The sequence below is a fragment of the Ruegeria sp. BHSC029 genome (genome assembly GCF_059613085.1).
The window spans coordinates 1-109,388 of sequence record NZ_JBXWRU010000002.1 but is presented as its reverse complement, the minus strand read 5'-3'; the positions used below and the strand labels follow the sequence as shown (position 1 = coordinate 109,388).

Annotated in this window: 118 protein-coding genes and 1 tRNA gene (1 of these 119 running past the window's edge); 61 read left to right on the top strand and 58 right to left on the bottom strand. The window is 63.3% G+C overall.

Features of this window, described 5'->3' with window-relative positions; all coding sequences use genetic code 11:
• Both AC2FML_RS04170 and AC2FML_RS04165 read left to right on the top strand, forming a co-directional pair.
• Window positions 1-774, top strand: partial view of a TRAP transporter small permease subunit gene (locus AC2FML_RS04170; RefSeq protein WP_170338177.1) — the 3' portion only. It extends 153 nt beyond the left edge of the window; only the last 774 of its 927 coding nucleotides appear in the window; its start codon lies off the left edge, out of view; its stop codon occupies window positions 772-774.
• 17 nt (window positions 775-791) lie between these two features.
• Window positions 792-3,146: a TRAP transporter large permease gene (locus AC2FML_RS04165; protein WP_170358851.1), complete on the top strand. Its 2,355-nt coding sequence runs from the start codon at window positions 792-794 to the stop codon at window positions 3,144-3,146.
• Window positions 3,147-3,220: 74 nt separating this feature from the next.
• On the opposite strand, the gene AC2FML_RS04160 is transcribed toward AC2FML_RS04165, so the two are convergent.
• The 4 genes from AC2FML_RS04160 to AC2FML_RS04145 all read right to left on the bottom strand — a co-directional run bounded on the left by AC2FML_RS04160 (window position 3,221) and on the right by AC2FML_RS04145 (window position 5,434).
• Window positions 3,221-3,610, bottom strand: a complete 390-nt coding sequence (locus AC2FML_RS04160) for a VOC family protein (protein WP_170338689.1) — start codon at window positions 3,608-3,610, stop codon at window positions 3,221-3,223.
• Between the two features lie 6 nt (window positions 3,611-3,616).
• A complete protein-coding gene (locus AC2FML_RS04155; protein WP_093962342.1) occupies window positions 3,617-4,441 on the bottom strand; it encodes an arginyltransferase in 825 nt (274 codons plus the stop codon).
• A 74-nt stretch (window positions 4,442-4,515) separates the two neighbouring features.
• Window positions 4,516-4,947: an RDD family protein gene (locus AC2FML_RS04150; RefSeq protein WP_093962341.1), complete on the bottom strand. Its 432-nt coding sequence runs from the start codon at window positions 4,945-4,947 to the stop codon at window positions 4,516-4,518.
• A gap of 67 nt (window positions 4,948-5,014) precedes the next feature.
• The gene (locus AC2FML_RS04145) at window positions 5,015-5,434 is read right to left on the bottom strand and encodes a DUF2852 domain-containing protein (protein WP_170338185.1); all 420 of its coding nucleotides are present in this window, start codon (window positions 5,432-5,434) and stop codon (window positions 5,015-5,017) included.
• 141 nt (window positions 5,435-5,575) lie between these two features.
• Here AC2FML_RS04145 and AC2FML_RS04140 point away from each other — a divergent pair, with 141 nt between their 5' ends.
• The 5 genes from AC2FML_RS04140 to AC2FML_RS04120 are packed head-to-tail and all read left to right on the top strand — an operon-like array spanning window position 5,576 to window position 10,830.
• Window positions 5,576-5,965, top strand: coding sequence for a DUF4440 domain-containing protein (locus AC2FML_RS04140; protein ID WP_496782122.1), 390 nt, complete (start codon window positions 5,576-5,578; stop codon window positions 5,963-5,965).
• A gap of 13 nt (window positions 5,966-5,978) precedes the next feature.
• On the top strand, window positions 5,979-8,771 hold the full coding sequence (gene glnE / locus AC2FML_RS04135; protein WP_496782120.1) for a bifunctional [glutamate--ammonia ligase]-adenylyl-L-tyrosine phosphorylase/[glutamate--ammonia-ligase] adenylyltransferase: 2,793 nt from the start codon (window positions 5,979-5,981) through the stop codon (window positions 8,769-8,771).
• On the top strand, window positions 8,758-9,030 hold the full coding sequence (locus AC2FML_RS04130) for a hypothetical protein (RefSeq protein ID WP_496782118.1): 273 nt from the start codon (window positions 8,758-8,760) through the stop codon (window positions 9,028-9,030). The genes glnE and AC2FML_RS04130 overlap by 14 nt, the downstream gene beginning before the upstream one ends.
• Before the next feature lie 52 nt (window positions 9,031-9,082).
• Entirely contained in the window at window positions 9,083-10,291 is a 1,209-nt protein-coding gene (locus AC2FML_RS04125; protein ID WP_496782116.1) for an RSP_2647 family RNA methyltransferase, read from the top strand.
• On the top strand, window positions 10,288-10,830 hold the full coding sequence (locus AC2FML_RS04120; RefSeq protein WP_496782114.1) for an RSP_2648 family PIN domain-containing protein: 543 nt from the start codon (window positions 10,288-10,290) through the stop codon (window positions 10,828-10,830). Before AC2FML_RS04125 ends, AC2FML_RS04120 begins: the two co-directional genes overlap by 4 nt.
• Window positions 10,831-10,884: 54 nt before the next feature.
• On the opposite strand, the gene AC2FML_RS04115 is transcribed toward AC2FML_RS04120, so the two are convergent.
• The gene (locus AC2FML_RS04115; RefSeq protein WP_496782112.1) at window positions 10,885-11,571 is read right to left on the bottom strand and encodes a M48 family metallopeptidase; all 687 of its coding nucleotides are present in this window, start codon (window positions 11,569-11,571) and stop codon (window positions 10,885-10,887) included.
• Window positions 11,572-11,774: 203 nt separating this feature from the next.
• Between AC2FML_RS04115 and AC2FML_RS04110 the strand changes: the two genes are divergently transcribed.
• Entirely contained in the window at window positions 11,775-13,259 is a 1,485-nt protein-coding gene (locus tag AC2FML_RS04110; protein WP_170358865.1) for an inorganic phosphate transporter, read from the top strand.
• Between the two features lie 19 nt (window positions 13,260-13,278).
• Here the strand turns inward: AC2FML_RS04110 and AC2FML_RS04105 are convergent, their stop codons facing one another.
• From AC2FML_RS04105 to AC2FML_RS04085, 5 genes are all read right to left on the bottom strand, one after another.
• The gene (locus AC2FML_RS04105) at window positions 13,279-14,463 is read right to left on the bottom strand and encodes a vWA domain-containing protein (RefSeq protein ID WP_170432190.1); all 1,185 of its coding nucleotides are present in this window, start codon (window positions 14,461-14,463) and stop codon (window positions 13,279-13,281) included.
• Between the two features lie 4 nt (window positions 14,464-14,467).
• Window positions 14,468-14,638, bottom strand: a complete 171-nt coding sequence (locus AC2FML_RS04100; protein ID WP_170338198.1) for a hypothetical protein — start codon at window positions 14,636-14,638, stop codon at window positions 14,468-14,470.
• Window positions 14,639-14,664: 26 nt separating this feature from the next.
• Window positions 14,665-16,014: a DUF2927 domain-containing protein gene (locus tag AC2FML_RS04095; protein WP_496782110.1), complete on the bottom strand. Its 1,350-nt coding sequence runs from the start codon at window positions 16,012-16,014 to the stop codon at window positions 14,665-14,667.
• Window positions 16,011-16,460, bottom strand: coding sequence for a GNAT family N-acetyltransferase (locus AC2FML_RS04090; protein ID WP_496782108.1), 450 nt, complete (start codon window positions 16,458-16,460; stop codon window positions 16,011-16,013). The genes AC2FML_RS04095 and AC2FML_RS04090 overlap by 4 nt, the downstream gene beginning before the upstream one ends.
• A 124-nt stretch (window positions 16,461-16,584) precedes the next feature.
• The gene (locus AC2FML_RS04085) at window positions 16,585-17,430 is read right to left on the bottom strand and encodes an AAA family ATPase (protein WP_496782106.1); all 846 of its coding nucleotides are present in this window, start codon (window positions 17,428-17,430) and stop codon (window positions 16,585-16,587) included.
• 364 nt (window positions 17,431-17,794) lie between these two features.
• On the opposite strand from AC2FML_RS04085, the gene dksA reads away from it, so the two are divergent.
• Both dksA and AC2FML_RS04075 read left to right on the top strand, forming a co-directional pair.
• The gene (gene dksA / locus AC2FML_RS04080) at window positions 17,795-18,217 is read left to right on the top strand and encodes an RNA polymerase-binding protein DksA (RefSeq protein ID WP_170358872.1); all 423 of its coding nucleotides are present in this window, start codon (window positions 17,795-17,797) and stop codon (window positions 18,215-18,217) included.
• Between the two features lie 71 nt (window positions 18,218-18,288).
• Window positions 18,289-19,440 carry an FAD-dependent monooxygenase gene (locus AC2FML_RS04075; RefSeq protein WP_496782104.1) on the top strand — a complete coding sequence of 384 codons (1,152 nt, stop codon included), beginning with the start codon at window positions 18,289-18,291 and terminating at the stop codon, window positions 19,438-19,440.
• A 4-nt stretch (window positions 19,441-19,444) separates the two neighbouring features.
• Here AC2FML_RS04075 and xth read toward each other — a convergent pair whose 3' ends face one another.
• Complete coding sequence (xth, locus tag AC2FML_RS04070; protein WP_170338208.1) at window positions 19,445-20,224, bottom strand: exodeoxyribonuclease III; 780 nt, start codon at window positions 20,222-20,224, stop codon at window positions 19,445-19,447.
• A 242-nt stretch (window positions 20,225-20,466) separates the two neighbouring features.
• Window positions 20,467-20,790 (bottom strand): HesB/IscA family protein, encoded by a 324-nt coding sequence (locus AC2FML_RS04065; RefSeq protein ID WP_093962326.1) that lies wholly within the window; start codon window positions 20,788-20,790, stop codon window positions 20,467-20,469.
• Window positions 20,791-20,866: 76 nt separating this feature from the next.
• Between AC2FML_RS04065 and AC2FML_RS04060 the strand changes: the two genes are divergently transcribed.
• The 7 genes from AC2FML_RS04060 (at window position 20,867) to AC2FML_RS04030 (ending at window position 27,758) form a co-directional block, all read left to right on the top strand.
• Window positions 20,867-22,024 (top strand): deoxyguanosinetriphosphate triphosphohydrolase, encoded by a 1,158-nt coding sequence (locus tag AC2FML_RS04060; RefSeq protein WP_170338720.1) that lies wholly within the window; start codon window positions 20,867-20,869, stop codon window positions 22,022-22,024.
• A 95-nt stretch (window positions 22,025-22,119) separates the two neighbouring features.
• Window positions 22,120-23,865: an arginine--tRNA ligase gene (gene argS, locus AC2FML_RS04055; protein WP_170358878.1), complete on the top strand. Its 1,746-nt coding sequence runs from the start codon at window positions 22,120-22,122 to the stop codon at window positions 23,863-23,865.
• A gap of 88 nt (window positions 23,866-23,953) precedes the next feature.
• Window positions 23,954-25,015 carry an SPOR domain-containing protein gene (locus AC2FML_RS04050; RefSeq protein ID WP_496782102.1) on the top strand — a complete coding sequence of 354 codons (1,062 nt, stop codon included), beginning with the start codon at window positions 23,954-23,956 and terminating at the stop codon, window positions 25,013-25,015.
• Window positions 25,012-26,019, top strand: coding sequence for a beta-N-acetylhexosaminidase (gene nagZ, locus AC2FML_RS04045; RefSeq protein WP_170372387.1), 1,008 nt, complete (start codon window positions 25,012-25,014; stop codon window positions 26,017-26,019). The genes AC2FML_RS04050 and nagZ overlap by 4 nt, the downstream gene beginning before the upstream one ends.
• On the top strand, window positions 26,009-26,803 hold the full coding sequence (locus AC2FML_RS04040; RefSeq protein WP_496733719.1) for a segregation and condensation protein A: 795 nt from the start codon (window positions 26,009-26,011) through the stop codon (window positions 26,801-26,803). The genes nagZ and AC2FML_RS04040 overlap by 11 nt, the downstream gene beginning before the upstream one ends.
• Window positions 26,796-27,455: an SMC-Scp complex subunit ScpB gene (gene scpB / locus AC2FML_RS04035; protein ID WP_170338220.1), complete on the top strand. Its 660-nt coding sequence runs from the start codon at window positions 26,796-26,798 to the stop codon at window positions 27,453-27,455. Before AC2FML_RS04040 ends, scpB begins: the two co-directional genes overlap by 8 nt.
• Before the next feature lie 63 nt (window positions 27,456-27,518).
• Window positions 27,519-27,758: a hypothetical protein gene (locus AC2FML_RS04030; protein WP_093962319.1), complete on the top strand. Its 240-nt coding sequence runs from the start codon at window positions 27,519-27,521 to the stop codon at window positions 27,756-27,758.
• 3 nt (window positions 27,759-27,761) lie between these two features.
• Here AC2FML_RS04030 and AC2FML_RS04025 read toward each other — a convergent pair whose 3' ends face one another.
• From AC2FML_RS04025 to AC2FML_RS03990, 8 genes are all read right to left on the bottom strand, one after another.
• Window positions 27,762-28,841, bottom strand: a complete 1,080-nt coding sequence (locus AC2FML_RS04025) for a 2'-deoxycytidine 5'-triphosphate deaminase (protein WP_170390378.1) — start codon at window positions 28,839-28,841, stop codon at window positions 27,762-27,764.
• A gap of 61 nt (window positions 28,842-28,902) precedes the next feature.
• Window positions 28,903-28,979: transfer RNA gene (locus AC2FML_RS04020), tRNA-Pro, on the bottom strand.
• 61 nt (window positions 28,980-29,040) lie between these two features.
• Window positions 29,041-29,655, bottom strand: coding sequence for a MerR family transcriptional regulator (locus tag AC2FML_RS04015; RefSeq protein ID WP_170358886.1), 615 nt, complete (start codon window positions 29,653-29,655; stop codon window positions 29,041-29,043).
• A gap of 18 nt (window positions 29,656-29,673) precedes the next feature.
• Complete coding sequence (gene ihfA, locus AC2FML_RS04010; RefSeq protein WP_093962316.1) at window positions 29,674-29,976, bottom strand: integration host factor subunit alpha; 303 nt, start codon at window positions 29,974-29,976, stop codon at window positions 29,674-29,676.
• A 96-nt stretch (window positions 29,977-30,072) separates the two neighbouring features.
• Window positions 30,073-31,044, bottom strand: a complete 972-nt coding sequence (locus AC2FML_RS04005) for a beta-ketoacyl-ACP synthase III (protein ID WP_496782100.1) — start codon at window positions 31,042-31,044, stop codon at window positions 30,073-30,075.
• Between the two features lie 23 nt (window positions 31,045-31,067).
• Complete coding sequence (plsX, locus tag AC2FML_RS04000) at window positions 31,068-32,153, bottom strand: phosphate acyltransferase PlsX (protein ID WP_496782098.1); 1,086 nt, start codon at window positions 32,151-32,153, stop codon at window positions 31,068-31,070.
• Between the two features lie 24 nt (window positions 32,154-32,177).
• Window positions 32,178-32,384 (bottom strand): 50S ribosomal protein L32, encoded by a 207-nt coding sequence (gene rpmF / locus AC2FML_RS03995; RefSeq protein ID WP_093962313.1) that lies wholly within the window; start codon window positions 32,382-32,384, stop codon window positions 32,178-32,180.
• Between the two features lie 205 nt (window positions 32,385-32,589).
• The gene (locus AC2FML_RS03990) at window positions 32,590-33,126 is read right to left on the bottom strand and encodes a YceD family protein (RefSeq protein ID WP_170442991.1); all 537 of its coding nucleotides are present in this window, start codon (window positions 33,124-33,126) and stop codon (window positions 32,590-32,592) included.
• Window positions 33,127-33,209: 83 nt separating this feature from the next.
• Between AC2FML_RS03990 and AC2FML_RS03985 the strand changes: the two genes are divergently transcribed.
• From AC2FML_RS03985 to AC2FML_RS03975, 3 genes are all read left to right on the top strand, one after another.
• Entirely contained in the window at window positions 33,210-33,683 is a 474-nt protein-coding gene (locus tag AC2FML_RS03985; protein ID WP_093962985.1) for an outer membrane protein assembly factor BamE, read from the top strand.
• Window positions 33,684-33,781: 98 nt separating this feature from the next.
• Window positions 33,782-34,522: a GNAT family N-acetyltransferase gene (locus AC2FML_RS03980; RefSeq protein ID WP_170370613.1), complete on the top strand. Its 741-nt coding sequence runs from the start codon at window positions 33,782-33,784 to the stop codon at window positions 34,520-34,522.
• A gap of 69 nt (window positions 34,523-34,591) precedes the next feature.
• Window positions 34,592-36,403, top strand: a complete 1,812-nt coding sequence (locus AC2FML_RS03975) for an ABC-F family ATP-binding cassette domain-containing protein (RefSeq protein ID WP_496782096.1) — start codon at window positions 34,592-34,594, stop codon at window positions 36,401-36,403.
• Between the two features lie 55 nt (window positions 36,404-36,458).
• Here AC2FML_RS03975 and AC2FML_RS03970 read toward each other — a convergent pair whose 3' ends face one another.
• Window positions 36,459-37,214, bottom strand: coding sequence for a 3-hydroxyacyl-CoA dehydrogenase (locus AC2FML_RS03970; RefSeq protein ID WP_170580774.1), 756 nt, complete (start codon window positions 37,212-37,214; stop codon window positions 36,459-36,461).
• Between the two features lie 76 nt (window positions 37,215-37,290).
• Window positions 37,291-38,241 (bottom strand): GlxA family transcriptional regulator, encoded by a 951-nt coding sequence (locus AC2FML_RS03965; RefSeq protein WP_170528805.1) that lies wholly within the window; start codon window positions 38,239-38,241, stop codon window positions 37,291-37,293.
• A 112-nt stretch (window positions 38,242-38,353) separates the two neighbouring features.
• On the opposite strand from AC2FML_RS03965, the gene AC2FML_RS03960 reads away from it, so the two are divergent.
• Window positions 38,354-39,055, top strand: a complete 702-nt coding sequence (locus tag AC2FML_RS03960) for a GntR family transcriptional regulator (RefSeq protein WP_170366198.1) — start codon at window positions 38,354-38,356, stop codon at window positions 39,053-39,055.
• 47 nt (window positions 39,056-39,102) lie between these two features.
• Here the strand turns inward: AC2FML_RS03960 and tyrS are convergent, their stop codons facing one another.
• Window positions 39,103-40,353: a tyrosine--tRNA ligase gene (gene tyrS, locus AC2FML_RS03955; RefSeq protein WP_480635628.1), complete on the bottom strand. Its 1,251-nt coding sequence runs from the start codon at window positions 40,351-40,353 to the stop codon at window positions 39,103-39,105.
• A gap of 63 nt (window positions 40,354-40,416) precedes the next feature.
• On the opposite strand from tyrS, the gene AC2FML_RS03950 reads away from it, so the two are divergent.
• The 3 genes from AC2FML_RS03950 (at window position 40,417) to AC2FML_RS03940 (ending at window position 42,609) form a co-directional block, all read left to right on the top strand.
• Complete coding sequence (locus tag AC2FML_RS03950; RefSeq protein WP_496782093.1) at window positions 40,417-41,538, top strand: anhydro-N-acetylmuramic acid kinase; 1,122 nt, start codon at window positions 40,417-40,419, stop codon at window positions 41,536-41,538.
• A 76-nt stretch (window positions 41,539-41,614) separates the two neighbouring features.
• Complete coding sequence (locus AC2FML_RS03945) at window positions 41,615-42,127, top strand: aggregation factor core (RefSeq protein WP_496782091.1); 513 nt, start codon at window positions 41,615-41,617, stop codon at window positions 42,125-42,127.
• Between the two features lie 29 nt (window positions 42,128-42,156).
• Window positions 42,157-42,609: a TspO/MBR family protein gene (locus tag AC2FML_RS03940; RefSeq protein WP_170363300.1), complete on the top strand. Its 453-nt coding sequence runs from the start codon at window positions 42,157-42,159 to the stop codon at window positions 42,607-42,609.
• Between the two features lie 12 nt (window positions 42,610-42,621).
• Here the strand turns inward: AC2FML_RS03940 and AC2FML_RS03935 are convergent, their stop codons facing one another.
• Window positions 42,622-44,163: a phospholipase D family protein gene (locus AC2FML_RS03935; protein WP_496782089.1), complete on the bottom strand. Its 1,542-nt coding sequence runs from the start codon at window positions 44,161-44,163 to the stop codon at window positions 42,622-42,624.
• A 90-nt stretch (window positions 44,164-44,253) separates the two neighbouring features.
• A complete protein-coding gene (locus AC2FML_RS03930; RefSeq protein WP_496782087.1) occupies window positions 44,254-44,673 on the bottom strand; it encodes a cupin domain-containing protein in 420 nt (139 codons plus the stop codon).
• Between the two features lie 66 nt (window positions 44,674-44,739).
• Here AC2FML_RS03930 and AC2FML_RS03925 point away from each other — a divergent pair, with 66 nt between their 5' ends.
• The 7 genes from AC2FML_RS03925 to AC2FML_RS03895 all read left to right on the top strand — a co-directional run bounded on the left by AC2FML_RS03925 (window position 44,740) and on the right by AC2FML_RS03895 (window position 50,784).
• Window positions 44,740-46,158, top strand: a complete 1,419-nt coding sequence (locus AC2FML_RS03925; RefSeq protein ID WP_496782085.1) for a protein adenylyltransferase SelO — start codon at window positions 44,740-44,742, stop codon at window positions 46,156-46,158.
• An 86-nt stretch (window positions 46,159-46,244) separates the two neighbouring features.
• Window positions 46,245-46,949: an endonuclease/exonuclease/phosphatase family protein gene (locus AC2FML_RS03920; protein WP_170338252.1), complete on the top strand. Its 705-nt coding sequence runs from the start codon at window positions 46,245-46,247 to the stop codon at window positions 46,947-46,949.
• Window positions 46,950-47,030: 81 nt separating this feature from the next.
• Entirely contained in the window at window positions 47,031-47,444 is a 414-nt protein-coding gene (locus tag AC2FML_RS03915) for a Fur family transcriptional regulator (protein WP_093962302.1), read from the top strand.
• Between the two features lie 148 nt (window positions 47,445-47,592).
• Window positions 47,593-48,477 (top strand): DMT family transporter, encoded by an 885-nt coding sequence (locus AC2FML_RS03910; RefSeq protein ID WP_496782083.1) that lies wholly within the window; start codon window positions 47,593-47,595, stop codon window positions 48,475-48,477.
• Window positions 48,478-48,612: 135 nt separating this feature from the next.
• Window positions 48,613-49,890, top strand: coding sequence for a phosphopyruvate hydratase (gene eno / locus AC2FML_RS03905; protein ID WP_170366178.1), 1,278 nt, complete (start codon window positions 48,613-48,615; stop codon window positions 49,888-49,890).
• 46 nt (window positions 49,891-49,936) lie between these two features.
• A complete protein-coding gene (locus AC2FML_RS03900; protein WP_170523409.1) occupies window positions 49,937-50,479 on the top strand; it encodes a GNAT family N-acetyltransferase in 543 nt (180 codons plus the stop codon).
• A gap of 134 nt (window positions 50,480-50,613) precedes the next feature.
• On the top strand, window positions 50,614-50,784 hold the full coding sequence (locus AC2FML_RS03895; protein WP_170432251.1) for a hypothetical protein: 171 nt from the start codon (window positions 50,614-50,616) through the stop codon (window positions 50,782-50,784).
• On the opposite strand, the gene AC2FML_RS03890 is transcribed toward AC2FML_RS03895, so the two are convergent.
• The 3 genes from AC2FML_RS03890 to mazG form a co-directional block, all read right to left on the bottom strand.
• Window positions 50,781-51,230, bottom strand: coding sequence for a GNAT family N-acetyltransferase (locus tag AC2FML_RS03890; protein ID WP_170599587.1), 450 nt, complete (start codon window positions 51,228-51,230; stop codon window positions 50,781-50,783). The genes AC2FML_RS03895 and AC2FML_RS03890 overlap by 4 nt on opposite strands.
• Entirely contained in the window at window positions 51,227-52,168 is a 942-nt protein-coding gene (locus AC2FML_RS03885) for a nucleoside hydrolase (protein ID WP_496782080.1), read from the bottom strand. The genes AC2FML_RS03890 and AC2FML_RS03885 overlap by 4 nt, the downstream gene beginning before the upstream one ends.
• Before the next feature lie 61 nt (window positions 52,169-52,229).
• Window positions 52,230-53,087, bottom strand: a complete 858-nt coding sequence (gene mazG / locus AC2FML_RS03880) for a nucleoside triphosphate pyrophosphohydrolase (RefSeq protein WP_496782079.1) — start codon at window positions 53,085-53,087, stop codon at window positions 52,230-52,232.
• Window positions 53,088-53,153: 66 nt separating this feature from the next.
• Between mazG and AC2FML_RS03875 the strand changes: the two genes are divergently transcribed.
• From AC2FML_RS03875 to AC2FML_RS03860, 4 genes are all read left to right on the top strand, one after another.
• Window positions 53,154-54,317, top strand: coding sequence for a M20 aminoacylase family protein (locus tag AC2FML_RS03875; protein WP_496782078.1), 1,164 nt, complete (start codon window positions 53,154-53,156; stop codon window positions 54,315-54,317).
• Between the two features lie 35 nt (window positions 54,318-54,352).
• Window positions 54,353-55,330 carry an agmatinase gene (speB, locus tag AC2FML_RS03870; RefSeq protein ID WP_496782076.1) on the top strand — a complete coding sequence of 326 codons (978 nt, stop codon included), beginning with the start codon at window positions 54,353-54,355 and terminating at the stop codon, window positions 55,328-55,330.
• Window positions 55,331-55,399: 69 nt separating this feature from the next.
• Window positions 55,400-56,347, top strand: a complete 948-nt coding sequence (speB, locus tag AC2FML_RS03865; protein WP_496782074.1) for an agmatinase — start codon at window positions 55,400-55,402, stop codon at window positions 56,345-56,347.
• 66 nt (window positions 56,348-56,413) lie between these two features.
• Complete coding sequence (locus tag AC2FML_RS03860; RefSeq protein WP_496733756.1) at window positions 56,414-56,821, top strand: DUF1499 domain-containing protein; 408 nt, start codon at window positions 56,414-56,416, stop codon at window positions 56,819-56,821.
• Here the strand turns inward: AC2FML_RS03860 and AC2FML_RS03855 are convergent.
• Window positions 56,747-57,037, bottom strand: a complete 291-nt coding sequence (locus tag AC2FML_RS03855) for a hypothetical protein (protein WP_496782072.1) — start codon at window positions 57,035-57,037, stop codon at window positions 56,747-56,749. The two genes, AC2FML_RS03860 and AC2FML_RS03855, sit on opposite strands and share 75 nt — an antisense overlap.
• Window positions 57,038-57,111: 74 nt before the next feature.
• Between AC2FML_RS03855 and prfA the strand changes: the two genes are divergently transcribed.
• From prfA to AC2FML_RS03840, 3 genes are all read left to right on the top strand, one after another.
• Window positions 57,112-58,167: a peptide chain release factor 1 gene (prfA, locus tag AC2FML_RS03850; protein WP_073279598.1), complete on the top strand. Its 1,056-nt coding sequence runs from the start codon at window positions 57,112-57,114 to the stop codon at window positions 58,165-58,167.
• Window positions 58,164-59,009 carry a peptide chain release factor N(5)-glutamine methyltransferase gene (gene prmC / locus AC2FML_RS03845; RefSeq protein ID WP_496733758.1) on the top strand — a complete coding sequence of 282 codons (846 nt, stop codon included), beginning with the start codon at window positions 58,164-58,166 and terminating at the stop codon, window positions 59,007-59,009. Before prfA ends, prmC begins: the two co-directional genes overlap by 4 nt.
• Window positions 59,010-59,248: 239 nt before the next feature.
• The gene (locus AC2FML_RS03840) at window positions 59,249-59,821 is read left to right on the top strand and encodes a DUF4167 domain-containing protein (protein ID WP_170338278.1); all 573 of its coding nucleotides are present in this window, start codon (window positions 59,249-59,251) and stop codon (window positions 59,819-59,821) included.
• A gap of 68 nt (window positions 59,822-59,889) precedes the next feature.
• Here AC2FML_RS03840 and rsmA read toward each other — a convergent pair whose 3' ends face one another.
• The 5 genes from rsmA to lptG form a co-directional block, all read right to left on the bottom strand.
• Window positions 59,890-60,732, bottom strand: a complete 843-nt coding sequence (gene rsmA / locus AC2FML_RS03835; protein WP_496782070.1) for a 16S rRNA (adenine(1518)-N(6)/adenine(1519)-N(6))-dimethyltransferase RsmA — start codon at window positions 60,730-60,732, stop codon at window positions 59,890-59,892.
• Between the two features lie 84 nt (window positions 60,733-60,816).
• Entirely contained in the window at window positions 60,817-61,782 is a 966-nt protein-coding gene (gene pdxA / locus AC2FML_RS03830; protein WP_496782068.1) for a 4-hydroxythreonine-4-phosphate dehydrogenase PdxA, read from the bottom strand.
• Window positions 61,779-63,032 (bottom strand): peptidylprolyl isomerase, encoded by a 1,254-nt coding sequence (locus AC2FML_RS03825; RefSeq protein WP_496733763.1) that lies wholly within the window; start codon window positions 63,030-63,032, stop codon window positions 61,779-61,781. The genes pdxA and AC2FML_RS03825 overlap by 4 nt, the downstream gene beginning before the upstream one ends.
• Window positions 63,023-65,191: an LPS-assembly protein LptD gene (locus tag AC2FML_RS03820; protein WP_170370596.1), complete on the bottom strand. Its 2,169-nt coding sequence runs from the start codon at window positions 65,189-65,191 to the stop codon at window positions 63,023-63,025. Before AC2FML_RS03820 ends, AC2FML_RS03825 begins: the two co-directional genes overlap by 10 nt.
• Window positions 65,191-66,291: an LPS export ABC transporter permease LptG gene (lptG, locus tag AC2FML_RS03815; protein ID WP_496782066.1), complete on the bottom strand. Its 1,101-nt coding sequence runs from the start codon at window positions 66,289-66,291 to the stop codon at window positions 65,191-65,193. Before lptG ends, AC2FML_RS03820 begins: the two co-directional genes overlap by 1 nt.
• A 228-nt stretch (window positions 66,292-66,519) precedes the next feature.
• On the opposite strand from lptG, the gene AC2FML_RS03810 reads away from it, so the two are divergent.
• Genes AC2FML_RS03810 through AC2FML_RS03800 form a run of 3 tightly spaced genes read left to right on the top strand, consistent with a single transcriptional unit; the run spans window position 66,520 to window position 69,555 of the window.
• On the top strand, window positions 66,520-67,986 hold the full coding sequence (locus tag AC2FML_RS03810) for a leucyl aminopeptidase (protein ID WP_496782064.1): 1,467 nt from the start codon (window positions 66,520-66,522) through the stop codon (window positions 67,984-67,986).
• A 4-nt stretch (window positions 67,987-67,990) separates the two neighbouring features.
• Window positions 67,991-68,452 (top strand): DNA polymerase III subunit chi, encoded by a 462-nt coding sequence (locus AC2FML_RS03805; protein ID WP_496782062.1) that lies wholly within the window; start codon window positions 67,991-67,993, stop codon window positions 68,450-68,452.
• Between the two features lie 56 nt (window positions 68,453-68,508).
• A complete protein-coding gene (locus AC2FML_RS03800; protein WP_496782060.1) occupies window positions 68,509-69,555 on the top strand; it encodes an aldo/keto reductase in 1,047 nt (348 codons plus the stop codon).
• 68 nt (window positions 69,556-69,623) lie between these two features.
• Here AC2FML_RS03800 and AC2FML_RS03795 read toward each other — a convergent pair whose 3' ends face one another.
• Window positions 69,624-70,610 (bottom strand): GlxA family transcriptional regulator, encoded by a 987-nt coding sequence (locus tag AC2FML_RS03795; protein WP_496782058.1) that lies wholly within the window; start codon window positions 70,608-70,610, stop codon window positions 69,624-69,626.
• 133 nt (window positions 70,611-70,743) lie between these two features.
• Between AC2FML_RS03795 and bcoG the strand changes: the two genes are divergently transcribed.
• From bcoG to AC2FML_RS03780, 3 genes are all read left to right on the top strand, one after another.
• Window positions 70,744-71,658 carry a 3-dehydrocarnitine:acetyl-CoA trimethylamine transferase BcoG gene (gene bcoG, locus AC2FML_RS03790; protein ID WP_093962279.1) on the top strand — a complete coding sequence of 305 codons (915 nt, stop codon included), beginning with the start codon at window positions 70,744-70,746 and terminating at the stop codon, window positions 71,656-71,658.
• 81 nt (window positions 71,659-71,739) lie between these two features.
• Window positions 71,740-73,203, top strand: a complete 1,464-nt coding sequence (locus AC2FML_RS03785; RefSeq protein WP_496782056.1) for a carnitine 3-dehydrogenase — start codon at window positions 71,740-71,742, stop codon at window positions 73,201-73,203.
• Entirely contained in the window at window positions 73,200-73,961 is a 762-nt protein-coding gene (locus AC2FML_RS03780) for an SDR family oxidoreductase (RefSeq protein WP_170442951.1), read from the top strand. Before AC2FML_RS03785 ends, AC2FML_RS03780 begins: the two co-directional genes overlap by 4 nt.
• Here the strand turns inward: AC2FML_RS03780 and AC2FML_RS03775 are convergent.
• Complete coding sequence (locus AC2FML_RS03775) at window positions 73,958-74,140, bottom strand: hypothetical protein (RefSeq protein WP_093962276.1); 183 nt, start codon at window positions 74,138-74,140, stop codon at window positions 73,958-73,960. The genes AC2FML_RS03780 and AC2FML_RS03775 overlap by 4 nt on opposite strands.
• A gap of 90 nt (window positions 74,141-74,230) precedes the next feature.
• The gene (locus AC2FML_RS03770) at window positions 74,231-75,097 is read right to left on the bottom strand and encodes a helix-turn-helix domain-containing protein (protein WP_170442949.1); all 867 of its coding nucleotides are present in this window, start codon (window positions 75,095-75,097) and stop codon (window positions 74,231-74,233) included.
• Between the two features lie 110 nt (window positions 75,098-75,207).
• Between AC2FML_RS03770 and AC2FML_RS03765 the strand changes: the two genes are divergently transcribed.
• The 3 genes from AC2FML_RS03765 to AC2FML_RS03755 are packed head-to-tail and all read left to right on the top strand — an operon-like array spanning window position 75,208 to window position 77,230.
• Window positions 75,208-75,411, top strand: a complete 204-nt coding sequence (locus AC2FML_RS03765) for a DUF2061 domain-containing protein (protein WP_149774534.1) — start codon at window positions 75,208-75,210, stop codon at window positions 75,409-75,411.
• Window positions 75,404-76,306 (top strand): fatty acid desaturase, encoded by a 903-nt coding sequence (locus tag AC2FML_RS03760; RefSeq protein WP_496782053.1) that lies wholly within the window; start codon window positions 75,404-75,406, stop codon window positions 76,304-76,306. The genes AC2FML_RS03765 and AC2FML_RS03760 overlap by 8 nt, the downstream gene beginning before the upstream one ends.
• Before the next feature lie 21 nt (window positions 76,307-76,327).
• On the top strand, window positions 76,328-77,230 hold the full coding sequence (locus AC2FML_RS03755) for an EamA family transporter (protein WP_480753383.1): 903 nt from the start codon (window positions 76,328-76,330) through the stop codon (window positions 77,228-77,230).
• 59 nt (window positions 77,231-77,289) lie between these two features.
• Here AC2FML_RS03755 and AC2FML_RS03750 read toward each other — a convergent pair whose 3' ends face one another.
• From AC2FML_RS03750 to AC2FML_RS03740, 3 genes are all read right to left on the bottom strand, one after another.
• Window positions 77,290-78,678: a DEAD/DEAH box helicase gene (locus AC2FML_RS03750; RefSeq protein ID WP_496782536.1), complete on the bottom strand. Its 1,389-nt coding sequence runs from the start codon at window positions 78,676-78,678 to the stop codon at window positions 77,290-77,292.
• A gap of 185 nt (window positions 78,679-78,863) precedes the next feature.
• Window positions 78,864-79,805 carry a glycosyltransferase family 2 protein gene (locus AC2FML_RS03745; RefSeq protein WP_496782051.1) on the bottom strand — a complete coding sequence of 314 codons (942 nt, stop codon included), beginning with the start codon at window positions 79,803-79,805 and terminating at the stop codon, window positions 78,864-78,866.
• A 43-nt stretch (window positions 79,806-79,848) separates the two neighbouring features.
• Window positions 79,849-81,456 carry a peptide chain release factor 3 gene (locus tag AC2FML_RS03740; protein ID WP_170338819.1) on the bottom strand — a complete coding sequence of 536 codons (1,608 nt, stop codon included), beginning with the start codon at window positions 81,454-81,456 and terminating at the stop codon, window positions 79,849-79,851.
• A 109-nt stretch (window positions 81,457-81,565) separates the two neighbouring features.
• Here AC2FML_RS03740 and AC2FML_RS03735 point away from each other — a divergent pair, with 109 nt between their 5' ends.
• The 7 genes from AC2FML_RS03735 (at window position 81,566) to AC2FML_RS03705 (ending at window position 87,838) form a co-directional block, all read left to right on the top strand.
• Window positions 81,566-81,928: a nuclear transport factor 2 family protein gene (locus tag AC2FML_RS03735; protein ID WP_093962268.1), complete on the top strand. Its 363-nt coding sequence runs from the start codon at window positions 81,566-81,568 to the stop codon at window positions 81,926-81,928.
• A 75-nt stretch (window positions 81,929-82,003) separates the two neighbouring features.
• Entirely contained in the window at window positions 82,004-82,783 is a 780-nt protein-coding gene (locus AC2FML_RS03730) for an SDR family oxidoreductase (protein ID WP_496782050.1), read from the top strand.
• Window positions 82,784-82,785: 2 nt separating this feature from the next.
• Window positions 82,786-83,898 carry a YhaZ family DNA alkylation repair protein gene (locus AC2FML_RS03725; RefSeq protein WP_496782048.1) on the top strand — a complete coding sequence of 371 codons (1,113 nt, stop codon included), beginning with the start codon at window positions 82,786-82,788 and terminating at the stop codon, window positions 83,896-83,898.
• An 86-nt stretch (window positions 83,899-83,984) separates the two neighbouring features.
• Window positions 83,985-85,070, top strand: a complete 1,086-nt coding sequence (locus tag AC2FML_RS03720) for an ABC transporter ATP-binding protein (RefSeq protein ID WP_170338320.1) — start codon at window positions 83,985-83,987, stop codon at window positions 85,068-85,070.
• 123 nt (window positions 85,071-85,193) lie between these two features.
• Entirely contained in the window at window positions 85,194-85,976 is a 783-nt protein-coding gene (surE, locus tag AC2FML_RS03715) for a 5'/3'-nucleotidase SurE (protein ID WP_480726261.1), read from the top strand.
• A complete protein-coding gene (locus AC2FML_RS03710) occupies window positions 85,973-86,623 on the top strand; it encodes a protein-L-isoaspartate(D-aspartate) O-methyltransferase (RefSeq protein WP_170338827.1) in 651 nt (216 codons plus the stop codon). The genes surE and AC2FML_RS03710 overlap by 4 nt, the downstream gene beginning before the upstream one ends.
• 63 nt (window positions 86,624-86,686) lie before the next feature.
• Window positions 86,687-87,838, top strand: coding sequence for a M23 family metallopeptidase (locus AC2FML_RS03705; protein ID WP_170338325.1), 1,152 nt, complete (start codon window positions 86,687-86,689; stop codon window positions 87,836-87,838).
• Window positions 87,839-87,881: 43 nt separating this feature from the next.
• Here AC2FML_RS03705 and AC2FML_RS03700 read toward each other — a convergent pair whose 3' ends face one another.
• Both AC2FML_RS03700 and AC2FML_RS03695 read right to left on the bottom strand, forming a co-directional pair.
• Window positions 87,882-88,553 carry a helix-turn-helix transcriptional regulator gene (locus tag AC2FML_RS03700; protein ID WP_496782045.1) on the bottom strand — a complete coding sequence of 224 codons (672 nt, stop codon included), beginning with the start codon at window positions 88,551-88,553 and terminating at the stop codon, window positions 87,882-87,884.
• A gap of 21 nt (window positions 88,554-88,574) precedes the next feature.
• Window positions 88,575-88,880, bottom strand: coding sequence for a hypothetical protein (locus AC2FML_RS03695; RefSeq protein WP_149774521.1), 306 nt, complete (start codon window positions 88,878-88,880; stop codon window positions 88,575-88,577).
• 219 nt (window positions 88,881-89,099) lie between these two features.
• Here AC2FML_RS03695 and AC2FML_RS03690 point away from each other — a divergent pair, with 219 nt between their 5' ends.
• The 4 genes from AC2FML_RS03690 (at window position 89,100) to AC2FML_RS03675 (ending at window position 91,616) form a co-directional block, all read left to right on the top strand.
• On the top strand, window positions 89,100-89,315 hold the full coding sequence (locus AC2FML_RS03690) for a twin-arginine translocase TatA/TatE family subunit (protein ID WP_170338833.1): 216 nt from the start codon (window positions 89,100-89,102) through the stop codon (window positions 89,313-89,315).
• Between the two features lie 6 nt (window positions 89,316-89,321).
• Complete coding sequence (gene tatB / locus AC2FML_RS03685; protein ID WP_170358981.1) at window positions 89,322-89,780, top strand: Sec-independent protein translocase protein TatB; 459 nt, start codon at window positions 89,322-89,324, stop codon at window positions 89,778-89,780.
• On the top strand, window positions 89,777-90,658 hold the full coding sequence (gene tatC, locus AC2FML_RS03680; RefSeq protein ID WP_170358983.1) for a twin-arginine translocase subunit TatC: 882 nt from the start codon (window positions 89,777-89,779) through the stop codon (window positions 90,656-90,658). The genes tatB and tatC overlap by 4 nt, the downstream gene beginning before the upstream one ends.
• A 115-nt stretch (window positions 90,659-90,773) precedes the next feature.
• Window positions 90,774-91,616 carry an ATP-binding protein gene (locus AC2FML_RS03675; RefSeq protein WP_170358984.1) on the top strand — a complete coding sequence of 281 codons (843 nt, stop codon included), beginning with the start codon at window positions 90,774-90,776 and terminating at the stop codon, window positions 91,614-91,616.
• A gap of 57 nt (window positions 91,617-91,673) precedes the next feature.
• On the opposite strand, the gene AC2FML_RS03670 is transcribed toward AC2FML_RS03675, so the two are convergent.
• The 7 genes from AC2FML_RS03670 to AC2FML_RS03640 all read right to left on the bottom strand — a co-directional run bounded on the left by AC2FML_RS03670 (window position 91,674) and on the right by AC2FML_RS03640 (window position 98,247).
• Window positions 91,674-92,321, bottom strand: a complete 648-nt coding sequence (locus tag AC2FML_RS03670) for an SDR family NAD(P)-dependent oxidoreductase (RefSeq protein ID WP_170338841.1) — start codon at window positions 92,319-92,321, stop codon at window positions 91,674-91,676.
• A 42-nt stretch (window positions 92,322-92,363) separates the two neighbouring features.
• Window positions 92,364-92,612 (bottom strand): hypothetical protein, encoded by a 249-nt coding sequence (locus tag AC2FML_RS03665; protein ID WP_496782043.1) that lies wholly within the window; start codon window positions 92,610-92,612, stop codon window positions 92,364-92,366.
• Window positions 92,613-92,796: 184 nt separating this feature from the next.
• Window positions 92,797-94,257, bottom strand: coding sequence for an amidophosphoribosyltransferase (purF, locus tag AC2FML_RS03660; RefSeq protein ID WP_093962976.1), 1,461 nt, complete (start codon window positions 94,255-94,257; stop codon window positions 92,797-92,799).
• A gap of 497 nt (window positions 94,258-94,754) precedes the next feature.
• On the bottom strand, window positions 94,755-95,324 hold the full coding sequence (locus AC2FML_RS03655; protein WP_170599629.1) for a CvpA family protein: 570 nt from the start codon (window positions 95,322-95,324) through the stop codon (window positions 94,755-94,757).
• A gap of 40 nt (window positions 95,325-95,364) precedes the next feature.
• Window positions 95,365-96,729 carry a DNA repair protein RadA gene (radA, locus tag AC2FML_RS03650; RefSeq protein ID WP_496782041.1) on the bottom strand — a complete coding sequence of 455 codons (1,365 nt, stop codon included), beginning with the start codon at window positions 96,727-96,729 and terminating at the stop codon, window positions 95,365-95,367.
• Between the two features lie 133 nt (window positions 96,730-96,862).
• Window positions 96,863-97,645 carry a kinetochore Spc7 family protein gene (locus AC2FML_RS03645; RefSeq protein WP_170338343.1) on the bottom strand — a complete coding sequence of 261 codons (783 nt, stop codon included), beginning with the start codon at window positions 97,643-97,645 and terminating at the stop codon, window positions 96,863-96,865.
• 149 nt (window positions 97,646-97,794) lie between these two features.
• Window positions 97,795-98,247: a paraquat-inducible protein A gene (locus AC2FML_RS03640; protein WP_496782039.1), complete on the bottom strand. Its 453-nt coding sequence runs from the start codon at window positions 98,245-98,247 to the stop codon at window positions 97,795-97,797.
• 106 nt (window positions 98,248-98,353) lie between these two features.
• Here AC2FML_RS03640 and AC2FML_RS03635 point away from each other — a divergent pair, with 106 nt between their 5' ends.
• Window positions 98,354-98,776 (top strand): acyl-CoA thioesterase, encoded by a 423-nt coding sequence (locus AC2FML_RS03635; RefSeq protein WP_170338851.1) that lies wholly within the window; start codon window positions 98,354-98,356, stop codon window positions 98,774-98,776.
• A gap of 2 nt (window positions 98,777-98,778) precedes the next feature.
• Here the strand turns inward: AC2FML_RS03635 and AC2FML_RS03630 are convergent, their stop codons facing one another.
• The 9 genes from AC2FML_RS03630 to AC2FML_RS03590 all read right to left on the bottom strand — a co-directional run bounded on the left by AC2FML_RS03630 (window position 98,779) and on the right by AC2FML_RS03590 (window position 107,542).
• On the bottom strand, window positions 98,779-99,525 hold the full coding sequence (locus AC2FML_RS03630; RefSeq protein WP_496782037.1) for an ABC transporter ATP-binding protein: 747 nt from the start codon (window positions 99,523-99,525) through the stop codon (window positions 98,779-98,781).
• On the bottom strand, window positions 99,522-100,304 hold the full coding sequence (locus AC2FML_RS03625) for an MlaE family ABC transporter permease (RefSeq protein ID WP_170338351.1): 783 nt from the start codon (window positions 100,302-100,304) through the stop codon (window positions 99,522-99,524). Before AC2FML_RS03625 ends, AC2FML_RS03630 begins: the two co-directional genes overlap by 4 nt.
• Complete coding sequence (gene alr / locus AC2FML_RS03620; RefSeq protein ID WP_496782035.1) at window positions 100,301-101,335, bottom strand: alanine racemase; 1,035 nt, start codon at window positions 101,333-101,335, stop codon at window positions 100,301-100,303. Before alr ends, AC2FML_RS03625 begins: the two co-directional genes overlap by 4 nt.
• A gap of 231 nt (window positions 101,336-101,566) precedes the next feature.
• Window positions 101,567-103,057, bottom strand: coding sequence for a replicative DNA helicase (locus tag AC2FML_RS03615; RefSeq protein ID WP_170338856.1), 1,491 nt, complete (start codon window positions 103,055-103,057; stop codon window positions 101,567-101,569).
• A gap of 201 nt (window positions 103,058-103,258) precedes the next feature.
• Entirely contained in the window at window positions 103,259-103,936 is a 678-nt protein-coding gene (locus tag AC2FML_RS03610; RefSeq protein WP_170358994.1) for an orotate phosphoribosyltransferase, read from the bottom strand.
• A 146-nt stretch (window positions 103,937-104,082) separates the two neighbouring features.
• A complete protein-coding gene (locus AC2FML_RS03605; protein WP_496782033.1) occupies window positions 104,083-105,264 on the bottom strand; it encodes an ammonium transporter in 1,182 nt (393 codons plus the stop codon).
• A 180-nt stretch (window positions 105,265-105,444) separates the two neighbouring features.
• Complete coding sequence (locus tag AC2FML_RS03600; RefSeq protein WP_496782031.1) at window positions 105,445-105,921, bottom strand: CinA family protein; 477 nt, start codon at window positions 105,919-105,921, stop codon at window positions 105,445-105,447.
• Complete coding sequence (locus AC2FML_RS03595; RefSeq protein WP_170366100.1) at window positions 105,918-106,415, bottom strand: phosphatidylglycerophosphatase A family protein; 498 nt, start codon at window positions 106,413-106,415, stop codon at window positions 105,918-105,920. The genes AC2FML_RS03600 and AC2FML_RS03595 overlap by 4 nt, the downstream gene beginning before the upstream one ends.
• Window positions 106,412-107,542, bottom strand: a complete 1,131-nt coding sequence (locus AC2FML_RS03590; RefSeq protein WP_496782029.1) for a bifunctional 2-C-methyl-D-erythritol 4-phosphate cytidylyltransferase/2-C-methyl-D-erythritol 2,4-cyclodiphosphate synthase — start codon at window positions 107,540-107,542, stop codon at window positions 106,412-106,414. The genes AC2FML_RS03595 and AC2FML_RS03590 overlap by 4 nt, the downstream gene beginning before the upstream one ends.
• Before the next feature lie 152 nt (window positions 107,543-107,694).
• Between AC2FML_RS03590 and dusB the strand changes: the two genes are divergently transcribed.
• Window positions 107,695-108,711, top strand: coding sequence for a tRNA dihydrouridine synthase DusB (gene dusB / locus AC2FML_RS03585; RefSeq protein WP_496782028.1), 1,017 nt, complete (start codon window positions 107,695-107,697; stop codon window positions 108,709-108,711).
• A partial coding sequence (locus AC2FML_RS03580; RefSeq protein WP_496782026.1) for a two-component system sensor histidine kinase NtrB occupies window positions 108,708-109,388 on the top strand: 681 nt, incomplete at its 3' end. The genes dusB and AC2FML_RS03580, both read left to right, overlap by 4 nt.

Here is a 109,388-nt window from a genome sequence, read left to right as displayed (position 1 = left end):
CGCTTTGTCTACTACGGCGGGTCGGTCGAGTTCTTTTTCGTGGTCTTCACGATCTTCCTCGTGTTGACCGCGATCGGGCTTTACTTCCGCGGCTTCATGTGGGGCATGGTGCGCGTTTTGGAAGGGTTCGCTAACACGACCGGGCGTTTCTTTGCCTGGGCGGGCCTGCTGATGGTGATCCAGCAAATCGTCATCGTATTCATGCAGCGCGTATTCGCGCGGCCTGACATGGCGTTTGGTCTGGGTATCCCGTTCCAGATGGATATCAGCTGGTATGCCGAAGAGTTGAAGCTGTACAACGCGCTCGTCGTCTGCCTGTGCTGCACCTACACCTTCGTGCAGGGCGGCCACGTCCGCGTGGACCTCGTTTATGCCGGCATTTCACACCGGGCCAAGCGTGTGGTCGACATGCTGGGCTCGATCCTTTTCATGATGCCCATCGCCGTGCTGACCTGGATGTATGGCTGGTACTTCATGTGGCGTCACCTGATCGTGCCGAAGCCCTCGGCCAGCGACACGCTGGACCGGCTGGTGATGAAATCCCGCGCGCTGCGCTGGAACGTAGAAACCATCGGCTTCAGCCCCAACGGTTTCAATGCCTACTTCCTGTTCAAGATCCTGCTTGTGGCCTTTGCCGCGATGGTGTTCCTGCACGCGATCGCGTTCTTCTACCGGTCCTATCTCGAATATGTCGAAGGCCCGGAAAGCGCTGGAAAATACCTCGACAAGGACAGCCTTGGCGAGGGCGAAGAAGCCTACGAAGGCACACATTAAGGACGGAGACCAAGACAATGCTATTCGGACTTGATGGCGTCGAGATAGGCCTCATTATCGTATTCCTCTGCCTGTTTGGCGGGATTCTCAGCGGCTTTCCGGTGGCGTTTGCCATCGGCGGGGCCGGCATCATCTCTTTCGGGATCATCGCCGCGCTGGACAGCGCCGGGTTGCTGATCCACCAGGCGATCGACACAAGCTCGCAAGCCTATCGGGACATCGTAAATTCGGGTGTGAAACCCGATGTGATATCCGTGTTCCGATACCCGGACCTGCCAAGGATCGCCGAGCCGGTCTTTGTTCAGGGTTGGGAAACCGCGTTGGACCGCAACGTGTCCTTCATCGTGAACCGTATCAACGAACGAGTTCTGGCCGGTCAGTCGATCGAGACTCTGCTGGCGGTGCTGATGTTCGTGCTGATGGGCATCACGCTGGAACGCTCGAAAATCGCCAACGACCTGCTGACCACAATGGCGCGCGTCTTTGGCCCGCTGCCGGGCGGTCTGGCGGTGTCGATCGTGGTTGTGGGGGCATTCCTTGCGGCCTCGACCGGTATTGTGGGCGCGACCGTGGTGACGATGGGCCTGCTGGCCCTGCCGACCATGCTGCGCAACAACTACTCGCCAGAGCTGGCGACGGGCGTGATCGCGGCCTCGGGCACGCTGGGGCAGATCATTCCGCCCTCGATCGTGATTGTTCTGCTGGGCACGCTGGCGGGTGACCTGTATTCGACGGCGCAGGAGACCCGCGCAGTCGAAGCTGGATGTACCGACGCGCTGACCTATCTGGGCGAGCCTGCCGTGGTTTCGGTGGGGACGCTGTTCCAGGCGGCGCTGCTGCCGGGGATCATGCTGGCGCTGCTCTATGCGCTTTATGCCTTTGGCTACGCGCTGCTCAACCCGCACAAGGCACCTGCGGTCGAACTGTCAGGGGGCAGCGGCGAGACCATCACCCGCTCGGAAGGCCTGACCTGGCTGCTGGGTGCCCCGGTCGCACTGATCGTGGGCGCGGTTCTGCTGGGCAGCGCCGGTGTCATCGGAAGCCAGAACATCACGGTTTCCGGCTTCTCGGACATCGGTGAGGCGGCCTCGTTGCGCACCAACGTATCCGAGGAGTGCAAGGCCTCGATGATAGACCTGCATGGTCAGGCGGCCTGGGACAAGGCCGTGGCCGAGCAGGAAGCCATCGATGCCGCCGGCGGCGCAACCGAAGCGCAACGGCTGAGCGAGGAAGAACTGGCCTCGGCCCGTGAAGCCAAGATTGCGGCTGCCGCCCCGATCGGCACCGGTGTTGCGGTCATGGTCGTGCTGCTGGGGCTGACGCTGGTTCTGGGTCGCGGCATCGCGCCCTCGCGATCGCCGCAGCCGCTGATCGTGGGTGCAATCGGGCTGATCCTGATGCTGCTGGTCGATGTGCTGCTGATTGCGCCGACCACCTCGTCGGGGGCCACCTTCCTGCTGCTGGCGCTGCCTTTCGGGCTTGCCATGTATGGCTGCAAGGAAGCGGCGGCGCGCTGTGCGACCAATGATCTGATCCGCGTGGTATTCCCGCCGCTGGTTCTGATCATCGCGGTACTTGGATCGATCCTGGGTGGTGTGACCAACCCGACTCCGGCAGCAGCGCTGGGGGCAGGCGGGGCCATCATGCTGGCGGCCTATCGCAAACTGCAGGATCAGGGACGGTCGGGCAAAGTGATCATCTGGTCCACCTTCGCTGTCATCATCTGCCTTCTGCTGGGTGTCAACTTTGACCTCCGCGTGAACCAAGGCGATGTAAGCGTCGAGACCTGGATTGCGTTCATCCTGGCCTATGCAACCTACCTCTATGCGCTGTTCGGCCTGCTGTTCGCCTGCTGGGTGCTGTATGCCAGCGGTGTTCTGACACCGGTGGTGCGGGAAACCGCCAAGGTGACCTCGATGGTCTTCACCATCCTGATCGGATCGCAGCTGCTGAACCTGGTGGTGATCTCGTTCGGCGGGGAACACTATATCCAGCAGTTCCTCAAGAGCTTTGACAACGAGTTCACGGTCTTCCTGATCGTGATGCTGGTGCTGTTCATCCTGGGCTTCGTGCTGGACTTCCTCGAGATCATCTACATCGTGATCCCGATCGTGGGTCCGGTGATCTATGGCGGGTCGTTCGACCCGAAATGGGTGACGATCATGGTGGCGGTGAACCTGCAGACCTCGTTCCTGACGCCGCCATTTGGCTTTGCGCTGTTCTATCTGCGCGGCGTGGCGCCGAAAGAAGTGACGACGGGCCATATCTACCGCGGGATCATCCCCTTCGTGCTGATCCAGGTGGTTGGCATCGGAATCCTGTGGTTCTTCCCGTCGATCGTGACGATCGTGCCGGACCTGATCCCGAACTGATCGGTGATGGCGTTATCAAAGTGAAAAGGGGGCCGCGAGGCCCCCTTTGCGTTGGTCCCGGCTGACGCCGGTTGTCAGGTGAACTGGATCAGGTCCCAACGGTTCCCGAACGGATCCTGCCAGACGGCAACGATGCCATAGGGTTCATGGCGGGGCTCTTCCTCGAACCGGACCCCGTTGGCCAGCATGTCTGCGTGATCGCGGGCGAAATCATCGGTTCTGAGGAAAAACCCGACACGACCTCCGGTCTGATTACCGATTGCGGCCCGTTGGCTGTCTCCGTCAGCCTTGGCCAACAGCAGAGCAGCCCCATCGCTGCCAGGGGGCGTAACCAAAACCCATCGTTTGCCTTCGCCAAGATCGATGTCCTGGGTCAGCCGGAACCGAAGCGTCTTGGTGTAGAACGCGATCGCGTCATCATAGTCCGGCACCACCAGGGTGACGGCGTGCAAACCTTGCTGCATCAGAATTCAACCTTTGGTAGGGTGGCGATCGGGAAGTTGGATATTCGCGACCTGCTCGGCAATCGGAGCAGTCGAAAGTGGGTGATGCGTTGAGTCGGTGAATGCCTCCGGGTCGTCCACACGCTGCCACCCGCCTTTCACATAGACCTCGAGCCCGGCGAATTTCACCTTGTAGCCCATCTTGGGGCTGCCGGGGACCCAATAGCCCAGATATACATATGGCAGCCCGGCCTCGCGCGCGATGTCGATATGATCGAGGATCATATAGGTTCCCAGCGAGCTTTGCGGCTGGTTCGGGTCATAGAACGAATAGACCATGCTCAACCCGTCATCCAGAACATCGGTCAGGCTGACGGCGATCAGGTTTCCGGTTTTGGGGTCGGCGTATTCAACGACGCGGCTGCGGATCGGGGTCTCTTCGATCATCGCGGCGAATTCGAACACGTCCATATCTGCCATGCCGCCATCAGCGTGCCGTGTGTCCAGGTACCGCCGAAACAGCTCGTACTGGTCGTCGGTGGCCCAAGGTGAGGTCGCGCGTCGCTGAAGGTGCGCATTGCGCCGCGCCGCGCGTTTCTGGCTTTTGGTCGGAGAAAAGGCCGAGACGTCGATCCGGGCCGACAGGCAGGCCGCACAATCGGTGCAAGAGGGCCGGTACAGAACGTTTTGAGACCGGCGAAAACCCTGCTGCGACAGAGAGTTGTTCAGCTGATCCGCGCCTTCGCCCTGCAGGGCGGTGAACAGCTTACGCTCGATCCTGCCCTCGAGATAAGGGCAGGGCTGTGGTGCAGTCACATAGAACTGCGGCGCAATCGGCAGCGTGTGTCGCATGAAGGCCCCGTGTTTCCTCGGGGCCGATGATAGCAACCGTTTCTGGGGTCGCCAAGTCCCAGAAACGGGCCGTGTCAGGCGCGCTGGTTCAGCATTACGGTGCCGAGGAAGGCATCGGTCAGGCCCTGGTTGCGGGCACTGGTCAGCATCATGATGACCGAGATGATCTGCAGGATCGGAAACGCCATGCTGACAAAGTAACCGGCTGTATGCGCGACGGCCTTGCCGGTATCCATGCGTTCGCCAAATGCGTCGCGCAGCTCGATTCCCATAAAGCGCATGCCCAGCGTGGCAGACCCGTTTGCGATGGTGACGACACGGTAGATGAAACTGACGACCGCATAGATCAGCGCGATGACGAACAGGCCCATGCCGAAGGTCAGCAGAATGGCAACCGTGCACAGCAGCGAAATGAAGGCGATATCAAACAGCCACGCGAAGAAACGTTTGATCGCCACGGATTTGTAGAAGTCCGGCTGACGATCCGGGTCGGGCAGATGAGACATGAAGGAATTTCCGGTCGGTTGTTGAGGTTTGCCCTGTCCCACAGAGAGGGGGCAGGGCGGTAGGGTATCAGGCGGTTTCGTCCTTGTCGTCCGCCGTATTCTCCTGAGCGCGTTCGTTCATGAACTGGTCGAACTCGGCCTTGTCCTTGGCTTCGCGCAGGCGGTGCAGGAAGGCTTCGAAATCCTGTTGTTCCCGTTCCAGGCGGGCCAGCGTGTCGGCCTTGTAGGCGTCGAATGCGCTGTTGCCCGAGGGCTTCATCGCGCTCATGTGACTGTGCCAGGAATGGCGGCGGCTGCAGGATTTGCTGAACATGCGTTTGCTCCAGATCATATAGGCCAGAAGGGCCAGGCCAACGGGCCAGAAGAAGATGAAACCAAGGACCATGGCAGCGATCCAGGCGCCTTTGCCCTTGTCGTCTAGCCAGGCCTCTGCACGGTGCAACCATCCCGGGTTGCGGGGGACGGCGTGTTCGGACAATGCGGTCATTTGGGCTCTCCAGGTTGATGTAAATTGTGTTCACATTGATCTAGATGGGGTGGCCCGGCCCGGATGCAAGGGGTGATGTGAAAAAGATTTACATTAAGTGCCCCGGTTGACGGCAGTTCCGATCCTGCGCAACGTGCGGGCATGAACACGCACAACGACAAGCCCGCCCCGACGCTTGAAGAAATCCTGAACCTGGAGCAACAGGTCTGGACCGCTTTGGTCGAGGGTGATGCGCAGGCGGACCGGGCGTTGCTGAGCGCCGATTTTCTGGGCGTATACCCATCCGGTTTCGCCAATCGTGACGATCATGTGGGTCAGTTCGCAGACAGCCCGACCATGGAGTCATATGAGTTGAGCGCGGCGCAACTGCGCGTTTTGATATCGGATATCGTCCTGTTGTCCTACCGGGCGGACTATCAGCGGCCGGGTGCGTCCGCGCGCGAGGCGATGCTGATCTCATCGTTGTGGGAACGCCGGGATGATGGCTGGATCAATACCTTCAGCCAGGACACTCCAGTCGACGTTACCTGACCGGAATTCGCCCATGACCGACAATCTTACCATCCGCCGCGTCCCGCGTCCCTACGACCCCGAATTGGGGCGAGAAGCCTGCGCCGCAGTGCCGGATCTGACCGCTGGTCAGTCCGAACTGGTGGCTGGTGCCGCAGGCAGCAGCCCGTACCTCAAGAGCTTGATCGACCGTGAGCGCAATTGGCTGGCCCCGGCGCTGGATCGGCCGCAGCACGCTCTTGGGCAGATCATGGACGACGCGCGCGCGTTGGCTCCTGACCAGTTGAAACCGGGTCTGAGGCAGGCAAAGCATCGGCTTGCCTTGCTGACGGCCCTGGCCGACCTTTCCGGAGCTTGGAACCTCGAGCAGGTCACGACGGCACTGACCGACTTCGCGGCGCTTGCCGTGGACATCGCGGCCAAGGCCGAGATCGCGGCGCTGATCCGGCGCAAGAAGCTGCCCGGCATGACCGAAGACGACGTCGAAACCGCCGCCGGGATGGTGATCCTGGCGATGGGCAAGATGGGTGCGCACGAACTGAACTACAGCTCGGATATCGACCTGATCGTGCTGTTCGACGAAACCCGGTACGATCCCGACGATTTCTATGAGGCGCGGCAGGGCATGGTGCGGGCCACGCGCAATTTCTGCGCCACGCTCAGCGACAAGACGGCAGATGGGTACGTGTTCCGCACCGATCTGCGCCTGCGCCCCGATCCTGCGGTCACCCCCGTCTGCATGGCGACCGAGGCGGCCGAGCGCTATTACGAAAGCCTGGGCCGCACATGGGAGCGTGCAGCCTATATCAAGGCCCGCCCTTGCGCCGGTGACATCGCCGCCGGGCAGCAGTTTCTGGAGACCCTGCGGCCCTTTGTCTGGCGCCGCCATCTGGATTTCGCCGCCATCCAGGACGCTCACGACATGCGCCTGCGCATACGCGAGAACAAGGGCACCGGTGGGGCTCTGACGATCCCCGGCCATGACATGAAGCTGGGGCAGGGCGGCATTCGCGAAATCGAGTTCTTTACCCAGACGCGACAATTGATCGCCGGGGGCCGTGACCCCGACCTGCGGGTGCGCGGCACGGTTCCGGGACTGGCCGCGCTGGCGGCCAAGGACTGGGTGCCGCGGGACGTGTCCGACAAGCTGACCGACCATTACCGCGCCCATCGCGAGGTCGAGCACCGCATCCAGATGGTGCATGACGCGCAGACCCACAAGGTGCCGCAATCGCCCGACGGGGTCGAGCGCATCGCCTGCCTGATGGGCACCACCAGCGCCGACCTGACAGCCGATCTGACCCGCCGCCTGACCGAGGTGCACGAGCTGACCGAGGGCTTTTTCGCGCCCGGCGCCGGCCCCGCGCCGACCGCAGCGCCCCCGGTCGAGTTCGACGCCGGCGTTCTGGCCCGGTGGACAACCTATCCCGCGCTGCGTTCGCAACGGGGCGCGCGCATTTTCGAGCGGCTCAAACCCGAATTGCTGGCCCGGCTGGCCAAGACCGCCCGTCCCGACGAGGCGCTGCTGGCGCTGGATGGGTTTCTGGCCGGATTGCCCGCTGGTGTGCAGCTGTTTTCGCTGTTCGAAGCCAACCCGCATCTGATCGACCTGCTGGTCGACATCGTCGGAACCTCGCATGCACTGGCCGCGCACCTGTCGCGCAATGCGCAGGTGTTCGACGCGGTGATCGGTGGCAGCTTCTTTGCCGATTGGCCCGGTCAGTCCGCCTTGCAGGCTGAACTGTCCCACGCGCTGGCGGCTGAGTCGGACTATGAAACGCAGCTGGATCTGGCGCGGCGCTGGTGCAAGGAATGGCATTTCCGTATCGGTGTGCACCACCTGCGCGGTCTGATCGACGGGTTGCAGGCCGGGCGGCAATACGCGGACCTCGCGCAGGTTGTCATCGCCGCGATCTTACCCTGCGTAGAGCGGCAGTTTTCGCAGAAGCACGGCTCCCCCCCTGGGCGCGGCGCTGTGGTGCTGGGAATGGGGTCATTGGGGGCCGCTCGGCTGAACTCGCAATCCGACCTGGACATGATCATGATCTACGACCCGCAAGCGGTGGACATGTCCGACGGCCCCAAGCCACTGGCCACGCGCACATACTATGCGCGCTTTACACAGGCGCTGATTACCGCCCTGTCGGCGCCGATGGCGCAAGGACGGTTGTACGAGGTCGACATGCGACTGCGGCCGTCCGGCAATCAGGGGCCAGTCGCCACAAGCTGGGCCAGCTTCACTCATTACCAACAAGAGGAAGCCTGGGTTTGGGAGCATCTGGCCTTGACCCGCGCGCGCGCAGTTGCAGGCAACACGGATCTGGCAGACGATTTCGAAGCTTTCCGAACGCAGTTCCTGTCTCGCCCGCGCGACAAGGATCAAGCCCTGCGCGAAGTGTCCGACATGCGCGCACGCCTCGCGGCCGCGAAATCTCCCGCCGGTGTCTGGGATGTCAAGAACGGCCCCGGCCGTCTGCTGGATATCGAGCTGATGGCCGAAACCGGCGCACTGTTGTCCGGAGCGCCACAGCGCGACATCGACTCGGGCCTGGACGGAGCGGTCGCTGCGGGCCTTTTGGATGTCGCTCAGGCGCAGGTGTTGAAGGACGCATATGACCTATGCTGGTCGGTGCAATGCGCGGCGCGGCTACTGTCTGGCAAGGTGATCGAGGCCGACAAGATCGGGCAGGGGGGCACGGCCTTTCTGTGCCGGGCGACCGGGTTCGAGCAGGTCGAGCAGTTACAGTCCGCCTTGCAGGACAGCTATGCTGCCGCAGCCGAAGTGATCGGCGCGGTGATCGAGGAGAGTGCGGATGGCGCGCAGTGATGACCCGAACGACCCCAAGGGCCTGATCCGCGAGGCCTATCGCATCGACGGAATCACGCGGCCGGAATGTCGCAGCATCTTTTTGGACTGGGCGCTCAGCCTGCCGGACGGGCGCGACCAGAAGCAGGCGCTTACCGAGTTGCATGCTGTCTATACCGCACAGGATGCCGACCATCCCATGACACAGGTTCTGCGCGAAGGGCTGGACACCGCGCAGGCTCCGCGCCGGCGCGGCGGCTGGCGGGCGCGCCAACGCTGACGGATAGCCAGAGGGGCTTTTCTGCCCGCGCAATCGCGACTATGAGGGCGCCATGACCCATGCCGACATGCCCGACCGCCCCAGAATCCGTTTGAAACCCAAAGCCAATGCGCGCGGTCTGCGCCACGGCTTTCCTTGGGTCTATGCCAATGACATCGTTACCGACCGGCGCACCCGCAAGATCGCGCCTGGTGCGCTGGCCGTGCTAGAGGATGACAAACGCGCCCCGATCGCGTTGGTTGCAGTGAACCCGGATTCCAAGATCATGTGCCGGGTGTTGGATCGTGACCTGTCGGCACAGCTGGACGCCGGGTGGTTCGAAACCCGCCTGCGCCGCGCGCTCGACCTGCGCGAACGGCTGTTCGATGCGCCCTTCTACCGGCTGGTCCATGCCGAGGCCGACGGTTTTCCCGGTGTCATCATCGACCGCTTTGGCGATGCCTGCGTGATCCAGCCCAACGCCGCCTGGGCCGAGGCGCATCTGGACCTTCTGACCGCCGCGCTGGTCTCGGTGACGGGGGTGACGACCGTGCTCAAGAACGCCTCGGGCCGCACCCGCGGGCTGGAAGGTCTGGATGACGTGAACCAGACCCTGCGCGGCACTGCGCCCGATGCCCCGTTGCCGGTTCCGATGAACGGCGCAACCTACATGGCCGACCTGACCGGGGGCCAGAAAACCGGCCTGTTTTACGACCAGCGCCCCAACCACGCCTTCGCCGCCCGGCTGGCGGGCCCCGGCGCGCATGTGCTGGACGTGTTCAGCCATGTGGGCGGGTTTGGCCTGGCCATGCTGGCCGGTGGCGCCGACCACGCGCTGTCGGTCGATGGCTCGGCCGCCGCGTTGTCTCTGGCCGAGCAAGGCGCCGTTGCTTCGGGTTTTGGCGACCGCTTTGAAACCCGACAGGGCGATGCCTTCGACGTGCTGACGCAACTGGGCGAGGAAGGCGCGCAGTTCGACGTGGTCATCTGCGATCCGCCGGCCTTTGCGCCGTCGAAACAGGCGCTGGATGCCGGATTGCGGGCCTATGAACGGATCGCCCGCCTGGCCGCGCCGCTTGTCAAACCGGGCGGTTATCTGGGCCTGTGTTCCTGCTCGCACGCCGCCGACCTGACCCGTTTCCGCGAGGCCTGCGCCCGCGGCATCGGCCGGGCCGGGCGTCAGGCGCAGATGATCCACACCGGCTTTGCCGGCCCCGACCATCCGCAACTGCCGCAGCTGGCCGAGAGCGGTTATCTGAAATCCGTGTTCTACCGGCTGTGAAGGCGGTTCTCGACACCTGCGTCATCTACCCGACGGTGATGCGCGAGATGCTGCTGGGCGTGGCGGCGCGGGGCCATTTCACCCCGCTCTGGTCGGCTCGCATCCTCGAGGAATGGGCCCGCGCCGCCCGCAAACTTGGCCCCGAGGGCGAGGCGCAGGCCCGGGCCGAAATCGCGTTGGTGCAGGCACACTGGCCGCAGGCGGAACGCCCCGAGGCGCCCGGTCTCGAACAGCGCCTCTGGCTTCCCGATCCGGCCGATACGCATGTGCTGGCCACCGCCGTCGCCGCATCGGCCGACACGATCATCACCGTGAATGCCAAAGACTTTCCAAGGAATATTCTGGCGGAAGAGGGCCTTGCGCGTATCGACCCCGACAGCTTCCTTCACGGCATCTGGCAGAGTGACCCGAGCAGTGTCGAAGAGATGGCTCAATCGGTCCTGACCGAAGCCAACCGTCTGTCGGGCGACAGCTGGACCCTGCGCGCATTGATGAAAAAGGCCCGCCTGCCGCGTCTCGGCAAGGCTTTGGCGGCCTGACCTCTTCCCCTGGCTCCAAATATCGCGAGAGGGTGGCCTCTCGCTCCCTGACCCTCAGCCACGCTCCCAGCGCTGCTCAAGGGCCTCCAGCGCGGCGATCCGCTCGTCCGTCTTGGGATGGCTCATCAGCCAGGCCGGCACCACGCCCGCCCGCTGCTGGGTGAGATCCTCTAGCTTGTGAAACAGGGATTTCTGCGGCGCGATCCCGATTCCGGCCTTGGTCAGCAGGGCGGCTGCGTATTCGTCCGCCTCGTACTCGTCCGCCCGCGACAGGCGCGAGGCCAGCAGCGCGGTCAGCGCATTTGCGATCCACGCGCCGATGAAGGGAATGAACCGGTTTAGCAGCATCATCAGCGCCGCCCGCATCGCGTTCTGACCGGAAAAATCGATCATCCGCCGCCGGGCGTGGCCCAGCGCAACATGCCCCAGCTCGTGCGCGATGACGCTGGCCATCTCCTCGGCCGAAACCTCGCCGTTGCGGAACTTGCGATAGAAGCCACGGGTGATGAAGATGCGCCCGTCCGGCGCGGCCAGCCCGTTCACCGGGTCGATTTCATAGATATAGACCGGCACGCGCGCCACATCCAAAGCGGCGGCCAGGCGGTCGGTCATGCGTTTCAATTCGGGATCGGCCAGCTCGGTCGACTTCGCGTCCAGCTCGCGATGCGTGCGCCAGACGGAAATCCGATACATCACAATGGCATAGGCGATCGCCAGCAGAATTGGGGTCAGACGCAACATATCTCAGATATGGGCGGATCGGGATGCGGGGGCAAGTCGTTCCTCATCACTTTCGGGCAACATGGGCGACTTGGGGCACTTCGTGAGACGGAAATCGCGCGGCGTCAGATCGCAGTTTCCATACTTCAAAGGTTGAAATGAAGGCAAAAGCCTTCTAGGGCACGGCGCACGCTGTGCGAGCGCGCGCTATGCAAGAGGGACAAATGGCCAACAATGATTTAGAAGCCCGGCACCTTGAAACACTGGATCGTGACCTGCGGCGGTTTTCCCGCCTCGAGGTTGCAACGGCGCAGGTCGGGCGGCCGTTCGTCGGATCGGGCATCGCCTTCGTGTTCATCGTGATCGCCGGGATCACGGCTGCTTTGTTGTTCGGACAGGCCAGCAACACGATGATCGTCGTGATTGCGGCCATGTTCGGAGCCTACATGGCGCTCAACATCGGGGCGAACGATGTGGCCAACAACATGGCCCCGGCGGTGGGCGCGAACACCCTGACCATGGGCGGCGCCATCGCGATTGCCGCAGTTTTCGAAAGCGCCGGCGCCCTGATCGCGGGTGGAGATGTAGTCTCGACCATCGCCAAGGGCATCATCAATACCGAAAGCATGGGAACGGCAACCGTCTTCATCTGGGCCATGATGGCCGCGCTGTTGTCTGCTGCGCTTTGGATCAACCTGGCCACCTGGGTTGGCGCTCCGGTCTCGACCACGCATTCGGTCGTGGGGGGCGTCATGGGGGCAGGGATCGCGGCGGCGGGGTTCGGCGCGGTCAGCTGGGTCAAGATGAGCCAGATCGCTGCAAGCTGGGTCATCTCGCCGCTTCTGGGCGGCATCATCGCCGCCGGATTCCTGTGGTTCATCAAGGCGCGGATCATCTACCAGGACGACAAGATCGCCGCTGCGCGCAAATGGGTTCCAGTTCTGGTCGGCATCATGGCCGGGGCGTTTGCCTCGTACCTTGCGCTGAAAGGCCTGAAACATCTGTTCAAGATCAACCTGCAGACGGCCCTGGTGATCGGTCTGGTCAGCGGAGTGCTGATCTGGATGGTGACGATTCCTGTCATTCGCCGTCAGGCCGAAGGGCTGGAGAACCGCAACAAGTCGCTGAAGATCCTGTTCGGCATCCCGCTGATCATTTCGGCGGCGCTGCTCAGCTTTGCGCATGGGGCCAATGACGTGGCAAATGCCGTCGGACCTCTGGCCGCCATCGTTCAGGCTTCGGCGGTGGGTGATTTCACCCATGCGGTGAACATTCCGCCCTGGGTCATGATCATCGGTGCCTTCGGCATTTCGTTCGGTCTGTTCTTGTTCGGGCCCAAGCTGATCCGGGTGGTCGGCAGCCAGATCACCAAGCTGAACCCGATGCGCGCCTATTGTGTGGCGCTGTCGGCGGCGATCACCGTGATCGTGGCCAGCTGGCTTGGCCTGCCGGTCAGTTCGACCCACATCGCCGTGGGCGCAGTGTTCGGTGTCGGGTTCTTCCGGGAATGGGACGCCGAGCGGCGCCTGATCAAGGCGCGCGGCGCTGTGCCGGAACGCCCGGTGCTGGCCCCCGAAGAGCGCCGCCGCCGCAAGCTGGTGCGCCGGTCGCATTTCCTGACGATCATCGCGGCCTGGGTGATCACCGTGCCCGCGGCGGCCCTGCTGTCAGGTCTGCTGTTCTTGGGAATTCAGGCAATCGCCGGATAAAAGCAAAGCCGGGCTGGCGCTATCGCGTCAGCTCGCGCATGCCGCGTTCCAGCCCGGCCAGCGTCATCGGCACCATCCGGTCTTCGAAGATCTCGCGGATCATGCCGATGGAATGGGTGTATTCCCAGTATTTCTCGGGCACCGGGTTGATCCACAGGTTCGACGTCCACTGTTCGCGCGCGCGCTGCAGCCAGACCTGCCCGGCCTCGGCGTTCCAGTGCTCGTTGGCGCCGCCGGGATAGGCGATCTCGTAAGGCGACATCGACGCATCACCCACGAAGATGCACTTGTAGTCGGGGCCGTAGGTCCGCAGCACCTCATGCGTGGGGGTCTGCGCATCCCACCGGCGGCGATTGTCGCGCCAGACGCCTTCGTACAGGCAGTTGTGGAAATAGAAATATTCCAGGTGCTTGAACTCGGACCGCGCGGCCGAGAACAACTCCTCGACCACCTTGATATGCGGGTCCATCGAGCCGCCCACATCGAGAAACAGCAGCACCTTGACCGCATTGTGCCGTTCGGGCCGGGTCTTGACGTCCAGGTATCCGTGCTCGGCCGTGGCGCGGATGGTGCCGTCGAGGTCCAGTTCTTCGGCGGCGCCCTCACGGGCCCAGCGGCGCAGGCGTTTCAGCGCGACCTTGATGTTGCGGGTGCCAAGTTCGACCGTGTCGTCCAGATTGCGGAACTCGCGCTTATCCCAGACCTTGACCGCGCGCTGGTGGCGGCTTTCCTTCTGGCCGATGCGCACGCCCTCGGGATTGTAGCCATAAGCGCCGAAGGGCGAGGTGCCCGCCGTTCCGATCCACTTGTTGCCGCCCTGGTGGCGGCCTTGCTGATCCTTCAGCCGCTCGCGCAGCGTCTCCATCAGCTTGTCGAAACCGCCAAGCGCTTCGATCTCGGCCTTTTCCTCGTCTGACAGGTGCTTCTCGGCCATCTTGGCCAGCCACTCGGCCGGGATGTCCACGGCCTCGAGCACCTGATCGAAGGTGATCTCGGACAGCCCTTCGAAGCTGGCGGCAAAGGCGCGATCGAACTTGTCGATGTTGCGCTCGTCCTTCACCATCGAGACACGGGCGAGGTAGTAGAACGCCTCGATGTCGTAGGTGGCCAGCCCCTTTTTCATCCCCTCCAGAAAAGTCAGGTATTCCCGCAACGAGACGGGGATGCCTGCTTTTCTGAGGTTTTCGAAAAAGGGGATGAACATCGGCTCAGCCTATCACCCGCACCAGAACAAGCGAAATGGCCAGTCCCGCCAATGCAAATGCAATGCCGTAGCCGGCCGCATACTGGGCGATATCCGCGCCGCTGCCTTTGCGTTTTCGTGCCGTCAGCGCGCCCAGAGCCGCCCCCAGGACCGCCATTCCCACAACCACTAGCATGTGTTAGTCATCCGCCTTTTGCGATGTTATGGGGCCCCCAGTGCGACGTCCTGCATCAACGAGCTGACCACCAATTCCGAGCCAAACCCGTAGCGCGCCCACCCCAGACTGTCCAGCCTGACGGAGCGTGCCTGTTCGGGTTTGCCGGCCTGCTTCAAGGCCTCGGCCTTCAGCAGCAGCAGCGTCGCCAACATCGAGGCGTTTTCGGCCCGCGTCATCGTCGCGATGGCCCGGTCGAGGTCCGGCAGGGCTGCGGGGCCGCGCCCTTGGGTCAGGGCATAGGCCGCCGTCTGAACCGAGATATGCGCGCGCTGAAGCTCGGTTCCGGGGGTCGCGCGCAGGTATTGCAGAGCGATGGCATATTCGCGCTGCGCTTCCTCGGGGGCGTCGAATTCACCCAAACGGGCCTTCAGATAATGGGGGTACGCCCGGCGGTGATCGGCCCAACCTTGCTCTCGGCCGATCCGCATCGCGCGGTCGATGGCCCGCATTTGCCGCGGCGAGGCCCGGCCCTTGCCGACCGCCAGTTGCACGGCGTCGATCCATTCACGCGGGGTCTCCGAGATTGGCTGGACGGGCAGGTTGGCACCGCGCGGGTTCAGGCGGGCGATGACCCCGGGTATGACCTGGGCCACCTGGTCCCGGGTCATTCCGGTCTGTAGCTCCGGCGCATAGGTCGCGCGCAGGATCAGCATGTCGAACCCGGTCAGGACAGTGTGGAAATTATCGTCGTTGAAGACCGAATCCGGCAGGCGGTACATGTCGTTCAGAGGCCCGATCGCCTGTGCAAGTTCTTCGTGAAGGCAATCCCGCATTTCCTGGGGACTGACATCGTTGGGAATGAAGATGGCCAGCCGCTCGCGGCTGCGCAGCGCGCGCCAACTGCTTTTGGTCTTGCGCTTGTCGCGGTTGTATTCCTCGAGGCTGGACGCGTTGGGTACGACGAAACATGCGGCTTGCGGCAGCAGCCGCTGGATCTGGCGCTGGGTCACTGCTTCGATCGTGATGTTGGCCTGCCCATCGTTGACCTGGCGGATGTCGATCCGGGCTTCGCGCTGCAGTCTGGTCAGCAGACGCGTCAGGTCGGATTGCATCGTGGGGGCAGGGGCGCCCGTCAGCCGAACTGTGATCGGACCCTCGAACCGCGTAAACACGGGCAGGGCGGTGCCGCTTTCCAGCGAGAAATGCAGGTCCACAAAATCTGCCGCGATGTTCGTATTTGACCGGGCCGGCGGGAAAGGACGTGGCGTGCCGAAAGCCTGAGACACCGGTGCCGCGGCCTCGGTCACCTTGATTTCATCGGGCAACTCAATCCGGTCGACTGAACTGCATCCGGCAAGGGCAAAGCCAAGAAATATGCCGGCCAGACGTTTCATGGACGCCGATACTTGAGGAAAGGCGTCAGTTGGCCGACGCGGTCATAAAGCTGGCGCGCCGTGTGGTTGAACTCCTGCGTCAGCCAATAGACATCGAGCGCGCCTTTTCGGTCGGCTTCGGCATAGACGGCCTCGATCAACGCCCGACCGACACCGGTGCCGCGCACATGCGGGCTGGCATAGAGATCCTGCAGATAGCAGACGTTTTCGATCTTCCAGGCATGGCGGTGAAACAGGAAGTGGGTCAGCCCGATCAATTCGCCGTCCAACTCGGCCACTAGGCATGAAAAGTCCTGCGGATCATCTCCCAGCAGGCGCGCAAACGTGCTGTCGTAGACCTCGTCGGGCAATACCGTTTCGTAGAATTCAAGATACGCCCGCCACAACAAGTCCCAGCTCGGCCGGTCTTCGGGCTTGAGGGGACGAATGCGCGGCGCTTGGGTCAATTCGGGTGGTCCTGCTCTACAGCGTGCTCGGTGTCGTGTTCTTTGATCTTTGTTGCAGCAATGCTGGCATCAGGCTTGCCGCAAGGCAAGCCGTGATCACCAAGTATTCATGAATGGGCGGGCTTCAGCGCTTGGCGCGCGCCATGAAGGCCAGCCGTTCGAACAGATGCACGTCCTGCTCGTTCTTCAGCAGGGCGCCGTGCAGCTTGGGCAGGGCATTGACCCCGTCGCGCTTCAGGTCTTCGGCATCCAGATCCTTGGCCAGGAGCAGCTTGAGCCAGTCCAGCACCTCGGAGGTCGAGGGTTTTTTCTTTAGCCCCTGCGTTTCGCGGATTTCGTAGAACTGGGTCAGGGCGGTGGTCAGCAACGCCTCTTTGATGCCGGGGTGATGCACTTCGACGATGCGGCGCATCGTGGCTTCGTCGGGGAAACGGATATAGTGGAAGAAACAGCGGCGCAGGAAGGCGTCGGGCAGTTCCTTTTCATTGTTCGAGGTGATGATCACGATGGGGCGGTGTTTGGCCCGGATCGTTTCGCCGGTCTCGTAGACGTGGAACTCCATCTTGTCGAGTTCCTGCAGCAGGTCGTTGGGGAACTCGATATCGGCTTTGTCGATCTCGTCGATCAGCAGCACGACCTTTTCATCGGCGTCGAAGGCCTGCCACAGCTTGCCTTTGCGGATATAGTTCGACACATCATGCACACGTTCGTCGCCCAGCTGGCTGTCGCGCAGACGGCTGACTGCGTCATATTCATAAAGACCCTGCTGCGCGCGGGTGGTCGACTTGACGTTCCACTCGATCATCCTGAGACCCAGCGCGCCGGCGACCTGTTTGGCCAGTTCGGTTTTGCCCGTTCCGGGTTCACCCTTGACCAGCAGCGGTCGTTCCAGCGTGACGGCTGCGTTTACGGCAATGGTCAGGTCGTCGGTGGCAACGTATTCGGCTGTGCCTTTGAAACGTGCGGTCATGGGGCCCTCGTATGATGGTCGCAGCAACAGGAGACGGGAACCGGGTTACCTAGGGCGCGGCCGAATGACAAGCCGGGCCGCAGCGTCGCGGGCTGCCAACGACGGGCGCGAGGGACGAATCGCACCGATTCCATCATCCGCTCGCGGGTGTTCTGCCGCAAAATGGTCGTTTCGCTTTCACAGAATGGCAACGATGTGGTGTCCAAAGTCTCATATTTATACCGGTTCTCATAACGGCGCGTCGGGGTTGCGTTTGGATAGTGACATTCCCCGTCCCGTCAGTTAAACGCTGCGCAGAAGGGGGTGCCAAATGTCAGGCGACACGACCGCAAAAGACGTTTCTGGCCATACCGAGGGAGCCAATATGAAGCAGGAAGTTTTTCTGCCGGAGGACTATCGTCCGGCCGAAGATGAACCTTTCATGAATGAACGCCAGCTTGAGTATTTCCGCCGCAAGCTGCTGAACTGGAAACACGAACTTTTGGCAGGCAGCCGGGATACGATCGAGGGGCTGCAGGACAGCACCCGTAATATTCCCGACGTTGCAGACCGCGCCAGCGAGGAAACCGATCGTGCGCTGGAGCTGCGCACCCGGGACCGCCAGCGCAAACTGGTTGCCAAGATCGACGCGGCTCTGCGCCGGATCGACGAGGGCGAATACGGTTACTGCGAAAAAACCGGCGACCCGATCTCGCTCAAGCGTCTGGATGCGCGTCCGATCGCGACCATGACGCTGGAAGCGCAAGAGCGTCACGAGCGTCGCGAAAAAGTTCACCGCGACGATTGATCGCTGGGTTCTTTCAAAAAAGACATGCGCCGGGGCCTGTGGCTCCGGCCTTTTTGCGTTAGGCCCGTGTCATGAAGATCGACGGTTTGCAAATCTGTGTCATCGGCGGCGGGCTCGGCGGAATGGCCGTTGCGCTGGCCTTGCAGCAACGCGGTGCACGGGTGACCGTGCTCGAGCAGGCCGAGGCCTTGACCGAGGTCGGGGCCGGCCTGCAAATCAGCGCCAACGGCATGGCGGTCCTGCGTGCGCTGGGTGTCGTGGATGATCCCGGTCGGGTCGCACAACTCTCTCACGGCACTCTTCTGCGCGATTATCGGCGGGGCCGCGTCGTTAGCTGCCTTCCGGCACCTTCGGCCGGACCCACGTGGTATTTCCATCGCGCTGACCTTCTGGATGTGTTGCAAAAGGCGGCCGAGCGCGCAGGGGTGTCGATCAGGCTGAATGCCCGCGTCACCAATGTTCGGAAGCATCCAGCCGAAGCCGAGGTTGCGCTGCAGGATGGCACCCGGCTGCGCGCGGAGTTCGCCGTTGCAGCGGATGGCGGGCGCAGCGGTATCCGGCCCATCCTGAACGGAACCGAAGCGCCCGCGTTCACGCATCAGGTGGCGTGGCGGGCAACGGTGCCCTGGACCGGCCACGAAGCCGAGCCCATGGCATCGCTGACGATGGGCCCCGGGCGTCATGTCGTGACCTATCCGCTGCGGAAGCAGTCCATGTTGAACATCGTGGCGGTAGAAGAGCGGTCCGACTGGCGGGAAGAAGGCTGGCGCCTGCGCGGTGACCCCGAGGACCTGCGGGCGCGTTTTGCCGATTTCGGCGGTCCTGCAGGTGCCGCGCTTGCGCAGGTGCAGGATGTTCGCCTGTGGGCTTTGTTTCTGCGCCCCGTGGCACAGAAATGGCAGAATGGCCGCGTTGCCCTTCTGGGGGACGCCGCACATCCCACATTGCCGTTTATGGCTCAAGGGGCGTGCCTCGCGCTTGAGGATGCATGGATCCTGGCCCGATCTTTTGACGAACAGTCGGGTGTCCGCCGCGCACTCGAAGCCTATGAAAGCACGAGGAAACCCCGCGCGCGCAAGGTGGTCGCAGCTGCCGGTGCCAACGCGCGGAACTTTCATTTGCGCGGTCCTGCACGACTGGCCGCGCAGGCGGCCTTGGCCCTGATCGGTCCGCGCCTGACGCGTCGATACGACTGGATCTACGACTACGATCCGACGGCCTGACGGGTCAGATGTCGAGGTCCACCCAAACAGGGACGTGATCGGACGGTTTTTCATGTCCGCGCACTGCGGCGTCGATCTGGCAATCGCGCATCAGGTCCGCCGCTTGCGGTGTCAGAAGGAAATGGTCAATGCGAATGCCGTCATTCCGGTTCCACGCGCCGGCCTGATAATCCCAGAACGAATAGTGGCCCGGGCCTTGTGTCCGCGCACGGAACGCTTCGGTGAAGCCAAGGTTCAGCACCTTGCGAAACGCCGCGCGGCTTTCCGGCCGAAACAGGGCGTCTTCGCGCCAGGCCTCCGGACGTTTCGCGTCCTCGGCTTGCGGAATGATGTTGTAGTCCCCGGCCATGAGGGCCGGCTCTTCCGTGGCCAGAAGATCACGGGCGCGCTCGTACAGCCGCTCCATCCAAGCAAGCTTGTAGTCGAATTTCGGCCCCGGAGCAGGGTTCCCGTTGGGAAGATAAAGCCCGCAAATCCGCAGCGCCCGCTTGCCGATGACGGTTGCCTCGATCCATCGCGCCTGCTCGTCCTCTTCATCCCCGGGCAGCCCGCGCGAGACGTCTTCGAGCGGATACTTCGAAAGTATCGCCACGCCGTTGAAGCTTTTCTGACCATGGGTTTCGACGTTGTAGCCGCGTTCCTCAAAGATCTCGCGGGGAAAGTTTTCGTCGACGGATTTGATTTCCTGAAGCAGGACCACATCGGGCTGGGCTTCGTCCAACCAGCGGGGCAGAGCCTCGGCCCGCGCCTTGATGCCGTTGATGTTGAATGTTGCGATTTTCATCCCGGTCCCTCCGAAGCTCTGCCGAAACCTATCGCCCAGAACGGAGACCATCACAAGGTGTCAGTCAGGTCTGCCGCGGGTACCGGGGCGTACGGGGACGGATGACGCGATGACGAACTGGGCCAATTGGCGCGGGGCCAAAAACGGTCAACCGCGCCGTAAGGCCTGATCGCGGGACAGCGGGCGCTCCTGCAGATCAAAGAGATATTCAGAGGACAAGGGCGCAACGCCCCCACGATTGATCACATCGAAAAAGACGTGCCGCACCCGCAGGAAGAGGTTGCGTTGGGGTTGTCGATCACGAACCGGGCGCCGATCAGTTCCTGCGTGAAATCAATCGTCGCATTTTCCAGGAACGGCAAAGAAATTTCGTCGACGACAACCTTCTGGCCTTTGCCTTCCAGCACCAGATCATCGTCCTTGGGCTCGTCCAATGCGATTTCGTACTGAAAGCCTGAACACCCTCCGCCTTCAACGGCGATGCGCAGGGCCTTGCCGTTGTCGGCGGCGCCGATCTCGGCAAGCCTCTCGAAGGCGCGTTCTGTGACTCTCGGAGGCAGATTCATGCCATGCTCCAAAGGTTTATTTCCTCGTTGGTCTACAATATAGAAACCCCGGAGACAGGCGACAAGGACAAGACCATTGGAGCGAGCAGGATTTGCTGCCGATCCGGGCCGGGCGCGCGGGCGGCTAGTGCCAGAGGAAGAAAGCAGTTTCCGGTCGTGCTTTCAGCGGGACCGGGACAGGATCATACACGCCAGCGCGTTCCGACGTCTTAAGCACAAGACACAGGTTTTTGTCGAGCATGAGGGCGACAGCTATCGCACGCGCCTGACCCATTCGATCGAGGTGGCGCAGGTCGCGCGCACGATCTCGGGGGCATTGGGGCTGAACCCCGAGCTGACCGAGGCCGTGGCCCTGGCGCATGATCTGGGCCACACGCCGTTTGGCCATACCGGCGAGGACGCTCTGCATGCGCTGATGGCGCCCTACGGGGGCTTCGACCACAACGCTCAAGCGATCCGCATCGTCACCAAGCTGGAACAGCATTACGCGGATTTCGACGGGTGCAACCTGACATGGGAATGCCTTGAGGGCATCGCCAAGCACAACGGCCCGGTTACGGGCGAGCTGCCCTGGGCGCTGGCCGAGTGCAATGCCGATTTTGACCTTGAACTGCACACCCATGCCAGCGCAGAGGCGCAGGTTGCGGCACTGTCCGACGACATCGCCTACAACAATCATGACCTGTTCGACGGCCTGCGGGCCGGACTTTTTACCGACGACGAGATCGCCCAATTGCCGATTGTCCGGGAGTGTTATGCCGAGGTGGATCGCAAGTACCCCGGGTTGGATTTCTACCGGCGTCGTCACGAGGCGCTGAGGCGGGTGTTCGGCGTGATGGTTTCGGATGTAATCGACACCTCGCGCGAGGTTTTGGAGAGATCGGGCGCGCAAACAGTCGAAGATGTTCGTCACCTCGGGGCTCCTGTCATCCGCTTCTCGGATGATCTTTGGGCGCAGCTCAACGATATCCGGGCGTTTCTGTTCACCCGCATGTACCGGGCGCCCAGCGTCATGGAGGTGCGCGCCAAGGTCAGTCGCGTAGTCGAGGAGCTGTTCCCGATCTATCTGAGCGACCCGCGCCAGATGCCTCGGCATTGGCATTCGGATATCGAAGCGGCGCCGGACGAGACCGCGCTGGCCCGGATCGTATCAGACTATATTGCGGGCATGACCGATCGGTTTGCCTTGCAGGATCATGCCCGCCTGACCGGCACGCAGCCCCCGCAGGTTTAGGGCTGCATGCTGCGAATGCTGGTTTGGACCGCTTGCCCGCATTGACCTTGCCGCCTTGCGTGGTAAACCGCTGCGCAAGCAAAAGGACATCCGAAATGAACCTGTTCTCCGAGATCCGCGGCCTTGTTCTGGACGCGCTGACGCAGATGCAGTCCGAAGGCGCGCTGCCCGAGGGGCTGAGCTTTGACAACGTTGCGGTCGAACCCCCGCGCGACGCCGCCCATGGAGACATGGCGACCAATGCCGCGATGGTGTTGGCCAAGCCGGCCAAGATGAAGCCGCGTGACATTGCCGATGCGCTGGCCGCGAAACTGGCCGCCGATGAGCGGATCACGAGTGCCGAGGTTGCAGGTCCGGGCTTTCTCAACCTGCGGCTCGCTCCGTCGGTCTGGCAGGGCGTTCTGGGTGCGGTGTTGGAACAGGGCACGGATTATGGTCGCTCGACCATGGGGCAGGGGCTGAAGGTGAACGTGGAATACGTCTCGGCCAACCCCACGGGACCGCTGCATGTGGGCCACACGCGTGGCGCAGTGTTCGGCGACGCGCTGGCCAGCCTGTTGGCCTATTCCGGCCACGACGTGACTCGTGAATACTACATCAACGATGGCGGTGCGCAGGTGGATGTGCTGGCCCGGTCCGCGTTCGAGCGGTACCGCGAGGCCAACGGCCTGAGCCCGGAGATCGCCGAAGGCCTTTACCCGGGCGACTACCTGATCCCGATCGGTGAGGCGCTGAAGGAAAAATACGGTGACAGCTTGCTGGACAAGCCTGAAAGCGAGTGGCTGGCCGAAGTCCGCGTTTTTGCAACCGATGCGATGATGGATCTGATCCGGGCCGACCTGAAGGCGCTGGGCGTCGAGATGGACGTGTTCTTCTCGGAGAAGTCGCTGTACGGAACCGGCAAGATCGAGGCGGCACTGAAGTCGCTCAGCGACAAGGGGCTTATCTATGAAGGCGTTCTTGAGCCGCCCAAGGGCAAAACCCCCGAAGACTGGGAGCCGCGCGAGCAGACCCTGTTCAAGTCCACCGCACATGGCGACGATGTGGATCGCCCTGTCAAGAAATCCGACGGCAGCTGGACCTATTTTGCTCCGGACATCGCTTATCACTACGACAAGGTGAGCCGCGGATTTGACGCTCTGATCGACGTATTCGGCGCGGATCATGGCGGCTATGTCAAGCGGATGAAGGCCGCCGTTTCGGCCCTGTCAGACGGCAAGGTGCCGCTGGACATCAAGCTGACCCAGTTGGTGAAACTGTGGAAAAACGGTGAGCCGTTCAAGATGTCCAAGCGGGCCGGCAATTTCGTCACGCTACGTGATGTGGTTGACCAGGTCGGCCCGGACGTGACCCGGTTTGTGATGCTGACCCGCAAGAACGATGCGCCGCTGGACTTCGATTTCGACAAGGTGCTTGAGCAGAGCCGCGAGAACCCCGTGTTCTACGTGCAATACGCCCATGCCCGGGTCATGAGCGTGCTGCGCCGGGCCGCCGAAGCGGGCATTGCCGCGGACGATGCAACCCTCAAAGCTGCCGATCTGAGCAAGATCGACCACGCGGCCGAGTTGGTTGTTGCCAAAAAGCTGGCCGAATGGCCACGGCTGGTCGAGATCGCTGCGCGTACCAACGAACCGCATCGCGTTGCCTTCTATCTGTATGAACTTGCAGGGGATTTTCATGCGTTGTGGAACAAGGGCAACGAAGAAATGTCGCTGCGCTTCCTGCAAGATGGTGACGCGGCAACAAGCCAGGCAAAAATCGCGCTGGCCCGGGCCGTTTCTGTTGTGATTTCAGCAGGCTTGGGTATTCTTGGTGTCACGCCGGCGCAGGAGATGCGGTAACCAACACTGCCCGAACCGCCGGCCCGAGGTAGGCAAGAAATGACCCGCGCGCCCCAATTTCAGGCGCGAAACGGGCAGTGAGGCGGATATGACCAGTTACGATTTCTCGGGGCAGACCAGCCCCGAGCACGCGCATTACTCGAATCAGTTCCACCCCGAAGATGGGTATGAATATCCCGACGACATGATGGACCAGGCTGAGGGTGTGCCCGCAGGCGCGGGCCTCGGGCGGGTCGTCAACCTGCTGGGTGCTGCCGCGTCTCTGGCGCTTGTCGCTGGCGTGGCGATCTGGGGGTACAAGCTGGTCATGCGCGATGTGAGCGGCGTACCGGTCGTACGCGCGGCCGAGGGGCCGATGCGGGTGCAGCCGGAAACTCCCGGGGGCACACCCGCCGATCACCAGGGTCTTGCGGTCAATGCAGTTGCGGCGGTTGGAACCGCGGCGCCTCCGGCCGACCGGCTGATCCTTGCGCCGCGGCCCGTTTCCCTGACGGATGAAGACGTGGCGATGGGCGAGCTGAAGCCGACCCCCGCCGTGCATGTTGTCGAACAAGAAATCTCGAACCAGGAAGCGGCCGAACTGCGTCAAGGCGCAGTTGACGCCGTGGTGGCCGAACTGTCCGGCGCGCCTGCCGTTGAGACACCGCAGACCGAAGCGGGTGTGCAGCTTGCATCCCTGAACTTGGTCGATGACGAGCCAGCCATTGATCCGGCCGATCTCGCCGCTCAGTTGCCGGATCCCGAAATCGCGGCCCTGCCGGGCGTGCGCCGGTCCCTGCGTCCGCTCCGCCGCCCGGCGCGCGCGGCTTCCGCTGTGCGCCCTGCGGTCAACGAAGACGCGATCAACGCCGCGGTCAAGGCTGCTGTAGGGTTGGATGTCGACCCGAACACCTTGACCAAGGGTACCCGGCTGGCGCAGCTGGGTGCGTTTGAAAGCCCCGAGGTCGCGCAGGCCGAATGGGACAGGCTGTATCGTCGGTTTGGCGAATATATGGATGGAAAGCAGAGGGTTATCCAGAAAACCTCAAGCGGAGGCCGTACGTTTTACCGTCTGCGGGTCCTGGGGTTCGATGACCTGAGCGACTCGCGCCAGTTCTGCGCCGCCCTGGTCGCACAGGACGCTGACTGTATCCCGGTTGCCGTGCGGTGAGGTTTGGCGCCACGATCACGGATGCGGCCGGGCTGCGATTGACACCCGAAGAAAAGGCGTTGTTTCGCCAAATGAACCCGTTCGGGTTCATTCTGTTTGCCCGCAACATCGAAACCGCGGATCAGGTCCGTGCCTTGTGCGGCGACTTTCGCGAGGCTGTCGGCCGAAACTGTCCGATCACCATCGACCAAGAGGGCGGACGGGTCCAACGTTTGCGCGCGCCACTTGCCCGGCAATGGATGCCCCCATTGGATCATGCGGAACGTGCCGGCGACCATGCCGAGCGGGCCATGTACCTGCGGTACCGCCTGATCGCGCATGAACTGTATTCCATGGGGATCGACAGCAACTGCGCACCGATGGTGGATCTGGCGCGTCCAGACACCCACGCGTTTTTGCGCAACCGGTGCTACGGTGGCGATGCTGCAACGGTCGCAAAAATCGGCCGAGCCGTTGCGCAGGGTCATTTGGACGGTGGCGTGTTGCCCATCGTCAAGCATATTCCCGGCCACGGGCGGGCGACCTTGGACAGCCATTTCGATCTGCCACACGTCAATGCGCCGTTGGTCGATCTGTTGCAGACCGATTTTGCCCCGTTTCGCGCCTTGAACGACCTGCCGATGGGCATGACAGCCCATTTGGTCTTTGAGCAGCTCGATGAACGACCGGCAACGATCTCTCCGCAGATGATGGCTGTGATCCGGGATCAGATCGGGTTTGATGGCCTGATCATGACCGACGACATCTCGATGAAGGCGCTCAGCGGGTCTTTGGCCGACCTGTCACGTCAGGCGCTGGCCGCAGGATGCGATGTTGTGCTGCACTGCAACGGCTCGCTTGCCGACAGGGCGACGGTCATGGAAGCTGCGGGCGAGATGTCCGAGGCGGCACAAGCCCGCGCAGACAAGGCGCTGGCACAGCGGCAATCGCCCGAGGAACTTGACATCCGTGCCGCCGAGACGGAACTATCCCGTCTGATGGGCGGGCAGGTATATGACGGATAACCTTTTCAGCGAAGACCCGGTTTCGGTCGCCGATCGGCTGGCCGCCGAGGCGCTGATCGTGGACGTCGACGGGTTTGAAGGCCCGCTGGACGTGCTGCTGACCCTGTCGCGGACGCAAAAGGTCGATCTGCGCAAGATCTCGGTTCTGGCGCTGGCGCAACAATATCTGGCCTTTGTCGAACGGGCCCGCGCCCTCCGGATCGAACTGGCCGCCGACTACCTGGTGATGGCCGCGTGGCTGGCCTTTCTGAAATCCCGGCTGCTGCTGCCGCCCGACCCCGATGAAGAGGGGCCGACGGGCGAGGAACTGGCCGCTCACCTGGCCTTTCAGCTGGAACGCCTGCAGGCGATGCGCGACGCGGCCGCCCGCCTGATGGCGCGCGACCAGTTGGGGCGCGATTTCTTCAGCCGCGGGCAGGGCGAGGATGTCACCCGCATCCGCACGGTCACCTATTCCGCCACCTTGCTGGACTTGATGCAGGGCTATGCCCGCATCCGCACCCGCGACGAGTTCCGGCCCTTCGTGATGGACCGCGACGCCGTTTTCACGATGGAGCAGGCGCTGGAACGGATGCGCCCGCTGATCGGATTTGCCGGAACCTGGACCGACATGGAAACTTACCTGCCCGACGGATGGGACGTTGACCCGGTGCGGCGGCGCTCGGCCACGGCGGCGACGTTTGCGGCCTCGCTGGAACTGGTCAAGGAAGGACATATGGAGATCAAGCAAAGCGAGACCTTTGCTCCGATCCAACTGCGCAGAAGGACTGACAAACGTGACTGACGCCCCCGAAGACGACGGCACCGGCACCCTGTTCGAAGCGCCTCCGCTGGCTGAGCAGGAGCGTATGGTCGAGGCGGTACTGTTCGCCAGCGCTGAGCCGGTGACAGTGGCCGATCTTGAGGCGCGGATGCCGCATGGCTGCGACGCCGCGCAAGCGCTGGAACTGCTGCAGAAACGTTATGAAGGGCGCGGGGTCCGCGTGGTCAAAGTGGGTGAGGCGTGGGCCATCCGCACGGCCCCCGATCTGGGCTTCCTGATGCAGAAGGAAACGGTCGAGACCCGCAAGCTGAGCCGCGCCGCCATCGAGACCCTGGCGATCGTGGCCTATCATCAGCCCTGCACCCGCGCCGAGATCGAAGAAATCCGCGGCGTGTCCGTGTCGCGGGGCACCATCGACCAGCTGCTGGAGATGGAGTGGATCCGGCTGGGCCGTCGCCGCATGACGCCGGGCCGTCCGGTGACCTTTGTCGTAACGCCTCAATTCCTGGACCATTTCGGTCTGGAAAGCGCGCGTGACTTGCCGGGCCTTAAGGAACTGCGCGCTGCTGGCTTGCTGGAAAACCGGCCGCCGCCGGGTGCGATGCCGATCGGCGAGGCCAACGAAGATGAAACGGGTGACGAAGATCAGTCCGAACTGTTCGAGGAAGATTGATTGCGTCGCCCATTTGTCGGCGCATATCGCCGTTAGGTTCGGCGCAGAGGAACGGAGACCGAAATGAACGCAAACCGCATCATCGACATGATCGTTCGGCAAGTCATGCGCAGGCTGGTCACGCGTGGTGTCGACAAAGGTTTTGACCTTGCCGATCGTGCGACCCGCAAGCCGGGCCAACAGAGCCAGGCGCGCGATCCTCAGACCGACCGGCGCATGGCGCAAAGTGCAGGCGGACAGAGCCCGAGCATGAAACAGGCCAAGCAGCTGACCCGCCAGATGCGGCGGTTCATGCGGTTCTGAGGTTTACTGTGCGGACTTGAAATGCTTCGACAGTTTCAGGCCTTGACCCTGATAGTTCGAAGCAATTCCTGCGCCGTACAGCTGTGTCGGCATCTCGGCCATACGCTCATAGACCAGCCGCCCGACGACCTGTCCATGCTCCAGTACGAAGGGCGCTTCGTGACAGCGAACTTCCAGAACTCCACGTGACCCGGCGCCTCCGGCTTCGGCATGGCCGAAGCCCGGATCGAAAAAGCCCGCATAGTGCACCCGGAATTCGCCCACCATCGCCAGATAGGGTGCCATTTCGGCCGCGTACATCGGTGGGATGTGAACCGCCTCTCGGCTGACCAGGATATAGAATGCGCCCGGATCCAGAATGATCCGCCCGTCTTTGGTACGCACCTCTTCCCAGTATTCCTGTGGGTCGTATTCGCCGATCCGGTCAAGGTCGATCACGCCGGTATGCGGTTTCGCGCGATAGCCAACAAGGTCAGTGTTGGGCAGGCGCAGGTCGACCGAAAACCCCAGACCGTCCTGAATGACGGCCGGACCATCGACCAATGGTGATTCCGCATGCAGAGCGGTCAGGTCTGCATCGGACAAAACCGCCTGGCCTTGCCGGAAACGGATCTGGTTCAGCCGCATCCCCGGACGCACCAGAACAGAAAAGGACCGCGGGCAGATTTCGGCGTAGAGGGGCCCCGAATAGCCTGCGGGCACCCGGTCGAACTCGGTTCCGCCGTCGGTGATGGTACGGGTCAGAAGGTCCAGACGCCCGGTCGAGCTTTTGGCGTTGGCGACAGCGGTCACGTCACCGGGCAGGGACAACGCTTCCATCAGGGGCACAAGGTAGACGCAACCTTTTTCGAGAACGGCGCCGTCGGTGATGTCGATCCGGTGCATTTCGAACTCGGCCAGCCGTTCGGACACCGAACGGCTTTCGCCCGCCAGAAATGACGCACGGACGCGGTAAGCAACTGTTCCCAAACGAAGATCAAGGCTGGCGGGCTGGATCTGAGCGGGCAGAATGGCCGGCTCGGCGGAGATCTCACCGCGCGCGATCATCGCCTCGATTTGCTGGTTCGGGCATACACCTGTCATTCCGATCCCCCCTGGTGCCAGAGCGGGATCTGGCCTGTCTGCCATAAACGTCGGTGTGATTTGGTCGGGCTAGCAGGACTCGAACCTGCGACCTTCCGTCCCCCAGACGGACGCGCTACCAGGCTGCGCCATAGCCCGACGTTGGGCTGTTCATAATGATTTTCCCGGCAGGGGCAAGAGGAAAACATTGCCTTTCTTCTTATCCCGCCTTTTGACCTTCGACCCGGCTGAGCCATGCCCTGAGGTCCCTCGCGATCGGGGCGATCTGGCGCAGCGCCTCAGCGTCAAAATCCGTAGTCTGCCAAGCTTTGGAGGCGATGCCGCCGAACAGCGGGGCAGGGCTGATGCCATCGTCCCCGTTGACCGCAGTGGGCGCGGGCGCCGGCTCGGGGTCTGGGGAACTGGGTGTTTCCTGAGGCTCTGGCGATCCGGGACCATCAGTGCCGGCCTGCAGATCGAGGTCGATTTGCTGACCGGTCGATTTGGGCGGAAAGGACACCACCACGTCCTGTGGCGTCTGTGGTGATTCTGCGCTGACATCGATGTCGGGTGACAGCGCCGCCACATGGGCCACGCCCTGTTCCCTCAGGATGCGTTGAACGCCTTTTATCGTGATGCCGTCCTCGTGCAGCAGCTTCTTGATGCCGCCCAGCAGGCGCATGTCGTTGGGGCGGTAGTAACGGCGACCGCCAGCCCGTTTAACCGGTTTGACCTGTGCAAACCGGCTTTCCCAGAATCGCAGGACATGGGCCTGAACACCGAGCCAATCCGCAACTTCACTGATGGTGCGAAACGCGTCGGGTGACTTGCTCATATCCTCCTGGCCCCGGGTTTACTTGCGATTCCCGGCGGCGACGCGATCCTTCATCAGATGCGACGGGCGGAAAGTCAGCACGCGGCGCGGCTGGATCGGAACCTCTTCACCGGTTTTCGGGTTGCGTCCAATACGGGCTGATTTGTCACGAACGCTGAAAGTGCCGAAGGACGAAATCTTGACCTGTTCGCCACGCACCAGCGCGTCCGACATGTGGTTCAGAATGCTCTCGACAAGCTGTGCACTTTCGTTGCGTGACAGCCCAACTTCGCGAAACACGGCTTCGCTCAGATCCATTCGCGTCAGTGTATTATCGCCCATGACATTTCCCCTATTGATTTTCGAGCATAGGGGTAGCGCAAATTCGCTGTCAATATCAATGAATTGCGGGCGGCTGTGTAAGCCGGATTGCGCCGGTTACCAGCGCAGGACCACCGAGCCCCATGCCAAACCGCCGCCAATCGCCTCGGTCACGATCAAATCACCTTGCTTGATCTGGCCCCGTTCCTTGCCCACCGACAGGGCCAGGGGAATCGAGGCGGCCGATGTGTTTCCGTGGTCCTGAACGGTCACCACAACGTGATCCATGGGCAGGCCCATCTTCTTTGCGGTGCCCTGAATGATGCGGATATTGGCCTGATGCGGCACGATCCAGTCGACGTCCTTGCTGTTCAGTCCGACGCGTTCCAGGGCGGTTTCTGCCGTGGCGGTGAGCTTTTCGACCGCATGGCGGAACACCTGGTTGCCCTGCATCCGAAGATGGCCTGTCGATTGCGTCGACACCCCGCCGTCCACGTACAGAAGGTCCTTGTAACGTCCGTCCGAATGCAAATCCGTGGACAGGATACCCCTATCATCGCTTGTTCCGGCACCGTCCTGCGCCTCGAGCACGAGAGCACCGGCCCCATCCCCAAACAACACGCAAGTCGATCTGTCGGTCCAGTCCATGATCCGCGAAAAAGTTTCGGCGCCGATCACCAGCACCCGCTTGGCCTGACCCGAAAGGATCAGGGCGTTGGCGTTGCTCAGCGCAAACACGAAACCGGCGCAGACGGCCTGAACATCAAAGGCAAACCCCCGGGTCATGCCCAGATTGGCTTGAACCATGGTTGCGGCCGACGGGAACGTCAGATCCGCGGTCGAGGTCGCCAGTACGATTGCGTCAATGTCATCAGCTGTAAGGCCGGCGTCCTGCAAAGCGGCTTTGGCCGCATAGGTTGCCAGATCGGACGTGGTTTCATCTTCGGCCGCAAAGTGCCGACGTTCGATACCGGAACGGGTGCGAATCCATTCATCGGTCGTATCAAGCGTCTTTTCGAATTCGGAGTTCGGAACCACCCGCTTGGGCAGGTAATGCCCGACACCTACAACGACTGAACGGCCTGCCATCTGGGGTACTGCCTTCTTTGTTCTTATTTGGTCTGCAGCGCAGATTGCGCTGCATCTTGTTCAAGCTCAGCCGTGGATGCAACCCGTGCTGCCAATTTTTCCGCAAAGCCGGACTTGGCCAGGGTGAAAGCCAGCTTGATCGCGGCAGACACGCCGGTGGCGTCGGCGCCTCCGTGGGATTTGATGACAGTGCCGTTCAGGCCAAGAAAGACCCCGCCGTTGACGCGGCGCGGGTCGATGCGTTTCTTCAATCGCTGCAGAGAGGTGATGGCCAGAATCGAGGCCAGGCGCGATAGGGGCGAATACTTGAAGGCCTCTCGCAGCAGGTCACCGATCAGGCTGGCCGTGCCTTCTCCGGTCTTGATGGCGACGTTTCCGGTAAACCCATCCGTAACAATGACATCCGCCTTGTCGCCTGGAATGTCGCTGCCTTCCACGAAGCCCACGAAATCAAAGTTTGCCTGATCCGCGAATTCGGTGATCAGGGCATGGGCTTCCTTGAGTTCGGCGCGGCCTTTGTGCTCTTCGGTGCCGACGTTCAGCAGTCCGATACGCGGGCGGGTCAGTTCCATGCCGTTGCGCGCATAAGAAGCGCCCATCAGTGCAAACTGCAGCAGATCCTTGGCGTCGGCCCGCACATCCGCGCCCACGTCCAGCATGACGTTGAAACCCTGAGGGTTGCGGGATGGCCACAGAATCGCGATGGCGGGGCGGTTCACCCCGGGCAGTTTGCGCAGTCGCATCATCGACAGCGCCATCAGCGCGCCGGTATTGCCGCAGGACACGGCACCATGGGCCTCGCCCTGACGCACCGATTCCAGCGCCGACCACATCGAGGTGTTCTTGCCGCTGCGCACCACCTGGCTGGGCTTGTCCTGCATCGTGACCACGTCCGGGCAATCACGAAAAACGACGCGTCCGTCGAGGACACGCCGTTTCGATACAAGCTTGCTCAGCACATCTTCCGGGCCGTGCAGAAGAAATCCGATCTCGGGGTTCTTCTTTGCTGACTTCGCGATTCCAGCCACGACCACGCCGGGACCTGAATCCCCGCCCATTGCGTCAACCGAGATGATGATCTTTCCGGTCTGCGTGGGCTGCGCTGTCATGCCAGAACCTGCGTTCAATCAGGCTTAGGCCGCGTCTTCGTCCAGGTCGATGTCGTCGGCCTGAGCGACGACTTCACGATCGTCATAGTGGCCGCAGGCTGCGCAAACGTGGTGCGGGCGCTTCAGCTCGCCGCAGTTCGCGCATTCGTTCGGGTTTGCAGCAACCAGAGCGTCGTGTGCGCGGCGGTTGTTGCGACGCGACTTGGAAACTTTGTTCTGTTGGACGGCCATGGTCTCAACCTTTGTCTACTAAGGGCCAGCAGATTCGCTGCAGGCCGGGTTTCATTCTTCGTTTTCTCGTGGTGTGACGTGCGTTTAGGGAACAAGCCCCGCGATGTCCAACCCAAATTCCGATGAGCGCGCGAAAATACTGCGATTCTCGACATGTTCAAGCGATTTTTCTGAGCGCCTGCTATGACAGGAAATCGATCCCCTGTCACTCGTCTTTTTTCAGTGCGTCACGCAGGGACGCCAGCCCGGCAAAGGGTTTGGCTTCCTCGTCGGTCATCGCCTGTTTGCCCGGTTCGGTATAGTTCGCGTCGCCCAAATGTGCACCGTCTTTCCGGGGGTATTGGGGCAACGCAAGGGACAATGCCTCGCGCATCACCTGGTCCAGATCGATTTCCGGGCCCAAGGCTTCGGTCTCGTCATCTTCGGGCATTTCGAATTCGGGTTCGTCGGGTTCGGTCCAATTGGCCAGGAAAACGCGCCGCACCGGGGCCTCGATCCGGGTCGTGACCGGGTCCAGCGACACCACGCAGGGCTGAATGACGGTTGCGCCCAGCTTGGCGGTCAACACCCAATCACGCTTGCCCTTCGCGCGCAGCTCGCCGACAAAACTCAGCTTGCGCAGCCCGAGCAGGCCCAACGCATCACGAATTTCCTCGAGTTGCCGGGCAGGGGGGCGCAATTCGAACGCGGTCGGGCTGTTTTGCGGCAGATCGGCGACGCGCAATGTTGAGAGGTCGGACATTGTGACCCTTTCCTGTGTTGAACCGGGGCATGGGTTTCTGTAATCGGATAGAAGCCGCAAGGGACCAAGGCAAGAGGGTGAACATGTTGAAAGTACTGAACAGGCTGAAACCGGCGTCCAGGGCGGTTGCCTGCACGCTTGTTCTGGCCACCGCTGTTGCCTGTACCCCGGTCTACAAGAAACACGGCTATATCCCCACCCCGGAAGAGCTGGCCGAGATCAAGGTTGGCGTCGATACCCGCGACACGGTTCTGGAAAAGGCTGGCGCGCCCAGCTCGTCAGGTGTGTTGAAGGATTCGGGTTTCTATTATGTGGCGTCGCGCGTACGCCACTATGGCCCCAAACGTCCCGAGGTCGTCTCGCGTGAATTGGTGGCGATCAGCTTTGACCAGCGTGGCGTCGTCCGCAATATTGAGAAATTCGGTCTCGAAGACGGCTATGTCATCGTGCTGGATCGCCGTGTGACGGACTCCAGTGTTCAGGACAAAGGCTTCCTGCGGCAGCTGCTGGGCAACATCGGCCAATTCAGCCCGTCGAACATCCCGGGGGCCAGCTAATTTCCGGCCGCCGGTTGAAAGCTTCACACGGCGGTCACACTATTGGTGCATGGGATCAGGCAGATCGCAATCGGTGAGAAACCGTGGAGGATGCGACCATGGCCGATGATATTTTGCTGGACAAGGGCCGCTACCGCGCGCGCCTGGCGCGGTGTCCCGAGGACGTGCGGGCGGCCAAGAATCTTCGTACTCTTGCATTCCGAACAGCCGAGACGGATCAGGACGACTTCGATGTTGCCTGCGCCCATGTTCTGGTCGAGGATTCGCAGGCAGGCGGCCAGTTAGTCTGCTGTTTCCGGATGCTGGTCATGGACAGCGGCAGCGAAATCAGCCGGAGTTATTCGGCCCAGTTCTATGACCTTTCCGCGTTGCAGAGCTTTGATGGGCGCATGGTGGAAATGGGGCGGTTTTGCATCCATCCCGATTGGACGGATCCAGATATCCTGAGGGTGGCCTGGGGCGCGATGACGGCCTTCGTCGACCGCAACGGTGTCCAGTTGCTGTTCGGATGCTCGTCCTTCGCAGGGACTGAGACCGCGGAATATCTGGATGCCTTCGCGATGCTCAAACATCGCCACCTTGCGCCCAAGCGCTGGTTGCCGCGGGTCAAGGCGCCGGACGTGTTCCGCTTTGCCGCGCGGCTGCGGCGACGCCCGGATGCCAGAAAGGCCATGCTGCGGATGCCACCGTTGCTGCGTACCTATCTAATGATGGGCGGTTGGGTCAGCGATCATGCGGTGGTGGACCGCCAGCTGAACACCCTGCATGTCTTCACCGGCGTTGAGATCGGCGCGATTCCCGCGGCGCGGAAGCGCCTCTTGCGGATGATCGCGGGCTGAAGCCGCGCTGCTGTCAAAAGGTGAGGCAGGGGCGTTGACGCCCAATGCCTGCCGGTTTAGCTGGCGCTTATGGCACGTATTCCTTTGTTGCAGATGTCCGGTATCTCGCTGACCTTCGGGGGCGAGCCGGTGTTTTCCGACCTGGACCTGGTGGTTCAGCCCGGCGACCGCGTTGCGCTGGTCGGGCGGAACGGCTCGGGCAAATCCACCCTGATGAAGGTCATGGCCGGTTTGGTCGAGCCGGACCGGGGCGACATCGTGGTGCCGCCCGGCAAATCCGCGGGCTACATGGAGCAGGACCCGACGATGGAGGGCTTTGCCACGCTGGGCGATTATGCGGCCAGCGGGCTGGAACCAGGTGAGCTGTACAAGGTGGAACGGGCCGGGGAAGGGTTGAAATTCGACCCCTCGCGCGCGGTTCAGACCGCCTCGGGCGGTGAAAGGCGGCGCGCGGCGCTGGCCAAGCTGATGGCCGAGGCCCCCGACCTGATGCTGCTGGACGAGCCGACCAACCATCTGGACATCGAGGCCATCGGCTGGCTTGAACGTGAACTGGGCGCGACACGGGCGGCCTTTGTCCTGATCTCGCATGACCGCGCGTTCCTGCGGGCGCTGACCCGGGCAACACTGTGGATCGACCGCGGTGAGGTGCGCCGGCAGGAGCAGGGGTTCGAGGCCTTCGAGGCTTGGCGCGACAAGATCTGGGAAGAGGAAGATCAGCAACGCCACAAGCTGGACCGGCTGATCAAGTCCGAATCCCGCTGGGCTGTCGAAGGGATCAGCGCCCGCCGCAAGCGCAACCAGGGCCGGGTGCGGGCGCTGCAGGCCTTGCGGGCCGAACGCGCCGCGCAGATCAAGCGTCAGGGGTCGGCGGCCATGTCCTTGGACTCCGGTCCGAAATCGGGGCGCAAGGTGATCGAGGCACGCGGTCTCAGCAAGGCATTCGACGGCAAGCCCATCGTGCGCAACCTGGACCTGCTGGTACAGCGCGGCGACCGGGTGGCCTTTGTCGGTCCGAACGGCGTTGGCAAGACTACCGTTCTGAAGATGCTGCTGGGCGAGGTCGCGCCGGATGAAGGCACCGTGAGCCTGGGCACCAATCTGGAAATCGCGGTCTTCGACCAGACCCGCGCGCAGCTGGACCACGAGATGACCCTGTGGGACAGCCTGACCGGCGACCCCGAGATGCGCGTCTCGGGCAAGGCCGATCAGGTGATGGTGCGCGGCCAGCCCAAGCATGTCGTGGGTTACCTCAAGGAATTCCTGTTCGACGAGCGGCAGGCACGAGCGGCCGTCAAGTCCTTGTCGGGCGGGGAAAAAGCGCGGTTGCTGCTGGCGAAGCTGATGGCGAAACCGTCGAACCTGCTGGTGCTGGACGAACCGACCAACGACCTGGATGTCGAGACGCTGGACCTGTTGCAGGAGTTGCTGGACGACTATGACGGCACCGTGCTGCTGGTCAGCCACGACCGCGATTTCCTGGATCGTGTGGCGACCACGACCATCGCCATGGAGGGCAACGGCCGCGCGACGGTCTATGCAGGCGGCTGGTCGGACTATGTCGCGCAGCGCGGCGATATGGTCGAGAAAAAGACTGAGAAACCAAAAGAGAACAAGCCGAAGGTCAAGCAGGAAGCCAAGCCGAAAGCCGGCCTGTCCTTTTCCGAAAAGCACCGGCTCGAGAAGCTGCCCGCCGAGATCGCGCGGCTGGAAGCCGAGATCGCCAAGCTGGAGGAGCTGATGTCGGACCCCGAGCTGTTCACCCGCGAGCCGGTGAAGTTCCAGAAGGCGACTGAGGCCCTTGTCGAGCGGCAGGAGAAGCTGGCCGCCGCCGAGGAGGAATGGCTGGAACTGGAAGAAAAGGCCGAGGCCGGGGCCTAGCCAGGCTCGACCCGAGGCGCGGGCAGATCGGCTCTGCCCACGCCATGCGGTCATGTCAGCGCATGCGCAGGGCGCCGTCGATGCGGATGACTTCGCCGTTCAGATAGCCCATCTCGACGATGAACCCGGCCAGCCGGCCGTATTCGCGCGGGTCGCCCAAGCGGGCGGGGTTGGGCACGTCGGCGGCCAGCTGTTGCTGCACCTCTTCGGGCAGGCCGGCCAGCATCGGCGTCATGAAGATGCCGGGCGCGATGGTCATCACCCGGATACCGGTCGAGGCCAGATCGCGCGCCATCGGCAGGGTCATGCCCACGACACCGCCCTTGGACGCCGCATAGGCCGCCTGACCTTTCTGTCCGTCAAACGCGGCAATCGAGGCGGTGTTGATGATCACGCCACGCGCTCCATCCGACTCGGGCGCGTTCTTGGCCATTTCGACCGCGGCCAGACGCGACACGTTGAAGGTGCCCACCAGGTTGATGTCGATGGTGCGCTGGAAGGCGTCCAGCGGGTGCGGGCCGTCCTTGCCGACGGTCTTGATGCCATAGGCGATGCCGGCACAGTTCACGCAGGCGGTGATCTTGCCCATCTTGTCCATCGCCAGCGCAATGGCCGCGGCCACCGACGCCTCGTCCGTCACGTCAGTCTGGGCAAAATGTCCGCCGATCTCGGCCGCGACCTGGGTGCCGCGCTCGGCATCGCGGTCCAGGATGGTGACCTGCGCGCCGTTCTCGGCAAAGTAACGGGCGGTGGCCTCTCCGAGGCCCGATGCGCCGCCGGTGATGACGGCGGCGGTGGTGGACAATTGCATGGCGGGCTCCTCCCCAGTGATCTGAACGTTTGTTCAAATAATCCGAGATGGCACGTCCTGTCCAGTCGGCAGTGACTCAGTCCAGCCGGCTGCGCTGCTGCATCGGGGTGACGCCGAAGGCGGCGCGGTACACGCGTGAGAAATGGCCCGGGCTTTCAAAGCCGCAGGCAAAGGCCACGTCGGTGACCGAAGATTCGGTCTGCAACAGCAGGTTGCGCGCGCGGTCCAGCCGAAGCTCCATGAAGTATTTCTTGGGCGAGGCGTTGAGGTATTTGCCGAACAACCGCTCCAGCTGGCGGGTCGAGATGCCGATCTGTTCGGCGATCACCGCCGGCGAGATCGGGTTGTTGATGCGGTCGGCCATGATCTGGATCGCCTTGGCCAGATGCGCGTTGCGCATGCCGTTGCGCGATTGCAGCGACACACGCTGATCGGCGGTCGCGTTGCGCACGGCGTTATAGACCATCTGGTCTGCCACCGCGATTGACAGGTCCTGCCCGTGGTCGCGCTCGATCAGGTGCAGCATCAGGTCGGCCGTTGCGGTGCCGCCCGAGGCGGTCATGTGCTTTTCATCGGCCACGAAGACGCTGCGCACCAGATTCACGTCCGGGAAAGCCTCCATGAAGGCGTCGTGATATTCCCAATGGATCGCCGCCTGCATCCCGTTCAGGAACCCGGCCTCGGCCAGCAGCCACGCACCCGAACACAGCGCCCCGATGGCCGTGCCGCGCGCCCGTTCGCGGCGCAGCGCGGCCAGCAGGGGTCGGCTGACGTGATCGCGCATGTGAATGCCCGACAAAACAAAGATCTGGTCGCATTTCGGCAGGTCCGCCAACCCGCCATGCACCAGTGTCACGGACCCGTTCGAACACACCGCCTGCGCGCCGTCCTCCGAGGCGAAGGACCAGCGGTACAGTTCCTCGCCGCTGACCCAGTTGGCGATCCGCAGCGGCTCGACCGCGCAGGAGAAGGCCAGGTGCGAGAACTCGGGAACGAGGATGAAACAGAAATGTTGCGGGCGGGTCATGCGCTCAGTCTATCACGGGCGGTCAGACTGATTGTGTACAAGTTGCATTTTATCGGGCAAGAGCAGAGGCGACATCCTGGGTGTCGCGATTCGACCAAAGCGAAGGTTGGGGATGAAAGACGACACGAAAAGCCGCAAGGCGGCGCTGGCCGCGCATCTGAAGGCGGCGGTGATGACGCTGAAACTGCGCCCTGGCGATGATCTGGACGAGGCGCAGCTGTCCGAGGCGTTCGGCCTGTCGCGCACGCCACTGCGCGAAGTGTTCCGGCATCTGGCCGGGCTGGGCTATCTTGAACTGCGTGAAAACCGGGGCGCGCGGGTGTCGCAGATGTCCTATGCCACGCTGCGCGATTTCTTCCTGGTGGCGCCGATGATCTATGGCGCGGTGCTTCGGCTGGCGGCGCAGAACGCGACAGGTGACCAGATCGATCGGTTGAAGGCGGCGCAGGCGGCGTTTCGGGAAACGTTGCGGGCGAGCTCGGCCGAAGATCGCGCGCTGGCCAACAACCAGTTCCACGAGATCACCGGCGAGATGGCGGCGAATGTCTACCTGCTGCCGTCGTTTCAGCGGCTGCTGATCGACCATGCGCGCATCGGCATGACCTTCTACCGCCCGGGTCAAGGCGGGATGGGCGAAAGCCTCGATCTGGCCTGCGCCCAGCATGACGCCATCATCGCCGCGATCGAGGCGCGCGACGAGGCGGCGGCGGGGCAGCTGGCGGCCGATCACTGGGCGCTGTCGCGCGATCAGATCGAGCTGTTCGTGACGCCGGCCGGTCTAGACCTTCCGCTGGGCTCGGTCGAGCGCGGATAGAAAAACGGCCGCCCCAGGGCGGCCGTTGTGTTCAGGGTCAGGCCGGTTCAGCCCAGTTGCACCAGCGCGTGCCGCTTCTTGCCCGCGCTCAGCTTGATGGGCGAGGAAAGGGCCGCTGCGTCGATCATCAGCCCGGCATCGGTCAGCGGTGCGTCGTCCAGACGGGCGCCGTTTTCGGAAATCAAGCGCTTGGCCTCCTTGCCCGATTTCGCCAGGCCCGACTTCACGATCAGCTGCACGACCGAGATGCCGTCGCCCAGATCCTCGGCTGTCAGGGTCAGGGTGGGCAGGTCGCCGCCCACGCCGCCCTTTTCGAACACCTCGCGCGCGGTGGCCTCGGCCTTGGCCGCGGCCTCGGCCCCGTGCAGCAGGGTCGTCACCTCGTTGGCCAGACGGATCTTGGCCTCGTTGATCTCGGACCCCTGCAGCGCGCCCATGCGGTCGCATTCGTCCACGGGAAGCTCGGTGAAGATCTTCAGGAAGCGGCCCACATCGGCGTCGGTGGTGTTGCGCCAGAACTGCCAGAACTCGTAGGGCGACAGCATGTCGCCGTTCAGCCAGATGGCGCCGCCCTGGCTTTTGCCCATCTTGCGTCCATCGCTGGTGGTCAGCAGGGGCGTGGTCAGGCCATAGATCTCGTGATCCAGCACGCGGCGGGTCAGGTCGATGCCGTTGACGATGTTGCCCCACTGGTCCGATCCGCCCATCTGCAGGATGCAGCCATAGCGGCGGTTCAGTTCCAGAAAGTCATAGGCCTGCAGGATCATGTAGTTGAACTCGAGGAACGACAGGGACTGTTCCCGGTCCAGCCGCGATTTCACCGATTCAAAGGACAGCATCCGGTTGACCGAGAAATGCCGCCCGATGTCCCGCAGGAAATCGAGATAGTTCAGGTCGTCCAGCCATTCGGCATTGTTCAGCATCAGCGCGCCGGTGTCGCTGTTGTCATAGGACAGGTACTTGTCGAACACCTTCTGCATGCCGGCGATGTTGGCGTCGATCTGCTCGGGGCCCAGCAGGGGGCGTTCGTCCGAGCGGAAAGACGGATCGCCCACCTTGGTGGTGCCGCCACCCATCAGGGTGATCGGCTTGTGCCCCAGCTTCTGGAACCAGCGCAGAACCATGATGTTCATCAGATGCCCGACATGCAGGGACTGGGCGGTGGCGTCATACCCGATATAGGCTGTCTGCACCCCGCTTGTCAGAGCATCGTCAAGGCCCTGATAATCGGTGCAGTCGGCGAGAAAGCCGCGCTCGATCATCGTGGCGATGAAATCCGATTTGGGGTGATACGTCATGTCTTGCCTCGGGGTTGAATTGCGGGGCACGTTATAGGCGGCGAACGAGGGAAGGAAAAGGCCATGAATAAGGCCCGAGGCAAAGTTGGGGCAGTGCGGGCACTGGGGGCCATGTCGGGCACCTCGCTCGATGGGGTCGACGCGGCGGTGGTGGAAACCGACGGGCGGCAGATCCTGCGGTTCGGCGACAGCGCGTACAGGCCCTATACCGAGGACGAGCGCAAGCTGCTGCGCGCCGCGTTGGGCAAATGGAGCGGACCCGAAGTGCACGCCGCCGAAGACCTGGTGACCCGCGCCCATGCCGAGCTGCTGTCGGAATTCGAGGACGTGGACCTGATCGGCTTTCACGGCCAGACCCTTGCGCATGAGCCGCGCGGAAAGGGCACGTTGCAGGTGGGCGATGGCGAGGGGCTGGCGGTCGCGCTGGGTGTGCCCGTGGTCTGGGATTTCCGCAGCGATGACGTGGCCATGGGCGGCGAGGGCGCGCCGCTGGCGCCGTTCTTCCACTTTGCCTGCGCAAAATATGTCGGGGCCACGGCGCCCTTGTGCTTTCTGAATCTGGGTGGTGTCGGCAACCTGACCTATGTGGACCCGTCCTTTGACGGGCCCGAGGCGCCCGGTGCGCTGCTGGCCTTTGACACCGGCCCGGCCAACGCGCCGATCGACGACCTGGTGCAGGCGCGTCTGGGCCTGCCGATGGACCGCGACGGCGCGCTGGCCCGGCAGGGCACGGTCGAGACCGGAGCGTTGGAGCTGTTCCTTGCCGAGCCCTATTTCAACCGCCTGCCGCCCAAATCGCTGGACCGCAACGATTTTGCCGAGATGATCGGCCTGGTGAGGGAATTGAGCGACGCTGACGCCGTCGCCACCCTGACAGGCATGAGTGCGGCGGCGGTGGTGCAGGGGATGGAGCATTGCCCCAGACCGCCCGCGCGGGTGCTGGTCACCGGCGGCGGGCGCAGGAACCCGGTTTTGATGGAGATGTTGCGCGTGGCGCTGGACTGCCCGGTTGATCCAGTCGAGGCCGTAGGGCTGGACGGCGACATGCTCGAGGCGCAGGCCTTTGCCTATCTGGCGGTGCGTGTGGCGCGGGGGATGCCCACCTCTTGCCCCGGCACCACCGGGGTCAAGGCGTTGGTTGGCGGGGGAACGGTCAGCCGGGTGTCGCAGGGCGCACCGCGCTGAAACGCGGCGAAAAATGATCCTGCCGAGGCGCTCAAGCGTAATTGTAGCAGTAGCCACAACAACGCCGGAGATGAAGATGATCGGTTCCCTTGTCAAAAATGCGGCCGGGTGTGCCGCCGCGTTCACGCTCGCAGTGCCTGCAATGGCCGACGTGCAGGTTGAGTTCGTCGAGGGAGCGCCAAAGGACCGCTTCGTTCTTCGCAACGCCAGCGATTGCAGCCTGTCTGCTGCAACGGTGCGTCTGGATTTGTCCTCGTCGCAGGGCGGGCTGATCTTTGATGTCACTGGCGCGGGGGCAGGGGTCGAAGTGTTTCAGCCGTTTGAGATGGTTTCGGGGTCCGAGTATCTGAACGGGTTGCCTCAGGTTCAGGACGGGCAGTCGATGGTCGATCTGGACATCCGGGCCATGCCGCCCGGTGCGGAAATCGCCTTTACGATCGATGTGGATGACACAGGCGGCGGACGAGAGATCACCGTTTCGGGGGCCGAGATACAGGGCGCGACGGTCTCTCTGGAAGGCGCGCAGAACCCGCCGCGTGGTGTCTTTTCGTCGGCGGCCCGCGCGGCTATACCGGTCGGGACCTGCTGAGCGGCAGTGCACCTGCGGATGGAACCGGCATGACCAAGACCCTGACACGTATCGCATTTCTGGTTCTGGTACTGGGTGGCGGCATACTGATCGGCACTCTGACGGGGCCGGGTGAGTGGTATGCAAACCTGAACAAACCGGTCTTCAACCCGCCGGGCTGGGTATTCGGCCCGGTCTGGACGGTTCTGTACGTGCTGATTGCGATGGCGGGATGGCGGCAGTTCGAACGCGACCGGGGATCGCCCGCAATGCGCCTGTGGTGGGCGCAGCTGGGCCTGAACTTCCTGTGGTCGCCCGCATTCTTCGTGCTGCACCAGCCGTGGCTGGCATTGGTAGTGATACTGGCGCTTCTGGTTGTGATTGTTCTGTTCATCACACGTGTCCGCCCGGTGGATCGCGTTTCGGCATGGGCGTTCGTGCCCTATCTGGCATGGGTGGCATTTGCGACCGTTCTGAACCTGTCGATCGCGATCCTGAACTGACGCCGGCGGTGGTCAGAGCATCCACTCGACCGGCAGCCATCTGACGACGGCGGCAAGGCCGCGCTGGAACCGAGAGGTGTTCGGGTCGGTCTCAAAGGTCGTGGTCGTCCCGTCCTTGGTCTGCTGAACCCAGACCAGCCCACCGTCATCATCCATCTCGACGCGATAGGCAAATTCCGGCTTGTCCAGTTGCCGGGCCAGATCTGTCGCGATCGTGGGGCTCTCGATCAGCAGGCCCATCTCGGTGTTCAACCGGGCCGAACGCGGGTCCAGATTGTATGAGCCGATAAAGATCCGTTTGCCATCCGAGCCAAAAACCTTTGCATGCAGGCCCGAAGCGGAGCCTGCAAGAATTTCGGGCAGGCTGCGTTCCTTGTGCTCGTCGCGCAACGCGCGCAGCTCCAGCAACTGAACCCCGCTTGCCAGCAGGTCGTCGCGATAGGCCATGTAGGCCGCATGAACAGGCATCACATCTGTTGCATCCAGTGAGTTGGTCAGGACCCGGACTTTGACCCCGGATGACGACAACCGCTCGAGCAGCTCGGCCCCGCGGGGACCGGGAATGAAATAGGCCGAGACCAGATCGAGCGAAGTCTCCGAGCTTTCGGCAAAGGTGATGAGACGCTCGACCATGAGGTTCTCGTCCTCGACCTCTCCAAGCCCCTTGGCCGGGTCATCGACAAAAAGTTCGACCGCGCTCCATTCGAACGGCAGATCGCGGGCGGCGATGCGGTCGGCCAGCTCATTGTCGCGGATCGCCTTTTGGTATCCGGCGCCGGCCGCGGTCTGACGCGCGGCCTCGGCCAGTGCTTTCAGGCTTGGGGCGGTCGCAGCGGGCAGGAACAACGCGGCATCATAGGCCGAGCCGCTGTTCCAGTAGGCATCGAACGATGCTGCAACCTCGTCCACGATCGGACCGATCGCGATGGTATCGACATCCAGATAGTGCGTCCCGGCACCGTAGTCGAAATAGATGTCGCCGATGTTTCGGCCCCCGACAATCGTGGCCACACCGTCCACCGTCATGGACTTGTTATGCATGCGGCGGTTCAACCGGCCGAAATCGAACGCATAGGACAGCAGCTTGGGATTGCGCAGCGTGAACGGGTTGAAGATGCGGACATGGGCCGTTGGCATGGCATTCAGTTCAGCCAGAAGCGGGTCCAGCCCCGAGATGCCGTTGTCATCGACCAGAAGGCGCACGCGTACGCCCCGTTCCGCCGCCGCACGCAATTCGTCCAGCAACATCAGGCCGGTCACGTCATCCTGCCAGATGTAGTATTGGGCATCTAAGGACGAGACCGCCTCACGCGCGAGAATGGCGCGGGCAGCAAATGCGGTATGCCCCTGACCAAGGGGGCGGACGCCGTCCAGTCCGGGGTTGCGCTGCATCGCCGGCTCGATGGCTTGGCCCAGCGGACCAGTCCAATCCGCGGGTTGGCGGTATGTCCGCTCCGAGAAATTGGTCTCGGGCAGCGGAAAAGCCAACCGCATCCCAAGCACGCCCAGGCCGAGGATCACAGCCACGGTCACCAAAGTCTTGATCAGCCGCATCGCGCCCTCGTCTTTGCCCAATCATACACACGCGAACCTTGCCGCATCGGGCAGGGCAAGTTCAAGCATGGTTCGGCAGGGGCTTGAGGTTTAGTTCCTGGGAATGTCGAACTCCGGCGGCGCCAATTCGAACCCGTCGAACTGGAACCCGGGCGAGACGACGCAGCTGACCAGCGTGTAGTCCCCGGTGCTGCGGGCAGCCTGCCAATGCCCGGCAGGTACGATGACCTGCGGCGCGCCCGCGCTCAGGTCAGGGGACAGCATGTGATCGCTTGCCGGTCCAGTATCGGTTTCGCTGATCGACAGGATCAGCGGCGCGCCGGCGTGAAACAGCCAGATCTCGGTTGCATCGACCCGGTGCCAGTGGCTGGCCTCGTCCCGTTTCAGAAGGAAATAGATGCAAGTCGCGGTGGGGCGGCCTGTGTTGTCTGAGCGCCAGGTCTCGGCATACCAGCCGCCTTCGGGGTGGGGCTGCAGTTGCAGGTGGTCGATGATCTGGTCGGCGGTCATGGCGGGCCTTTCACGGCGATGGGATTTGGTGCTGGCAATACTGTGCACAGATCATATGTTTGCGCCATGACCCTGACGATCCCGTTCGACAATTCCTATGCCCGGCTGCCCGGTGCGTTTTATGCGCGCCAGTCGCCCGAACCCGTGCGCGCGCCGCGGCTGGTGGCCTTCAATGACGATCTGGCGCGGGTGCTGGGCATCTCGCCCGGTGACGCGCAGGACATGGCCGAGGTTTTTGCGGGCAATACGCTGCCTGACGGGGCCGAGCCGCTGGCGCAGCTGTATTCAGGCCACCAGTTCGGCAATTACAACCCGCAGCTGGGCGATGGGCGCGCGGTGCTGCTGGGCGAGGTGGTGGGCACGGACGGGATCCGCCGCGACATTCAGCTCAAGGGCTCGGGGCGCACGCCGTTTTCGCGGCAGGGGGACGGGCGGGCCTGGCTGGGGCCGGTTCTGCGCGAATATGTCGTGTCCGAGGCGATGCACGCGCTGGGTATTCCCACCACGCGGGCGCTGGCGGCGGTGGAAACCGGCGAGGTCGTGCTGCGCGAAGGCCCGATGCCCGGCGCGGTACTGACCCGCGTGGCGCAAAGCCATCTGCGGGTGGGTACGTTTCAGGTGTTCGCCGCACGCGGCCAGATCGCCGACCTGCAGCGGCTGACCGACTATGCCATCGCGCGCCACTACCCGGACGCCGTCGGGCCGATGGGCCTGCTGCGCGCCGTGCGTGACGCGCAGGCCGCGCTGATCGCGCAGTGGATGGCGGTGGGCTTCATCCACGGGGTGATGAACACCGATAACTGCGCCATTTCGGGCGAAACCATCGACTATGGCCCCTGCGCCTTCATGGACAGCTATCATCCGAACACCGTCTACAGTTCGATCGACCGGATGGGGCGCTATGCCTATTCCAACCAGCCCGAGATCGCGGTGTGGAACCTGGCGCAGCTGGCGACGGCGCTGATCCAGCAGATCGAGGACAAGCAGGCCGCCGTGGAAGAGGCGACCGAGATCGTACATGCCATGCCCGATTTGATGCAGAAGCACTGGCTGCGCCGGTTCCGGGCCAAGATCGGCCTGACCACCGAGGAGGACGGCGACCTTGCGCTGATCTCGGACCTGCTGACGCGGATGGCGCAGAATCAGGCCGATTTCACCAATACCTTCCGCGCGCTGGGCAGCGATGCGGCGCGGGACCAGTTCACCGATCCGGCGGCTTTCGACAGCTGGGCCGAGGGGTGGTGCGCGCGACTGACGCGCGAGGCGGACCCGGCCGCGGTGATGCACGCGGCCAACCCCGCCTTCATCCCGCGCAACCACCGGGTCGAACAGATGATCCAGGCCGCCGTTCAGGGCGACTATGCCCCGTTCCACCGGCTGAACGCAGTGCTGGCCCGGCCCTATGACGACCAGCCCGACGCCGCCGACCTGAGGCGCCCGCCCACGCAGGACGAGGTGGTGCATGCCACCTTTTGCGGCACCTGAGCGGGTTTCGGCAACTGTGCTGAACTATCGGCTTGCGTCCGGGCGCGATCCTGCGAATCCTGACGGGGTACAACCGTAGAAAACCGATGACCACTTTGCCCAAGCTGCGCCTTGCCAGCTACAACATCCAGAAATGCGTCGGACTGGATCTGCGACGCCAGCCGCAGCGCATCCTGCAGGTGCTGGACCGGCTGGGCGCCGATATCGTGGTGCTGCAAGAGGCCGACAAACGCCTGCCGCCGCGCCCGGCGGCGCTTCCGCATTTCATGTTAGACGAGGCCGGGTGGAAGATCGTCGATCTGGGCGGTGCGGGCAGTCTGGGCTGGCATGGCAACGCGGTGATCTGGCGGGGCGACCACATCCGGGTGCGCCGCGCCGCGCATCACGATCTGCCGGGGCTGGAGCCGCGCGGAGCGGTCCGGGTCGAGTTCGACACCCATATAGGGCCTTTGCGGGTGATGGGGATGCATCTGGGGCTGTTCTCGGCGTGGCGCCGCCAGCAGATCATCCACCTACGTCAGGACGGCCGCGCGCTGGACCGGATGCCAACCGTCTGGGCAGGGGATTTCAACGAATGGTCGCGCCAGCCGATTCTTGACCGCCTAGCTCCCGACATGCGGTTCCTGCCGCCTGTACCCAGCTTTCCCGCCGCGCAGCCTCTGGGCGCGCTGGACCGGATCGCGCTGGGCGGTGGGCTCGAGGCGCTGGCCCACGGCGTGCACGGGGAACGGCCCGCGCATATCGCCTCGGACCACCTGCCGGTCTGGGCCGATCTGCGGCTGGCGGGCTAAGGCGCAGCGGGCGCAAATCACAGTGGCGAAATCTGCGCGGACGTACTAAGACAGAAACCCGAACGGATTCTGGGGGATGACATGGCGGACACGATCATCGCGCGTTGCGAAGCCAAAGGCCTGCGCATGACCGGCCAGCGTCGAACCATCGCGCAGGTACTGCAGGACAGTGATGATCATCCCGATGTCGAGGAACTGTACGCACGCGCCTCGGCGCTGGATGCGGGCATTTCGATCGCAACCGTCTATCGCACCGTCAAACTGTTCGAAGAGGCCGGGATTCTCGAACGGCTGGAATTCGGCGACGGGCGTGCGCGCTATGAGGACGCCGAGCGCGACCACCACGATCACCTGATCGACATGAACTCGGGCGAGGTGATTGAATTCGTGGACCCCGAGATCGAAGCCCTGCAGGAAAAGATCGCCTCGAAGCTGGGCTATCGCCTGAAAGGTCATCGGTTGGAGTTGTACGGAGTTCCGCTGGACAAGGATTGATCCGGCCGGGACACATCACCAAAAGCGATTGGTCATCTAAAATCTATTCATGATTCCAAGCCCTCTTCGCGCTTGCCACGGCGGCGCGATCCGGGTCTTCTGCGTTGCGACGCGGCAATTAGGCCCTCCGAAATCAATAGGCAACGACATGAACAACGCGAACGGCATCCTGCTGGTCATCGGCGCTATGGCCGCCTTCACGCTTGAGGACATGTTCATCAAGCATCTGTCGGTCACCGTGCCGACTGGTCAGGTCATGATCGTGCTGGGGCTGTTCTGCGCGCTAGTCTTTGCCGCCATGGCCATCGTGACACGCAAACCGATCTTTGACTCGGCCGCTTGGCAACCGCTGCTCGTGATCCGCGCGTGCACCGAGGCGGTCGGGGCGCTGAGCTTTGTCACCGCCTTGTCCCTTGTCGACCTGTCGACCGTTGCGGCCGTGTTCCAGGCGATGCCGCTAGTGGTCACGATGGGGGCCGCGCTTTTCCTGCGCGAACAGGTCGGCTGGCGCCGTTGGAGCGCAATCGGTGTCGGGTTTATCGGCGTTCTGATGATCATCCGCCCCGGTCTGGACGGGTTTCGGCCCGAGGCTCTGTTCGTGGTGGCCAGCGTCATCGCCATTGCCGCGCGGGACCTGATCACCCGTCGGCTGGACGCGCGGGTGGCCTCGGCCGTGGTGGCGCTGCAGGCCTACGCAGCGGTGGCAATTGCCGGCGGCGTGCTGATGCTGACCTCGGCGCAGCCTCTGGCGCCGCTGCAGATGGGGCAGATCGGACCCTATCTCGGTGCCGTTGGTTTCGGTGTTCTAGGCTATCTGGGGATCGTGACCGCAATGCGCGTGGGCGAGGCCTCGGCCCTGACGCCGTTCCGCTATACGCGTCTGCTGTTCTCGATCCTGGCCGGGATGTGGATGTTCGGCGAACGGCCGGACCTGATGACCATGTTCGGTGCGTCGCTGATCATCGGGTCGGGCATGTACACGTTCATCCGCGAACGGCGCATTGCCCGGGCCATGGCTCCGGCGGTCTGCTGACCTGTTGGCGCAAACACGCCGCTGTTGGCGCTAAAGGCCGGAAAATATGCGTGTTAGCGATAACGGACCCGGTTTACTTTTCCCCGCGTGCTGGTATGAGGCATGCAACCGAACGCATTTTCAGGGACCGGTATCATGAGCACCATCATCGACATCCACGCACGCGAAATCCTGGACAGCCGGGGCAACCCCACCGTCGAGGTGGACGTGGTTCTGGAAGACGGCACCATGGGCCGGGCCGCCGTGCCTTCGGGCGCATCGACCGGCGCCTATGAGGCGGTGGAAAAGCGCGATGGCGACAAGTCCCGTTACATGGGCAAGGGCGTGCTCGAAGCCGTGGCCGCCGTGAACGGCGAGATCGCCGAAGAGCTGGTGGGCTTTGACGCGACCGAGCAGGTGGCGATCGACGCCGCCATGATCGAGCTGGACGGCACCCCGAACAAGGGCCGCCTGGGCGCCAACGCCATTCTGGGCGTGTCGCTGGCCGTGGCCAAGGCGGCGGCGGATTTCACCACCCAGCCGCTCTATCGCTACGTGGGGGGCACCTCGGCGCGGGTTCTGCCGGTGCCGATGATGAACATCATCAATGGCGGCGAACATGCCGACAACCCGATCGACATCCAGGAATTCATGATCATGCCCGTGGCCGCCAGCAACATCCGCGAAGCGGTGCGCATGGGTTCGGAAGTGTTCCACACTCTGAAAAAGGAACTATCGGCCGCCGGGCTGGCCACCGGTGTCGGCGACGAGGGCGGGTTTGCCCCCAACATCGCCTCGACCCGCGAGGCACTGGATTTCATCCTCAAGTCGATCGAGAAGGCGGGCTACAAGCCGGGTGACGAGATCTACCTGGCGCTCGATTGCGCCGCCACCGAGTATTACAAGGACGGCAAATACGTCCTGTCGGGCGAGGGCAAGACCCTCAGCAGCGACGAGAACGTGGCCTATCTGGCAGCCCTGGTGAACGACTATCCGATCATCTCGATCGAGGATGGCATGTCCGAGGATGACTGGGACGGCTGGAAGGCGCTGACCGACGAGCTGGACGGCAAGGTGCAGCTGGTAGGTGACGACCTGTTCGTGACCAACCCCGCGCGTCTGGCCGAAGGGATCGAGAAGGGCTGCGCCAACTCGATGCTGGTCAAGGTGAACCAGATCGGTTCGCTGACCGAGACCCTGCGCGCCGTGGATATGGCGCACCGCGCCCGCTATACCAACGTGATGTCGCACCGCTCGGGCGAGACCGAGGACGCCACCATCGCCGATCTGGCCGTGGCCACCAACTGCGGTCAGATCAAAACCGGCTCGCTGGCGCGGTCGGACCGGCTGGCCAAGTACAACCAGCTGATCCGCATCGAGGAAACGCTGGGCGAGGTCGCCGAATACGCGGGGCGTTCGATCCTTCGCAAGTAAGGCACAAGCTGCTAGGCTGTCCCCCGACATTGGCCGGGGGTCCGTCATGCTAAGTATCGTTGAACCTAAAACGCCGGACCAGTTCGATGCTGTCCGGCGTTTGTGTTGGGATTATCACGCCTACCTGCTGACGCTGGATGAACGGTCGCGACAGGTCGTGAACACGTTCTATCCACCCGAGAAATATGCAGCTGTTCTGTCCGCCATCGAAATCGAGCATATGCCTCCCAAGGGCGGGACCCGGCTGGCGATGCTGGATGGTCAGGCGGTGGGCTGCGGGATGTTCCAGACGATCGGTCCGGGTATCGCCGAGATCAAGCGCGTGTTCGTGACCGATGACGCTCGGGGTACGGGTGCGGGGTGTGCGATCATGCAGGCGCTGATTGCCCAGTGCCGCAAAGACGGGTTCGAGATGATCCGGATGGACACCGGAAAACCGCTGGAAGCGGCGACTCGGCTGTATCTGTCGCTGGGGTTCAAGCTGCGCGATGCCTATTCGGATATACCCGAGATCGCCCAGGGCCAGCTGTTGTTCTTCGAAATGTCACTGACGGGTGACTCTTCCGAACCCGATGGAATTGCAGGGTAATTTTCCATTACCCCAGGGTTTGATTCAGGCAGGGAGAAAAAATGCAAGCATAAATGTGATTATGTGTGAACTTGTTCCTACAAGTGCGAGGTTGTCGGGCGTAGCTTGACGGTACAGCAGAAAAGGAGAACGTGATGTCCGCTTCAAGAATCCTTCTCGTTATTTCCGTGCTTTCCGTCGGGGTTCTGGCGGCCTGCGCAGGGCCTGACACCTACCCGATCACCGGCGAGCCGGTGTCGCAGAATGATCCGGTGCAAGAGATGTACTACAGCCCCAGCCTGATCTTCCGCGGTGAGTCGCGCTAGAGCGTCTTGCTCATCAGCATGTAGCGGTCGCGCGGTTTGAATCCGGTTCGAAGGTACAGCTTGTGCGCGGCTTCGTTGGTTCGATCCACCTCAAGGTGCAGGGCCGTCAGGCCGGCACCCGCCAGCGCTTTGGGCAAGTCCAATAGAACCTCGGTGGCGATTCCGCGGCCGCGAATGGCGGGCCGGATGTAGATTTCATCGACGAACCCGTCCATCCCCCCGAACTCGACCGACCAACCGAAGGTCAGGATGATGTAGCCCAACGGTGCGCGCGACGGGCCGATCAGATAAATACAGCCATGCGGGATGCCTTCCAGCAGCGGCGTCAGCGCATCGCGCCTTTGGTCGGGGTCCTGTTCGATCCCGGCCTCAGCGTGAAAGGCCGCGACCAGGCCCATCAGGCGATCAAGGTCCTCGGGGCGGGCAAGGCGCAGGGCGGCACTCATAGCCGCTCCAGCCGTTCGGTCAGCAGGGCAAAGAACCCGTCGGCATCCACGTCGCCGATGAACAGCGCATTGGGCTTGCGGTCGGTGACGCCCCACCAGTCGGCGACGGTCATGCCAAGTGTGAGGTCCGACTGGGTTTCGATCTCGACGTTGACGTGTCGGCCCGAGAACAATTCGGGGCGGATCAGATAGGCGGTCACGCAGGGATCGTGCAGGGGCGCGCCCTCGCTTCCGTATTTTTCCTTGTCGAAACGTTCGAAGAAATCGGTCATCTCGGCCACTGCGATTCCAACCTTGGTGCCAAGGGCGCGGAAGGCGTCGTTGCGCGGTTTGGTAACCAGCGCCTTGTGCGTCACGTCCAGCGGCATCACCACGATCGGAACGCCGGATTTGAACACGATATCAGCGGCCTCGGGGTCGACATGAATGTTGAATTCGGCGGTGGGTGTGATGTTTCCGACTTCGAAGTAAGCGCCACCCATCAGCACGATTTCCTGTACGCGCCCGATGATGTCGGGGGCCTTCTGGAAGGCTGTGGCGATGTTTGTCAGCGGCCCCAGCGGGCAGAGGGTGACGGCGCCGGGATCATGCGCGCGCAGGGTGTCGATGATGAAATCGACGCCATGCCCCTCGGCCAACGGCATCTGCGGATCAGGCAGGACGGGGCCGTCCAGCCCGGTCTTGCCATGCACATGCTCGGCGGTGATCAGCGGGCGTTTCAGCGGGCGGTCGCACCCGGCAAAGACCGGAATGTCTGTGCGCCCGGCCAGTTCGCAGACAATGCGCGCATTCTTTGCGGTCAGCTCCAGCGGCACGTTGCCGGCGACGGCGGTGATGCCCAGAACCTCGATCTCGTCGGGGCTAGCCAGGGCCAGCAGGATGGCGACGGCGTCGTCCTGTCCGGGGTCGGTGTCGATGATGATCTTGCGCGCGGTCATGGGGCCTCCGGGGTCTTGAAGGGCGGACACTGGCAAGCGCGGCCCGGCTTGTCCAGCGGTTTCAGGCGTCGCTTGCGGCCTTGAGCGGCGGGAGTTTGCCATTTGCCCGGTGTTCTTCGGTTTTCACCGCGTCCCACAGGGCGTCCATCTCTTCCAGCGTGCTGTCTGACGGCGTCTTGCCACGTGCGGCCAGCCGGGCTTCGACCTGTTCGAACCGGCGGGTGAACTTGGCGTTGGTGCGGCGCAGCGCGGCCTCGGGCTCGATGCCCAGATGGCGGCCGAGATTGACGATCACGAACAGCAGGTCGCCGAATTCGTCCTCGAGCGCGTCGGCGTCCATCTGGTTGCGCGCCTCTGTCAGTTCGGCGGCTTCTTCGGTGATCTTGTCCAGCACATGGCTGACATCGGGCCAGTCAAACCCCACCCGTGCGGCGCGTTTCTGCAGCTTGTAGGCGCGCAGCAAGGCGGGCAGGTTGGCGGCGACACCGTCCAGCGCGCCTTTCTGTTCCTTGCCCGCGCGCTCGGCGGCCTTGATCGCCTCCCAGTCGCGGGTCTGCTGTTCGGCGGACTTGTCGCGGGACTCGTCGCCGAACACATGCGGGTGGCGGTCGACCATCTTGTCCGACATGGTGCGCACCACGTCTTGAAAGGTGAAATGCCCAGCCTCTTCAGCCATTTGCGCGTGAAAGACCGACTGGAACAGCAGGTCTCCCAACTCGCCCTTCAGCTCGTCCCAAGCCTCACGTTCGATGGCGTCCGCGACCTCATAGGCCTCTTCGATCGTGTAGGGGGCGATGGTGGCGAAATCCTGTTCGATATCCCACGGGCAGCCGGTTTCCGGATCGCGCAGGCGGCGCATGATTTCCAGCAGCCGCTCGATTCCGGCGTCGGTATCGTGGATCAGTGGATTTTCAGCCATTGCGAAGCCCCTTGTTCCGGTGTCAGATGCATCCATCCCGCAGCTTGGATCAGGAGTCCACCCCCGATGCCCGTCGTCAACCGCATTGCCGATTACGCCGCCGACATGGCCGAATGGCGCCAGCACCTGCACACGATCCCGGAACTGGAGTTCGACTGCCACCAGACCGCCGCCTTCGTGGCCGAGCGGCTGCGTGAATTCGGCGTGGACGAGTTGCACGAAGGGATCGCGCAAACAGGGATCGTGGCGATCATCAACGGGCAGGGCGACGGCCCTACGATCGGGCTGCGCGCCGACATGGATGCGCTGCCGATCGCTGAGGAAACGGGTGTAGACTATGCCTCGAAAACTCCCGGCATCATGCATGCCTGCGGGCATGACGGGCACACCACCATGCTGCTGGGCGCGGCGCGGTACCTGGCCGAGACGCGGAATTTCCGCGGCCGGGTGGCGTTGCTGTTCCAACCCGCCGAGGAAGAGGGCGGCGGCGCCGATATCATGGTCAAAGAGGGTGTGATGGACCGGTTCGACATCGCTCAGGTCTATGCCCTGCACAACGCGCCGGGCTTTGCCGAGGGCGCTTTCTACACCACGCCCGGGCCGATCATGGCGGCGGTCGATACGTTCGACATCCACATTCAGGGCGTCGGTGGCCACGGTGCCATGCCGCACGAGACGCGCGACCCTGTCATGGCCGCCTGCGGAATCGCGCAGGCGATCCAGACCATCGTCAGCCGCAACCACTATGCGCTGGACGATCTGGTGATCTCGGTCACCCAGATCCACACCGGGACCGTGAACAACGTGATCCCCGACACCGCCTATCTGAACGGCACCGTTCGGACCTTCGATCCGGCGGTGCAGCAGATGGTGATGGCCCGGCTTGAGGAAATCGTGCAGGGGCAGGCGGCATCCTACGGGGTCACGGCGACCCTGGATTATGTCGTCGGCTATCCGGCCACGGTCAACGATGCGGACAAGACCCGTTTCGCCGCCGAGGTTGCGCGCGAGGTCTCGGGCGCCGATCGGGTGATCGCCGAAGCCGGGCGCGAGATGGGGGCCGAAGATTTCTCGTACATGCTGCAGGAACGTCCGGGCGCCTATCTGTTCCTGGGGCAGGGCGACGGGCCGGGGTTGCACCACCCCAAGTACAATTTCAACGACGAGATCGCACCGGTGGGTGCCTCGTTCTTTGCGCGCATCGTCGAAAAGGCGCAGCCGTTGACCTGACGGTCCGGTCGATATCAGGAAGGAAACGGGCCAAAATGGCATTGGAAGACGCAAAAAATCAGGTCGATGAGGCCTTTACCAACCCCGACCTGAAGGGGTTGAGCTATGAAAACACCTTTGGCGGGGCGACGTCCTTTCTGCGGCGGCTGTACACCAAGGATCTGACCGGCGCCGATATCGCGGTGACCGGCGTGCCGTTCGATCAGGCGGTGACCAACCGCCCCGGTACCCGTCTGGGTCCGCGCGCGATCCGCGAGGCCAGCGCCCTGCAATCGCCCGATGCGCCCTATGGCTGGCCCTTCGATGCGCTCAGCGAGCTGGCGATCATCGACTATGGCGACATGGCCTATGACTATGCCAACATCCCGGCCTTTCCCGACACGCTGACCAATCATATCCGTACCATTCTGGCGGCGGATGTGGCCTCGGTCACGCTGGGGGGCGACCACTATATCAGCTTTCCGATCCTCAAGGCCTATGCCGAGAAATACGGCCCGATGTCCCTGTTGCAGTTCGACGCCCATACCGACACCTGGGCCGATGACGACATGAGCCGGGTGGACCACGGCACCATGTTCTACAAGGCGGTGAAGTCGGGAATCGTGGACCCGACACGCTCGGTCCAGGTGGGGATCCGCACCACCAACGAGGACACGCTGGGCGTCAACATCATCGACGCGCGCGAGGTCTATGAATCCGGACCCGCCGCCGTGGCGCAGAAGATCAAGGGCATCCTGGGCGACAGTCCGGTCTATCTGAGCTTTGACATCGACGGGCTGGACCCGGCCTTTGCCCCCGGCACCGGCACGCCGGTCTGGGGTGGGCTCAGCTCGATCCAGGCGCAGATCATCCTGCGCGACATCGCCGGGATCAACATCAAGGGCGGCGACGTGGTCGAGGTGTCTCCGCCGTATGATACGTCCGGTGCAACGGCGATCGCGGGGGCGCATGTGGCGACCCAGATCATCTGCCTGCTGGGATGGACCAAGCTGGCGAAAGATGGGCGGCTTTAACCATTGGTTAGCCATGGTTTTGCTATGGCCGGTATCAGGTGAACCAACGGGACAGGGGGCGCGCACGCCATGAGCCAATACAACCAACCCATCAGCGGCAATGATCTGGCGCGGTTTTCCGGGCCGAACACCTTCATGCGGTTGCCCGCGGCCGATACGCTGGCGGGGCTGGACGTGGCGGTGCTGGGCGTGCCGATGGATATCGGAACCTCATGGCGGTCGGGCACCCGGTTCGGCCCCAAGCAGATCCGCGCCGAAAGCGCGATGATCCGGCCCTACAACATGGCTACCTTCGCCGCGCCTTTCGACAGCCTCCAGATCGCCGATATCGGAGATCTGGCGATCAACACCTTCTCGCTGGCCGACAGCCTTCGGATCATCAAGGAAAGCTATGACGCGATCCTGGCGCAGGGCGTGATCCCGGTGGCGATGGGGGGCGATCATTCGATCACCCTGCCGATTCTGCGGGCCGTTGCCGCAAAACATGGGCCTGTTGCCCTGGTGCATGTGGACGCCCATGCCGACGTCAATGACGAGATGTTCGGTGAGCGTGAGACCCACGGAACCGTCTTCCGCCGCGCGTATGAAGAGGGGCTGATCGTGCCCGACAGGACCTTTCAGGTCGGTATCCGCGGCTCGGGCTATGCGGCCAGCGATTTCACCGAGGCAAAGGGCTGGGGGTTCCGGCAGTTTCCTGCGTGGGAGTTGTGGCAACAGAACCTGACCCAGATCGGGGCGTTGATCCGCAAGGAAATCGGCAAGCATCCGGTTTATGTCACCTACGACATCGACAGCCTGGACCCGGCCTATGCCCCCGGCACCGGCACGCCCGAGATCGGCGGGCTGACCACGCCGCAGGCGCTGCAGCTGATCCACGCGCTGGGGGGCATGAACGTGGTCGGCTGCGACCTGGTCGAGGTCTCACCGCCCTATGATCCGTCGGGCAACACTGCGCTGACGGCGGCCAACCTGCTGTTCGAGCTGCTGTGCATCCTGCCCGGTGTGACGTCACGGTAAGCGGGGCCGGCAGGTCTTGCCAGGTACCGGCGGGCGGCTAGGGTTCTGCCGGAAGGTCTGATTGGAATGAAACGCATGGTTCTTTGGTTGATCGTCGCCGCGGTTGTCGGGCTTGGCCTCTATGTGCGGCTGGCACCGGCCGATCCCGCGCGCTGGCATGTGCCAGTCGTGGCCGAGGCAGATCGTGACCTGCCCGGAGGCGTGATCCGCGTGGTGCAGACCGGGCCGGACGGCCTCGCGCGGCTGGACAAGATGGCGCGGTCGACGCCGCGTACGACGGTGCTGGCCGGATCGGTGGATGAGGGCCGGATCACCTATGTGTCCCGCAGCCGGGTGTTCGGCTTTCCCGACTACACTACCGCCCAGCAGGACGGCGACACGTTGCGCATCTATGGACGGTTACGATTTGGCCGACGGGATTTCGACGTCAACCGCACCCGGGTCGACGGTTGGCTGGCGGCTCTGCAGTCCTGAAGACAGGCACCCGTCGGACACCTCGCGCCACATCGGCACGTTCAGCGACATCTGGCACTGAGCCATGAACATGCGGCCATCGACCTGCAGGCAGACCATCTCACCCAGTTCCACCCGTGCGCCGGATGTGTCGGTGCAATAGCAATCCTGCACCTTGCCACCGGGGCCGATGACATCGGCCAGACCGGGCGTTGCGCAGACAATCAGCAGGGCCATGATCCGTTTCATGGGCATAGCTTAGCACAAGCCGGGGCCTTGACCAAAGCCGTCGGATGATAGACACCGCCCCAATGATCCCCGAAGAACGTCTTGAACAGATCACTCAGCGATTCCAGTACCTCGAAGCGGCCATGTCCGATGGCGCCTCGGGCGGCGATATCGCGGCTTTGGCCAAGGAATATTCCGACCTCAAACCGGTGGTCGAACAGATCGCAGCCTGGCGCCAGCTGCGGGCCGATCTGGCCGAGGCCGAGGCGATGCTGGGCGACCCCGACATGAAAGAGCTGGCTGAAGAGGAGATCCCGCAGCTCAAGGCGCGCATCCCCGAGGCCGAGCATGCGCTGCAACTGGCGCTGCTGCCCAAGGACGCGGCCGATGCGCGGCCAGCGATGCTGGAGATTCGCCCCGGCACCGGCGGCGACGAGGCGGCGCTGTTCGCGGGCGACCTGCTGCGGATGTATCAGCGCTATGCCGAGGCGCGCGGCTGGCAGTTCGAGATCATCGAAGAACAGCAGACCGAACTGGGCGGCATCAAGGAAGTGGTGGCCCATATCAAGGGCGACAACGTCTTTGCCCGGCTGAAATACGAATCCGGCGTGCACCGCGTACAGCGTGTACCCGAAACTGAAAGCGGCGGGCGCATCCACACCTCGGCGGCGACGGTGGCGGTTCTGCCCGAGGCCGAGGACGTGGACATCCAGATCGACCCGAATGACATTCGCATCGACACGATGCGCAGCTCGGGCGCGGGTGGGCAGCATGTGAACACCACCGACTCGGCGGTGCGGATCACCCACCTGCCGACCGGGATCGTGGTGACGAGTTCCGAAAAATCGCAGCACCGCAACCGCGAGATCGCGATGCAGGTGCTCAAGACGCGTCTCTATGACCTCGAACGTCAGCGGATCGACAGCGAACGCTCGGCCGACCGGGCCAGCCAGGTGGGGTCGGGCGACCGCTCCGAGCGCATCCGTACCTATAATTTCCCGCAGGGCCGGATGACAGATCACCGGATCAACCTGACGCTCTACAAGCTCGACCAGATCATGCAGGGCGATCTGGACGAGGTGATCGATGCGCTGACCGCCGATGATCAGGCGCGCCTGTTGGCGGAGATGGCGCAATGATCGCGGCGCTGACAGCGGCACAGGCCATGGTGGCCGCCACCGCGCGCCTGCGGGCCGCAGGTGTGGACGACCCGGCGCGGGACGCCCGGGTTCTGCTGGCCCATGCCGCCCGGATCGAGGCCAGCCGCGTGACCCTGATCGCGCCCGAAGAGCTCTCGCCCGAGATCGCCGAACGCTATGAGCAACTGGTGTCGCTGCGCGCGATCCGGGTGCCGGTTTCCCATCTTCTGGGCGAGCGCGAATTCTACGGCCGACGCTTCCGCGTCAGCCGCGACGTACTGGACCCGCGCCCCGAAACCGAAGCGCTGATCGAAGCGGCCCTCAGCCAGCCGTTCGACCGCGTGCTGGATCTGGGCGTCGGCTCGGGCTGCATCCTGATCACTTTGCTTGCGGAACGCACCAGCGCAACCGGGCTGGGCGTCGACCTGAGCGAGGCCGCCTGCCTGCAGGCCAGCGCCAATGCGGTGGCCCACGGGGTGCAGGATCGGGCGGAAATCCAGCGCTCGGACTGGTTTGGAAACATTGGCGGCCATTTCGACCTGATCGTTTCCAATCCGCCCTATATCGCGCTGGATGAGATGGATGGGCTGTCTCCAGAAGTGCGCGAGCACGAGCCGCGTCTGGCTTTGACGGATGAAGCGGACGGGCTGGACGCCTATCGCCGGATTGCGGCCGGCGCCCCTGATCACCTTGTGCCCGGCGGACGGCTTTTGGTGGAAATCGGTCCGACACAGGCGCAGGCGGTTAGCGCGTTGTTCGACGCGGCGGGGCTGGCGGATATCCGTGTGGTTCCTGATCTGGACGGGCGGGACCGGGTGGTGGGCGCCAGAATGCCGGGCTAGCCGCGGATTCTGAGGCCGATTTACGCCGGTCGGGGTAAAAAACCCGGCATTTGGTGTATTAACCCCTTGTCTGCGCCGTCAGGACATGCTTACTCAGAGTAGTCAGCGCGGTTGACGCCCCTTCGGCGCACCCCTGACGCCAAGCCCAAAAAAGTCGACATCCCGTGACGGCACAGGCCACAGAGCAGCGCAGAATACGGGTGGATCGACAGTGCAAGACAAGGCTGACGTACAGTAAGATGAGATCCTCCAAATCCCGCTCGCGGGCAAAGAACAACCGCAATCGTCCCTCTGGTGGAAACGTCGTTAACCGGGTTTTCGACAGCTCGGGGCCCGAGGGCAAGGTGCGCGGCACGCCGCAGCAGATCATTGACAAGTACAACCAGCTGGCGCGCGATGCACAGCTGGCCAATGACCGCGTCGCTGCCGAAAACTTTCAGCAACATGCCGAGCATTACCTGCGCCTGCTGAGCGAGGCGCAACGCGAAATGGAAGCGCGTCGGGAAGAGCAGGAACGCCAGAACCGCGAGCGTCAGGCCGAGCGCGATCGGGAGCGGGCGGAACGGCAGGAACGTGAAGCCGCACGCCAGGCGGACCCGGCCGAGGCTCCGCAGCCGGACATCGTTGATCTGAACGCCGATTCGGATACTCCTGAATCCGGGCTTGTCGAGACGCCCGAAAGCGCGGGCGCCAAGGCCGAAGCGGCCGAGCGCAAGGACAAACCTGCCCGGAGACCGCGCGCACGCAAGCCTAAGGCCGTAGAAGAGCAGGCCCCCCAAGGCGGCGGTGATGCACCAGAGGCTGCCGAATAAGCCATAGCGGTTGCGCACAGAGTTCAAAGGCCCCGGTCAGAGATGTCCGGGGCCGTTTTTGTCCGGGATCAGGTTTTTTGTATCTCACGCGCCAGCGCGCAGAACGCTTCGAGTGATATCTGCTCGGCACGGTCGGTGGGCTTGATGCCGGCGGCGTTCAGGCGGTCCTCGATATCGGGGGCCATCCCCTTGAGCGAGGCGCGCAGCATCTTGCGGCGCTGATTGAACGCAGCGGCTACGACACGTGACAGAATACCGGCATCGGCCGGAAAGCGCGGTTCGGGCAGGGCGGTCAGGTGGACCACGGCGCTGCTGACCTTGGGCGGCGGCGTGAACGCACCGGGGGGCAGGGACATGGCGATGCGCGCGTCGGCCCGCCACTGGGCCAGAATCGCCAGTCGGCCATAGGTCTTGGAGCCGGGCTGCGCCACGATGCGCTCGGCCACCTCGCGCTGGAACATCAGGGTCAGGCTCTGCCAGAAGGGTGGCCATTCCGGCGGGGTCAGCCAGCGCACCAGCAGTTCCGTGCCCACATTGTAGGGCAGATTGGCCGCCACGCGGATGGGCGGCGTCAGGTGTTCAAGCGGATCGATTTCGAGAGCGTCGCCATTGATGACCTCGAGCCGCCCGGGATAGGCGGCGGCAATTTCCTGAAGCGCGGCGATGCAGCGGGTGTCTTTTTCCACCGCCACCACCTTGCGCGCACCTTCGGCCAGCAAACCGCGGGTCAGGCCTCCGGGGCCGGGGCCGATCTCCAGCACGTCGCATTGGCTCAGGTCGCCGGCCTGCCGTGCGATCTTGGCCGTCAGGTTGAGATCGAGCAGGAAGTTCTGACCCAGCGACTTGCGCGCCGAGAGCTGGTGCTTGGCGATGACCTCGCGCAGCGGGGGGAGGGTGTCGATTGCGCTCATGATCCGGTTACCGTGGCGCGAGGGGCAGGCGGTGCGCCAGAGAATTTTTGCCTCCGGCGGGGATATTTGGCGCCAGATGAAGGATCAAGTGCTTTGTGCCATGCGTTGGGCGAGTTTCAGCGCCTCGATCAGGCTGGTGGGGTTTGCGATGCCCTGTCCGGCGATGTCGAGCGCGGTGCCATGGTCGGGCGAGGTGCGGATGAAGGGCAGGCCCAGGGTCACGTTCACGCCACGGTCGAAGTCGAGGGTCTTGATCGGGATCAGCGCCTGATCGTGATACATGGCGATGGCGGCGTCATAGCGGGCGCGTGCGGCGGCGTGGAACATCGTGTCTGCCGGGTGCGGGCCGGTGACGGTGTAGCCCTCGGGGGTGAGACCGGCCAGCAGAGGGGCGATCCAGTCCAGTTCCTCGCGGCCCATCTTGCCACCCTCGCCGGCATGGGGGTTGAGCCCGGCCACCGCGATGCGAGGATGCGGGATGCCGAATTGGCGGCGCAGGCCGTCGGCGGTGATTGCGATCGTGTCGCGCAGCAGGTCGGGCGTGAGGCGCGAGGGCACCTGCGACAGTGGGATGTGGATCGTGGCGGGTACCACGCGGAGTTGCTCGCTGGCTAGCATCATCACCACGCGGGAACGGCCTGCCAGCGCCGCCAGAAATTCGGTATGGCCAGGATAGGCGAAATCGGCGCCGTCGATCAGGGCCTTCTTGTGGATCGGTGCCGTGCAGAGGGCCGAGGCCGCGCCCGATTGCACCAGTGACACGCCGGTTTCGATGGCGTCTATCACCGAAGGCGCATTGGCTGGATCGGGGTGGCCGGGCAGGTTCGGGGCCGGAAAGGTCAGCGGCAACACCGGCAGCGCCCCTGCGCAGATGTCTGCCACCTGGGCGGGGTCTACGATCTCGGTCGTGGGGATGTCGTCGGGCAGGTGACCGGCGTCGCCGATGTAAAAGAATGGGCAGCTGTCGCGCAATGCGGTCCAAGCCTTGGCGGCGATCTCCGGACCGATGCCCGAAGGTTCTCCGCAGCTGAGCGCGATGGGCGCGGTCATTGCTCGATGATGGTGGCGTCGGCGCGCAGTTGTTCGACGAGGCTGTTGGCGAATGCCTGCAGGCGTTGCTGCGTCAGCGCGTTGGCCACGTCCTCGCGCGACGTGTCCTCACCCAGATCGCGCGTCCGATTGCACAGCATGAGGAACACCAGCGTCTGGCCGTTGTTTCGGGTCAGAGAGGTCGACACCTCGTTTGGGTCCAGCTTGGCAAGTTCCAGCGCGATGTCGCGCGGGATTTCGGACGGACTTGCCGAGACCCGGTCGAGTACCTCGGGCGGTTGCCCCTTGGCGATGCCGTACAGGTCGTCGCAGGTATCCACCGTTTCCTTCAGTTCGGCGGCTCTTTGCAGTGTTTCGGGGCTGAGTCCGCCAGGCAGGTAATAGGCCGCATAGTCGATCTTGGAGAACCGCGGCGTGCTGGCGGCCACTTCTCGCAGGCCGCGCATCTGGAACAGGGCTACGGCGTTGGGCAGGCTCAGCGGGGCCGTGACCTCGCCATTCTTCAGGCCAAGGATAACCGGTTGCAGCGCCGGAGGCAGGTTGCTGACGTTCAACCAGTCCAGGCGTCCGCCATTTTCGCGTGTCGGCGCTGCCGAGTACTGCGTGGCGGCGGCCGAAAATGCATCGATGGTTTCGACACGGGCGATCTCGTCGGCCAAGGCTTCGGCCTGTGCCAAGGTTTGCGCATTCACGGGGATGATGATTTCGGACAGCAAAACCTGGAGACCGCCACCGCCGGTCTGACCCATTGCACGGTCAATTTCGTCGTCCGTCGGACGGGCCTGAGAGATAAAGCGGGCGCTGACATAGTCGCGCCATGCCAGCTGACTGGATACGTAATCCCGCACGGTTTCCCGGTCGATACCCGCGTCAGCCAGCGCCTTCAGGAATTGATCCGGGGTCAGCTGACCACGCGAGGCGAATTCGTCGATCGCAACCTGAATGTCTTCGGGTGTGGGCTGGATACCGGCTTCACGCATGGCCTGTTTGCGCAGGCGTTCGTCGATCAGTGCCTTACGGACTTCGGCCTCCGAGCTGCCGGGGATACCCAGAATCTCAAGAAACCGCTGGCGCTGATCCAGTTCGTACCAGGTGACGATGTCCTGATTCACGCGGATCGCCGGTGAAAACAAGCTTTGCGCGGGGGCTTGCTGAGGCGCAACTGCCAGCATGGCGACCGCGAGGCCGGGCGCAAATACCGTCAGCCAACGGGAACGAAAGAACCTGGAAAAACCTGAAATCAGCTGCATTTTCTTTTATACTTCTTGCCCCCGCCTTCAACGGCGTATCCTGTCAGTGCAACGGTAAAGCCGAATTCCGTCGAAGGCTCAATACTTGATGTCGAAGTATATCGCCGGCTGACGGACATGTTAACCTGCACACATTCATTTTCATACGTCACACCCAAGCCCAGCCGCAGCGGTTCGGATTCTGCCAGATCATAGCGGGCCAGGGCGTTGGCTCTCCAGTTTTCATCCAGTCGTTGACGTGCGGTCAACCGTATCTCGGATGTTTCCATGTCAAGGTTTTCGGCCGGGTCCGGCTGCTGCCAGATATAGCTTCCGCCCAATTGGGTCCCCTCGTTGGCCCAAGTTCCGCGCAATTCAGCCTTGGTAAAGCTGAAATCGCCATCCATCAATCCACGTGCGGCCAGCGTCAGGCCATTGTTCGTCTTGATCTGCCCTGCCAGCAGCAGGTCGGACGAAGTTCCCTGGAGGCCGGACGTAGCCGTGAAGTTCGGATCGGCGGTCGAGCGGAAGACCTGGCCGACCGTGGCCAATGCCCGCCAACCGCCCGGGGCATACCGCGCCCAGTTCACGCCCACGACCGCGGTCGTGCCGTCTTCGCGTCGATCCTCGGCCGGAAAGCGCGACAGGGACAACAGGTTGCCCTGGTCAAATTCCTGGAAGGTGCTTTCGTCATCGGGCACATCGGTGTCCGAAACATGAGTCCAGCCAAACTGCGCGATCGGCTCAAGAAACTGGGTCGCGCCAGAGGCTTCGCGCCGGGTCATCGGATAGCGCAGTGTCAAAGCCGCACGCGGGGTCGACCGGGTGATCTGGTCGGGGTAGGCGCTGTCATTGCGAATGTCGAACGTGTCGACCGAAGCCCCCAGTTCAGCATCCGCGCGCAGCCCGGAGGCAAAGGTCCAGCTGCGCAGCCACTGGGCGTCGAATGTGGCGCGGGCCACATCGCGCCCGATGATATCCTCGTCGCTGGTCCGGGTGTGAGTGTGGGTGACGAAGCCCAACCGCACCTCGCCGCCGACAGCGGACGCGGGGAAATAGCGTTTCTGGTAGAACAGATCGAAGACCTGCGAGGGGATCTCATCCTGTTCCTCGCTGTCGCGCAGGGTCTTGTAGTGAATGAAGCTGGTCCGAAACGCCGTGTCGCGTTTGATGCGCTCAAGCGCGATCTCGCTGCGCAAGCGGTCATAGTCAGGCAGCCCGTAGTCCGCCAGATATGAGTCGTCCGATGCGGTCTGGACGTCAAAGGTCAGCCGGAAGTCGTTCGGAAGATTGAACCAGCCATTCGCAAAGAAATAGCCCCGATCCTGCTCCTGCTGGACATCGTCGCGGGTATAGGCCCCTTCAAACTGGATGCGGCCGTTCTTGAAGGCCTGCCGGTAGCGATAGCCAAGCGTCGTGGTCTTGGACGACAGGTAGGGGGTCAGCGTCAGATCCCTGTGATCGCCCAGTTTGAAGAAATAAGGCGTCTTGACGCCGGTACCCAACTGCGAGGTCGTGCGGATTGACGGCACCAGAAATCCGGTTGCCCGGTCCAGTGTCGGGTCCGGCAGCCGCAGGGTTGGAAAGTAGAAAACCGGCACATCCAGAATGCGGAACTGGGCGCCCTCGAAATACAATTGCCGTTCGAGCTGATCATGCGTGACCTTGCGGGCCCGGATTTGCCAGAGGGGCGGCCGACCGTCGGCGCAGACATGGCAGGACGTGGCCGAGACCTTGCTGAACTGCGTGTATCGTCCTGCCGCGCGGGTCGCCTGAACCGACGCGATCTGCACCTGCTGGTCGAACACCAGCCGTGCGCCGGTCAGCAACCCGTTCTGGATGCCGTCATCCAGTTGCGCTGAGTCCGCAAGGACGGTCGAGCGTCCGCCCTGATCGATCCGGATCGGACCTTCCAGCGTCAGCTCGCCCGACTCGCGGTCGAACACCACGCGCTGCGCGGACAGCTTGACGTCGCCCTGAAAGGCTTCGACATTACCCTCGGCCACCAGTTTGCGATCCGGGGTGATGAAGATCCTGTCAGCCACCAGCAGGGCAGGCTGATCCTGTTGTTGTGCCGTGTCAGGCGCGGGCGTACTGGTCTCCGAGGTTTGGGCCAATGCCAGCCCCGGACCGGAAAAGAACACGGCACTGGACAAAAGAAGGGGCAGAAGGCGCCGCATCAACCGTCCTCCGCGTGCAGCAGAAGGCCGAGCGACAGCAATATGGCCGCAAACGGTGGTGCCCAGGCCGCAATCACAATCGGCAATTGGCCGTTCTCTCCCAAAATCTGAGCGAAATTGCGCACGAAATATACGCCGAACCCCAGAAGAACAGCCGTCAGCACGGCGACGCCGGTGCCGCCGAACCGCACGTGCCGCATGGTGAAGGCCGCGCCGATCAACACCATCGAAATCAGGAAGAATGGACGCGCCAGCTGCACCTGCAGCCAAACCTCGTATTGCTTGGTTGAAAAGCCCGCCTCGCGCAGGTCGCGGATCAGTTGGGGCAGGTCATAGACCGAGACGCTGTCCTGTTGGCCCAAGGTTTCAAGGATGCGCTGACGGGTCAGCGAAGTGGGCAGCCGCAGGGTCTCATGCGTGACGGCGTGGGTCTCGGGGTTGGTGTCGCTGGACAGGGGCCATTCCTTGGTGTTGCGCAGGATCCAGGCCCCGTCGTCGAGGCGAGCGCCGTCGGCGATGATCTGACGGGTCGGAAGACCTTCGGGCGAAAACGTGATGATGGTCACGTCGATCAATTCAAGCTCGGCGTCGTTGGTAGATGCGCGGGCATGGATCACCGATTGGCCCTGTGGCGAGCCCTGACGCAGCCAAAGCCCGTCGCGGCTGATCGAGAGGGCGGAACTGCCACCGTTTTTGTATAGATCCGAGAAATGCCGGTACTGCTCGGACGTGGCCGCCGCAATCGGGTTCAGCAGGGCCACCGCCAGAGTTCCGATTATCAGCGCCAGAAGGACCGGTGCCAACAGCGCGCGGATACCCGAGCGGCCGATCGCCCGGGTCACCACCAACTCCGAGCTGCGTGCGAGGCCGACAAACAGGGCAATGGTCGACAGGATCATCAACAGCGGCAGCATCTCGCTTATCGCAGCGGGTGTGTTCAACAGCGTCAGCTGAAGAACCTGGCCAAATGACAGGTCGGCGTCATTGAACCGACGGGCCTGTTCGATCAGGTCGATCAGGATCATCAGTGTCAGGAAGATGGCCCCAATCACCAGAAAGCTCTGCAAAAAGCGGCGGGCGAAGTACCGGTCCAGAATCACGGCCGCATCCCCGGCACGGGGCGTCCAGCAGGCCTGTTGCCAGAATCGCCAAGGCACAAAAACATGCGCGACGGCCTATGCCTGCCGAATGATGCCAAATTTTCTCCCCCGAGCCTGCCGGTCATTTTGGCGCGACCTTAATGCAATTGGCGGGCGGGGAAAACTGCTATCTGGTCAATGGCGGCAGCGCGGGCTAGGTCTGTGGGCAGAGTTTTTCAGGAGCAAGAAATGAGCAGTCTGGTACCGATCCGTTTTCAAGCCTTCGAACTGGAGCTGATGGCACAGGCCCAAGGCCGGGTGGCCATTCTCATACCGACCGATGGCAAGATGAACCCCGCCGCGCGTCGCGCAAACCGACTGACCCGTGGTGCCGTGGCCCGGCTGGTGGAAAGCGACCGTTTCGCCAAGGTCAAGACTGGCGACGTGATCTCGTTGGCTTGGCCCGGCGGGATGGAGGCAGAGGCATTGGACATCCTCGTCCTGCCACGCCGCCCCGAACCGGACGAAGCCCGCAAGGGCGGTGCTGCGCTGGCCAAGCTGGCAGGTGGCAAGGACCTGCTGGTCATGGCGGGCAACCAGGTACGGACCGAGGAACTGGCCTTGGGCATTGCTTTGCGCAGCTATGATTTTGACGCGCACAAAACCACGGACGATGACGCAAAAGGCGCGGTGTCCATCTGCCACGCCAAGCCCGACGACGCCAAGGCCGCCTTCGCACCGCTCTATGCGGTTGCTGATGGTGTGCGCATGACCCGCGACCTGACGAACGAACCCGCCAACATCCTGACAACGAGCGAATTTGCCAACCGTCTGAAAGAGATGGAGGAGTTGGGCCTGAAGGTCGAGGTGCTGGACGAAGACAAGCTGGCCGAGTTGGGCATGCGGACCCTGCTGAGCGTCGGGCAAGGGTCGGACAGCCCCTCGAAAGTCGTCGTGATGCAGTGGAATGGCGGCGATGCTGATGACGCACCGCTGGCTCTGGTCGGCAAGGGGGTCGTTTTCGACACCGGCGGTATTTCGATCAAACCGGCCGCTGGTATGGAAGATATGACCATGGACATGGGCGGCGCAGGCGTCGTTGCGGGCACCATGCGCGCATTGGCCAAGCGTAAGGCCAAGGCCAATGTCGTGGGCCTGGTCGGGCTGGTCGAGAACATGCCCTCGGGCAGTGCCACGCGGCCGGGCGACGTCGTGAAGTCGATGAAGGGCGATACGGTCGAGATCATCAACACCGACGCCGAAGGCCGTTTGGTGCTGTGTGACGTCATGTGGTACGCGCAGGAGCGGTTCAATCCGGTCGGCATGATCGATCTGGCCACCTTGACCGGCGCGATCATCATCGGGCTGGGGCATGAAAACGCAGGCGTGTTTTCCAACAACGACACCTTCTGCGACGCGTTCCTGAAGGCGGCCCGGGCCGAGGATGAAGGCGCGTGGCGTATGCCGCTGGGGCAGGCTTATGACGATCTGCTGAAGTCGCGCATCGCGGACATGAAGAACGTGGGCGGCCGGCCGGCCGGTTCGATCACCGCAGCGCAGTTTCTGCAGCGTTTCGTCAAGGAAGAAACACCCTGGATCCATTTGGATATCGCGGGCGTGGCCTCGGTCGCGGCGGAAACGTCCTATGCGCCCAAGGGCGCCACGGGTTGGGGCGTCCGTGCGCTCAGCCGTTTCGTGCAGGACAATTTCGAGTAGGTCGATGGGCGCCGTCTACTTCTACCACCTGACCCGCCATCCACTTGAGCAGACCTTGCCGGTGTTGCTGGACAAGGCACGACAGGCCGGGTGGCGGATTGCGGTGCGAGGCACTGACCCTGCGCGGATGGACTGGCTGGACGAAAGGCTTTGGCTGGGCCCCGAAGACGCGTTTCTGCCGCATGGGCAGGCAGGTGGGCCGCATGACGCGGTTCAGCCGATTCTGCTGACTACCGAGGCGGACGCTGCCAACAACCCGTCTTGCCTGATGGCGGTGGACGGGGCCGCGGTGACGCCGGATGAGGTGACCGCCTCGGAGCGGGTTTGCATCCTGTTCGACGGCAACGATCCAAGCGCGGTGGACCATGCGCGTGGTCAATGGAAGACGCTGACCGCGGCGGGTTGCGCGGCGCAGTATTGGTCGGAGGAATCCGGCCGTTGGGAGAAAAAGGCCGAATCCGGCTGACTTGGGACCAAAATCAGATTGCAGGCGTGGCGATCCGCGCGACAGGAGATTGATTGATGAAAATGAAACCGTTGGGCCGCACGGGCATCCAGGTCTCGGACCTGTGCCTCGGAACCATGACATTCGGCACGCAGACCCCCGAGGCGGATGCGCATCGTCAGATCGACACGGCGCTGGCAGCCGGAATCAATTTCCTTGATGCCGCCGAGATGTACCCGGTCAACCCGATCACCAAGGAGACCGTAGGCAAGACCGAGCAGATCATCGGCAACTGGAATGCGGCACATCCGGCCCGCCGCGGAAGCTATGTTCTGGCGACCAAGCATTCGGGGGCCGGCTTCACGCATGCGCGGGACGGAGCACCGATCTCGGCCAGCACGATCCCCGGGGCCATCGAGGGATCGTTGCGGCGTCTGCAGACCGACTACATCGACCTGTACCAATTTCACTGGCCCAACCGAGGCAGTTACATGTTCCGGCAGAACTGGGACTATGACCCCTCGGGCGGCGACAGGCAGGCGGTTCTGGACAACATGCGCGAATGCCTCGAGGCGCTGCAGGCGCAGGTGGACAAGGGCAATATCCGCGCCTTCGGCCTGTCGAACGAAAGCGCCTGGGGAACCGCCCAGTGGCTGCGCTTGTCGGAAGAGATGGGTGCGCCGCGGGTGGCCTCGGTCCAGAATGAGTATTCCCTGCTGTGCCGCCTGTATGACACCGACATGGCCGAGCTGAGCGCCTATGAGGATGTGGGTCTGCTGGCCTTCTCGCCGCTGGCCGCCGGATTTCTGACCGGCAAGTATCAGGGCGGGGCGGTGCCCGAGGGATCGCGCATGTCGATCGTGCCGCAGATGGGCGGGCGCAAGGGCGACCGGGTTTTCGACGCGGTCGAGGCCTATCTGGCGATTGCCGCGGAACACGGGCTGGACCCGGTGCACATGGCGCTGGCCTGGTGCCAGACGCGGCCGTTCATGACCTCGGTCATCTTCGGCGCGACCACGCAGGCGCAGCTGGAGCGGATCCTGGAGGGGCGGGATGTCGTGCTGTCGGATGAGATTTTGGCCGAGATCAACGCGGCCCATCGCGCGCATCCGATGCCGTATTGAGGGATGGGGGCGCTGCCCCCGTCGTCGCAGCCAACTCCCCCAATCTATGACCAAATCAAGCTCGCCCGTCAGTGATGGGTGGGCTGGGTGCGGTCCTGCCTGAGGTCGCGGGCGGATAGTCCATGCGCCGTACGGAAAGCGCGCGCAAAGCTGGATTGTGACGTGAACCCCGTGGCCAGTGCCACATCCATCAGCGGCATGTCGGTGTCGGTGACCAGGCGGCGGGCCTCGGCCAGGCGCAGTTGCAAATAGTGGTCCTGTGGCGTGGTGTTCAGCCGCAGGCGGAATTGCTGCTGCAGGGTGCGCGGGCTGGTTCCCAGGGACTTTGCGATCTCGGCCAGGGGCAGCGGCTCGTCCAGCGCGGCCTGCATGATCACGTTGGCGCGGGCGGTCAAGGCACTGTGGCGGTGTGGCGCCCCAGTACGGCTCTGTGGTCTGCCGGGTTCGGGGGCGCCTTCGTAGAGGAACAGGCCCGAGACACGGGCCGCGAAGCCGGCGCCGTGGCGTGCCGCGATGATGTGCAGCATCATCTCGACCGCGGGGATCGCGCCGCCCGAGGTCAGGCGGTTGCCCGACACGGTGAACCGGTCGGGGCGCACGTCGACTTCGGGGAAGCGGCTGGCGAAGGTCTCGAGATCTTCCCAATGGGTGGTGGCGGCGTGACCGTCAAGCAGCCCCGCTTCGGCCAACAGCCAGGGGCCTCCGTCGATGCCCGCCATCGTGGCGCCGGTATTGGCGATGCGGCGCAGCCCGGCCAGAAGGCTGGGGGTGGCGTGGCGCACCAGGTTGAACCCCGCGATCACGATCATCAGGTCGCAGTGGTCGAGACGCGCCAGCGGGATGCCCGGCACTTGCAACGCGCTGGTCAGCATCGCCGGCTCGGGCGTGGCGGTCACGTAGTCCCAGTCGAAGGCCGGGCGGTCGGCCAGCCGGTTGGCGGCGCGCATCGGGTCCACCGCCGAGGCGAAGCTGAGCGTGTTGCACTCGTCCAGCACCAGAACGGCGGTTTTCAGCGCGCGGTGCTCGGGCTGGAGGATGTTTTTTGCGGATTTCATCAAGTCTGATTCGTATTCTGGCAAGTTGTCTGGTCAAGGCTGCGCCAGAGTCGGGGCCAGACGCAAATCGGAATCCGGGGAGAAGCCTGGGGAAAACCCATGGCGAAGCCGTGTATAACTTGGGGATAACACCATGCCTTTGGAAATGAACCGCGAAGTATTCATCACTTGTGCCGTGACCGGCTCGGGTGGGACGCAGGATCGCAGCCCGCATGTGCCGCGTTCGCCCAAGCAGATCGCCGACAGTGCGATCGCGGCCGCCAAGGCCGGGGCGGCAGTGGTGCATTGCCATGTGCGTGACCCCGAAACCGGCGCGCCCAGCCGCCGTCTTGACCTGTATCGCGAGGTGACGGACCGCATCCGCGACGCCGAGGTGGACGTGGTTCTGAACCTGACCGCCGGCATGGGCGGTGACATCGTGTTCGGCGGGGTCGAAGCCCCGTTTCCCGTGGCCGAAGGCACCGACATGATCGGTGCCTCGGAACGCGTGGCCCATGTGGCCGAGTGTCTGCCCGAAATCTGCACGCTGGATTGCGGCACCATGAACTTTGCCGAGGCCGACTATGTGATGACCAACACGCCCGGCGCCTTGCGGGCGATGGGGCAGATGATGACCGATCTGGGCGTGAAGCCCGAGATCGAGGCTTTTGACACCGGCCATCTGTGGTTTGCCAAGCAATTGGTGAAAGAGGGCGTTCTGGCCCCGAATGCGCTGGTGCAGCTGTGCATGGGCGTGCCGTGGGGCGCGCCGGATGACCTGAACACCTTCATGGCGATGGTGAACAACGTGCCCGACGACTGGACCTTCAGCGCGTTCTCGCTGGGGCGGCATCAGATGGCCTATGTGGCGGCCTCGGTTCTGGCGGGCGGCAACGTGCGCGTGGGGCTCGAGGACAACCTGTGGCTGGACAAGGGGGTGCTGGCCGAAAACTGGCAACTGGTCGAGCGCGCCGGAACGATCATCGAGAACATGGGCGCGCGGGTGATCGGGCCGGCCGAGGTGCGCGAGAAGTTGGGGCTGGTCAAACGGGCGCCTGTGGCGTCCTGACGGGCGGGGCTACCCTCACAAAATCTGTCGAACAACGATGGCCCCCGGTGCGGCTTGGACGTTCGGGGCGAAGGAGAGAAGATGAAGACGGCAGCGATCATCGGAGGTGGCGTGATTGGCGGCGGATGGGCCGCGCGGTTTCTGCTGAATGGTTGGGATGTACGGGTGTTCGACCCGGACCCCGAGGCCGAGCGAAAGATCGGCGAGGTCCTGGACAACGCCCGGCGGTCATTGCCCGGGCTGAGCGATGTGCCGCTGCCGCCCGAAGGCGCGTTGAGCTTTCATGCCGACATGGCCGACGCGGTGCAGGGGGCAACGTGGATCCAGGAGAGCGTGCCCGAGCGGCTGGATCTGAAGTTGAAGGTTTACAAGGGGCTGCAGGAGGCCTGTGATCCGGGGGCGATCATCGGATCCTCGACCAGCGGGTTCAAACCCTCCGAGCTGCAGGAAGGCGCGCTGCGGCCCGAACAGATCGTGGTGACGCACCCGTTCAACCCGGTCTATCTGCTGCCGCTGGTCGAATTGGTGCCCTCGGCCGTCAACCCGCCTGAACAGGTCGGGCAGGCCAAGGACGTGTTGCGCTCGGTCGGTTTTTTCCCGCTGCAGGTCCGCAAGGAGATCGACGCGCATATCGCCGACCGGTTCCTCGAGGCCGTCTGGCGCGAGGCGCTGTGGCTGGTCAAGGACGGCGTGGCCACGACCGAGGAGGTGGACGAGGCGATCCGGATGGGCTTTGGCATCCGCTGGGCGCAGATGGGCCTGTTCGAGACCTATCGCGTGGCCGGGGGCGAGGCCGGGATGCGGCACTTCATGGCCCAGTTCGGCCCGGCGCTGAAATGGCCCTGGACCAAGCTGATGGATGTGCCCGAGTTCACCGATGATTTGGTCGACATGATCGCCGACCAGTCGGACGCGCAATCGGGGATGCACTCGATCCGCGAGTTGGAGCGCATTCGTGACAACAATCTGGTGGGCATGATGCGGGCGCTGAAGGCGCGCGACTGGGGCGCGGGGGCAGTGCTGAACCAGCATGACGCGCTGCTTAAGTCGGGTGCCCTGCCGACGCTGGAACAGGCGGATCTGAGCCAGCCGATCCTGACGCTGGCCCGCGCGGTGCCGCTCGACTGGACCGATTACAACGGTCACATGAACGAGGCGCGGTATCTCGAGGCCTTTGCCGCAGCGACCGACCGTTTCATGGAGATCATCGGCTGCGATGCCGACTACATCGCCTCGGGCGGTAGCTATTTCACGGCTGAAAATCACATCCGGTATCTGGACGAGGCCCATGCCGGGGCGAAAATCGAGGTGCGCACGCAGATGATGTTGGGGCAGGGCAAGAAGCTGCACCTGTTCCACAGCATGTTCGAGGGCGACAAACTGCTGGCCACGGGCGAGAGCTTTCTGCTGCATGTCAGCCTGGAAACCCGTCGGCCCTGTGCGCCGTCGCCGCAGATCGAAGCCGCAATGGCCCGCATCGCCGAAGCGCAGGCCGGGTTGCCCTATCCCGAGGGCGCAGGGGCGGCCATCCGCAAACAGTCATGACCGGTCGGGTTCTGATCACTGCCGGTGCCTCGGGCGTCGGGCGCGCGATGGCCGAGGCGTTCGACGCCGCGGGCGCGCAGGTCTGGGTGGCGGACGTGGACTTCGAGGCGCTTCAGGCCTGCCCGGATCACTGGGGGCGGTCGCAGGCCGATGTGTCGGATGAGGCCGCCGTCGCAGCGCTGTTCTCCGAAATCGCGGCGCAGTGGGGCGGTTTGGATGTTCTGTGCGCGAATGCGGGTATCGCGGGGCCGACCGCATTGGTCGAAGATGTGGCGCTAAGAGATTGGCAAAAATGTATTTCCGTCAATCTGGACGGGGCGTTTCTGTGCGCGAAATACGCGGCGCCGATGCTCAAACGGCAGGGGCGAGGCGTGGTGCTGATCACATCCTCGACCGCCGGGCAGTACGGCTATCCCAATCGCGCGCCCTATGCGGCGGCGAAATGGGCGGTGATCGGGTTGGGCAAGACCCTGGCGATGGAGCTGGGGCCGCACGGCGTGCGCTGCAACGTCATCTGCCCCGGCGCGGTGGAAGGCCCTCGGATGGAGGGCGTGCTGCAGCGCGAAGCGGCCGCCAAGGGCATGACCCGCGATCAGGTCTATCGGGGCTATGCGGCGGGTACTTCAATGGGCCGCTTCGTCGAAGCGCATGACATTGCCGCCATGGCGGTGTTCCTGGCCTCGGATGCGGCACGGTTGGTGTCGGGGCAGGTCATCGCCGTCGATGGGCATACCGTTAACCCCGACCCCAAGCTTTAGCCCTGGTTTGGGCCGCGCATCTGGCGGATCGAGGCGCGGACGGCCTGCCAGTTCTGTGCCTCTTCCACGTTTCCTGCGGCTTCGAATTCGCGGGCTTTTTGGGCGGCTTCGGCCTCGGCCTTGTCGCCATGCGCCGAATACAGGGCGCGCGCGTATTGAGCGGTTTTGAGAGCGTCCATTCCTGATATCCTCCTTTGGGTCGGATCGTTCGGATTTTCGCGCACCTCAATATAGGGGATCAGGTGGGAAATTGCACCCGTGGACTGGCGTTACCCGGCCGAAATGGCCGCGCGCAGCTGGCGAAGATGGGTCGGAAAATGCCGGGCAGTAAGATCAGCTTCGCGGACCAAGGTATCGAAATGGCGCGTAAAAACCTCGATTCTGTCCCGGTCGCGGAAGGCCATGTAATGGCTGCCGGCATAGAACACGCAGAGCAGCGGACCAAAGATGGTGACCGGCGCGGAATAGAGCCGCTTGGCATCGAACAGGTAGATGCGCATGCGCGGATACAGCTGCTCGCACAGCTCCAGCATGTGATCGATCTGGTCCAGCCGCTCATTCAGGGGCAGCCCGTCATAATAGCCGGTGCCATGGGCAAAGCTGTGAATCTCATACAGCGGCATGGCGATTTCATAGTCCGACTGGGCACCGCGCATCCAGGTCAGGCGGTCCTCGGAGGCGCCGATGGCCTGGTCAGCGGTTCGGCCCAGATGCGGCGCGTATTCCCATTCCAGCACGGCGCGGGTTTTCAGCATGTCGGGCAGGGTGGCCGGAACATAGCGGATCTTGTAGCCCGCGGCCTGCTGGTGCCATTCAAATATGCGTTCGTCCACCAGCGCGCGGGGGGCCTCGGTCATGGTCAGCGAACTGGCCAGCAACTCGGCCGCGCTCTCGGGTCGGTCCGACAGGCTGAGCAGCCAATCCGCCGACACCCCCAGAGCCGAGGCGCAGCTGCCCACCACATGGGCGTTGGGCAGGCGCGCGCCCGTATCGGTCAGCAACTGGGACACGGTCGAGCGATCGACCCCGACGGTGCGCGCCAGCGCGCTTTGGCTCATCTTCCGCTGGTCCATCGCGCGGGCCAGGCGCAGGCGGAACTGCGCGGCGCGGTCTCGTTTGTCGAAATTTTCCTGCATGTGATGATAAATATCACGGTCGCTGAGATTTGTTAATCATATTCGGAATTCTCGACAGGGCCGGCGGCAGGTAACGCTTATGTGAAAACCAAAAAAGACTGGGGACCGGAATGGAAACGCGGCGAAGATCTGTCGTGAAGGCAATCATTTGGAATGCGATGGGCCTTGCGGTCATGACCGTGGTGGGGCTGATCGCCACCGGCTCGGCCGCCGTCGGAGGCGTATTGGCGGTGGTGAACACGGCCATCGGGCTGACGCTCTACGTGATTTACGAACGCATCTGGGCCGGAATTTCTTGGGGGCGGCATGGCTGAGCCGACCACCCCAAAATCCCCCGAATGGCCGACCTTTGCCCTGATCGTAGCCTGCTATGCCCTTTGGCTGATTGCGATTTTCGGCGTGGCGGCGTGGTCGCTGTGGCTGGCGGTGCCGATGATGGGTGTCGTCGCGGCGCTGCATTCTTCACTGACGCATGAAGCGCTGCACGGCCACCCGTTCCGTGCAAAGTCGTTGAACGAGGCGCTGATGGCGCTGCCGCTGACCCTGTTCATCCCCTACAACCGCTTCCGCGATCTGCATCTGGCGCACCATCAGGATGCCAACCTGACCGACCCCTATGACGATCCGGAGTCCAACTATCTGGACCCGGCGGTCTGGATCAGGCTGCCGCGGTGGCAGCGGTGGGTCTATCAGGCGAACAACACGCTGTTGGGGCGCATGGCGCTGGGTCCGATCATCGGCCAGTTGGCTTTTCTGCGCGACGACTGGCGCGGTGCGGTGCGCGGGGACCGCGACATCTGGCTAGCCTGGGCTTTCCATCTGCTCGGCGTGGCGGTGGTTCTGTGGGTCGTGGCGCAATCAGCGATGCCGGTCTGGGCCTTTGTCCTTTCGGCCTATCTGGGACTTGCGCTGGTCAAGATCCGCACCTTTCTGGAACACCGCGCGCACGAAAAGTCGCGCGCCCGCACGGTGATTGTCGAAGACCGAGGGCCGCTTGCCTTTCTGTTTCTGAACAACAACTTGCACGTCGTTCATCACATGAACCCGGCGGCGCCATGGTATCGGTTGCCCGCGCTCTATCGCCGAGGGAAAGAGCGCTATCTGGCCTGCAACGAGGCCTATGTCTATCGCTCGTACGGGCAGGTTTTCCGGCAGTATATCTGGCGCGCCAAGGATCCGGTGGCGCATCCGCTCTGGCCAAAACCTTGATTTGACGACAGAAGGGAAGCCATGAGTTTGTGGATTCCCGTAACCTTGGCCGCCGCCACCTTTCAGACGGTGCGCTTCATGCTGCAGAAATCGCTGAGCAGCGTGAAGCTGTCGGCGACCGGCGCGACCTTTGCGCGCTTTGCCTACTCGATGCCTCTGGTGCTGCTGGGTCTGGCAGGAGCGATCCGGCTCAGCGGTCTGCCGCTGCCGGCGCTGCCGCCTCTGTTCTGGCTTTATGCCGCCATCGGCGGGCTGTCCCAGATCCTTGCCACGATCTGCGTCGTGGCGCTGTTCAAACAGCGCAACTTTGCCGTCGGCATCACCTTCAAGAAAACCGAGGTGATCCAGACCGCAATCGTCGGTTTCGTCGTGCTGGGCGACCGGGTTTCAACCGGTGCGTTCGGGGCCATCCTGCTGGGGCTGCTGGCGGTTCTCCTGTTGTCGAAAACACCGGGCGGCAGTGGGGCGTGGTGGCGTCACCTAACCAACCGCGCCTCGCAACTGGGGTTGGGATCGGGCGTCTTGTTCGCCTTTTCTGCGGTCAGTTATCGCGGCGCGTCGCTGCAACTGGGCGATGGCGAGGCCTGGTTCCGGGCGCTGGTGACGCTGGCGGTCGTGGTCTCGATCCAGTTCCTGTCGATGGCGCTGTGGCTGGTTTGGCGCGACCGGGCCGAGCTGCGCGCGGTGTGGGACACGCGGCGCACCGGCGTCTTCGTCGGGCTGACCAGCCTCGGCGGATCGTTCTGCTGGTTCTGGGCCTTCAGCCTGCAGAACGCGGCCTACGTCAAAGCGCTGGGGCAGGTGGAGCTGATTTTCAGCCTCATGGCCTCGGTCCTGGTCTTCCGCGAGACGGTGACCCGGCGCGAGATTGCGGGGATGGTCCTGCTGGGCCTCTCGATCCTGATCCTGGTCGCCGCGATCTGAGATGCAAAAAGGCGCGCGGAGGCCCGTGCGCCTTCTGAACTTTTTGCCATGCAGGCGGGTCAGCCCGCGCGGCGTTCGTCAAAGCTGAGTGCGATGAAGCTGGGCAAGTGATCGCCCATGCCGACGACGGCCGGACCGCCATCGTCACGACGTCCACGGCCTTTGCCACGCTTTTCCATGGCAGGTTTGTCGTTCGACGCGGCGTCCTTGGCGGGCTTGTCCTTCTTGACCTCGTCCTTGCGGGTCGAGGCGCGCGATTTCTTTTCGGGCTTTTTGTCCTCGGCCTCGGCCGGTTCGGCCTGAACCGGGTTGTCCAGACGCGGGATTTCCTTCTGGATCAGTTTCTCGATCGCATCCAGCGCCTTTTCATCGCGGGCCGAGCAGATGGTGATCGCCTTGCCCTCGCGCCCGGCGCGGCCGGTGCGGCCGATGCGGTGCACATAGTCCTCGGGGTGACTGGGCACGTCGAAGTTGAACACATGGCTGACCGACGGAATGTCGAGCCCGCGCGCGGCCACGTCAGACGCCACCAGCAAACGTACCGAGCCGTCGCGGAACCCGTCCAGCGTCTTCATCCGCTGCGACTGGTCCAGATCGCCGTGGATCGGTGCGGCGTTGTAGCCGTATTTCTTGAGCGATTTCGCGGTGATGTCCACATCGGTCTTGCGGTTGCAGAAGATGATGGCGTTGGTGCATTTGTCACCTTCGGCATCGATCAGTGCGCGCAGGACCTTGCGCTTGGTGCTGCCCTCGCGGTCGCGGCGGCCGCCTTTGACCATCACGACACCCTGTTCGATGGTCTCGGACGCGGTGGCCTGACGGGCCACTTCGATCCGGGCCGGGGCGGACAGGAACGTGTCGGTGATCCGCTCGATCTCGGGCGCCATGGTGGCCGAGAAAAACAGCGTTTGCCGGGTAAAGGGCGTCAGCGAGAAGATGCGTTCGATATCGGGAATGAACCCCATGTCCAGCATCCGGTCAGCCTCGTCCACGACCATGATCTGCACGCCGGTCAGCAGCAGCTTGCCACGTTCGAAATGGTCCAGCAGACGGCCGGGCGTGGCGATCAGCACGTCGACGCCGCGGTCGATCAGGGCCTCTTGTTCCTTGAAGCTGACGCCGCCGATCAGCAGCGCTTTGGTCAGCTTCAGATGCTTAGTGTAGGTGTCGAAGTTTTCCGCCACCTGCGCCGCCAGTTCCCGCGTCGGGCACAACACCAGCGAACGCGGCATCCGCGCCCGGGCGCGGCCGCGCGCCAGCAGAGTGATCATCGGCAGGGTAAAGCTGGCGGTCTTGCCAGTGCCGGTCTGGGCGATGCCCAGAACGTCTCGCCCTTCCAGCGCCGGTGGGATGGCGCCTTCCTGGATCGGGGTCGGGGTTTCGTAGCCGGCTTCCTCAATAGCTTTGAGGACCTTGGGGTTCAGGTTCAGATCGTTGAATTTCGTCATGTATGTCCGGTTCATGCGGACACTGACCTGGCCCGCGCGTATGAAAAATGCCGGGCCCGGATGGCCATGCGCACCATGCGCGTTTCGGCTTGGATGCGGACATAACAAAAAGGTGTGGCAGGGTCAAATGAAGACAGTTTCATCTATACCGCTACATCGCGTCACTGGCGATTTCGTGCAACAATTCAGCAGCTTCCGGGAAAGTGTTTCTGCAGCTTTTCCTCAAGATCAAGCGGTCGGTGCTTGATGAGGCCCCGTTCCTGCAGGCGCGCGCGAACCTGCGGGTCGGTGGCGCTGAGTTCGTCAAAGAACTTGCGCAGACCTTGCTCGCCTTCTTCGGCCTCGATCCAACTGAGCAGTTCGTTCATGTTCAACCCGCCCCGATCGCGATGTACGTTCGGAGCCATGCCGGGCTGGTACGAGCCGCGTTCCAGTCGAAACCGATAGTGTGACCACCAATGCTCCCAATCCGGGGCGTGGCGGTGGCACAGGTCGATCTGCGGCATCTCGGTCTTGCAGGGCAAGATGACCTTGTTCTGAAACAGATTGTGGATGCGGTAATTGAGGTTCTCCATCCCTGTGCGCACGAACAGCTTGCCCTGTACGTGACTCAGAAAGCCGCCCAGAACGAAGGCGCCGTAGTTTGGATAGATCGTTTCGACAAGCGCTTCGCGTTCGGGGCCCTGGGGGATGAACGCTTTGTAGAGATCGTTACCGCAGGCCAGGGCCTCGATCGGACGAACCCGAACCGCGTGCACCGTTTCGGGCACTTCGCCCAGCAAGTCCGCGATGGGGGCCGTGGGCCACAGGAACTCGTCCACATCGATATGCGCCAGCCAATCGAGATCGGTGTGGCGATAGGTAAAGGTCGCATGAACGGTCTGGCGGACCTGGTGGCGCTCGGGCTTGTCCCGTTTGCGCGCCGCCCAGAACGTATCGTCGCAGATGCGGACGGTCACCTTGGGGTGGCGGCGCAGGGGGCGAAAAGCCCGCCGGTTGGGCTCATCAAGGTAGAGGTAGAGGTGATCCGCGCCCAGATCCAGGTGGTAGGCCGCAAAACTCAGAATGTCGCGGGCCGATCCACGCACCGTCGAGACGATGCCCCAGCTCGGCCCGGCTGCGGTCATGCGATGACGGCCTCTGTTGCTTTGGCGGGGGGCGGGGTCAGCATCAGGTCATCATTTCCTTGGTCGCGGTGAGCGTCAGTTTGGGATAATCGCGCACCACGCGGTCGATGTCCCATTGCAGGCGGGTGAGATAGACGATGTCGCCATCGTGATCGAGGGCAATGTGCTGCTTGTTCGCATTGACGAACTTCTCGACCTCAGCCTTGTCGCCCGACACCCAGCGCGCACTGGTGAATTGCGAGGCCTCGAACCGCACCGGCAGGCCGTATTCCAGCTCGATCCGGCTGGCCAGCACCTCGAACTGCAGCGCGCCCACCACGCCGACGATAAAGCCCGAGCCGATCGAGGGTTTGAACACCTTGGCCGCGCCTTCCTCGGCAAACTGCATCAGCGCCTTTTCCAGGTGCTTGGCCTTCATCGGATCGCCCGCGCGCACGCCCTGCAACAGCTCGGGCGCGAAGGATGGAATTCCGGTAACGCGGATCGCCTCGCCCTCGGTCAGAGTGTCACCGATGCGCAGCTGGCCGTGGTTGGGGATGCCGATGATATCGCCGGCCCATGCCTCGTCGGCCAGTTCCCGGTCAGAGGCCAGAAACAGAACCGGGTTCGTGATCGCCATGGGCTTCTTGCTGCGCACATGGGTCAGCTTCATGCCGCGCTTGAAGTGGCCGCTGGCCATGCGGACAAAGGCCACCCGGTCGCGGTGCTTGGGGTCCATGTTGGCCTGCACCTTGAAGACAAAGCCCGCCACCTTTTTCTCGTCCGGCGAAATCTGGCGCGGTTCGGCCGATTGCACCTGCGGCTGCGGTCCATAGGCACCGATGCCTTCCATCAGTTCCTTGACGCCGAACGAGTTGATGGCCGAGCCGAACCAGATCGGGGTCATGTGGCCTTCAAGCACCGCCTGCGGGTCCAGCGCAGGCAGCAATTCGCGCGCCATCTCGACCTCTTCCAGCAGCTTGTCCAGCAGTTCTGCGGGCACATGCTCGGCCAGTTTGGGGTCGTCCAGCCCGTTGATCTCGATGCTTTCGGCCACCTTGTTGCGGTCGGCGCGGTCCATGAGTTCCAACCGGTCACGCAGCATGTCGTAGCAGCCGATGAAATCGCGCCCCACGCCGATGGGCCAGCTGGCCGGGGTCACGTCGATGGCCAGCATTTCCTGGATCTCGTCGATGATTTCGAACGTATCGCGGCTCTCACGGTCCATCTTGTTACAGAAGGTCAGAATCGGCAGGTCGCGCAGGCGGCAGACCTCGAACAGCTTCTGCGTCTGGCTTTCCACACCTTTCGCGCCGTCGATCACCATGACGGCCGCGTCAACGGCGGTCAGCGTGCGATAGGTGTCCTCGGAAAAGTCCGAGTGGCCGGGCGTGTCCACCAGGTTGAACCGGTAGGGGCCATAGTCAAACGACATGGCCGAGGCCGAGACCGAGATCCCTCGGTCCTTTTCCATTTGCATGAAGTCCGAGCGCGTACGCCGTGCCTCGCCTTTGGCGCGCACCTGTCCGGCCATCTGGATAGCACCCCCATACAGAAGGAACTTTTCGGTCAGGGTCGTCTTGCCCGCATCCGGGTGCGAGATGATGGCAAAGGTCCGGCGCCGCGCGATCTCGGGCGGCAGGGTGGGTTGGTTCGAGGCGGTATCAAGCATGAAGGCGCGTATAGGCGGGGAATCCTGCCGAGGCAAGACAAAGGGGGTGGTTCGAATCAGGTGGATATGCCAATAAGAACATATAGTGAACAAATAATGGAGTGGATCAATGAATTTGAAAGAAATCGCCCAGGAACTAGTGGCGGGTTGCCGCGAAAACCGCGCCAAGGAGAATCTGGACAAGTTGTATGCAGCCGATGCCGTCTCGGTCGAGGCGATGGACATGCAGGGCATGGGCCGCGAGACCCACGGCATCGAGGGCATCCGCGGCAAGCATGATTGGTGGGAAAGCGCGCACGAGGTCTCGGGCGCGTCGGTCAGCGACCCGTTCCTGCATGGTGAAAACAGCTTTGCCGTGATTTTTGAAGTGCAGGGCAAGGTGAAGGAAAGCGGTGAAGCTTTCGACATGCGCGAGGTCGGCGTCTATCACGTGGTCAACGGCAAGATCGTGCGGGAAGAGTTCTTCTACTGATTTGCCGACGCCAATCTGGTCTTCCCTGTCTGGCCGGTGCTAGACATGCGGGTAACAAATGACAGGGGGGATCACATGGATCTGGGACTACAAGGAAAACGCGCGCTGGTCTGTGCCAGCAGCAAGGGCTTGGGGCTGGGCTGCGCCGAGGCGCTGGCCGCCGAGGGTGTCGATTTGGTGATGAACGCACGTGGGCCTGACGCGCTGGAGGCGCAGGCCGACCGGTTGCGCGCCGATTACGGTGTCGAGGTGCAGACGGTCGCCTGCGACGTGACCACGCCCGAAGGCCAGGCGCAGGTGATCGAGGCCGCGCAGGGCGTTGATATCCTTGTGACAAACGCCGGTGGTCCGCCGCCGGGCCTGTGGTCCGACTGGGATCGCGACGATTTCGTCAAGGCGCTGGATGCCAACATGCTGACGCCGATCGCCTTCATGAAGGCGCTGTTGCCGTCAATGATGGACAAGGGTTGGGGCCGGGTGGTGAACATCACCTCGCAATCTGTGCGGGCGCCCATCGCGGTGCTGGGCCTGTCGAACGCTGCGCGCACGGGGCTGACCGGCTATGTGGCCGGAACCGCGCGGCAGGTTGCGCCCTACGGCGTGACCATCAACAACCTGTTGCCCGGCATTCATGCCACCGACCGGGCGGACTCGCTGGATGCCGGGGTTTCGGCGCAGAAGGGCATCTCGCTGGACGAGGCACGGGCCGAGCGCGCGGCCACGATCCCGGCGCGGCGCTATGGCACGCGGCAGGAATTCGGCGCGACCTGCGCGTTTCTGTGCTCGCAACATGCAGGGTTCATCGTGGGGCAGAACATCCTGCTGGATGGTGGCGCGACCAACCTGACGATGTGACCGTGGCGCAGGGGTTTTCGCTGAAGGATCAGCTGTTCAACGCGGAAAAGGCCCGTTACCTGGCCGGCCTGTTCACGCAGGCCGACCCCGGTTTTGACGGTGAGTCGTTCGAGGCTCGGGTCATGTCGCGCCTACCGGAGCTGGAGCTGAAGCAGCGGATCGCGTGGATTGCCGATTGTTTGCAGACGGCCTTTCCCGGCGCGCTGCCCGACGTGGCCCCGGTGATCCTTCGGGCGTTGCCACCGCCTCTGGACCCGTCCCTGAGTGATGACGATTTCGGTGACTTCATCTTTGCCCCATTGGGCGAGTGGGTGGCGCAGGTCGGCGCGGACCATCCCGAAATGGCGCTGGATGTCCTTGCAGAGCTGACCCAGCGGTTTTCGATGGAATGGGCGATCCGGCCTTTTCTGAACAGCCATCCCGATCTGGTGCTGGACCGGATGCAGGACTGGTGCGGGCATTCCAGCTATCACGTCCGGCGGCTGGTCTCCGAAGGCACGCGCCCACGGCTGCCCTGGGGGCAGGCGGTCGGGCTGGACCTGTCTGACCCGCTGCCGCTGCTGGATCGGTTGCACTCGGATCCGACGCGTTATGTCATACGGTCGGTGGCGAACCATCTCAACGACATCACCAAGAAAGACCCCGACTTGGCATTGAACCGCCTGAAGGCGTGGCATGCCTCGGGCGCGCAAGACAGCGACGAGATGCGGTGGATCACCGCACATGCGCTGCGCGGGCTGGTCAAGTCCGGCCATGGCGGGGCGATGGCGCTGCTGGGTTATGATCCCGACGCACCGCTAGAGGTGAATGTTGAGGTGATTGGCGAGGCCCGCATCGGCGGGGTTCTGGAGTTCGCCGTCTCGGTATCAGGCCCCGGTGATCATCCGGTCTTGATTGACTATATCGTGCATTTTCAGCGACCTGGCGGGAAAATCTCACCTAAGGTTCACAAGCTCAAGCAGGCCAATCTGTCAGATGGCCGCCTGCGGCTGAGCAAGCGTCACAAACTCAAGGGCGACGCCACCACGTTTAGGCTGGTTCCGGGGCCGCACAGGCTTGAGATTCAGGTCAACGGCAAGGTCCGCGCGGGCGTGCCGTTCGAGCTGTTGACCTAGCGCCTCTCTTGCGCCCGATGGGCGGGGTTGTTATCCCGGCGCAAGCCCGATGAATTTGATCGGGAAAAGGCAATTGGGGTCCGTCGGTGGCAATCAACACAGCTCCTCCGCGATTGGAAATCCGCAATCTGGTCTGTCGGTTCGGCGGGCGCACGGTGGTGGATGATGTCTCGCTGACCGTTCAGGCGGGGCAGGTGACCTGTCTGCTGGGCCCGTCGGGGTGCGGCAAATCCACTACGTTGCGGATGATTGCCGGCGTCGAAATGCAGGACTCGGGCGAAATCTACGTCGATGGCAAGTTGGTCTGTGACACGGTGTTCAGGGTGCCGCCGGAACGTCGCGAGATCGGACTGATGTTCCAGGATTTCGCTTTGTTTCCGCACCTCAGCGTGGCCGACAACGTGGCTTTTGGCCTGAAGGGGGCCAAAGAGCAAAAACGGGAACGTGTCGAAGAGTTGCTGAGAAAGGTCGACCTGATCCGCCATATCGACGGGTTTCCGCATCAACTGTCAGGGGGCGAGCAGCAGCGGGTCGCGCTGGCCCGAGCGTTGGCGCCGCGTCCGCGGATCATGCTGATGGACGAGCCGTTTTCTGGCCTCGACAACCGTCTGCGCGACGGCATCCGCGACGAGACCCTCGCCATCCTCAAGGAAGAGGACGCCGCCGTGCTGCTGGTCACGCACGAGCCCGAAGAAGCGATGCGCATGGCCGACGAGATTGCACTGATGCGCCGCGGCAAGATCGTGCAGCAGGGCGCGCCCTACAATGTCTACACCCGACCCGTAGACAAGGCTGCCGTGGCATTTTTTAGTGATGTCAATGTGTTGCAGTCCCAGGTGAATGGAGCATTGGCGCAAACGCCATTTGGTCAATTCCTGGCGCCGGGCGTTCCCGATGGCACGGACGTCGAAATCGTTTTCCGCCCTCAGCATGTGCGGCTGGACTTTGATCGCAATGGCAAGGGACCGCTGCCGACGGCGACCGATGGCGTTGCAGCCCGCGGCGTGGTCGAGCGCGCTCGCTTTCTGGGCAACGAAAGTCTGATCGAGTTTCGGATGGACTATGACGGTTCGATCCTCAAGGCGACCGTCCCGAACGTGTTCGTGCCCAATCCGGGCCGGGTGATGTGGTTGACCATCCGGCGGGATCGCTGCTTCGTTTTTCCAGCCTAGACGCTGCAGCAGGTCGATTTCCCGGCGAGTGGTGCGCGAATGCCGCAGAATGCGCCGGGGCATCGCTTGCCGCATCCTTTGGGGCCGTCTATCAAGGGCGAAACGCGGGGGCACAGGCAGGCAATGCGCATACTTCTGACAAATGACGACGGGATCAACGCCCCGGGCCTGATCGCGCTCGAGGCGATTGCCGCGGATGTGGCCGGCCCGGATGGTGAGGTCTGGATCGTGGCTCCGGCTTTCGAACAGTCAGGGGTCGGGCATTGCATCAGCTATACCCATCCCATGATGGTCGCCAAACTGGGCGAGCGTCGTTACGCGGCCGAAGGGTCGCCGGCCGACTGCGTACTGGCCGGGCTTCATGACGTGATGAAGGACGCGCGACCTGATCTGGTTCTTTCTGGTGTGAACCGGGGCAACAATTCGGCCGAGAACACTTTGTATTCTGGCACGATCGGCGGCGCGATGGAGGCGGCACTCCAGGGCATTCCGGCGATCGCCTTGTCGCAGTATTTTGGTCCGCGCAATCTTGGGTTGGACGACCCGTTCGAGGCCGCCACGCGGTTCGGAGCGGACCTGGTACGACGCATTCTTGAGGCCGATCCGCCCGCGCAGGAAGACTACCGCCTGTTTTACAACGTAAATTTCCCTCCGGTGCCTGCCGATGAAGTTCTTGGCACCCGCGTGGCGCGTCAGGGCTTCCGACGCGACACGCACTTTGGGGTGGAACCGCACAGCTCGCCCTCGGGTCGCCGTTTCCTGTGGATCAAGGGGGGCTATCAGCACAACCCGACGGCTCCGGGAACGGATGCTGCGGCGAACCTGGACGGCTATATCTCGGTCACGCCGATGCGGGCCGACCTGACCGCCGATGACGCGCTGGAGGCGTTGAAGACGATCGAATGACCGGACTGGACCCCGAAACCAAGATGCAGTTCCTGTTCGCCCTGCGGTCGCGCGGGGTGACGGATGCGCGTGTTCTTGACGCGATGGAGCAGATCGACCGCGGCAAGTTCGTGCGGGGCCTGTTCGCCGAGCGTGCCTACGAGGACACGCCACTGCCGATTGCATGCGGCCAGACGATCAGCCAGCCCTCGGTCGTAGGTCTGATGACGCAGGCGCTGCAGGTCACGCCGCGCGACAAGGTGCTCGAGGTGGGGACGGGTTCGGGGTATCAGGCTGCGGTGCTGTCCAAGCTGGCGCGGCGGGTCTACACCGTGGAACGCCACAAGCGTCTGGTACGCGAAACCGGAGAGCTGTTTCGAGAGTTGGGGCTGACGAATATCACGGCGATGCTGTCGGATGGATCTTTCGGGTTGCCCGAACAGGCTCCTTTTGACCGCATCATCGTCACCGCCGCGGCCGAGGACCCGCCGGGCCCGCTCTTGGCGCAGCTCAAAATCGGCGGTATCATGGTCTTGCCCGTTGGGCAGTCGGATGCGGTTCAGACCCTGATACGGGTCACCAGAACCGAGACCGGGCTGGAATATGACGAACTGTTGCCTGTTCGGTTCGTGCCCTTGCTGGAAGGGCTTGGAAAGGACGAGGCGTAACGTAGGTTTAGGAATTGGGCGCCAGAACCCCGGCAAACAGGGGCAGGTGTTGAGGACAGTGATATGAGAGCAGTTTCCAAGTCAGTCTTGGGTCGTGGAACAACGGCGATGGTTGCCGCGCTGGTGCTTGCCGGTTGCGAAGGCCCGCTGGATTACGACCTGCGCGGTCAGGTCGGCGGTTTTTCGACCACTCCGGCCGCACAATCAGCCACCACGAACCGACCGGCGCCGGACAGCCGTGGCGTGATCACCTATCCGACATATCAGGTTGCCGTCGCGCAACGGGGTGACAACGTCGCCGCCGTGGCTGCGCGGGTCGGTCTGCCCGAGGCCGAGCTGGCCCGGTTCAACGGTCTCAAGCCCACCGACCAGCTGCGCGAGGGCGAGGTGCTGGCCTTGCCACGGTCCGTCGGCGCCGGAGCGGGGAACGTCGATATCGCCTCGATTGCCACGACCGCGATTGATCAGGCGCCGGACACGGGCGGCGTGCGGGTCACGAACCTTGAGCCGGCCAAACCGGCACCCGTCACCTCGACGGACGAGCCGATCCGGCACAAGGTCAAGCGGGGTGAGACGGCCTATACCATTTCGCGCCTGTATCAGGTTCCGGTCGATGCGCTGGCTGAATGGAACGGTTTGGGTTCGGACTTCGCCGTGCGCGAAGGGCAGTTTCTGCTGATCCCCGTCAAGAATCAGGCTGCACCGCGCCAAGCTGCCGCCGCAGCGCCCACGGCGACCACCGAACCGGGGCAGGGATCGCCCACCCCGACGCCGCCCAGTGCAACGCAGCCGTTGCCGGACGAAAAAGTTGCGCCGTTGACGCCCGCTCCGGACGTGACGGCCGAGGCCCCGACGAATTCCAGCTCGTCAGCCTTGGCTCTGCCGGTAACTGGCAAGATCATTCGCCCTTATGCCAAGGGCAAGAACGAAGGGATCGACATCGCCGGTTCGCCCGGTGCATCGGTCAAGGCGGCCGAAGCCGGTACCGTGGCGGCCATTACGGCGGATGCGGATCAGATCCCGATCATCGTCGTCAAGCACACCAACGATTTGCTGACGGTCTACGCGAATGTCGAGAACATCTCGGTCAAGAAGGGCGACCGGGTCAGCCGCGGCCAGAGCATTGCCAAGCTGCGCGGGGGTGAGAACGCCTATGTGCACTTCGAGGTACGCAAAGGGTTCGAGTCCGTCGACCCCGAAACCTATCTGCGCTGAGGGTCTGAGCGCCGTTCCAAGTAGCCTTGCGCGAAAAACGGGATCAGGCGGTCGGGTTGTAGTCAGCCAGCCGCTTTCCGGGCTCGTCCGCAAATATCTCGGGCAGCGGTGTGACGCTTTCGATCAGGTCGATGCGGAACACGCGGAAGGCGTCGCGCAGCTCGCACCAGGCGGTCAGGGTCCAGACCCGGCCCCAGTATTCCATGTGCAGGGGGCGGATCGTACGTTCGGTCAGGGTTCCGTCGATGCGCCGGTAGGTCAGCCGCAGTTTCTGGCGCGATTTGATGGCCGCCCGGATCGGCGCCATGTGCGCCAGCCCGCGCGCGGCATCGGCAAAGGGGTAGACGGCGAATTTCCATGCATCCGCCTCGGCCACCACCTGGGTGGGCAGTACCGCGTCGATCTTGGCGGCCAGCGCCTCGGCGGCGGCCTTCAGGTCGGGGTCGGCGGCCTCGGCCACGATCGCCATGCCGAGGTTCAGGGCCTCAAGCTCGGCCGGGGTGAGGTTCAGCGGGGGCAGGGTGATCTGCTCGCGCACCATGTAGCCCACGCCGCGTTCACCCTCGACCGGGACGCCCGACGCCACCAGCGTGTCCATGTCGCGATAGATGGTGCGGACCGAAACCTCGAGCCAGTCCGCGATGTCCTGCGCGCGGTGCAGTTTGCCGTCGCGCAGGATCTGGATGATGTCGAACAGGCGGTCAGTGCGGCGCATGACACGCCGTCCGGACCGCGATCAGGCGGTCATGTTCCATAGCACTTTCTCGTGACGCATCTGGATGCTGGCGGGGTCGATGGCCGCCATCAGACCGGCGGCAAAATCCTGCTGCGGGAACTGCGCGGCGGCGTCCTGTGCGGCCTTCATGTCGGTCCAGATGACATAATCGGTCCAGCGGCCATCCTCGCCCTGGCTCAGCTGTCGGTGGGCAAAGCCCGGGGCCGCGCGCACGAAGGCCTCGGTCGTCTGGCTGAGCCTGACGAACTCCTCCGGCGTGGTGCCATCGGCGAGGGTGAAGGTGACGATTTCAGCAACATGGGTCATGTGAGTCTCCGTTGACCAGGTTTCGATGCCCTGTTCCTAGTCGCCTGCAACTGACATAAACCTGTCAGTAGAGAATTGCCAGCCCGCAAAAAGCGCCCGAGCGACCCGGATTTGAACGCGGATTTGACTTGCGTCACTTTTTTCGGCTGCCCGGTGGGCGTAGACAGGCTTCCAGATCACATTCCCGGCGCGACGCGCCGACGTAGAAGGAGAAGAGACATGCTCAACAATATCGGCCTTCCCGGCCTGCTGCTGATCGCCGTCGTGGTGCTGGTGCTGTTCGGCCGCGGCAAGATCAGCTCGTTGATGGGTGAAGTGGGCAAGGGCATCACCGCATTCAAGAAAGGCGTCAAGGACGGTACCGAAGAGATCGAACAAGACGCGTCCGAGCTGGCCAAGGATGTCACGCCCGAGTCCGACAAAGACAAGGTCTAATCGCCCATGTTTGATCTGGGCTGGACCGAACTTCTGGTCATCGGCATCGTTGCCCTGATCGTCGTGGGGCCCAAGGACCTGCCGGTCCTGTTCCGCAATGTCGGACGGTTCGTCGGCAAGGCCCGCGGCATGGCGCGCGAGTTCTCAAGCGCCATGAACGAGGCGGCCGACCAGGCGGGCGTGAATGACATAAAGAAAGGACTGGACGCGGCCACCAACCCGGTGGGCAGTGCGATGGACGGCGTCAAGCAGGCGGCCCAGGACATGGCCAAGAGCATGGACCCGACCAAGTTCGACCCCGATAGCGAAACCGGCAAACTGGCCGCTGAGCGCGCCGAGCAGGCCAAGAAGATCCAGGCCTCAACCGCCCGTGCGGCTGCCGAGCGCAAAGCGAAAGAAGCCGCCGAGGCCCTGGCCAAGGCTGAAGAGGCCGAAGCCGCGCTGAGAACCGAAGGCAAGACATGAGCAAGACCGACGAGATCGAAGATACCTCGGCCCCCCTGATCGAGCATCTGGCCGAGCTGCGCACGCGGCTGATCCACAGCGTCGTGGCATTTTTGATCGGTATGATCATCTGTTTCACGGTTGCCACGCCGATCTTCAACTTTCTGACCCAGCCCCTGTGCGATGTTCTGTCCGAGCGGGGACAGGACTGCGACCTGATCTTCATTTCGCCGCAGGAGGGCTTCTTCGTGGCGATCAAGGTCTCGCTCTTGGGCGGGTTCATTCTGGCCTTTCCGTATATCGGTATGCAGATGTGGCGGTTCGTGGCGCCGGGGCTCTATCGATCCGAGAAGAACGCCTTCCTGCCGTTCCTGCTGGCCTCGCCCTTCATGTTCCTGCTGGGCGCGAGCTTTGCCTTTTACGTGGTCACGCCGCTGGCCTATGACTTCTTCCTTGGGTTCCAGCAATTCGGGGCCGAGGGTGAGGCCTTAGCGGATGGTGCCACTGCGCCGCTGAGCGTGGTTTTCCAGGGTTCGGCACAGGAATACCTGAACCTGACGATCAAGTTCATCGTGGCCTTTGGCCTGTGTTTCCAGCTGCCGGTTCTGTTGACCCTGATGGGCAAGGCCGGGCTGGTCAGCGCCGAAGGCTTGGGCGCGGTGCGCAAATATGCCGTGGTGGGCATTCTGGTTCTGGCCGCAGTGGTGACCCCGCCGGACGTGATCACCCAGATCATCCTGTTCGTCGTGGTCTATGGCCTGTACGAGATCTCGATCTTCCTGGTGGCCCGGGTCGAGCGGAAGCGTGAAGAACAGCTGCGGGCCGAAGGCTACTATGACGATGAAGAAGCCGCCGATGATGCGATGATGGACGAGTTTGACGCAGAAGACGGCAAATAAACCCGAGCAGTAAATGGGGAAGGGCGTGCCTTGGCGGGTGCGCCCTTTCTTCATCCGGGTCTTGTTGGCGGCCCGTGAACGTGGTTGAAATCGGCCGCAAGACTTCGGAGGACCCATGGACGACCAAGCCCTGAACCGCATCGCCGACGCCTTGGAGCGCATGGCCCCGGCGCCGTTGGCCGCGCCCGATTTCTCGGCCGCGCCCGCCTTTGTCTGGCACATCGGGCCCGACCGGCTTGAACCGGTGCACAATGTCAACCGCGTCGATCTGGATCTGCTGGTGGGCATCAACCGGTCGCGCGATACGCTGCTGGACAACACGCGCCGCTTCGCTGCCGGGTACAAGGCCAACAACGCGCTGTTGTGGGGTGCCCGCGGCATGGGCAAGTCCAGTTTGGTCAAGGCGGTGCATGGGACCCTTCAGCCCGAGTTTCCCGACCTGAAGCTGGTCGAACTTCAGCGCGAGGACATGGGCTCGGTCGCGCGGTTGCTGAACCACCTGCGCGCCGCACCTTACCGGTTCATCCTGTTCTGCGATGACCTGTCGTTCAGCCATGACGACCAGCACTACAAATCGCTGAAGGCCGTGCTGGACGGCGGGATCGAGGGCCGGCCCGAAAACGTGGTGTTCTATGCCACGTCAAACCGCCGCCACCTGATGCCGCGTGACATGATCGAGAACGAACGCTCAAGCGCGATCAACCCGTCCGAGGCGGTCGAGGAAAAGGTTTCGCTGTCCGACCGGTTCGGCCTGTGGCTGGGGTTCCACCCCTGCGATCAGGACGAATACCTTGCGATGATCGACCGGTATTGCGCGGCCTATGGCGTCAGCGTCGATGCCGACGTACTGCGGGCCGAGGCGATCGAATGGCAGGCCACGCGCGGCGCGCGTTCGGGCCGGGTGGCGTGGCAGTTCTTTGTCGATCTGGCGGGCCGGCAGGGCGTTCACATCGAATGAAAACGGCGCCCGCTTGGGGCGCCGCAACATCTTTCCCGTCGATCTGACCGAAAGGTCTCAGCCCAGCATGGACAGCAGGCGCGCTGCCTCGTCCGAGGGGCTGGCCAGCTTCGACCGGTCCTCACCGGGGAAGAAACGCGCGCGCAGGGCTGTGGCCATCGGCCTGGGCTGCAACACATGAACCTTCGGCCCGGTGCGCACGGTTTCGGCGGCCCAGCTGCGCGCCATGGCGATCTGCGCGGCCTTGGTTGCGCCGTAGGTGGCGCAGAACTTCTCGCCGGCACGCGGGTCGTCAAAGAATACGGCCTGTCCAGCCTCACCCAGCAAGGGCGCGACATAGGGGATCAGCACCGAAGTTGCCGAGGCGTTCACGTCCACGGACTTTTGCCAATCCTTGGGGTCGATGAAATTTGCGGGCGTCAGCGGCGCGGTGTGGATGGCCGTATGCAGCCACAGGTCCAGCTTGCCCCAGCGGTCATGGATGCCCCGGCAGAGCGTGGCCATGGCATTGGGGTCGGCGATGTCCATCGGCGCCAGGGTGGCCGCGCCCCCTTTGGCCTTGATGCGGTCATCCAGGTCTTCCAGCCCGCCGGTGGTGCGGGCAACGGCGACGATGTGATACTCGGGCGCCAGCGCCTCGGCCAGTGCGGCACCAAGGCCGCGCGACGCGCCGGTAACAAGTGCGATTTTGGTCTGATCGGTCATGCGCGGGGTTTGAACCCAAGCGCGCAGCCCGTCAAGCCCGGATCAGCTTCCGGGGATGGCGATGCGCTGGGTCCGGCCGCTTTGTCGCAGCATGATGCCGTCTTTGTCGATGGCCACGATCGTGCCCGAACCAAAGCGGCTGCCTGTCTTGACCTCTTTCACCCGTCCAGACGATGAGCGCATCAGGGCGCGCATGTCGTTCTGCGGGCCAAAGACGCCCAGGACGGTCGTACCATTCTTGCTGAGCGCGCCCTTTTGGGTGGCCGCGCTCTCGACTCTGGGATTTGCCATGTGAACTGGCCGGCCCGGTGGCCCGGCCTCCGTGTGATTGCGTGAGTGAGCAGCCGGTTGGCTAACAGAGCCAAAGGGGAAGGAAAAGCCGGTGCAGCAGGTTTCGGCCATGTTTCGCCACGCCGATCCGGCCTATGAAAAAAGGGGCCCTGCGGCCCCTTTGAGAAGTCTCTGAATTCCGGCCTTATTCGGCCGCCGGTTGCATCTTGAACCCTTGTTCAACCATGTCCGCCGGAGTGACGGGATACTCGCCCGAGAAGCATGCATCGCAGTATTGCGGGCAGTCCTTGCTGCGGCCCTGCGATTCGCCGACCGCCCGGTACAGCCCGTCCAGCGAGATGAACTTGAGGCTGTCGACCGCCAGATGCTTGGTCATTTCTTCCTCGGTCATCGTGGCGGCCAGCAGCTTTTCGCGCTGTGGCGTATCCACGCCGTAGAAACAGGGCCAGGCCGTGGGCGGCGAGGCGATGCGGAAATGCACCTCTTTCGCGCCGGCATCCAGGATCATTTCCTTGATCTTGCGGCTGGTCGTGCCGCGCACGACCGAGTCGTCGACCAGTATCACCCGCTTGCCCTCGATCAGGGCGCGGTTCACGTTCAGCTTGAGCCGCACGCCCATGTTGCGGATCTGTTCGGTGGGTTCGATGAAGGTGCGGCCCATGTATTGGTTGCGGATGATCCCCATCGCATAGGGGATGCCCGACTCCAGCGAGTACCCAATGGCCGCGGGCGTGCCGCTGTCTGGCACGGGGCAGACCAGATCCGCCTCGACGGGGCTTTCCTTGGCCAGCTCGCGCCCGATGGCTTCGCGTGTCTCATAGACCGAGCGTCCACCCAGAATCGAGTCTGGGCGCGAGAAGTAGACATGCTCGAAGATACAGAACTTGCTGGGTTGCCGGCGGAACGGGAAGTGGCTCTCAACACCGTTCTGGGCATTGATCACAACCATTTCGCCGGGTTCGATCTCGCGCAGGAATTCGGCACCGATGATGTCCAGGGCACAAGTTTCCGAGGCCAGGCACCAGCCATCGCCGATTTTGCCCAATACCAGCGGGCGCACACCCAGAGGATCGCGGACGCCGATCAGCTTGGTGCGGGTCATGGCGACCACCGAGAAGGCGCCCTCGACCCGGCGCAGCGCGTCCTCCATCCGTTCGGGGATGTTGCGCTGTAGCGAGCGGGCCATCAGGTGGATGATGCATTCGCTGTCGGACGAGCTTTGGAAGATCGAGCCGCGCTCGATCAGCTCGCGCCGCAGGGCATTGGCGTTCGTGATGTTGCCATTGTGCGCAATCGCGGCGCCGCCCATCGAAAACTCGCCGAAGAATGGCTGTACGTCACGGATGGCGGTCTGGCCCTTGGACCCGGCCGTGGAATAGCGCACATGGCCGATCCCGATCGGCCCGGGCAGGCTTTCCATCACGTCGGACGAGGTGAAATTGTCGCGCACATAGCCAAATCGACGGGCCGAGTTGAAGCCGAGTTCAGGATCATGGGTGACGATCCCGCCGGCTTCCTGCCCGCGGTGCTGCAGGGCATGCAGACCAAGAGCAACGAAATTGGCGGCATCCTTGACGCCGACGACCCCGAAAATCCCGCATTCCTCGCGGAGCTTGTCATCATCGAACGGGTGGGCGGGGGGCATCTGCGGGCTATGCAAGACAGGCAGCTCCGATTCCATGGCGAGTTGGCCCTCACATAATGCCTAATGCCCCCCATGTCACCAAAGGATCATAATTCGTTTTGCCGCAGGCCGGGTTTCTGGTTTGATGGGGCCGCGAACATGAGTGTTTCCCGTGTTTTGAACGCGCTGCGTGGCATGACGCCGGCAGCATTTGACCGAGGACAAAACAGGTATGTGGCAGGGACGACCGAGCCAGAAAAAGGACGAGCACGTCAAACGCCGGTGCCATCGGTGCCGCGGAATGGGACGTGCACCTTGCCAGATATGCAATGGCAAGGGCGAAGTCCTGAAGGGTCGAGATCACTTGGGCAAGCCCCAGTTCAGCCGGTGCGACGGATGCTTTGGCCTGAAAACCAACCGCTGCTCGGTTTGTGGGGGCGAAGGGTTCGTCTGACCCTCTGACAAAAGAAAAGCCCGGCTGGCCGCCGGGCTGCTTCGTTTTGCTTGGCTGGTAGCTGTTACTGCCCCTGAGAATCCGCTGTGCAGGATGCAACAAGCTCTTCGTACTGGGTGGTCACCCAACCCAGGGCGGCCTCGGGGTTCTGATCTTCGATCCTGTCGCTGAACTGCTCGAATACCTTGGCCGAGCGGCTTTCATCGACGATCGTGTAGGACTGGCCGGTCATCACGGTGTCGTAGACAAAGAAGGCGATGGCAACCAGCAGAATGCCGCGGGCGATGCCGAAGAAGAACCCCAGCGCCTGATCCAGCCCACCCAGCGCCGAGCGCTGTACCAGGGACGAGAACAACGGGGTGAAGATGCTGACCACGATCAGCGCAATGGCAAACACCGCGGCAAAGCCCGTAATCACCGACAATTCGCAGCTGTCACGCAAGAAGTCTCCGACCACCGGGATTTCCTTGACCAGCGGCACGGCTTGCGGTGCAAAGATGAAGGCCAGAACTGCGGCGGCGACCCAACCTGCAATGGCCATGACCTCGCGCATGAAGCCGCGCGAATAGGCCAGAATCCCCGACAGCACGATGATCAGGGCAACGAGCCCGTCAATTATTGTAAAACCTTCCATGGCCCTCGCCTGTTCTTTTTCTGCCCCTCGAGGCGCGACTTTAACCTGCTCCGAAGGTTTCGCCAACAAACCCAACCAAATCAGAGGGTCGGGTGAGTGTCAGACCTGCCACAGTACCGGTTTTGCCGCCTGCCGGAGCAATTGCTGCTGTGAAACCAAGTTTTTGCGCTTCTTTCAACCTGTTTTCGGTCTGCGGCGCTGGTCTAAGTGCCCCGGATAGCGAGATTTCTCCGAAAACCACGGTGTCGGCGGGCAGGGCGGTGTCCTCGCGCGCGCTCAGCAGGGCGGCAGCCACGGCAAGGTCGGCCGCGGGCTCGCTGATCTTCAGGCCCCCGGCCACGTTCAGATAGACGTCGAGCCCCGCAAAGGGGATGCCGCAGCGCGCTTCGAGCACGGCGAGGATCATCGCAAGCCGTCCGCTGTCCCAGCCGACGACCGTGCGGCGGGGTTGTGAATGGGGCGAGGGCGCGACCAGCGCCTGTAGTTCGACCAACACCGGCCGGGTGCCCTCGATCCCGGCAAAGACGGCCGAGCCGGGGCTGGGTGTGCCGCGTTCCGACAGGAACAGCGCCGAGGGGTTGGTGACCTGTGCCAGACCCTTGCCTGTCATCTCGAACACGCCGATCTCGTCGGCGGGGCCAAAGCGGTTCTTGACCGCGCGCAGGATGCGGAACTGGTGGCCGCGCTCGCCCTCGAAATAGAGGACGGTATCGACCATGTGTTCGACCACGCGGGGGCCGGCGATCTGGCCTTCCTTGGTGACATGGCCGACCATGATGATGGACACGCCGTGGCGCTTGGCAAAGCTGGTCAACTCGTGCGCGGCGGCGCGGACCTGACTGACTGATCCCGGCGCGCTGTCGACATTGTCCGCCCACATGGTCTGGATCGAGTCGATGATGGCAAGGCCGGGTTTCTCGGCCTCGAGCGTGGTGAGAATGTCGCGCAGGTTGGTCTCGGCCGCCAGTTGCACCGGCGCGTCCTCGAGCCCCAGGCGGCGCGCGCGCATGCGAACCTGGGCGCTGGCTTCCTCGCCCGAGACATAGATGGTTTTCAGGCCCGACCGGGCAAATCGCGCGGCGGCCTGCAACAGCAGGGTGGATTTGCCGATGCCCGGATCGCCGCCCACCAGCAGGGCCGAGGCCGGGACCAGCCCGCCGCCCAGGACACGGTCCAGTTCCTCGACGCCGCAGACTGTGCGGGGCGGCGGGGCCTCCTCGGTGGAGAGGTCCGTCAGGGTGACGGCCTGGCCCCGTTTGCCGCCCAGCGATTTCCTGGCCGGGCCTGCCGACAATGGGGCCTCTTGAACTATGGTGTTCCACTCGCCACAGCCGTCGCAGCGGCCGGACCAGCGGGAATGCGAGGCGCCACAGGCCGAGCAGGTGAAAGTCGTCGTCTTTGCCATGGCGCAATTCGTGCCCGAGCTTGCGCGGTTCTTCAAGCCCTTCCGGTGTTCAATCCGGACTGACGGGCCGCGGCGTCAGGCCCGGGCGGGCCATCCTTCGCGGCTGATGCTGCCGCATCTGGTGAGTGAGTGGCTATTCGGCGGCGCGGGGCGGGGGCATGGCGATGACGCTCGATGCGGTCGGGTCGCTGTCGTCCGGCGGTGTCTGCAACTGGGCTGACAGCTCGGGCAAAAGCTCGAACAATTCTTCGCGCAGGCGGGCCAGTTGCGCCTTGGCGATGGACTCCTCGATCTCGATGTCGCGGGTCCATTGGCGCAATTCATGCTGTATGGTCTGGGCGTCTTCGATCCGTTGCTGGAACAGTTCGACCTCTTCCTGCCGCTGTTGCAGGAACGCCCGCGCTCGGGCGACTTTGGCCGCGCCGTAGGTTTCGGCCAGTTCGTGGCTGACCTGGCTCATCTGCGCAGCCAATTCAAGGATCTCGGGCTCCAGCGATTGCAGGTCGGGGTGATCACGCAGGAAGGCCATGCGTTCCTTGACCGCGTCAAACTCCGAGGCCAGCGCGAACACGCCGCTGCGGTCGGCCGCATGGGCGATCTGGTAGGCATCGACCACGTCCTGCATCTGCAGCGAGAACTTCCGATGCGCGTTTTCCAACGCCATCATGCGCGCGCTGGAGGGCAGATAGAAGGCGAGCATCAGAACCAGAGCGGTCAGGCCGATCTGGATGTAGATGCCTGCGTTCGGGATGTCCTGCCCGCCCAATCCAGCCTGCATCGTCAGCCAGGGCCAGACATTCACGGCGGCAAGCAGGGTGGCGGATACGGCAAACAGAGCGGCAGCGCAGATCAGGAAAAAAGTCAGTCGCAGGAATACGTTCTGGAAATGAATTGAAATCGAATGGAGGGCGGCCATGGCAGTCCTACTCCTTTGGAAACCGGCAAAACCGGGCCCGGGCGGAGTATCCATCAAACGTGCAAGACGGTCCGCGTCGGACCCTGAAACAAAAATGACTTGGCTGCTCGAATACTGGCCATCATAGCCAGAAATGCGTTTTCAATCAATCAGGTCCGGAGGTTTCGTGAACCAAGTTTCACTTCGGTAACGTATCCCAGCGCGATCGACGCAAGGATGCAGCCGGTGAACAGGTACAGGCCCCACGCTGTTTCGATCGTTGCGTATGAGATACCCTTGGCCAATGTAATGTAGAGCGCGATGAGGAAGATATCGGCCATGGCCAGCTTGCCCATGATGTTCAGCGCGGGTTGGACACGCGGGTCCAGCAGGTCCCATTGGACCAGCGCGGTTCCGATGGTTTTGATGTACGGAGCGAACAGGGCAAAGACGGTGACGACCAGCGCGAGGAAGACGTCGGATTTCCACAAGGACTGGAGGCCGGTGATGACGCTGATCTCGCTGAGGCCGAAGATCGGCAGCAGGCCCGCGCGCATCAGCGGGGCGAACCACGCGATGGGGTAGAGGATCAGGAGCGAGAGGGTGGCGAGGCGGAGGGTCATTATGCTTAAATCGTAGGGTTTATGGACGACGCTTTCTTCGACTGAATGATGTGATAACGTGTACAAGTGAAGTCATGTAAAGTCATTCGGCAAGGAGATAATTTCTATGCCCGCCTATTTGGCGTTCAAGTCGGTGGTTGATCCTTCCGATTGCGATTTCCTTGGGCACATGAATGTATCCAGGTATTTTGCAGCATGTTCAGATTCCGTTTTCGCCATGCAGGCAGAAATGGGTTTGACGGCAGACGATATGCGGAGCGGTAGGCGGCTTTCCTTCGCAGTGGTGAATATCAACAGCGACTTCCGGCAGGAACTTGGTTCGGGCGAAGCGATCCAAATGGAGAGCGAAATTCTGGAAATTGGAAAGAAATCCATGACTTTCCGCCACACGCTTAGAAAAGTAGCGGACGGTGAAACGGCTTTCACCGCTGTGTTTAAATGTGTTTTGCTGAACTTGGAAACACGCCGGGCTGAGGTGTTGCCCGGTGATGTTTCAGAAAAAGCGAAACTGTGGATGGATGTAGAATAGACCTACCGCACCGCCTCAATCGGCCCCTCAGCACTCCCACTGATGAACTGTTCGACATAAGGATCACCCGAGGAATCCATCTGGCTGACCGGCCCGGTCCACTGGATCACCCCGTCATGCAGCATCGCCACGTTGTCGGCAATCGCGCGGACCGAGCTCATGTCGTGCGTGATGGTCATTGCGGTGGCGCCCATTTCGGTCACGATCTCGCGGATCAGGTCATTGATGACGCCGGACATGATCGGGTCCAGCCCCGTAGTGGGTTCGTCGAAGAAAATGATCTCGGGTTCGGCGGCGATGGCGCGGGCCAGACCTACACGTTTCTGCATGCCGCCCGACAGTTCGGACGGGTAGAGATCTGCCACCTTGGCGCGCAGGCCCACGCGGCGCAGTTTTTCTATCGCGATTTCACGTGCCTCGTCCGTCGGTCGTTTCAACGAGCCGCGCAGCAGGCGGAAGGCCACGTTCTGCCAGACGGGCAACGAGTCAAACAGGGCCGCGCCTTGAAACAGCATCCCGAACCTGGCCAGAAAGGCGTCTCGGTCACCGGTCTGGGCGTCCTCCCCATCGACAAAAATCTTGCCGCTGTCGGGTTTGATCAGACCAAGGATGCATTTCAGCGCCACGGATTTTCCGGTGCCCGAGCCACCGATGATCACCATGGACGTGCCTTTGGCAATCTCGAGGTTCATGCCCCTGAGCACGTGGTTGTCGCTGAAGGCCTTGTGTACGTTCTCCATCCGGATCATAGCGAGAAGAACACCCCTGTAAGAACGAAGTTGGCGGCAAGGATCAGGACAGCGGCGGCCTCGACCGAGCCCTTGGTTGCGCGGCCCACGCCTTGCGCGCCGCGTCCCGAATGCATGCCAAAATAGCAGCCCATGATCGCTGCGATCATGCCGAACGCCGCCCCTTTGACCAGCGAGGACAGGATGTCGAGCGGCTCGAGGAAATCGACCGTGTTTTTCAGGTAGGCCGCCGGGTTGAAGCCGAGGTTCTGCGTCGCCACGGCGTATCCGCCTGCGATGCCGATGATGTCGCCCACGGCAACCAGAACAGGGACGGTGATCAATGCGGCCAGAACGCGCGGGGCCGCCAGGTATTTCATCGGGTGGGTCGACAGGGTGACCAGGGCGTCGATCTGCTCGGTCACCTTCATTGTGGCGATCTCGGCGGCGATCGACGAGGTGACGCGCGCCGCAATCATCAGGCCGACCATGACAGGACCCAACTCGCGGACCATGCCGATGGCCACGATCTGGGGCACGACGGCTTCGGCGTTGAAACGCGCGCCGCCGGCGTAGATCTGAAGCGCCAGCGCGCCGCCGGTGAATATGGTCGTCAGGCCTACGACCGGCAGCGACAGCCAGCCGATGTTCAGCAGGGCCATGCCCAGTTCACGCGGGTAGAACGGCGGTCGAAAGATGTGTGACAGAGCATCCAACGCAAACAGCGCCACGCGGCCGAACGCCGCCAGCAGGTTCAGGACCGCGCGGCCCAGTTCGCCTAGCCATGCGAGTGGGTTCATTCGACATAGCCCCGCGAGTAGCGGCTGCCGAGTGAGGTCAGGATCTCGTACCCGATGGTGCCTGCGGCCTCGGCCAGGTCGTCCACCGTCTGATGGCCGTTCAGAATGCGCAGACGTTCGGGCGTGTGCGGCAGGTCGGTCACGTCGACGGTGATCAGATCCATCGAGATGCGTCCGACGACGGGGCAGGGCAGGTCGCCGGCAAACGTGTCGATGCCGCCACCGATGGCGCGATGCAGCCCGTCGGCATAACCCGCAGCCACGGTTGCGATCCGCGAGGGGCGCCGGGCTTTCCACGTGTTGCCGTAGCCGACGGTTTCTCCGATCGCCAGCTCGCGCACCTGTATCACCGGCAGATCGACGGTGACCACAGGTTTGGCGCCCGCAAAGGGCAAGCCGCCATACAGGCCGATGCCGGGCCGACAGAAATCAAAGTGGAATTCCGGCCCCAGCAGAAGGCCACCGGTGGCCGCCAACGAACGCGGAGCCGATACGCCACCGGTCATCTCGCGGAAGGTTTTCAGCTGTTGCCGGTTCATGGGATGGTCCGGTTCGTCCGAACAGGCCAGGTGCGACATGACCACGACAGGGTTCAGCGCCTCGGCCCGGCTGCGCAGAGCGGCCCAGTCGGAAGGCTCCAGCCCGAGGCGGTTCATGCCACTGTCCAACTGAATCCCGAACGGATGGACCGGTAGCGCCTGCAGGTGGCGTTGGAATTGCTCGGGCGAGTTGATCAGCGGCACAAGGTCGTGATCGCGCAACAGGTCGGCGTCGCCCTCCATATGGCCTGAAAAGACGCAGATCAGCGGGCCGGGGCCAATCGCCTGACGGACGGCTGCACCTTCCTCGGCAACGGCGACAAAGAACTTGCGGACGCCTTCTTCGGCCAGCGTGTTGGCAACTGGTCCGGCGCCCAGACCATAGGCGTCGGCCTTGACCACGGCTCCGGTCTCGACATCGGTTTTTGCGTCCAGCGCCCGCCAGTTACTGGCCAGCGCATGAAGGTTGATCGTCAAACGTGCAGTACTCATGACCCGTTCATGACATTGCGCCGCACGAGGTCAAGGGGGAATGCGCTGCAAACGCGCGTAAAGTCCTTGCCATGGGCGGCTTGTAGCCGGGTTGCGCAGGTCCGGGCGGGCTTGAACGCGGGCAAGACAGCCTGCCAGCATTGTCCGCCTATCCGGGCCAAAACCGTTGGCTGATCCAGATCGTTCATCCGGCGCATTGGGCCGCGGCACATGGATTCGGGCCTGATGGGCTTAGTAGCCTTCGATCTGGCCACCCTGCTGCCAGGGTTTGACAAGGTTGCCAAATCGGGTGAACTGCGCCTCGAAGGACAGCTCGACCGTGCCGATGGGGCCGTGGCGCTGCTTGCCGACGATGACTTCGGCCTTGCCGTGCAGGCGCTCCATCGCCTGCTTCCACTCTTCCATCTTCTCCAGCTCGTGATCGCCGGGCTTTTCGCGCTCTTTGTAGTATTCCTCGCGGAACACGAACATCACCACGTCGGCGTCCTGCTCGATCGAGCCGGATTCGCGCAGGTCGGACAGCTGCGGGCGCTTATCGTCGCGGTTTTCCACCTGACGCGACAACTGCGACAGGGCGATGACGGGAATATTCAGCTCTTTCGCGATGGCCTTCATGCCCATCGAGATCTCGGCGATCTCGTTCACGCGGTTGTCGGACATGCCGCGGCACAGCTGCAGATAGTCGATGACCAGCAGGTCCAGCCCATGCGTCCGCTTGAGCCGCCGCGCCCGGGCCGCCAATTGTGAGATCGGTAGAGCCGGTGTGTCGTCGATGTAAAGCGGACAGGCTTCCAGCGCTTTGGCCGCATCGACGAAACGGCGGAACTCGTCCTCGGTCATGTCGCCTTGACGGATCTTGTGGCTGGAAATTTCGGACGCCTCGGCCAGAACCCGTCCGGCCAGCTGCTCGGCGCTCATTTCCAGCGAGAAGAATCCGACGACGCCGCCGTCCACCGCACCCTCGGTGCCATCGGCGCGCTGACCCCGCTTATAGGCTTTGGCCACGTTGAACGCGATGTTGGTCGCCAGCGAGGTCTTACCCATCGACGGACGCCCGGCAAGGATGATCAGGTCCGACGGGTGCAACCCGCCCAGCTGTTTGTCCAGATCGACCAGCCCGGTCGAAATCCCGGCCATGCCGCCGCCGCGCTGATAGGCCTCGTTGGTGACATTCACCGCCTCGGTCACGGCCTTGAGGAAGGATTTGAACCCCTGTTCGGTCTGGCCCTGTTCGGACAGCTTGTAGAGCTTTTGCTCGGCCTCGACGATCTGTTCCTTGGGCTCACTGGCCACTTCGACCCGCGCGGCCTTGTCCGAGATGTCGCGACCAAGCCGGATCAGTTCGCGCCGGATCGCCAGATCATAGATCATCTGGGCATAGTCATGCACGGCGAAGGCGCTGATCGAGGCCCCGGCCAGCTTGACCAGATAGGCCGGGCCGCCGAGTTCCTTCAAACCCTCGTCCTCGGCCATGAAGGATTTCAGCGTCACCGGCGATGCCAGCGCGTTCTTGGCGATGCGCGCGGCGGCGACCTCATAGATGCGGGCATGGACCGGGTCATAGAAATGCTCGGGCCCGATGATCGAGGCGACCCGGTCATACAGGTCGTTGTTGGTCAGGATCGCGCCCAGAAGCTGCTGTTCGGCCTCGATGGAATGCGGCATGGTCTCGGCGTTCTGAATCTGCGCCGCTGCCTGCTCGATACTGCTGATCTCGTTCATTGCTGCTCTCGCTGTCCCCATGGGACAAAGGTCATATCGCGGCCCCGTGAGTCGGGGCAAATTGTATGTTTTCTGGGGATATGCTGTGCATATCTTCCGCTCCTGCATCTTGCCGCAGGGATCGGTCATTCGTCAACATCTTGTGGATAGGTAGCAAGGCTGACGGCCAGTGTTTCCTGGCCGGCAACAATGGCTCGACAGTCAGCTCTTGTTGGCGTCCTGCCAGCCGCGCGGGTCGTTCAGGAAGGCCTCGACCCCGTCCAGCGTTTCGGCGTCGAACGTGCCCTGTGCCTTGGCCTCGGCCAGAACGTCCCACCAGGTGCACAGGTGGTGCAGTTGCACACCGTGATCGCCCAGCGTCTTTTCGGTTTCGGGGAAGATGCCATAATAGAAGATCACCGCCGTATGCCCACAGGTGGCGCCGGTTTCGCGGATTGCGTCCACGAAGGACAGTTTTGAGCCGCCGTCGGTGGTCAGGTCCTCGACCAGCAGCACGCGCTGGCCTTCGGTCATGGCCCCTTCGATCCGGGCGTTGCGGCCATAGCCCTTGGGCTTCTTGCGCACATAGGTCATCGGCAGGGCCATGCGCTCGGCCACCATCGCGGCGAAGGGGATGCCCGCGGTCTCACCACCGGCGATGTTGTCGAAGGCTTCGAACCCGGCATTCCGCATGACGGTGACCGTCAGGAAGTCCATAAGGGTCGACCGGATGCGCGGGTACGAGATCAGCCTGCGGCAATCGATATAGGTGGGGCTGGGCAGGCCACTGGCCAGCGTGAACGGCTCGCGCGCGTTGAAATGCACCGCCTTGATCTCCAGCAGCATCCGCGCGGTCAGGCGGGCGATTTCCGTGCTGTCGGGAAAGGAACTGGGGATCATGGCGGGACCTCGGTGCTGGAATGACGTTGCGGGCTGATAGCCTGCCGACCGGCCCGATGTCGAGAGGGGTTGGCGCAAAAGAAAAGCGGACCTCCCAAGAGGTCCGCTTGATGCCCGGATGGGCAGTCGAGCCAGCCAAGGTGGGCTTAGCTGCTCATGTCATAGGCCCGTTCGCCGTGGACCGACAGGTCGAGCCCGTTCGTTTCGGTCTCGGCGTCTACGCGAAGCGGGGTGACAAGCGCAACCACCTTGATCAGCACAAACGTGACAACTGACGTAAAGACACCCACGATCACCAGCCCGCCCAACTGCGCGGTCCAGGCACCCAAGCCGAAGACGGCGATCATGATGGTGCCGAAAATGCCGCCCACGCCATGCACGGCGAACACGTCCAGCGTATCGTCGATGTTCAGCACGTTGCGGACCACGTTCACCGCCTCTTGGCACAGGATGCCGGCGACCGCGCCGATGATCAGCGCCTGAACCGGATCGACATAGCCCGAGGCCGGCGTGATCGAGGCCAGACCTGCGATGGTCCCGGTGACCAGACCGACCAGCGAGGCCTTGCCGTATTTGATCCGCTCCCACAGCGCCCAGCTGAGCGATGCGGTGGCGGCCGAGATATGCGTGACCGTCAGCGCCATGGCCGCGCCGCCGTCAGCGGCCAGCTGCGAGCCGCCGTTGAAGCCGAACCAGCCGACCCACAGCATCGCGGCCCCGATCATGACGTATCCGGGGTTGTGCGGCGGGGTGGTGCGGTTCTTGCGCGGCCCCAGGACCCACGCGATGATCAGAGCGGCCAGACCGGCGGTTTCGTGCACCACGATGCCACCGGCAAAGTCGCGCACGCCAACCTCGCCCAGAATGCCGCCATCGGTCAGGATGCCGCCGCCCCAGATCCAATGCACCACCGGCGCATAGCACAGCAGCATCCAAAGGCCCGAGAAGATCAGCACGAAACCAAAGCCCACGCGTTCCACATAGGCGCCGACGATCAGGGCCGGGGTGATGATGGCAAAGGTCATCTGGAAGGCAAAGAACAGCACTTCGGGCAGGGTACCCGACAGGCTGTCGGCATCAACGCCGTTCAGAAACGCCTTGCCCAGCCCGCCCCACAGGCCTGAACCGCCGTCACCGAAGGCGATTGAATACCCCGCGACCAGCCACAGGATGCTCATCAAGCAGGCGATCGCGAAGCAGTGCATGAAAACGCTCAGCACGTTGCGGGCGCGCACCAGCCCGCCATAGAACAGGGCCAGGCCCGGCAAAGTCATGAACAGGACCAGCGCCGTCGCGACGATGATCCAGGCGGTATCGGCTCCGTTCATTGGGCCGTTCTCCTCTTTCCTGAAGCTGCGCCAAGGGGCGCGGTGTGAGTGACGTGCCGTGGGTTCAACCGAACGGCGGCCGAGGAAAAAAGAGGCAGGGTGCGAAAAAGGTGCCTGTTTTGGCGTCCTTTTTCCAAGTGGTGACAAAAAGTGCGCCGTATCCGGGCAGGTGCCAAAAATTTAGGCGAGTTCGGAAAGGCCGTTTTCCAGCAGTTTCAGCGCATGATCTCGCGCCGCGCGTCGGACATTGGCGCGGCCTGCGGCGCCGAACTCGACGGTTTCGGTCAGGGTGGGGCGGCCTGTGACGGCAAGGCCGAAACAGACCCGGCCCTCGGGCTTGAACTCGGACCCGCCGGGCCCCGCGATGCCGGTGATCGAGACCGCAAGCTGCGCCTGGGAATGCGCCAGCGCACCCTCGGCCATTTCGCGGGCGACCTCTTCAGAGACGGCACCATGGATCGCAAGGGTCTCGGCGCGCACGCCCAGCATGTCCTGCTTGGCGGCGTTGGTATAGGTGACGAAGCCTCGGTCAACCACGGCCGAACTGCCGGGAATGTCGGTCAGCGCGGCGGCGACCATGCCGCCCGTGCAGCTTTCGGCGGTGGCGATCATGACGTTCAGCGCCTTGGCGCGGTCGAGCAGTTCGGCGACGGTCATAGGCCCAGTACTCCGTGTGCGATCCCGGCCAGGATCAGAACGCCCACGGCCGCGAACACGCCGGCGATCACGTCGTCCAGCATCACGCCCAAGGGGTCGCCGCGCCGGTCGGCCCAGCCGACGGGGCCGGGCTTGGTGATGTCGAACAGGCGGAACAGCAAAAACGCGGCGATCCAGCCCGGCCACAGGGCGGTGACCGCGATGTCATGCGCCCAGGCCGGATAGGACACGGCCCAGATGGCGATGAACTGGCCCGCGACCTCGTCGATGACGATCTCCGAAGGGTCGTGATCGTCCTGCCCGGCGGTCATGACGCCCGTGGCCCAGGTGCCGGCCGCAAAAACGGCGACAGTGGCGACGGCCAGCAGCGGGAAGCCGCCCAGCAGGTGCAGCGCCAAGGCCAAAGGCAGGGCGGCCAGCGAGCCCCAGGTGCCGGGGGCAGGGCGAAGGTAACCAATCCCACCGACGGTTCCGATCAGGCGCGCCAGGGTCATGGTTTCACCAGACAGGCGGTCGCGATAGCGGCGATGCCTTCCTTGCGGCCGGTAAAGCCCAGCCGCTCGGACGTGGTGGCCTTGATCGATACCCGGTCGGCCTCCAGCGCCATGATTTCGCTAATTTTCTGCCGCATCGCCGCAGCGTGCGGGCCGATCTTGGGGTATTCGCAGACCAGCGTGCAGTCGATGTTCGAGATGCGAAAGCCCATGCGCCTGGCCAGATCCACCGCATGGCGCAGAAAGATCTCGCTGGCGGCGCCCTTCCATTGCGGGTCGGATGGGGGGAAGTGCTGACCGATATCGCCCTGCGCCAGCGCGCCATAGATCGCGTCGGTGACGGCGTGCATGCCCACATCCGCGTCGGAATGGCCCTGCAGCCCCCGATCATGCGGGACCTCGACGCCGCACAGGATCACGTGATCGCCCGGCCCGAACCGGTGCACGTCATATCCGTTGCCCAGCCTTACATCCATGTCTGACCTCAATATCCTTTCGGCCCGGGCAAAATCCTCGGGCCGTGTGATTTTCAGATTGTCCGCGTCGCCCGGCACGATGGCCACGTTGATCCCGGCGGCGCGGGCAACCTCGACATCATCGGCGGCCCCACCGGGATGCACCGCATGCGCGGCGACGATGGCGTCATAGCGGAACCCCTGCGGCGTCTGCGCGGCAAACAGGCCCGCGCGATCTCGGGTGCCGGTAACTTGGTCGTCGGCCCCGGTCCACAGCGCATCGGTGACCGGCAGCCCCGGCGCCGCAGCGGCGTGGGTGTCGAGGGCCGCCAGCACGTCACCAATGACCCGCGCGCTGACACAGGGCCGGGCGACGTCATGGATCAGAACCTTGCTGACGCCGCGGTCGGCCAGCGCCTGCAACCCGTTGCGCACGGATTCGGCTCGGTCGGCGCCGCCGGGCGCAAGGATCAGGCCGCTGTCGGCGAATCCCGTCCAGGCCTCGGGGTCGTCGGGGGACAGGACCAGCACGACCAGCGGGACCTGCGCCTTGATCCGTTCGATCGTCCAGTCGGCCACACGCCGCCCGGCCAAGGGGCGCCACTGCTTGGGCTGGCCTCCTCCGGCGCGCAGGCCGCGCCCGGCGGCGACGATGATGGCGGCGGTTGTCATGTTTGAATTTCCGACCTTCGTTTGGCTTCCGTGTTTAGGCGGCGGTGAAAGCAGAGGCAATCACTCGCGGTAAGCTGATTAAAAAATAGGCATATGATGATTTTGCGGGCTTGTTGGTCGCGGATTTGTTGTTCATACGCCCCGGATTCGATATGAAAACCGCAATTGCTCAAGGATTAGGCACGTTGACGCTGCGCATTGCCGAGAAAACTTTGACCCCGCCGGTTCTGCTGGCGCCGATGGCCGGAATCACCGACCGGCCGTTTCGCGACCTCGTCATGCGGTTCGGCGCCGGGATGGTGGTCAGCGAGATGGTCGCCAGCCAAGAGATGGTGCAGGCCAAGCCCGGCGTGCGCGAACGGGCCGAGTTATCGGCGGATGTGGAAAACACCGCCGTACAGCTGGCCGGGCGCGATGCCTATTGGATGGCCGAGGCCGCGCGGCAGGTTGCCGACCGGGGCGCGCGGGTGATCGACATCAACATGGGCTGCCCGGCCAAGAAGGTGACGAACGGCTATTCCGGCTCGGCCCTGCTGAAGACGCCCGACCACGCCCTGACCCTGATCGATGCGGTCGTGGGCGCAGTGGACGTTCCGGTGACGCTCAAGACCCGGCTGGGGTGGGACGACACGCTGCTGAACGCGCCGGACGTGGCGCGGCGGGCGCAGGAGGCCGGCGTTCAGATGGTGACGATCCACGGGCGCACGCGCTGTCAGTTCTACAAGGGTGAGGCGGATTGGGCCGCGATCCGGGCGGTCAAAGAGGCCGTCAGCATTCCGGTCGTGGCCAATGGCGACATCACCAGCCCCGAGCGTGCGCAGACAGCGCTGGAGCAGTCGGGCGCGGAAGGCGTCATGGTGGGCCGCGGCGCGCAGGGCAAACCGTGGCTGCTTGCGCAGATCGCGCACGAGCTGTGGGGGACGCCGGCGCCAGAGGTTCCCGAAGGCGACGATCTGGCCGACATGGTGCGGGTGCATTATGAAGCGATGCTGGGGTTCTATGGCCCCGATCTGGGCCTGCGTGTCGCGCGCAAGCATCTGGGCTGGTACATGGACGAGGCCAGAACGCCGGCGTCCCTGCGCCGCGCGGTCCTGACCTCGCGCGATCCGGCCGAGGTTCTGCGGCTGATCGGCGACGCGTTGACGGAAAATTCCGAGGTGGCAGCATGATTTCGGATCAGGTCGTCTGGGCTTCGCTGCCGGTTCCCGCCTTCATCATCGACCCCGAGGATCGCATCGCGGATGTCAATTCCTCGGGTGAGGGGTTCCTGAACGCTTCGCGCAAATCGGTGGTCGGGCATCCGGTCTGGGACCAGATCGCCGTGGACGCGCCGCTGGAAGAGGCGTTCACGCGCGCCCGCGCGCAGGGCACGCCGTTGTTCGTGAATGACGTGGATGTGGGTTCGGGCAATCGCGCGCCGCTGCAATGCGCGCTGCAGATCGCGCCTCTGCTGGGGCATCCGGGGTCGATGATCATGATCGTCTCGCCGCGCGAACTGGCCACCCGCATGACTCGAGGCAACACGGTCAAATCGGCGGCGCAGTCGGCGATCGGCATGGCCGAGATGCTGGCGCATGAAATCAAGAACCCGCTGGCTGGGATCACCGGTGCTGCACAGTTGCTGAGCATGAATATCGGCCCGCAAGATCTTGAGTTGACAGACCTTATCGTGGCCGAGAGTCGCCGGATCGTGAAGCTGCTTGAGCAGGTCGAGCAGTTCGGAAACCTCTCGCGGCCCGAGTTCAAGCCGGTCAACATCCACGATGTTCTGGACCGCGCGCGCCGCTCGGCGCTGCTGGGCTTTGGCGCGGACATGACTATCATCGAGGACTACGACCCGTCGCTG

Bases quoted from the DNA above. Each gene is read 5' to 3' on its own strand.
- AC2FML_RS04165 (WP_170358851.1), top strand. From the start codon at position 792: ATGCTATTCGGACTTGATGGCGTCGAGATAGGCCTCATTATCGTATTC.
- AC2FML_RS04160 (WP_170338689.1), bottom strand. From the start codon at position 3,610: ATGCAGCAAGGTTTGCACGCCGTCACCCTGGTGGTGCCGGACTATGAT.
- AC2FML_RS04155 (WP_093962342.1), bottom strand. From the start codon at position 4,441: ATGCGACACACGCTGCCGATTGCGCCGCAGTTCTATGTGACTGCACCA.
- AC2FML_RS04150 (WP_093962341.1), bottom strand. From the start codon at position 4,947: ATGTCTCATCTGCCCGACCCGGATCGTCAGCCGGACTTCTACAAATCC.
- AC2FML_RS04145 (WP_170338185.1), bottom strand. From the start codon at position 5,434: ATGACCGCATTGTCCGAACACGCCGTCCCCCGCAACCCGGGATGGTTG.
- AC2FML_RS04140 (WP_496782122.1), top strand. From the start codon at position 5,576: ATGAACACGCACAACGACAAGCCCGCCCCGACGCTTGAAGAAATCCTG.
- glnE (WP_496782120.1), top strand. From the start codon at position 5,979: ATGACCGACAATCTTACCATCCGCCGCGTCCCGCGTCCCTACGACCCC.
- AC2FML_RS04130 (WP_496782118.1), top strand. From the start codon at position 8,758: ATGGCGCGCAGTGATGACCCGAACGACCCCAAGGGCCTGATCCGCGAG.
- AC2FML_RS04125 (WP_496782116.1), top strand. From the start codon at position 9,083: ATGACCCATGCCGACATGCCCGACCGCCCCAGAATCCGTTTGAAACCC.
- AC2FML_RS04115 (WP_496782112.1), bottom strand. From the start codon at position 11,571: ATGTTGCGTCTGACCCCAATTCTGCTGGCGATCGCCTATGCCATTGTG.
- AC2FML_RS04110 (WP_170358865.1), top strand. From the start codon at position 11,775: ATGGCCAACAATGATTTAGAAGCCCGGCACCTTGAAACACTGGATCGT.
- AC2FML_RS04105 (WP_170432190.1), bottom strand. From the start codon at position 14,463: ATGTTCATCCCCTTTTTCGAAAACCTCAGAAAAGCAGGCATCCCCGTC.
- AC2FML_RS04100 (WP_170338198.1), bottom strand. From the start codon at position 14,638: ATGCTAGTGGTTGTGGGAATGGCGGTCCTGGGGGCGGCTCTGGGCGCG.
- AC2FML_RS04095 (WP_496782110.1), bottom strand. From the start codon at position 16,014: ATGAAACGTCTGGCCGGCATATTTCTTGGCTTTGCCCTTGCCGGATGC.
- AC2FML_RS04085 (WP_496782106.1), bottom strand. From the start codon at position 17,430: ATGACCGCACGTTTCAAAGGCACAGCCGAATACGTTGCCACCGACGAC.
- dksA (WP_170358872.1), top strand. From the start codon at position 17,795: ATGAAGCAGGAAGTTTTTCTGCCGGAGGACTATCGTCCGGCCGAAGAT.
- AC2FML_RS04075 (WP_496782104.1), top strand. From the start codon at position 18,289: ATGAAGATCGACGGTTTGCAAATCTGTGTCATCGGCGGCGGGCTCGGC.
- xth (WP_170338208.1), bottom strand. From the start codon at position 20,224: ATGAAAATCGCAACATTCAACATCAACGGCATCAAGGCGCGGGCCGAG.
- AC2FML_RS04065 (WP_093962326.1), bottom strand. From the start codon at position 20,790: ATGAATCTGCCTCCGAGAGTCACAGAACGCGCCTTCGAGAGGCTTGCC.
- argS (WP_170358878.1), top strand. From the start codon at position 22,120: ATGAACCTGTTCTCCGAGATCCGCGGCCTTGTTCTGGACGCGCTGACG.
- AC2FML_RS04050 (WP_496782102.1), top strand. From the start codon at position 23,954: ATGACCAGTTACGATTTCTCGGGGCAGACCAGCCCCGAGCACGCGCAT.
- AC2FML_RS04040 (WP_496733719.1), top strand. From the start codon at position 26,009: ATGACGGATAACCTTTTCAGCGAAGACCCGGTTTCGGTCGCCGATCGG.
- AC2FML_RS04030 (WP_093962319.1), top strand. From the start codon at position 27,519: ATGAACGCAAACCGCATCATCGACATGATCGTTCGGCAAGTCATGCGC.
- AC2FML_RS04025 (WP_170390378.1), bottom strand. From the start codon at position 28,841: ATGACAGGTGTATGCCCGAACCAGCAAATCGAGGCGATGATCGCGCGC.
- AC2FML_RS04015 (WP_170358886.1), bottom strand. From the start codon at position 29,655: ATGAGCAAGTCACCCGACGCGTTTCGCACCATCAGTGAAGTTGCGGAT.
- ihfA (WP_093962316.1), bottom strand. From the start codon at position 29,976: ATGGGCGATAATACACTGACGCGAATGGATCTGAGCGAAGCCGTGTTT.
- AC2FML_RS04005 (WP_496782100.1), bottom strand. From the start codon at position 31,044: ATGGCAGGCCGTTCAGTCGTTGTAGGTGTCGGGCATTACCTGCCCAAG.
- plsX (WP_496782098.1), bottom strand. From the start codon at position 32,153: ATGACAGCGCAGCCCACGCAGACCGGAAAGATCATCATCTCGGTTGAC.
- rpmF (WP_093962313.1), bottom strand. From the start codon at position 32,384: ATGGCCGTCCAACAGAACAAAGTTTCCAAGTCGCGTCGCAACAACCGC.
- AC2FML_RS03990 (WP_170442991.1), bottom strand. From the start codon at position 33,126: ATGTCCGACCTCTCAACATTGCGCGTCGCCGATCTGCCGCAAAACAGC.
- AC2FML_RS03985 (WP_093962985.1), top strand. From the start codon at position 33,210: ATGTTGAAAGTACTGAACAGGCTGAAACCGGCGTCCAGGGCGGTTGCC.
- AC2FML_RS03980 (WP_170370613.1), top strand. From the start codon at position 33,782: ATGGCCGATGATATTTTGCTGGACAAGGGCCGCTACCGCGCGCGCCTG.
- AC2FML_RS03975 (WP_496782096.1), top strand. From the start codon at position 34,592: ATGGCACGTATTCCTTTGTTGCAGATGTCCGGTATCTCGCTGACCTTC.
- AC2FML_RS03970 (WP_170580774.1), bottom strand. From the start codon at position 37,214: ATGCAATTGTCCACCACCGCCGCCGTCATCACCGGCGGCGCATCGGGC.
- AC2FML_RS03965 (WP_170528805.1), bottom strand. From the start codon at position 38,241: ATGACCCGCCCGCAACATTTCTGTTTCATCCTCGTTCCCGAGTTCTCG.
- AC2FML_RS03960 (WP_170366198.1), top strand. From the start codon at position 38,354: ATGAAAGACGACACGAAAAGCCGCAAGGCGGCGCTGGCCGCGCATCTG.
- tyrS (WP_480635628.1), bottom strand. From the start codon at position 40,353: ATGACGTATCACCCCAAATCGGATTTCATCGCCACGATGATCGAGCGC.
- AC2FML_RS03950 (WP_496782093.1), top strand. From the start codon at position 40,417: ATGAATAAGGCCCGAGGCAAAGTTGGGGCAGTGCGGGCACTGGGGGCC.
- AC2FML_RS03945 (WP_496782091.1), top strand. From the start codon at position 41,615: ATGATCGGTTCCCTTGTCAAAAATGCGGCCGGGTGTGCCGCCGCGTTC.
- AC2FML_RS03940 (WP_170363300.1), top strand. From the start codon at position 42,157: ATGACCAAGACCCTGACACGTATCGCATTTCTGGTTCTGGTACTGGGT.
- AC2FML_RS03935 (WP_496782089.1), bottom strand. From the start codon at position 44,163: ATGCGGCTGATCAAGACTTTGGTGACCGTGGCTGTGATCCTCGGCCTG.
- AC2FML_RS03930 (WP_496782087.1), bottom strand. From the start codon at position 44,673: ATGACCGCCGACCAGATCATCGACCACCTGCAACTGCAGCCCCACCCC.
- AC2FML_RS03925 (WP_496782085.1), top strand. From the start codon at position 44,740: ATGACCCTGACGATCCCGTTCGACAATTCCTATGCCCGGCTGCCCGGT.
- AC2FML_RS03920 (WP_170338252.1), top strand. From the start codon at position 46,245: ATGACCACTTTGCCCAAGCTGCGCCTTGCCAGCTACAACATCCAGAAA.
- AC2FML_RS03915 (WP_093962302.1), top strand. From the start codon at position 47,031: ATGGCGGACACGATCATCGCGCGTTGCGAAGCCAAAGGCCTGCGCATG.
- AC2FML_RS03910 (WP_496782083.1), top strand. From the start codon at position 47,593: ATGAACAACGCGAACGGCATCCTGCTGGTCATCGGCGCTATGGCCGCC.
- eno (WP_170366178.1), top strand. From the start codon at position 48,613: ATGAGCACCATCATCGACATCCACGCACGCGAAATCCTGGACAGCCGG.
- AC2FML_RS03900 (WP_170523409.1), top strand. From the start codon at position 49,937: ATGCTAAGTATCGTTGAACCTAAAACGCCGGACCAGTTCGATGCTGTC.
- AC2FML_RS03895 (WP_170432251.1), top strand. From the start codon at position 50,614: ATGTCCGCTTCAAGAATCCTTCTCGTTATTTCCGTGCTTTCCGTCGGG.
- AC2FML_RS03890 (WP_170599587.1), bottom strand. From the start codon at position 51,230: ATGAGTGCCGCCCTGCGCCTTGCCCGCCCCGAGGACCTTGATCGCCTG.
- AC2FML_RS03885 (WP_496782080.1), bottom strand. From the start codon at position 52,168: ATGACCGCGCGCAAGATCATCATCGACACCGACCCCGGACAGGACGAC.
- mazG (WP_496782079.1), bottom strand. From the start codon at position 53,087: ATGGCTGAAAATCCACTGATCCACGATACCGACGCCGGAATCGAGCGG.
- AC2FML_RS03875 (WP_496782078.1), top strand. From the start codon at position 53,154: ATGCCCGTCGTCAACCGCATTGCCGATTACGCCGCCGACATGGCCGAA.
- speB (WP_496782076.1), top strand. From the start codon at position 54,353: ATGGCATTGGAAGACGCAAAAAATCAGGTCGATGAGGCCTTTACCAAC.
- speB (WP_496782074.1), top strand. From the start codon at position 55,400: ATGAGCCAATACAACCAACCCATCAGCGGCAATGATCTGGCGCGGTTT.
- AC2FML_RS03860 (WP_496733756.1), top strand. From the start codon at position 56,414: ATGAAACGCATGGTTCTTTGGTTGATCGTCGCCGCGGTTGTCGGGCTT.
- AC2FML_RS03855 (WP_496782072.1), bottom strand. From the start codon at position 57,037: ATGGCCCTGCTGATTGTCTGCGCAACGCCCGGTCTGGCCGATGTCATC.
- prfA (WP_073279598.1), top strand. From the start codon at position 57,112: ATGATCCCCGAAGAACGTCTTGAACAGATCACTCAGCGATTCCAGTAC.
- prmC (WP_496733758.1), top strand. From the start codon at position 58,164: ATGATCGCGGCGCTGACAGCGGCACAGGCCATGGTGGCCGCCACCGCG.
- AC2FML_RS03840 (WP_170338278.1), top strand. From the start codon at position 59,249: ATGAGATCCTCCAAATCCCGCTCGCGGGCAAAGAACAACCGCAATCGT.
- rsmA (WP_496782070.1), bottom strand. From the start codon at position 60,732: ATGAGCGCAATCGACACCCTCCCCCCGCTGCGCGAGGTCATCGCCAAG.
- pdxA (WP_496782068.1), bottom strand. From the start codon at position 61,782: ATGACCGCGCCCATCGCGCTCAGCTGCGGAGAACCTTCGGGCATCGGT.
- AC2FML_RS03825 (WP_496733763.1), bottom strand. From the start codon at position 63,032: ATGCAGCTGATTTCAGGTTTTTCCAGGTTCTTTCGTTCCCGTTGGCTG.
- AC2FML_RS03820 (WP_170370596.1), bottom strand. From the start codon at position 65,191: ATGCGGCGCCTTCTGCCCCTTCTTTTGTCCAGTGCCGTGTTCTTTTCC.
- AC2FML_RS03810 (WP_496782064.1), top strand. From the start codon at position 66,520: ATGAGCAGTCTGGTACCGATCCGTTTTCAAGCCTTCGAACTGGAGCTG.
- AC2FML_RS03805 (WP_496782062.1), top strand. From the start codon at position 67,991: ATGGGCGCCGTCTACTTCTACCACCTGACCCGCCATCCACTTGAGCAG.
- AC2FML_RS03800 (WP_496782060.1), top strand. From the start codon at position 68,509: ATGAAAATGAAACCGTTGGGCCGCACGGGCATCCAGGTCTCGGACCTG.
- AC2FML_RS03795 (WP_496782058.1), bottom strand. From the start codon at position 70,610: ATGAAATCCGCAAAAAACATCCTCCAGCCCGAGCACCGCGCGCTGAAA.
- bcoG (WP_093962279.1), top strand. From the start codon at position 70,744: ATGCCTTTGGAAATGAACCGCGAAGTATTCATCACTTGTGCCGTGACC.
- AC2FML_RS03785 (WP_496782056.1), top strand. From the start codon at position 71,740: ATGAAGACGGCAGCGATCATCGGAGGTGGCGTGATTGGCGGCGGATGG.
- AC2FML_RS03780 (WP_170442951.1), top strand. From the start codon at position 73,200: ATGACCGGTCGGGTTCTGATCACTGCCGGTGCCTCGGGCGTCGGGCGC.
- AC2FML_RS03775 (WP_093962276.1), bottom strand. From the start codon at position 74,140: ATGGACGCTCTCAAAACCGCTCAATACGCGCGCGCCCTGTATTCGGCG.
- AC2FML_RS03770 (WP_170442949.1), bottom strand. From the start codon at position 75,097: ATGCAGGAAAATTTCGACAAACGAGACCGCGCCGCGCAGTTCCGCCTG.
- AC2FML_RS03765 (WP_149774534.1), top strand. From the start codon at position 75,208: ATGGAAACGCGGCGAAGATCTGTCGTGAAGGCAATCATTTGGAATGCG.
- AC2FML_RS03760 (WP_496782053.1), top strand. From the start codon at position 75,404: ATGGCTGAGCCGACCACCCCAAAATCCCCCGAATGGCCGACCTTTGCC.
- AC2FML_RS03755 (WP_480753383.1), top strand. From the start codon at position 76,328: ATGAGTTTGTGGATTCCCGTAACCTTGGCCGCCGCCACCTTTCAGACG.
- AC2FML_RS03750 (WP_496782536.1), bottom strand. From the start codon at position 78,678: ATGACGAAATTCAACGATCTGAACCTGAACCCCAAGGTCCTCAAAGCT.
- AC2FML_RS03745 (WP_496782051.1), bottom strand. From the start codon at position 79,805: ATGACCGCAGCCGGGCCGAGCTGGGGCATCGTCTCGACGGTGCGTGGA.
- AC2FML_RS03740 (WP_170338819.1), bottom strand. From the start codon at position 81,456: ATGCTTGATACCGCCTCGAACCAACCCACCCTGCCGCCCGAGATCGCG.
- AC2FML_RS03735 (WP_093962268.1), top strand. From the start codon at position 81,566: ATGAATTTGAAAGAAATCGCCCAGGAACTAGTGGCGGGTTGCCGCGAA.
- AC2FML_RS03730 (WP_496782050.1), top strand. From the start codon at position 82,004: ATGGATCTGGGACTACAAGGAAAACGCGCGCTGGTCTGTGCCAGCAGC.
- surE (WP_480726261.1), top strand. From the start codon at position 85,194: ATGCGCATACTTCTGACAAATGACGACGGGATCAACGCCCCGGGCCTG.
- AC2FML_RS03710 (WP_170338827.1), top strand. From the start codon at position 85,973: ATGACCGGACTGGACCCCGAAACCAAGATGCAGTTCCTGTTCGCCCTG.
- AC2FML_RS03705 (WP_170338325.1), top strand. From the start codon at position 86,687: ATGAGAGCAGTTTCCAAGTCAGTCTTGGGTCGTGGAACAACGGCGATG.
- AC2FML_RS03700 (WP_496782045.1), bottom strand. From the start codon at position 88,553: ATGCGCCGCACTGACCGCCTGTTCGACATCATCCAGATCCTGCGCGAC.
- AC2FML_RS03695 (WP_149774521.1), bottom strand. From the start codon at position 88,880: ATGACCCATGTTGCTGAAATCGTCACCTTCACCCTCGCCGATGGCACC.
- AC2FML_RS03690 (WP_170338833.1), top strand. From the start codon at position 89,100: ATGCTCAACAATATCGGCCTTCCCGGCCTGCTGCTGATCGCCGTCGTG.
- tatB (WP_170358981.1), top strand. From the start codon at position 89,322: ATGTTTGATCTGGGCTGGACCGAACTTCTGGTCATCGGCATCGTTGCC.
- tatC (WP_170358983.1), top strand. From the start codon at position 89,777: ATGAGCAAGACCGACGAGATCGAAGATACCTCGGCCCCCCTGATCGAG.
- AC2FML_RS03675 (WP_170358984.1), top strand. From the start codon at position 90,774: ATGGACGACCAAGCCCTGAACCGCATCGCCGACGCCTTGGAGCGCATG.
- AC2FML_RS03670 (WP_170338841.1), bottom strand. From the start codon at position 92,321: ATGACCGATCAGACCAAAATCGCACTTGTTACCGGCGCGTCGCGCGGC.
- AC2FML_RS03665 (WP_496782043.1), bottom strand. From the start codon at position 92,612: ATGGCAAATCCCAGAGTCGAGAGCGCGGCCACCCAAAAGGGCGCGCTC.
- purF (WP_093962976.1), bottom strand. From the start codon at position 94,257: ATGCCCCCCGCCCACCCGTTCGATGATGACAAGCTCCGCGAGGAATGC.
- AC2FML_RS03655 (WP_170599629.1), bottom strand. From the start codon at position 95,324: ATGGAAGGTTTTACAATAATTGACGGGCTCGTTGCCCTGATCATCGTG.
- radA (WP_496782041.1), bottom strand. From the start codon at position 96,729: ATGGCAAAGACGACGACTTTCACCTGCTCGGCCTGTGGCGCCTCGCAT.
- AC2FML_RS03645 (WP_170338343.1), bottom strand. From the start codon at position 97,645: ATGGCCGCCCTCCATTCGATTTCAATTCATTTCCAGAACGTATTCCTG.
- AC2FML_RS03640 (WP_496782039.1), bottom strand. From the start codon at position 98,247: ATGACCCTCCGCCTCGCCACCCTCTCGCTCCTGATCCTCTACCCCATC.
- AC2FML_RS03635 (WP_170338851.1), top strand. From the start codon at position 98,354: ATGCCCGCCTATTTGGCGTTCAAGTCGGTGGTTGATCCTTCCGATTGC.
- AC2FML_RS03630 (WP_496782037.1), bottom strand. From the start codon at position 99,525: ATGATCCGGATGGAGAACGTACACAAGGCCTTCAGCGACAACCACGTG.
- AC2FML_RS03625 (WP_170338351.1), bottom strand. From the start codon at position 100,304: ATGAACCCACTCGCATGGCTAGGCGAACTGGGCCGCGCGGTCCTGAAC.
- alr (WP_496782035.1), bottom strand. From the start codon at position 101,335: ATGAGTACTGCACGTTTGACGATCAACCTTCATGCGCTGGCCAGTAAC.
- AC2FML_RS03615 (WP_170338856.1), bottom strand. From the start codon at position 103,057: ATGAACGAGATCAGCAGTATCGAGCAGGCAGCGGCGCAGATTCAGAAC.
- AC2FML_RS03610 (WP_170358994.1), bottom strand. From the start codon at position 103,936: ATGATCCCCAGTTCCTTTCCCGACAGCACGGAAATCGCCCGCCTGACC.
- AC2FML_RS03605 (WP_496782033.1), bottom strand. From the start codon at position 105,264: ATGAACGGAGCCGATACCGCCTGGATCATCGTCGCGACGGCGCTGGTC.
- AC2FML_RS03600 (WP_496782031.1), bottom strand. From the start codon at position 105,921: ATGACCGTCGCCGAACTGCTCGACCGCGCCAAGGCGCTGAACGTCATG.
- AC2FML_RS03595 (WP_170366100.1), bottom strand. From the start codon at position 106,415: ATGACCCTGGCGCGCCTGATCGGAACCGTCGGTGGGATTGGTTACCTT.
- AC2FML_RS03590 (WP_496782029.1), bottom strand. From the start codon at position 107,542: ATGACAACCGCCGCCATCATCGTCGCCGCCGGGCGCGGCCTGCGCGCC.
- dusB (WP_496782028.1), top strand. From the start codon at position 107,695: ATGAAAACCGCAATTGCTCAAGGATTAGGCACGTTGACGCTGCGCATT.